A 92,013-nucleotide genomic window follows, 5' to 3' on the forward strand; every position below is an offset into this window, starting at 1 on the left:
GGTCGTCGACCAGCCGCCGGTAGCCGGCCGCGTCGGCGGCACCGCCCGACGACCATGCACCACAGTCCCGGTGCGGCAGGTAGTAGAGCACCGTGGTGACCGCTTGGCCGCGGGTTGCTGCCGCGTCGAGGGCGCGGTCCAGCGGGCCGAGGCTGGACGGGTCGACCACCCACACCGACCGCGGCTGCCGGGCGATCTTCTCGATCAGGGCCGCGTCGTCGGGCCGGCCGTTCAGTGCCCAGTCGTCCGCCTGACGGGCTGCGGGGGTGTCGGGGTCGACGTAGAACCGCCAGCCCGCGAGCGGTGAGGTCGGGCCGGAGGTCGGGGTGGGGGTCGGGCTGCTGCTCGGCGTCGGGCTCGGAGTGGGAGCGGGGGTCGTGCTGTCGGTGGGCGTGGTCGGCTCCGGTGCGGTGGGCTCGGGATCGGTGGGCTCCAGCGGCGGGTGGAGGTCGGTGCACCGGCCGCGGTCGAAGAGCGGCCCGGGCACGACCGGCAGCCCACGCGGCGGCCGCTTGACGGCGGTGCGCAGAGCCAGGCCGTCGCCGTGGGTGATCGTCGCGGCGCACGCCCGGACGGCGGCAGGCCGGGCGCGCGGGCCGCTGCCGACCCACAGTCGCAGCCAGGTGGTGGCGCCGTCGGGGGCGGTGGAGAGGTCGTGGCAGGGTCCGCGCTGGGGCCGCAGGCCGTCGCCGCAGGTGTCCTCGACGACGAAGTAGCGCCGCAGCTGCGGAAGGTAGAAGCGGATGCCGCGTCGGTGGTCGAGCACCTGCCGCAGGTCGTCTCCGGAGCCGGTGATGGTGTGGCCCACGGCGAGCGTGATCGGGTCGCGGTAGGTGCCGGTGCCGCCGGCCCGGCGATGTACGGCGGGGTGCGAGATCGCGCGGCTGCCGCGGGGCAGGTTGTCGAAGCGGGTGTAGCCGGTGAGATAGGCGGTGTCGATCTGCACGCTGCCGGACGCGGTCCCGGCGTCCGGGCCGGCGATCGGGCTCGCGACGGCGGCCGGCCGGCTCCCGGTGGGCTCGGGGTCGCCGCCCCAGGCCGGCACCGTGAGCGAGACGGTGGCGACCACGAGCGTCGCCAGCGTGGCGACGAGGGGGTGCAGGGTCACGGCTCTCTCCCGGGGATCGACGCGGTACCCGTCGGCGCCGGCCGGCGGCACCTGAGCGGATCGGAGCCTATCGGCGGGCGGCGCCGTCCGTGACCGACTCCACACGAGGTCGTTGAGGAGGGCATGCGCGCTCTCACCACCGTGGCCTCCGCCCTCGTCTCGGCGCTAGCCGCGATCCTGGCCCCGCTCGTCGCAGCACCGGCGCCGGCCGCGGCGGAGGGCTTCCCGCTGCCGCTGCCGACCAACGTCGGGCAGCCGGCCGGCGCGAACGACTGGAGCTGCCGGCCGAGCGCGGAGCGACCCAGCCCCGTGGTGCTCGTCCACGGCACCTTCGGCGACCGGCGCAGCCTGCTCGACCCGATCTCCGCGGCGATGGTGGCCGAGGGCTTCTGCGTCTTCTCCTTCGACTACGGCAACCGGGGCACCGGCAAGGTGGAGGGCTCGGCCGCTCAGCTGAAGCGGTTCGTCGACCGCGTCCTGGAGGCCACCGGCGCCCGTCGGGTGTCGCTGGTCGGCCACTCGCAGGGCGGCATGATGCCGCGCTACTACATCAAGTTCCTCGACGGTGCCCGGTTCGTCGAGGACCTGGTCGGGCTGGCCCCGTCGAACCACGGCACCGACCTGGTCTTCGCGCCGGGCGACCCGATCCTCGGGTCGGGCCTGGGCGCGGTGTGCCGCAGCTGCCAGCAGCAGGGCACGGGCTCGGCGTTCCTGGCGACCCTCAACGCCGGCGACGAGACCCCCGGCCGGGTCGACTACACCCAGATCACCACCCGCTACGACGAGGTCGTGGTGCCGCACACGTCGGGCTACCTCGCCGAGGGTCCGCGCACCACCAACGTCACGATCCAGGACTCCTGCCCGGCCGACCTCGCCGAGCACCTGCTGATCCCGATGAGCCGCACCGCGATCGCGTGGACCTTGGAGGCGCTCACCCACGACGGCCCGGCCCGGCCCGAGTTCCGGCCCGTGTGCTGATGGCCGCGGGAACTCCCGCTGACGGTGCGACGTCCCAGGTCGAGTGACCCGCTCGTTCGCCCTCGCCGCTCTGACCGTCCTGCTCGTCGCAGGCTGCTCCGAAGACGAGCCCCGCGGACGGCCCGACGGCGAGCAGGGCCTCGGGTCGGTGACCCGGGTGCTGGGGCAGGTCGTCCGCGCGGACGCCGCTGCGATCAGCCCCGACGGTGAGTCGCTGGTGGCCGGATGCCTCGACGACCTGTGCGTCTGGAGCACCACCGACGGAGCGCTGCGTTCGCGCTGGGACGGCGGCTCCCTGGTGGCCTGGAGCCCCGATGGCGACCTGGTCGCCACCGACCTGCCGCTGTCCGCCGACGGTGCCGCCCCCATCGCACTGCTCTCGGCCCAGGACGGCTCGGTGGTGCGCGAGCTCACCGGCCATGCCCTGGAGGCTCCCGACGTCGATCAGGTCGGCGGGGGCCTGGCCGCGCTGGCGTTCAGCCCCGACGGCGACCTGCTGGCCAGCGCCGGCCCGGACGGCGTCGTGCGACTGTGGGCCGTCGACGACGGGGCCGAGGTCGCGGTCCTCGATGTTGCCAGTCGCACCCCCGACCAGGTGGCGTTCAGCTCCGACGGCGCGAGCCTCGCGGTCGCCGGGCCCGATGCCCCGCTCGAGGTGTGGGACGTCGCCGACGCGAGCCGGACCGCGACTCTGGACGCCGGACCGCAGGAGACCGTCGCCTTCAGCCCCGACGGCACGCTGCTGGTCACCGCCCCGAGCGACCCGGGGCCCGACGACACGCTGCAGGTCTGGCGCACCGCGACCTGGGAGCTCCACCGCTCCTTCCCTCGGGCGCTGGCCGCCTACCGGGTCGCGTTCTCGCCCGACGGGTCGACGCTGGCGATCGCCCAGACCGACGACGCGCAGGTGCTGCTGTGGCCGGTCGCCGGTGGGCGCCCCAGCCGACTCGCCGGGCACGACGAGGCACCCCGGTCGGTGTTGTGGGCACCCGACGGCGGCACCGTCTACAGCGTCGGCGGCACGGACGGCGTGCTGGCCTGGCGGTCGAGCTCGGGCCAGTTGGCGCAGCGCTTCGAACTGCCCGAGGAGCCGACCTCGTAGCCCAGCGCCTCAGGCTCGAGCGGCGTACGCCTTCAGCCGAGGGCCTACCCTGCCGACAGGAGGACCGGCGGCCGGGCGGGAGCCCGGCCCTGACCAGAGTGGAGGACCGTGGACCAGGACGGGCAGGACGCCGTCACCGTGGTCGAGGCTGCCTCCGACCCGGTCCGCGCCGTGCTCGAGACCGTGGGCGCGCTACTCGCCGACGACCTCGCCGTGCTCGTCACCGGCCCCGACGCCGACGCGCTCGGCCGGGTCGCCGCCGAGCTTCCCGCGCCACCGGCGGCCGATCCGCCGAGCGGACCCCACGCCTGGCTGCCGCTGCCGGTCCGCGGCGACTGCCCGCTCACCTCCGACGACCTGCGTCGCCTGGTCGTGCTCGAGTCGCGGCACACCCTCGAGCGGGAGCGGCGGTCGCGCCAGCGGTTCCCCGACGAGGACGAGGTGCCGACGGCCGACGAGGTGCGCGACCTCGCCGACCGGTCGGCCCGGGCCATGCTCGCCGCTCGCCAGCTCGACCCCAGCCTGCGCGACCTCCTCGACCGCCCCGACGCCGACGACCTGCTGCAGGCGATCCGCGACCTGAACGCCCGGCTCGGCGACGTTCTCGGCCGGGGGCGGCCGTGGGTGGTCCGGGCCGCCGACCGGGCGCTGGCCGACCCCGGTGCCTCGACCTGGGCCGAGCTGGCCGGGCAGGCCGGCAGCATCGACCGGGTGATCGCCGCGTACGCCGACCTGCGCGGCACCCGGATCGAGAACGCGACCACCGGCGACGCCGCCCTGCGCGCGATCAGCGCGCTCGCCGACCGGCTGGCCGACGGCGAGCAGCTGAAGCGGCGGTTCCGCAGCCGGGTGCAGCGCGCCGCCGCGCCGTACCTCGACGGGGTGCTCGTCGACGGCGAGCCGGTCACCGACGTCGCCGGCGTCGCCGCCGTCCGCACGCACCTCGAGGCGTGGGCCCAGACCGCCGCCCTGGAGGCCGAGCTCGCTCCCCTCGGGGTGCCGGTGCCGGCCGACGGCCCCCGCGAGACCGTGGTGGCCGAGCTGCTCGGCATCCGCGAGGCGCTGCGCGCCGTCGACCACCTGGTCGAGGCGGCCCGGCGGCTCGATGAGCTGCTCGCCTCCTCGTCCGGGGCGGCCGCGGCGTTCGAGCTGCGCTCGCTCGACGACGTCGACCGGGTCCGGTGGGCGGGCGACGCGCTGACCGCGGTCCGCGACGGTGAGCTCGCCCGGCGCGAGATGGAGGCGGCCGCCCGCACTCTCGCGGAGTCCGGGGAGCCGGCCGGCCAGGGCGAGGGCATGGAGCCCGCCCCGGAGCTGGCCGAGCTGGCGCTGTGCCTGCGCGCCGGCGACGCCACGGCGTACGCCGAGTGGCTGGGCAAGCTGGAGGTGGGCCGCCGCACGCATCGGCTCGCAACGCTGCGCAGTCAGCTGCGTGACCGGCTGGCCGCCGCCGCCCCGGGGCTGGTCGCCCAGCTCGACGCCGACTCGGCCGAGGAGACCTGGGCCCCGCGGATCGCTCAGTGGCCGCAGGCGTGGGAGTGGGCCCGCGAGGCGTCGGAGCAGCTGCCGCCCGCGCCCCCGCGGGTGCTTGGCCTCGACGACCTCGTGGCAGATCGTGCGCAGGCCTGCGGTGTCGACGTGGTGGTGCTCCACGACCCGGCCGGGAAACACGTCGAGGACCAACGACTGCGCGGCCTGGCGCCGCGGACCGTCGTCGTCACCGAGCCCACTGCCCGGCCCGAGGTGCCCGCCACCTCCGAGGCTCCGGTCCCCCCGGCTACACCCGCCGACCCGCGTGACGTCGTGCTCGCGCTGGCCGACCGTGGCCCCGTCTCCGGCGCCGAGGTCCGCGCCGCCACCGGCCTCAGCGCCGCCCGGGCCCGCACCCTGCTCAAGCGCCTGGTCGACGACGGCGAGCTCGTGCGCACCGGCGCGACCAGCGCCACCCGCTGGCACCGTCCCGCCCCTGAGTGACCCCACCGGGGGAGCTCGGGGGCCCGCTCCGCCGTGAGGAGGAGGTCTGATCATCCTGCGGGACCGGAGGCCGCTGGCCAGGTCGCGACTCCGGACCGAGGCGCCGAATGCCCCGCGTCCCTAGCGTTCGAGGTGTCGCGACCGCGCGGCGTGTACGGACGACGAGGGAGGGACCGTGACCACGGTCGAGCAGGACATGTCGGAGCCCCGGACCACCGGCCAGGTGGCCGCCCGCTGCGAGGGGCTGCGCAAGGTCTACGGCGAGGGCGAGACCGAGGTGGTCGCGCTCGACGCGGTGACCGTGGCGTTCGCCAAGGGGCGGTTCACCGCGATCATGGGACCCTCGGGGTCGGGCAAGTCGACCCTCATGCACGTGATGGCCGGTCTCGACGAGGCCACCGCCGGCCAGACCTGGATCGGCGAGACCGAGCTGACCACCCTCGGCGACAAGGGCCTGACCCGGATGCGCCGCGACATGGTCGGCTTCGTGTTCCAGTCGTTCAACCTGGTGCCGACGCTCTCCGCGCTGGAGAACATCACGCTCCCGATGGACATCGCCGGCCGCAAGCCCGACACCGCCTGGCTCGACACGGTGATCGACACCGTCGGCCTGCGCTCGCGCCTCTCTCACCGGCCCGCCGAGCTCTCCGGCGGCCAGCAGCAGCGCGTGGCCTGCGCCCGCGCCCTGGCCAGCCGGCCCGAGATCATCTTCGCCGACGAGCCGACCGGCAACCTCGACTCCCACAGCGGCAGCGACGTGCTGGCGTTCCTGCGGATGTCGGTGCGCACGATGGGCCAGACCGTCGTGATGGTCACCCACGACCCGGTGGCCGCGTCGTACGCCGACCGGGTGCTGTTCCTGGCCGACGGGCGGATCGTCGACGAGATGGCCGACCCCACCGCCGACCGGGTGCTGGAGCGGATGAAGGCGTTCGACCCCGCCTCTGCCAAGGAGGCGTGAGGTGCTGCGCAACGCGCTCCGCAACCTGCTCGCCCACAAGCTGCGACTGCTGCTCAGCGGCGCGGCCGTGGTCCTGGGCGTCGCGTTCATCGCCGGCACCCTGACCTTCACCGACACCCTCAACCGCACCTTCACCAGCCTCTTCGAGGACACCTCGGCCGACGTCAACATCACCCCGAAGGCGGCCTTCGAGACCGGCCTGGCCGGCACCGGCGTCACCTCGTCGGAGTCCTCGGTGCCCGAGTCGATGGTCGCCGAGGTCGCCGAGGTCGACGGCGTCGCGCTCGCGGCCGGGTTCGTGCAGGCCGAGGGCGTCTACCTGCTGGACCGCGACGGCGAGCCGGTCGGCACCGGCGGTGCGCCAGGCATCGGCACCAGCTGGGCCGAGACCGACGAGCAGCTCGGCATCGCCACGATGGTCGAGGGCGAGCCCCCGGTCGGTCGCGCCGAGATCGCCATCGACACCAACACCGCCGAGAAGACCGGCTACGGCGTCGGAGACCGGGCCGCGGTGCTCACCCCCGGGCCGCGGCTCGTCGCCGAGGTCGTCGGCGTGTTCAAGTTCGGCGACGACGGCGGCACCGCCGGTGCGGCGATCACCGCGTTCGACCTGCCCACCGCCCAGGAGGTGATGCTCGAGCCCGGGCAGCTGAGCGGCATCAGCGTCATCTCCGAGGACGACGTCTCCGACGACGTCGTCGCCGACCGGATCAGCGACGTCGTGGGCAGCGGCTACGACGTCAAGACCCGCGCCGAGCAGGTCGAGGACGGCGCGGCCGCGCTGGAGGAGGAGCTCTCGTTCATCAACACGTTCCTGCTGGTCTTCGCCGGCGTGGCGTTGTTCGTGGGCAGCTTCTTGATCCTCAACACCTTCTCGATGCTGATCGCGCAGCGCACCCGCGAGCTGGCCCTGATGCGGGCGCTGGGTGCCAGTCGCCGCCAGATCACCACCGAGGTCCTCGTCGAGGCACTGCTGCTCGGCCTGGCCGGCGCCACCAGCGGCCTGGCCGTCGGGTTCGGGCTCGCCTACGCACTCAAGGCGCTCTTCGGCCAGATCGGGCTCACCCTCGACGGGTCGCTGCGGCTGACCGTCGACGCGGTGGTGTGGTCCTACATCGTCGGCGTCGTGGTCACCGTGCTGGCGGCGTACCTGCCGGCGCGGCGGGCCGCCCGGGTCTCCCCGGTGGCGGCGATGCGCGCCGACCTGGTCACCCACTCGAAGCCGCTGCGGACCCGCACGCTGATCGGCGTGGCGCTGAGCGTCGTCGGGGTCGCCGCGCTGCTGGCCGTGACCCTGCCGGAGGAGGGCTCCGGGCTGCTGCTGGCCCTGGGCGCCGCCTGCCTGCTGCTCGCGGCGATCACGTTGAGCCCGGTGCTCGCCGTGCCGTTCGTCCGGTTCGTCGGGGTGCTGCTGCCCCGGCTCGCCGGCAAGACCGGCCACCTGGCCCGCGAGAACGCCCTGCGCAACCCGCGCCGGACCGCCGCGACGTCGTCGGCGCTGATGGTCGGGCTGGCGCTGATCACCGGCTTCAGCATCATCGGTGCCTCGGCCCGGGCCTCGGTCGACGAGCTGGTCGACGACGCGCTGGCCGCCGACTACGTGGTCTCGACCGCGATCGACCAGCCGTTCAGTCCCGACCTCGCCGACGACCTGCGCGAGATCGAGGGCGTCGAGTCGGTGACCCAGGAGCGGTACGGCGTCGCGCTCGTCGAGGGCGAGCAGGACTTCTTCGTCGCCTACGACCCGGCCACGATCGAGCAGGCGCTCAACGTCGAGATGGCGTCCGGAGACGTGCAGGGCATGGCCGGCAACGGGGTCCTGGTCTACGAGTCGGTCGCCGAGGACCGCGGGTTCGTGATCGGGGACGAGCTCGAGTTCGTGATGCCCAACGGGGAGAGCGCGGCGCTGGTGGTCGGCGGACTGCTCGACGACAACGCCCCGATCGGCCCCTACGTGATGTCGCTGGAGACCTACGACAGCACCGGCGGCGTCGCCGTCGACCGCTCGCTCTACGTCGACGTGGCCGACGGCATCGACGCGGCGGCGGTCAAGGCCGAGATCGCGAGCGCCGTCGACGCCTTCCCGATCGTCGACCTCAAGGACGCCGAGCAGTTCAAGGACGAGCAGCGCGGCCAGGTCGACCAGATGCTGATGCTGATCAACGCGCTGCTGGTGCTCTCGGTGCTGATCGCGGCGCTCGGCGTCGTCAACACGCTGGTGCTGTCGGTGATCGAGCGGACCCGCGAGCTGGGCCTGCTGCGAGCGCTGGGCATGAGCCGGCGGCAGGTGCGCCGACTGGTCCGCCTGGAGTCCGTGGTGATCTCGCTCTACGGCGCCGTGCTCGGTCTCGGGCTGGGCATCGTGCTGGGCTTCACGCTGATCCGGTTCCTGCGCGCCGACGGCCTCACCGAGACCGCCGTGCCGATGCTGCAACTGGTGCTGTTCCTGGTGCTCGGCGGGGTGATCGGCGTGATCGCCGCCGCGCTGCCGGCCCGCCGGGCCGGCCGGTTGAAGGTGCTCGACGCGATCGCCACGGAGTAGCCGACCGGTGGTCGAGCTTGCCGGCCGGTGGTCGAGCTTGCCGAGACCGCGGCACGTCCGGGCGTCGCTCCTCAGCGGAGCGGCGTCCGGAGCAGCACCACGGTGCCCGCGCCAGGACTGCTCCGGACCTCCAGCACGCCGCCGCACAGCCGCGCGCGCTCGCGCATCGTCTGCTGGCCGAAGCCGCCGGTGCTCACTGCCAGGTCGAAGCCGCGGCCGTCGTCGCTGACGGCGACCTCGACCCCGTGCCGGTCGGCGGAGACTCGCAGCTCGGCGCGGGTCGCGTCGGCGTGCTTGACGACGTTGTGCAGCGCCTCGCGCACCAGGCGGGGCAGGTGTTCGACCAGCGGAGCCGGCAGCGCGGGCAGTCGGGCCGGTGAGAAGGAGACGTCGACCGGCAGCCCGTCGAGGCGGGTCACGTCGGCGGCCACCGCCGTGAGCAGGTCGGCCAGGGTGGCGTCGACCGGGCAGTCCCGGCCGTGCCCCGGACGCAGCTCGGCGACCAGCTCGCGCAGCTCCGCGGTGGCCTGGCGGGAGAGCAGCTCCAGATCCTGGGCCGCCTCGCGCGCCAGGTCGGGGTCGTCTCCGTCGAGGGCACGCCGGATCACCTGGGCACGGGCGTGCAGCGAGAACAGCGCCTGGCTGACGGAGTCGTGCAGGTCCCGCGCGATCCGGCTGCGCTCGGCGTCGACCGAGCGCCGCGACACCTGGCGCCGGATCAGGTCGGCGCCGAGGGCCACTCCGGCCTGGTCAGCCGAGGAGCACCAGAACGCGACCTCCGCCTCCGAGGGGGCGATCAGGCCCGGCGGCAGCACCACCAGCAGGCAGCCCGCCAGGGCGCCCGCCGAGCGGAAGCCGATCAGCACCATCCCCGCCCACGGATCCCGCGACAGCGCCGGCGCCCACGCGGCGGTGCGCTCGCCGCGCCGCCACCGGTCGGCGGCGTCGGAGAGGTAGACGCTGCGGCCGCCGGCCAGGTCGTCGGTGCCCGGCAGGTCGGAGACCAGCGCCTTGCTCGCCGCCACCAGGTCGGCCAGCCCGGGGTCGGTGCCGGACGCGGCGGCGACCTCCAGCACACCCGAGCGGTCCTCGACCAACAGTGCTGCGGCGATCGCCCGGCTCCCTCCGGTGACCTCGCGGACCAGCGACTGCAGCACCTCGCAGCGGTCGACGCCCGACTCGTGCCAGCGCGCCGCAGTGGCGGCGGCGCGCTGGGCGCGGCGTACCTTCGTGGTCTCGTGGAAGATCGCCGGCGCCAGCTCGGTGCCGTCGGCGGCGCGCACGACGGTGCCCGACCACGTCATCTCGCGCTCGCTGCCGTCGGGGCGCACCACCGTGCTGACGTAGAACTCGGTGTCACCGGCGCGCTGGTCGGCCTCGAGGCGCAGCAGCACGTCGCGCTCATGCTCGGGGAAGTGCAACAGGTAGTCGCGGCCCTCCAGCTCCCGGAACGGCCGGCCCATCAGCGCCGCCCCGGCGGGGTTGAGGTAGACCCACGTGTGGTCGTCGCCGGTGACGCAGACGCCGTACGCCGTGGTCTCGATCAGGTCGATGAGTGCCTCGAGGCCGAGCTCTCGCAGGGTCGCTCGCCCGCGCGTCGTCACGACCTCCAGCCTCCCACCACTCCTCCTCGCGGATGAGGCGATCGGCGAAGATCGCCCGCCGGATCGAGGCATCTCGGGGCGGCGGCGGCCTAGCGTCGAGACATGAGCCCACCGCGCCGCCTGGTCCCCGCGGTGCTGCGGCGGCCGTTCGTCCAGGACCTGGTGTTGGCCCTCGTGCTCACCGGGTTCTCGCTGCACGCGCTGTGGCACGCGACGCCGGTGGTGGAGCTGGAGTTCCGTGAGCCCGACCTGCTGGGGGTGGTGCTGACCGTCGCCGGTGCGGGCGGTGTTGCGCTCCGAAGCCGGGCGCCGGTCACGAGCCTGCTGGTGACCGCCTTCGGCACGTTCGGCGTCGCCCACCTGGTCTACAGCCAGGGGATCGGCGGCTTCGCGCCGCTGTTCGCGCTCTACTCGGTCGCCGTCGGCAGGTCGTTCCGGACCAGTCTGGGGCTCACCCTGGTCACGGCCGGCGGGTTGAGCAGCGTGCTGGTGTTCGGCCCCTACGAGCCGACGCCGGGCGAGTGGGCGTCGAACCTGGTCGCCTGCCTGGCGGTCTGGACGCTGGGGCGCTCGGTGCGCACCCGCCGTCAGCACGCCCGGACCGTGGAGCTGCGCAACCTCGCGATGCAGGAGGTCCGGGAGGCCGAGACCAGGACGCTCCTGGTCGAGGAGCGCGCGCGCACCGTGCGGGAGATGCAGGACCTGGTGGCGCACCACCTCACCGAGGTCAGCGTGCAGATCGCGGCGGCCCGCCGGGTGCTGGCCCGCGACCCGGGCTCGGCCGAGGTCCTGCTGCAGGGAGCCGAGAGCACCGGTCGCGCGGCCCTGGAGGAGATGCGCCGGGCCGGGGGGCTGCTCGGGGCCGAGCCGGCCGCCTCGCTGCGGCCCCAGCCGACCCTCGACGACCTCGACGAGCTCGTCGCCAGCCAACGGGCCGCGGGCCTGCAGGTCGGCTACCGCCGCACCGGTCGGCTCGCCGGTGCCGCGCCCGGGCTGGAGCTCACCGTCTTCCGGCTCGTCGAGGAGGCGCTGCGCCAGATCCGCGGTCGAGCCGCCGCTGCCCCCTCCGGCCTGCCGATCGAGATCTCCCTCGACGCCCTCGACGGGGAGCTCGACGTGAGCGTGACCTGCGGTCCGGACCGGGACACCGTCAGCTGGGAGCACGAGCACGAGCACGAGGCGGAGGGGCTGCCGCTGCTGCTCCGGCTGCGGGCCCGCGCCGCGGCGTACGGTGGCGAGCTGAGCCTGGGCCACCGCCGCGACGGCAGCTTCCGGCTCTCCGGCCGGTTCCCGCTCGAACCGGTGACCCACCCCTCGCCCGGTGCCGGGCAGTGAAGGACGACATGACGATTCGGGTGCTGCTGGTCGACGACCAGCCACTGCTGCGCACCGGCTTCCGGCTGATCCTCGCCTCCGAGGACGACCTCGAGGTGGTCGGGGAGGCCGCCGACGGCGAGGTCGCGTTCGCCCAGGCCCAGGCGCTGAGCCCCGACGTGGTGCTGATGGACATCCGGATGCCGCGCCTCGACGGCGTCGAGGCGACCCGCCGGATCGTCGCTGCGCGCGGCGGCGACGGGCCGCCTCGGGTGCTGGTGCTGACCACCTACGACCTCGACGAGTACGTCGTGGAGGCGCTGCGGGCGGGCGCCTCCGGATTCCTGCTCAAGGACACCCCGGCCGAGCGACTGGTCGACGCGGTGCGGGTGGTCGCCGGTGGTGAGGCGGTCGTGGCTCCGGCGGTGACCCGCCGGCTGCTGGACCGCTTCGCGCGGCTGCTGCCCGCCAGCCACCCCGACGCCGGCGGGAATGCCGCCGCCGAGACGCTGACCGATCGGGAGCACGAGGTGCTGCTGCTGGTCGCCCGCGGCATGTCCAACGCCGAGATCGCGGCCGCCCTGGTCGTCAGCGAGACGACGGTGAAGACCCACGTGAGCAACGTGCTGACCAAGCTCGGCCTGCGCGACCGGGTGCAGGCGGTGGTGTTCGCCTACGAGGCGGGGCTCGTGACTCCTGGATGAACGCGTCCGGCTCGGTCGTGTCGTCGCCGCGTTGTCCGTGCGCCGTCCTAGCCTGGCTGCCTCGGCGGGACCAGTCAGCGACGAGGGAGAGGCCGATGGCGAGCCAGCGCGACGAGTGGGACGAGTCGACCGAGTCTGCCTGGCGTCGGTTCCGGGCCCGGCTGGCCGACCGGATCGCCGAGGTCGGCGCCGACGAGAGGGTGGTGGTGGGCCTCTCGCCCGACGTCGATCCCGGTGTGCGCCCGCTGCCGATCGTCTCGGTGGAGCTCCTCGACGCCGACACGCTCCGCGTCGAGGCACCCGCCGTGCGGGGGTTCCCGCAGGAGGTGCAGCGTCGCGAGGCCGACCGGGCCGCGGTGCTGGTGGTGACCGCGCTGCGTGAGGGGCGCGGCTGCCTGCACCCCTCGTTCCTCGACGCCGACGGTCTCGAGCACGACTCCGCGCCGTGGCCGCCGGCGGTGGCGGGCGTGCCTGCGCGGGCCGGCGACCCCGAGCCGCTCGCGGTCTTCGTCGACGACACCGACGAGCTGCAGGAGCGCGTCGACGCCGCGTTGGGGCTGATGTTCTCCCGCACGGTGCGCCACGACCCCGACGGCGACGTCCCGGTGGTGTGCGGGCGCTCGGTGCTCTACGTGCGGGTCGAGACCGACGAGCCGGTGGTGCGGCTCTACGCCGAGCTCGTGGTCGAGGTCGGCGACCTCGACCAGGCGCACCGCGAGGTGGGAGTGCTCAACCGGCGCTACCAGCACGCCAAGTTCTTCGTCCGCGACCGCGAGGTCGTCCTCGAGCACCGGCTCGGTGCGCAGCCGTTCGCGCCCGCCCAGCTGCGCGAGGCGGTCTCGCAGCTGTGCGACGACCTCGACGACCTGGCCGCCGACCTCGCCGACCGGGTGGCCGGACGTCGCTACCTCGACGATCCGCCGCCGCCGGCTGTGGTGGCAGATGTCGCAGTGACCGCCGACGACGTCCACCCCGGCATGGTGGCGCTCCTCGAGCTGCTGCACGAGGGGTCGGTGCCGGTCCCCGCGGTGGCCGACCTGTTCGAGCACGACCGGCTCGAGCTGATCCGCCACCTGGTCCGGGTCCGCACCGACCAGGAGTCCTGTGGTGACCACGACGCCGACGTGGTGCTCCGTCACCTGCGTCGGGCCCTGCGCTACGTCGTCGACGGTCACGTCGCGCCCGCCCACGTGGCCCCGCGCCGCGAGCAGCAGCTCTCACTGCTGCCCGAGGTCGAGAGCGACGAGCAGCTGCCGTTGGGCTGACCGGCGTCGCGGTGGTGCTCCGGGTGGGAGGGGTTTCGCGGCTGCGCCGCGATGTCTCGGGGTGTGGCCTCTCGCTGACCTGTCGCTCGGGGTGGTGTGGTCGCCGCTGCGCGGGGCTTCGTGGTGATGGTGAGGACCGGGGGCGTGTGTGGGTGGGGCGGGTCGGCTGCGCCGGAGGGGCCCGCTCGGCCAAACCGCCCGCTCCGCTCGTTCCTCACGGAGCGGGGGCCAGGCCCATCCACGGCCTCGGGGCCCCTCCGGCTCCGCCGCCCCACCCCGCCGCTGGGCGCCGGGCTCACCGACCGCGGGTGAGAGGGGGTTTCGCGGCTGCGCCGCGATGTCTCGGGCTGCCTGTCTGCGGGGTTGGTGACCCTTCGCTGACCTGCCACTCGTGGTCGATGTTCACCCGCTGACCCGTCACTTGTGGTCGATGGTGCCCCGCTGACCTGCCGCTCGTGGTGGGGGTGGTCGCCGCTGCGCGGGGCTTCGGGGTGCTGGTGAGCCTGGGGGTGGTTGTGGGTGGGGCGGGTCGGCTGCGCCGGAGGGGCCCGCTCGGCCAAACCACCCGCTCCGCTCGTTCCTCACGGAGCGGGGGCCAGGCCCATCCACGGCCTCGGGGCCCCTCCGGCTCCGCCGCCCCACCCCGCGCCCAGCACCGGGCTCACCGGCCGCGGGTGGGAGGGGTTTCGCGGCTGCGCCGCGATGGCTCGGGCTGCCTGTCTGCGGCGTTGGTGACCCTTCGCTGACCTGCCACTCGTGGTCGATGTTCACCCGCTGACCTGCCATTCGTGGTGGGTGAGGGGACGCTGACCTGTCGCTCGTGGTGGGTGAGGGGGTGTTGACCTGTCGCTCGTGGTGGGTGAGGGGGTGTTGACCTGCCGCTCGTGGTGGGTGGCAGGTCGTCTGCGCGGCGAGGTCTCGGCCCGGGCTCATCGGGCCGAGACCGCGCTGCGAGCTCAGGCGATCGTGACGCTGACGGTGTTCGAGCAGCTGGCGGCGTACTGGTTGAGCACGCTCTTCTCGGCGGAGTCGGCCGACAGCCCCCAGCGGATCTTCACCGCCACCCACTCGGCCACGTAACGGCACTTGTCGTAGGTGGGCAGCCAGGTGGCCGGGTCCTGGTCGCTCTTGGACTGGTTGACGTTGTCGGTGACCCCGACCAGGGTGCGGTAGTCGCCGAGGTCGTTGGCGAAGGCCTGGCGACGGCTGGTGCTCCATCCGCGCGCCCCAGAGCCCCATGCCTCGGCCAGCGGCACCATGTGGTCGATGTCGACATCGGAGGCCGCAGTCCACGAGACCCGGTCGTAGTAGGAGAACCAACGGCCGGTCGCGACCGTGCAGCTCCCGGAGGTCGTGAAGGTGATCGGGGCGTCGGGCTCGGCCTCACTGATCAGCACCTCGGCCCGGGTGCTCTGGCAGTCGCCGTTGGCATCGACCCAGTGCGGGAACAGGCTCCGGTCGTAGCCGGAGTTCTGCTCCGCAGCGGTCGGGACCGCGGCGACCGCCTGGGCCAACGACCCGGAGAACGACGCGGCGTGCGCTGGTGCGGTGGGCACCATGGGCAGGACGGCGGCCACCATCGCCAGGGCGGCCGCCGCGACGGCGCGGCGCGACCGGACGAGCATCCGCGAGACCGCCGGCTCAGTTCCAGATCGCATGGGCCCACTCCGGGTGATCGATGAACGGGTTGCGGTTGCCCTGGTAGTCGGTGTGGATGACGTCGTTGCGGCGCATCTCGAACGCGCTCGGTGGGTCCTGGGCGTTCCAGTCGAGCAGCACCGAGAGGCGGCCCAGCCGGGGCGCCGATCCGTTGCCGACCAGGTCGTTGACCTCGAGGTCGGGCCAGCCGTCGTCGCCCTCGTAGCGGATCGCCATGTAGAAGACCATCCGCGCGACGTCGCCCTTGACGGCGTCCCGCGGCTCGAAGGAGTCGCCGTCGGCGTAGTTCCCGGGGGCCTCGCCGACCTGGCTGCCGCCCTCGTCGAAGTCGAGGTTGCCGCGGGCGCCGTTGACGCTGACGTCGGTGGGCCGCAGGTGGTGCAGGTCGGTGCCGGGCCCGGTGGCGGTGCCGAAGCCACCGTGCGACTTGGCCCAGACGTGCTCCCGGTTCCAGTCGTCCGGGTCGCCGCCGTTGGCGGTCTTCGACTGCGACCGGCCGGTGTAGAGGAGGAGCACGTTGCTGCTGTTCGCCGGGTCCTCGTCGGTCTCCCGCAACGCCCCCCACACGGCGCTGTAGCTGAGCGCGGTGTGGTCGTCGATGATCGCGTGCAGCGCGTCGCGCAGCTGCTCACCGCTCTTGCCGATCGCCGAGGCGTAGTAGGTGGAGTCGTACTCACCGTCGCCACCGCCGGGTTCCGGCTCGGGCTCGGGGTCGCTTGAGCCGCCGGCCGGTGCGAACGCGGTGGCGCTCTTCAACCCGGGGTGGGAGAAGTACGCCGCCAGGGTGCCGGTCACGTCGATCCGGTCGCCCAGCAGGCCCGGGTTGGTCCGCAGCCCCCACTGGCTGCGGAAGGCCGAGGGGATCTGCACGTAGACCATGTCCGCGGTGTCGGTCTCGGCCGGGGAGTCGGCCAGCGCCAGCGCGTAGTCGTTGGGGAAGCCGCTGGTGACCACGGTGCTGGTCGCTGTGGGTTGGCCGACGACGTAGCCGCGGACGGTCGCCGACGAGCCGTCCTGGCGCGCCACGGCGGTGGCGACCGTCAGCTCCCCGGCCGCGGAGGTCGGGGAGGGGACGAGGACGACGGACAGCGCGAGCAGCAGGGAGAGCGCCAGGCCGGCCAGGGCGCCCGCCCGCGAACGGGGTGGTGTGGTGCGTGGTGGTGGGGTCCCGAGAGAGGTTGTCATGGCCCAGAGCCTGGCGGGGCCGGCCGCCGAGCGCGACCCGGCGCGCGGATCGGGGTTGTGAACGTTGTGTGACCGACGGCCCGTCCGGGGCCGGCCCGTCGTCCTCGCCCGCCGACTAGACTGCCCCCGATGAGTGCCGAGGACTACTGCGAGCTCTGCGACCTGCCGCGATCGACCTGCATCCACGGCAACCCGCCGGCGCCACCGGCGGAGAAGAAGAAGCCGGAGCCGAAGCCGCGAGCCAGCGCCGTACGCCGCTCCAGCACCACGACCCGGGCCACGTCCGGTTCGTCGTCCGGTGGCTCCCGGTCGTCGGCGGCGACCAGCGCCCCCACCCGCCGGGTCCAGCACCGATGGACCCCGCCCGACGCGCTGCGCTCGCACATCCTCGAGGTGCTGCGGGCCGCCGGCGGCGAGCTCGACGCCGACGACGTCTTCCTCGAGCTGGAGATCCGGCTCGAGGAGTCGTTCCTGCCCGGCGACCAGGAGCTCACGCCCGAGGGCGAGCTGCGGTGGCGCTTCGCCGCCCGGCGGGCGCGGCAGGCGATGGTCTCCGAGGGACTGATGGCCAAGGGGCGGCCCGGTGTCTGGGAGCTCACCGCGGCCGGCCACACGCACGTCGACCCGCTGGGGTAGGACCCCTGTTGGACCGGGCCGCGCACAAAGTGGCTCAAATTTCACTCAAGTTGGTGCCGATCCGTTCCGTTCCGCCCCCACGGCGACGTAGAGTTCTTCTTGACCCCGCTGGTGACCCGAGACGCCAGCGGGGTCATTCACATTTGGCCGAGGTTGAGGCACGCTCACCTCCGCCCTTTTTTCCGGCCGGCCGCGCTGTCTGCAAGATCGCCCCCGCCGGCCCCACCCGGTGGCCTATACAGGTGTCGTGGCAACGGACCGACCCCCGCACCGGAGTCGACTGGCGCAGACCAGTTCCTCAAGGTTGCCCCAAGTTGAGCCGTTCGGCCGACGCACCTCGTCGCTCGTGCCTACAGTCCAATCGACCCCGCTGGTGACCCGAGACGCCCGCGGGGTCTTTTCTTTTGCCCGGAGTGGGCCTGCCTCGAGAGGGAACAGATGAGTCAGCGAAGCGCCGTGCGGCGACGGATCGGGCTGGCGGGGCTGGCCACCGCCCTGCTGTTCGGGGGAGTGGCCGCCGGCGGCACCGCCGGGGCCACCCCCGACCCGGGCAGCGGCCACCAGACCACTGAGAGCACCGCGGCCCGCCTGGCCGGTGACGCCCGCGGCGTCTGGACGGTCACCACGGAGGGCCCCGGCAGCCACCGGCTGACCTGGCGCTCGCCCGCCCCGCTCCCGGTCACCGACGCCGCGCCGGAGTTCTGGCTCGACGGCGAGCTGCTACCCCGGCCGAGCCTCGCCGCCGACGGGCGCACGCTCACCCTGCTGGTGGGTGCCGACCAGGCGCCGCGCGTCGACCAGCTCCAGGTGCGGCTCTCCGGCCGGGTCCTCGACTCGACCGCACAGCCGAGCGCCCGCGGTGCCGCCACGGCGTACCAAGCTCCCGACCCGGGCCGCCCGCTCGACGTCGACCCGGGCGAGCCCGGCCCCTACGGCGCCTCCGAGGCGACGAGCTACGAGCTGGCCGGCCTGCCCTTCCCCGGCTACAGGTCGCCGATCGAGATGGAGGGACAGGTCGTCCTGCCGACCGGGCTCCCCGAGGGCGCCGAGGCCCCGCCACTGGTGCTCTTCCTGCATGGGCGGCATGCCACGTGCTACGACGGGCGCGCCGTGGACATGGCCTGGCCGTGTGAGTCAGATCTGCAACCGATCCCGAGCGAGCGTGGCTACACCTACGTGCAGCAGCTGCTGGCCACCCAGGGCTACGCCAGCGTCTCGATCGCGGCGAACGGCATCAACGCCCAGGACTGGAAGTCGCCCGACGGCGGCGCCGAGGCCCGCGGGCTGCTGGTCCAGGCACACCTGGACCACTGGGCCGAGCAGGTGGCGGCCGGCGAGTACGACGTCGACCTGCAGCGGGTGGTCCTCGTCGGGCACTCCCGCGGCGGTGAGGGCGTCAACCAGGCGAGCATGACGATCCCGCTGTCCGCGCCCTATCGCGTGGTCGGCCAGGTGCTGATCGCGCCGACGGCGTTCGCGCGGGCGGTCGCGTCCTATGTGCCGACTGTGACGCTGCTGCCCTACTGCGACGGCGACGTGATCGACCTGCAGGGGCAGGCCTACACCGACCGGGCCCGCGACGTCGTCGGCGACGACACCGCGCTGCACAGCTCGGTGCTGGTGATGGGCGCCAACCACAACTACTTCAACACCGAGTGGACCAAGGGCATCTCCGCGGCGCCGTCCGACGACGACGGTGCCTGGAGCGGCAAGATGTGCCGCAAGGGCACCGAGATGCGGCTGACCGCGAAGGAGCAGCGGGCGGTCGGACAGGCCTGGATCGCCGGCGCCGCCCGGCTGATGGCCGGCGGTGAGGACGAGCTGCTGCCGATGTTCGACGGCAGCGACGTCGAGGTCGCCTCCGCGGGCGACGCCGACGTCCGCAGCCACGCGGTGGGCCTCGGCCGCGACCTGCGTCGCCCCGGGTTCGAGGCCAGCATCGACCCGGCCGACATCTCCAACCCCGGCATGGTCAGTGAGCTGTGCCAGGGCCGGATCGGACGCAAGGCCGCCTTCTGCGGCCAGGGCGCCTCGTCGGTGGCGGCCCCGCACTGGGTCGACAGCGGCCCGTGGACCAAGGGCATGCCGACCGCCCCGGCCTGGCACCTGGCCTGGCAGAACCAGGGACCCTATGCCTGGATGGGCCTGGGTGCGGGCGGTTGGGACGTCAGCGGCGCCGAGGCGCTCGCGCTGCGCACGGTCGTCGCGAACGAGACCGGTCCGCTGACGGTCCGCGCGATCCTGCGCGACGGGTCGGGCGAGGAGGCCGCGGTCGAGTTCGAGAACGCCGGCCAGCTGGCCCCGTTCCCGGGCCGCAACCCGCTCGGCAAGCTGTGGGCCCAGGAGCTGCGGCTCCCGCTCACCGACGTCGGCGACGTGGACCTCACCGACCTGCGGCGGATCGCCCTCCAGGGCATGTCGCAGGACGGCGAGCTCTGGGTGCTCGAGGTCGCGGCGGTCACCGACGGCGTGCCCGCGCTCCAGGACCGGCGGCTGCCGCTCGTGGTGGCCGAGGACACCAAGGTCCAGGAGGGCGACGGCGGCCCGACGACCGCCGCGCTGAGCTACCGCGTCCTGGGCGAGCTCACCCGTGACGCGCTGCTCAACGTGCGGATCAGCGACGAGTCGGACTGGGAGAACCCCGGGGAGCTGCGCCAGGTGACGATCCCGGCCGGCCAGACCGAGGGCACCATCGAGGTCGAGTACGACGCCGACACCCGCGACGACGTGCGCCGTCGTCCGATCAGCATGACGCTGTTCGGCGTGCACGACGCGATGCCGGGCCGGTCGAAGCCGGTCCTGACCATCCTCGACGACGACCCCGACCCGAAGGCGACCGTGCGCGCGGCCCGCACCCGGATCGTTGAGGGTCAACGGGCGACCTGGCGGCTGCGGCTCTCCGCGCCGGTCGACTACTACGTCAGCAGCAACGCCAAGCTGGTGGCCAGCAGCAGCCCGCTGACCGTGGGTGACCTGCCGCGGCGCTGGGTCAAGAAGTACCTCTACGAGGTGCCGCCGCCCGGCACACCGTTGCACAAGGCCGGGCTCTGGCTGCCCATGGACGTGCAGGGCACGCGGGGATCGGTCTCGATCCCGGTGCGCGCCGACGGCGTGAAGGAGGGGCCGGAGACGGTCAGCCTCCGGATCCGGGTGCGGGGTCCTAATGGGAAGTTGATCGAGCCGACGACGGTCACGGTGACGGTCCGCGACCGCTGACCCGCCCCTGATGCCGAAACGGCGCTCGCCCCTGCCGGGGCGAGCGCCGTTCGCGTTTCCGGCAAACTGCCTCGTCAGGGCAGTGGGTCGACCTCCTCGTGGTCACCCACCGCGGCGGCGAGCAACCGCAGGTGGTGCTGCCCGTCGCCGAGCAGGTGGTCGAGCGCCGTCAGCCGGCTGGTGTAGGTGCCGACGCTGTACTCCGCGGTCACGCCGATGCCACCGTGCAGCTGGATCGCCTCCTGGCCGATGTGGCGACCGGCCCGGCTCACCGCGAGCGAGGCGCGGGACGCGGCCTCGGCGGCCTCCTCGGGGGAGCCCTCGGCGAGCACCATCGTCGCCCACAGCGCCATCGACTTCGCCAGCTCGAGCGAGACGTACATGTCCGCGGCCCGGAAGTTCAGCGCCTGGAAGGTGTTCAGGGTGACGCCGAACTGCTTGCGGCTGGTGAGGTACGCCGTGGTGGTGCGCAGGGCGGTCTCCATCAGGCCGACCGCCTCGGCGCACGCCGCGATGCGAGCCGCGTCGAGGGCGCGGGCGATGTCGGCGGCGCGGTCGAGACCGGCCTCGCCCAGCGGCTCGACGGGAGTGGCCTCGAACCGCACCCGGGCGGCCCGTCCGCCGTCGTGGGTGGGGTAGCCGTCGCGGGTCAGGCCCTCGGCGTCGCCGTCGCAGAGGAACAGTCCGGTGCCGCCGCCGGGCAGCACCGCGCTGACCACGAGCCGGTCGGCGCGGGCCCCCTGCAGCACCGGCTCCTTGACGCCGGTGAGCCGCCAGCCGCCGTCCTGCTCGGCCGCGGTCACCGAGGCGGCCGCGGGGGTCCAGCGGGTGCCGGGCTCGGCGTGGGCGAACGCGAGCAGGCTCTCTCCGGACGACACACCGCCCAGCACCTCGGCTCGCTGCTCGGCGGTGCCCGCGGCGGCGACCACGCCGCCGGCCAGCACCACCGAGGTCAGGAACGGCTCGGGGGCGACCACGCGGCCGATCTCCTCGGCGACGATGCCGACCTCGATCGGGCCCGCGCCCATGCCGCCGTCCTCCTCGCTGAACGGCAGCCCGAGCAGGCCCATCTCGGCCAGGCGCGCCCACAGCTGCTCGTCGTACCCGGGGTCTGCCGCGACCGCGCGGCGGCGGTTCTCGAAGTCGGCGTACGCCTTGCCGACCAGGCCTCGGACGGCCTCGCGCAGCGCCTGCTGCTCCTCGTCGTAGGTGAAGTCCATCGTCAGTGCCTCTCAGAGTCCCAGGATCGTCTTCGCGATGATCTGCCGCTGGATCTCGTTGGACCCGCCGTAGATCGACGCCTTGCGGAGGTTCAGGTAGACCGGGGTCGCCCGCCGGGTCCACCACGGCAGGTCGGTCGCGCCGTCGCCGGCGCCGGAGGCGAGTGACGCGGCGCCGGCCAGGTCGACCACCAGCTCGCTGGCCGCCTGCTGCAGCTCGGTGCCGCGCAGCTTGAGCACCGAGGACGCCGGGTGGGGCTTGCCGTCGGCGGAGTGGGCGACCACGCGCAGCGCGGTCAGCTCGAGGGCCAGCAGGTCGTTCTCGAGCTCGGCGATGCGCGAGGCGAGCAGCGGGTCGTCGAGCTGCCCGGTCTCGCGGGCCCACTCCTTGGCCTGGGCCACCACTCGCTTGGTGCCGCCGACCGGCGCGACACCGACCCGCTCGTTGCCGAGCAGGAACTTGGCGTAGTCCCAGCCGGCGTTGAGCTCGCCGACCAGGTTCTCGGCGGGCACCCGCACGTCCTCGAACCAGACCTCGTTGACCTCGTGACCGCCGTCGATCAGCTCGATCGGGCGGACGGTCAGGCCGGGGCTGGTCATGTCGATGAGCAGCATCGAGATGCCGCGCTGCTTGCGGGCCTCGGGGTCGGTGCGCACCAGCGTGAAGATCCAGTCGCCGAACTGGCCGAGCGTGGTCCAGGTCTTCTGGCCGTTGACCACGAACTCGTCGCCGTCGCGCACCGCGGTGGTGCGCAGCGACGCGAGATCGGAGCCCGCATCGGGCTCGGAGAAGCCCTGGCTCCACCAGATGTCGAGGTTGGCGGTGGCCGGCAGGAAGCGCTGCTTCATCTCCTCGGAGGCGAAGGCGGCGATCACCGGGCCGATCATCGAGGCGTTGAACGGCAGCGGCTGCGGCACCGACGCGCGCTGCATCTCCTCGTGCCAGATGTGGCGGCGCAGCGGCGACCAGTCCCGGCCACCCCACTCGACCGGCCAGTTCGGCACCGCGAGGCCGTGCGCGTTGAGGATGCGCTGGGTGTCGACGAACTGCTCCTTGGTGAGCTCGCGGCGCTCCGCGACGGCGTCGCGGGTCTCCTGCGGCACCTTGGTCGTGAAGAACTCCCGCATCTCGTCGCGGAACGCGGCGTCCTCGGGGGACAGCTGCAGGTGCATCGGCAGGCTCCTGGTTCGGTGGTCGGCGGAGCGTCGGGGGGGTACGACGGCGCGTGTGGTGCGCGTCGCACACGGTAGCCGGGCGGCGCGCGGTCGCGGGGGCGCACCGGCACAGTCCTGGTTGGGCGCCGCGCACGACCTGGGGTCTCGGGCTGGTCAGTGCAGCAGCACCGGGTCGCCCGGGCGGACGTCGCCGGGCGTCACCATCTGTGCGTCGAAACCGAAGAGCAGGTCGCCGGCGCCGTCACGGGGCCGGTAGCCGGCCAGTGCCTTCAGCACCCGGGCGTCCTTGACGCCGGTGACGGGGTCGAGGTCGACCACGGTGCACCGGGGGATCGGCTCGTGCAGCCGGATCCGCGCCTCGCCGACGGTCAGCTCGCGCCCGACCCAGGTGTCCTCGACGTGCGGCTGGTCGCCGAGGTCGAGCACGAACGTCGGGCGGAAGCGCGCGGCCTGGTCGGCGAGGGCCGGGTGGCCGGCGTGCTCGCCGAGTGCGTGCAGGGAGGCCGTCGCGACCAGGCTGACCTCGGCGCCGTAGACGATGTCGGGCCGGCTCGCGGCCGCGAGCCGGACGGGCATGCCGAGGTAGTCGGAGAACACCCCGTCCAACGGCCCCTGCAGCAGGGTCAACCGCACCCGGCGGCCCCAGTAGTCCCCGCTGAGCGTCTCCGGGGTCGGCGTGACGGATGTGGTGGTGACGGCCCCGTCGGGCAGGGTGACCTCCACCCGATCGCCGTCGCGGCGCACCGTCACCGCGACCAGCTCGGGGTGCCGCGCGGTCTTCAGCACCCGTTGCGCGACGACGTCGACCAGGCACAGTTCGCGGTCGCCGACCGGGCCGTGCGCGTCGAGGCGCACCACGTCGTACGCCGTGTGCCGCACGCCCTTCATCGGTGCGAAGCCGACGCGCACCACCGTCCCGACCTGTGCCCCCGCCGTCTGCATGGGTCCACCTTCCCGCACCGGCCCAGCCTTCGGGGTTCCCGGCTCCGGCGGGCCGGGTTGCACCGAATGCGCGCGGAGAAAAGGGCGCGACGTCGCGCACCGGCGTCGGCGAAGATGCCGACGTGACACCGGAGATCTTCTCCCTCGCCGACCGCCCCGACCTCGCCGAGGCGATGTGGCGCATGCCGAGCTCCTGGCCGGAGTTCATGCGGCACGACCCGATCGGCGGGCTCTACTACGGCAACGTCGAGAGCCGCTTCGCTGAGTTCGCGCTCGTGGCTCACGACGATGCGGGCGAGGTCGTCGCGGCCGCCCACTCCATTCCCTTCGTGCTCGCGGACGACCCGCTGCCCGACAACGGGTGGGACTTCGTGATCCGCAACGGACTGTCGGCCAGCCTGCGCGGCGGGCGGGCCGACACGGTCTCCGCGGTCGAGATCGCGGTCCGTCCCGACCGCCAGGGCACCGGTCTCTCCGCGTTGATGCTGGCCGCGCTGCGCGAGAACGCGGCGCGACTGGGCTTCGCCGAGCTCGTCGCGCCGGTCCGGCCCAACCAGAAGGTCGACCCCCTCGAGCCGATGACGTCGTACGCGTTCCGGACGCGCGACGACGGACTGCCGGTCGACCCCTGGCTGCGGGTCCACCTGCGGGCCGGCGGCCGCATCGAGAAGGTGGCGCGCCGGTCGATGGTCATCCCCGGCACTCTCGAGGAGTGGCGCGAGTGGACGGGGCTGGCCTTCGACCGGACCGGCCCGGTCCTGGTGCCACGGGCGCTCGCCCCGGTGCACTGCGACGTCGAGCACGATGTGGCGACCTACGTCGAGCCGAACGTGTGGGTGGTACACCGCACCGGAGGCTGACCTCCGGGAGCGACGAGTCCTGCCGGCCGAGGTGGGTCGGAAGGTGGGTAGCCTCGGTCCGCCCTGTCCACGATCTCGGGAGAGCAGATGTCCGATCCGCACGACTACCCCGCACGCGACGACTCCGCCGACGGCTGGCTGACGCCGACCGCTGCCGCGATCGCCGGGTTCACGCTCGCGGTGCTGACCCTCTTCACCAACGGGGCCTGGGTGCTGGCCGTGCAGACCCTCATCTCGAGGAACGGTCCGAGCGCCTACGAGGACGGCGTGATGGCCACCGGGGCCATCCAGGGCGTCTTGGCGGTGGGGGCGCTCGTCTTCGCTCGGCGCGGGCTCGCCTCATCTGCGCCCGCCGCGCGGCACCTCGGTGGCGCCGGGGTGCTGCTCGCGGCCCTCGCGATCCTGGTGGCCGTCCTGACGGTGCTCGCGGGCATGGTCGCCGCGGACTGAGTCTTGGCCGCACGCGGCCGGTGGGGCTCCCCCCAGTTCAGGTTCAGCGCGGGGCGCGCACTCGCGCGAGGAACTCCTCGACGTGGGTGAGCAGCCGGGCGGCCCGTTCCTCGGTGCTGAGCGTCTCCGGAATGCTGGCGCCGTCGACGGGCCGCTTGCCGCGGATGGAGAGCGAGCACTGCAGGTCCGAGCAGATGTAGGTGCCGACCGTGTTGCCCTGTTGGCCCCGGCGGCCGGCGCGCGGTGCCACCATCAGCGAGACGCCGCCGGAGCGCATGGTCATGCACAGCGAGCACATGCTCCTGCGCGTGGCGCCGACGGTGGACTGCGGCGCGCGCAGGGTGATCCCCTGCACCTGCCCGTCGAGGTCGGCGACGAGGTAGCCGCGGGCCGGGGCCTGCGGGTCGCGCCAGCCGAGGTAGTCGAGCTCGTCCCATGGTCGGGAGTCGAGGTCGTGGGGGATGTGCATCCGCGAGGCCTCGCCCTTGGAGCAGTTCACGAACGAAGCGCGGATCTCGCGCTGGGTCAGGGGCCTCATGTCTGTGAGGGTACGTTTGCCTATAGGATGTAGGCAAATCACTTAGGGCTGTAGGGAGTGCTCGTGGGTCGGGTCGGTCTGAATCAGCAGAAGCTCGTCCTGGCGGCGGCCGACCTCGCGGACGCCGAGGGGTTCGAGGCGGTGACGATGTCGGCGATGGCCCGACGCTTCGAGGTGAAGGCCGCGAGCCTCTACTCGCACGTCGCGAGCACGGCGGACCTGCGGGCGCAGATCGCCGTCCTGGCGCTGGGAGAGCTGGCCGAGCGCGCCGGGGCCGCGGTGGCTGGGCGTTCGGGATCGGATGCGCTGCTGGAGTTCGCGAGCGCCTACCGCGACTATGCCCGGCTGCACCCCGGACGCTATGCGGCCACCCGCCACCCGCTGCCGGAGCATCTGCTCGCGGCCGGACGCGCGCACGCCGAGCTGACCTACGCGGTCCTGCGGGGCTACGGCCTGGGTGGCGAGGACGCGACCCACGCCGTACGCCTGATCGGCAGCGTCCTGCACGGGTTCACCGACCTCGAGCTCAGCGGCGGCTTCTCACACAGCGCCCCGCCGAGCCAGGAGAGCTGGCTGCGAGCCATCGAGGCGCTCGACGCCACGCTGACTCGCTGGGCGCGCGCGTGACCACCACGGCCGGTCAGCCTCCCGCGCACTCCGCGCTGTCACCACCCGAGTGGCAGACGGAGTCGTGGCCGGGCGGGAGCTGTCCCGCCGGGTCGTCTCGATCCAGCTCCTGGACCGGCCCCGACTCGGTCACGGAGAACGCAACGGCGGCGGCCGCGCCCAGGATGGCCAGGGTGACGTGCCGCGGCAGGTGCCTGTCGCCTTGGCGGCGCCACAGGGCACCGGCGAACGACGACGCCACCGCCACGGTGAGGACACCGACGAGCGCCCAGTAGAAGCGGACGTCCTCGGCGTGGACGACCGCCGCGGCACCGAAGAACGTCACCCGGGTCCCCAGGTAGTGCAGCGGCAGCAGCAGCGTCGCGCCCACGACCGCCACGGTGCCGGTCGCCTCGACGAAGCGGGCCTGCCAGGGCGCGGCGCCCGGGCGGCTGCCCAGGGCGGGGGTCCCGGCCTCTTCTTCGTGGCGACTCACGGTGTCGATGCTCCACTCTCGGGAGCGTCGTCACCTGAGTCCGGGTACTCGGTTCGGCTCGGAGGCATTCGCTCGGCTGAGAGGTGAGCGGGAGCTCAGTAGTCGGTCGCTGCAGACCCGGTCGGGAAGAGGACCAGCTGGTGCGGTGCGGGCCGGATGGTGCGCAGCACCCGGCAGCGACGCTCCTCGACGGCGAGCCGGCAGGTGACCAGTCGGACGCGGTGCGGCCCGAAGGGGCGGCGGTCGAACGCGATGCCGTACGCCGTGTCGACGTCGGTCCACCCGCCGAGGATGAACCGGCGGCCCCGGAGATCGGTCGGCAGTCGGCGTCCACCGTCGACCGCGAAGACCTGACTTCCGCGACCGACCGGCATCACCGCCACCGAGCCGTCGGGGGACACGTGGCCCCACTGAGTGGATCTGTAGGGGTCGGCTGGGACGACGAGCCGGCCCCCGCGCACGAGAGCGGGCAGGACCTGCCCGCCCCCGGGGTCGTGGCGGGCGAAGAACAGGTGCTCGTCGTGCTGGGCCGCTCGCCCGTGCCGGCGTCCCAGGAGATCGTGCCCGGAGCCGAGGCGGGGTCGACGAGGAGGTTGTTGCCATCGAAGCCGAGCACCCGCGGCTCGGCGTCCTCGTAGAGGTCGCTCAGGTCGTCGTCGGCGTCACCCATGCCGGCGTCGTCGTCGACGACGACCTCGGCGGTCTCCAGGTCGACGACCACGGTCGACCACGGCATCTCGGACTGGTCGAGCAGCCCGAGGTAGCGACCGTCGTCCGAGACGCGGAGCTCGTCGGTGCGCAGCTCGGTGGCGCGAGTCGACTCGCCGTCGGTGACCCGGACGACGTCCGAGTGTCCCTGGAGGAAGAGGATCCGACCGTTCGCCTCGACCATCGCCCGCACGCGCTTGCCGACGCGGATGCTCTGGTCGCCCACATGGATGGTGTCGCCGACGGCCCAGGTGACGGCGTCGTCGGGGAGCGGACCCGGATCGGTCGGAAGGTCGGCCAGCTCCGGGTCTGACGGATCGGAGGTCGACTGGCAGCCGGCTAGCGTGAGGCCGAGCACCACGACCGCCAGCAGCTGCCTCATCCGGCGATGGTAGGTGGCGCTCGTCTGATGCCCCCGAGGAGGCGAACGCCGGTCTGACTCCATAGGTCGTCAGCGTGTTCGAAAGAGGCGGATCACTGGCCTCACTGTGACTGTCGGTGGGCTCTGTTTCACTAGGCCTATGACCGAGACCACCACCCCGCAGCCGCCCGGTCGGGTGCTGTTGGACCCCGTCGACCAGGCGTGGGTCGATGAGGAGTGGTGGGCCGCGGGCGACCCCGCGCGGGTCGAGCTGGAGGCGATGCTGGAGCAGTTGGCCAACATGGCCGACGTCCCCGAGCAGACCCGGGCCGCCGACGCGACCCGGGTCGACCAGTTGAAGCTGTTGGAGCGGATCAAGGGCGCCGCCGCCGGCCTGCAGGCGCGGATCATCCGCGGGTTCGAGGCCTCGCAGCTGGCCCAGCAGGAGGCCGCCGGGGTCCCGGCCCGCCGCCTGGGTCGCGGGATCGGTGACCAGGTCGCTCTCGCCCGGGGCTGCCCCACCCGCCAAGGCGGCCGGCATCTGGGGTTCGCGCACGCGATGGTCGAGATGCCCCACACCGACTCCCTGCTCGCCGGGGGCCTGATCAGCGAGTGGACCGCCACGATCCTGGTCCGCGAGACCGCCTGCCTGACCCGCGAAGACCGTGGCCTGGTCGACGCCCGCCTCGCCGCCACCACCATCGACACGGAGACCGGCGAGATCACCGACCCGTTCATCCTTGGCCTCACGCCGAAACGCGTCGAAGCCGCCGCGAGGGCGCTGGCGGTCGAGCTCGACGCCGAAGCGGTGGTACGCCGTGCGGCTAAGGCCGCGAAAGACCGCCGGGTCACCACCCGCGCGACGCCGGACACGATGGTCCACGTCACCGCCACGGTGCCGGTGGCCCAGGGAGTGGCGTGCAAGGCCAGCCTGATCGCCGCGGCGAAGGCGATCAAAGCCCAAGGGGACGAGCGGACCCAGGCGCAGATCGAGGCCGACCTGTTCGTGCAGCGCCTCACCGGCCAGGCCACCGCGGACGCGGTCCCGGTCGAGGTGGGGTTGGTGATGACCCCCGACACCCTCCTCGGTGCTGGTCTCGCACCGGACCGGCCGGCCCGCACCGCCGACGGCACCGTGATCCCCGCGCAGACGGTGCGTGACCTCATCGACACCACCACCGCACCGGTCTGGCTACGGCGGATCTTCACCGACCCCGTCACCGGGACCGTCACCCACAGCGACCCCACCCGGCGGTTCTACGACCGAGTCGACCGCGACTTCATCACCTGGCGCGACCAGCACTGCCGCAGCCCGCTCTGCGACGGCCGGATCGACGAGGGCGACCACGCCGAACGGTTCGCCGACGGCGGCCAAACCACCAGGGAGAACGCCCAAGGGGTCTGCAAGCCCCACAACCTGGTCAAGGAGACCCCCGGCTGGAGCACCCGGGTCACCGACCCCCGCCCCGGACGCCACACAGTCGAGACGACCACCCCCACCGGCCACACCTACCGCTCCCAAGCACCCCCCGCGCTCCCGCCACCCGCCCGAGAGTGAGCGATGGCGTCCGTGGTGCTCACCCCCAGAAGCTGCGCCAGGGTCTGTGCGTCGTGATAGCGACGGGCGTTCAGGCCGGCCGCCGCCGCGGCGGCCACATTGGTGGCGGAGTCGTCGACGAAGACGCACGCCTCGGGTTCAACGGCGAGCTGGCGGCAGGCCTCCTCGAAGATGCCCGGGTCAGGCTTGCAGATGCCAAGCTCGGAGCTGTTGAGGACGACATCGAACTCGTCATGAATGCCCAACCGGGCAAGGTCGTCGCGCAGCCGGGTGGTGGCGTTCGTCAGAAGGCCGACATGCCAGCCGTCGCCCCGGGCTGATCGGAGAACCGTCAACACGCCACGGTCGACAACGCCAGGGGATTCGGACCATTCAGCGATCGCCAGCCGGGACGAGGCCCCGCAGACATCTTCCAGTCGGGTCGCGGCGTCGGTACGCCATTGCTCGTCGGTGATCCGGCCCGTCACCGCCTCGTGCAGCATGGACCCGTCGCCGAAGGCCGCCCTCAGAATGCTTCCTGCGGGCAGTGAATGCCTTCGCTCGACGGCGGCCTCACGCTCCGGATCCCACAGGCGCAGGACTCCGTCGAGGTCGATCAGCAAGCATCGGCGCACCAGGAGACCTCTCGCGCGGTGGGATCAGAGTGCGGCGAATCTACACAGCGGTCACCGAGGCGGTTCGACCCTGCGCAGGCTCCGGACCAGGGCCGGGATCATCACCGCCGCGGCGACGAGATGGAGCCCCAGCAGGGCGGTCACAGTCGCGGCGTCCGCCCCCGAGAACAGCGGCGGCACCAGCGAGAGCGGTCGCGAGCAGGCCGACACCGACGAGCCCCCGGAGGCGACCAGCAGTGCGACCCCGATCCGATGCCGGTGCCTCAATCACCTCCGTACCGAGTCGGGCGCTCATGCCGCTCCTCCGTCCGCCGGCAGACGCTCCAACAGCCCGAGCCGCGGGAACTGGTCGGCGTGGAAGGTGACGATCTCGGTGATCGCGCCCCCGGTGACCCGCAGCACGTCGATCGTCAGCGGCAGATGGGCGCCCTCCGACTCCCGCCAGAGGTAGAAGGCAACCGCGGGCTGCCGGTTCACCGTGGTGGGGATGCCACGCAGCCCCGCCAGCTGCTGGAAGCCGTCCTCGACCCAGCCGCGCACCACGTCGTCGCGGCCGACCGAGAGGCCCGGTGTGGGCGGCATCGAGCAGCGGACGTCGTCGCGCAGCAGGGTGGTGAGCGCGTCGATGTCGGTGGCCACGCTGGCCTCGGTGAACCGACGCACCAGATCCCGCGTCTCGGTGTCCTCCTCGCCGCCGGTCCAGTCCTGCCGCTCGGCGGGCAGGTGCTCCCGCATGCCTGCGCGGGCCCGCTGCAGCGCACTATTGACGGAGTTCACCGAGTCGCCAAGAAGGTCTGCGACGTCCTTCGCCGGCCACCCGAGCACGTCTCGCAGGATCAGCACCGCCCGCGGGCGCGGTGCGAGGTGCTGCACCGCGACCAGGTAGGCCAGCTCGATCGTCTCCCGGGCGAGCGACACGGCTTCCGGCTCGTCGTCGACGTCAGCGACCAGCTCGTCGAGCAGCCGGTCCGGATAGGGCTGCAGCCACAGCACCTCCCCGCCGGACGCGGGCTTGGGCCGGCGCTTGGCGAGCAGGTCCAGGCAGGCGTTGGTCGCGATCCGATAGAGCCAGGCCCGGAACGTCGACCGTCCCTCGAAGGTCTCGCGGCGCCGCCACGCCCGCAGGAGCGTCTCCTGCACGGTGTCCTCGGCGTCCTCGAACGACCCGAGCATCCGGTAGCAGTGCACGTGCAGCTCCCGGCGGTGCCGCTCCGCGAACCCCGAGAACGCCGCCTCGTCCATCTCGCCCAGACTGTTCACGCCCAACTCCTCCACCTGCGTGGCCACGCTCATCGCCTCATCCTTCCCACTCATCGTGTGCTGTCGTAGGTGTGACGGAGAAGGCCCCGAGAACTCATCACCACCGGACCGAGGGCAGGACGTGGGGGAGTGGTCACCTCGGCGACACCAGGGCGCCACTCGGCGCCGCCAGCATGTCGTCCATGACTGATCTCGGGCAGCCGCTGGGCCGGCGCACCCTCCTGACCACGGGCGGCCTCGCCGTCGCCGGGGCCGCGGGCCTCACCCTCGGCACCGCTCCGCGAGCCTCCGGCGCGCCGGCGCTGGTGAGCCGCCGGCTCACCCTCCCCTCCGGCGTGCAGAGCGGTGACGTCAGCACTCGCAGTGCCGTGCTCTGGGCCCGTTCCTCGGGGCCCGGCCGCCTGGTCGCCGAGGTGGTGAGCGGGCGCAAGCGGCGTACCGTCCGCGGGCCCTGGGCCACCGGCCGCAGCGACCTCACCGCGAAGATCCCGCTCCGCGGCCTCGCTCCGGGCCGGGAGTACGCCGTGGAGCTGGCGTTCGAGGACGAGCACGGCCGGCGCGGCGAACGGCAGGTCGCGACCTTCCGCACCGGTTCCGAGCGTGAGGAGGCGACCAGCTTCGTCTGGACCGGCGACACCTGCGGCCAGGGCTGGGGGATCAACCCCGACCTGGGCGGCCTCGTCGGCTACGCCGCGATGCACCAGACCCACCCCGACTTCTTCGTGCACGCCGGCGACACGATCTATGCCGACGGGCCGATCAGCGAGACCGTCACCGAGCCAGACGGACAGGTCTGGCGCAACCTGGTCACCCCCGAGGTCGGCAAGGTCGCCGAGACCCTCGCCGAGTTCCGCGGCCGGCACCGCTACACGCTGCTCGACGACAACGTCCGGGCGATGTACGCCGAGGTGCCCGTCGTGGCGCAGTGGGACGACCACGAGACCACGAACAACTGGTGGCCCGGCGAGGTGCTCGAGGACGAGCGCTACACCCAGGAGAGCCGGGTCGACGTGCTCGCCGCGCGGGCCCGCCGGGCCTGGCAGGAGTACATGCCGATCGCCGACCCCCGGGCGCACCGTCGTGGCGGTGGACATGGCGAGGGGTTCGCGCCGGCCCGGATCTACCGCAAGATCTCGCGCGGCAAGCACCTGGACGTCTTCTGCCTCGACATGCGCACGTTCAAGGACCCGAACACGCCGGGGCTGGAGAAGGAGCGCACCCACATCCTCGGCGCGGAGCAGGTCGCGTGGCTGATCCGCGAGGTGTCCCGGTCGACGGCGACCTGGAAGGTGATCTCCGCCGACATGCCGCTCGGCCTGGTGGTGCCCGACGGCGAGGTCAACCAGGAGAGCCTCGCCAACCGCGACGACGGCGCGCCCTTGGGCAAGGAGCTCGAGATCGCCGAGGTGCTGTCGTCGTTCAAGCGGCTGGGCGTGCGGAACACCTTGTGGATCACCGCCGACGTGCACTACTGCGCGGCGCACCGCTACGACCCCTCGCGGGCCGGGTTCACCGACTTCGACCCGTTCTGGGAGTTCGTCGCCGGGCCGATCGCCGCCGGCACCTTCGGGCCCAACGCCCTCGACGGCACGTTCGGACCCGAGGTGGTCTTCGCCCAGGCGGCGGACCGGCCCAACCAGTCGCCGCGCGCCGGCAACCAGTTCTTCGGGCACTGCGACATCGGCGCCGACGGGCGGATGACCGTGAGCCTGCGCGACCTCACCGGTGCCGTGCTGTGGTCCACCGACCTGGAGCCGGAGCCCGCCTGACGACCTAACCCCCAGGGGGGATAGGCGGCGCGCTATCGTCGAGGCCATGCGCACCCTGCGACGCCTCCTGCCTGTCGCCGCCCTGGCCGCGGTGCTGGCCCTGTCCGGCTGCTCGGACGACGAGACCCCGGCCGACGCCACCCCGACCACAGACGCCGTGAGCTCAGGCTCCGGATCCTGGATCGAAGTGCCTCGCGTGGAGGAGATCCAGGCCGCCGTCGAGTCGGGTGCGGAGGTCATCGACGTCCGCACTCCCGGCGAGTTCTCCGCCGGCCACCTGGAGGGCGCGCGCAACATCGACTTCAACGCGCCCGACTTCGCCGAGCAGGTCGCGAAGCTCGACCCCGAGACCAGCTACGTCCTCTACTGCGCCTCCGGCAACCGCGCCGGCCAGGCCCAGCAGCTGATGCTCGAGCAAGGGTTCACCGACGTGATGAACGCCGGCGGCTACGAGACCCTCGCGGCCGCCGGGTTCGCGACGAACAGCTAACACCCGCGACGGCCGGGCGGAAGGTCCTGCCTCAGGGTCCTGGGGGGGCAGACCGACCCGCTATGGGTCGCCGTCGGTGGCGGGGCTCGTCATCTGCCCTGGGCTGCAGGGCAGTGCGGGTCACGGGTCGGCCGGGTCATGCGGCGTAGCCGCACCGTCCTTCCCACTCGGGGTCGGTGAGCCCGGCGCAGCCGACCCACCCCACCCACACACGCCACCGGTCCTCACCAGCACCACGAAGCCCCGCGCAGCGGCGGATACACCAACCACGAGCGGCAGGTCACCGCGCGAACACCAACCACGAGCGGCAGGTCACCGCGCAAACACCAACCACGAGCGGCAGGTCAGCGGGTGATCACCAGCCACGCCGAGCCGCACCACCCCGCGACGTAGGCTTCCCGGCTGTGCAGTGCTCCCACTTCGAGGCCGGTCGTTGCCGGTCGTGTTCGTGGCTGGAGCGGTCCTACGACGACCAGCTGGCCGCGAAGGAGGGGCAGGTCCGGGGGTTGCTGGCGGCCTGGCCGGACCTGGCCTGGGAGGCCCCGGTGGGCAGTGCCGAGGAGGGCTTCCGCAACAAGGCGAAGATGGTCGTCGGGGGCACTGTCGAGCAGCCCACGTTGGGCATCCTGGACCCGCGCGGCGGTGGCGTCGACCTGCGCGACTGCCCGCTGCACAGCCCCGGCCTGCAGGCGGCCCTGCCGGTGCTTGCCGACTTCGTGGCGCGCGCCGCGATCGTTCCGTACGACGTGCCGGGGCGTCGCGGGGAGCTCAAGCACCTGCTGGTCACCGAGGCGCCCGACGGGCGGCTGATGGTGCGGTTCGTGCTGCGCAGCCAGGAGCCGGTGGCCCGCATCCGCAAGCACCTGCCGTGGCTGATCGAGGCACTGCCCCCGTTGGCGGTGGCGTCGGTGAACCTGCAGCCCGAGCACAAGGCGGTGCTCGAAGGGGAGCGCGAGATCGTGCTCACCGACGAGTCGTCGCTGACCATGCGGGTCAACGAGATCGACCTGCACCTGCGCCCGCAGAGCTTCTTCCAGACCAACACCGACGTGGCCGCCGCGCTCTATCGGCAGGTGCGTGACTGGGTCGACGAGGCCGAGCCTGCGTCGCTGTGGGACCTCTACTGCGGGGTCGGCGGGTTCGCCCTGCACTGCGCCCGGCCCGGCCGCCGGATCACCGGCGTCGAGACCAGTGCCGAGGCGGTCGCGAGCGCCGAGCGCACCCGGGACGGGCTCGGCCTGGACGCCGGCCTGGTGCGCTTCGTCGCCGGTGACGCGACGGCGTACGCCTTGGACTCGGCGCCGCCCGACGTGCCGGGCCTGGTGGTGGTCAACCCGCCGCGGCGGGGGATCGGCAGCGACCTGGCGGCCTGGCTCGACGGCTCCGGGGTCGACCGGGTCGCCTACTCCTCGTGCAACGCGCAGAGCCTGGCCCGCGACCTCGCGGCGATGCCGTCGCTGCGGCCGGTGCGGGGCCGGGTGCTCGACATGTTCCCGCAGACGGCGCACTACGAGGTCGCGGTGCTGCTCGAGCGTCACTGACCTCGGCGGCGCCCTTGTCGCGGGCCGGCGCCGGTGTTACCTCGGGTCGAGGTGATCGACGCCACCCCGGCGCCGGCTTGGGTTCGCGGGTGCCCGGCGGCGACCATCGAGGGCGCTGCAGTGCCGGCACCAGCCGGTGGCAGCGCCGACCGATGCCCCGCCAGGGGCCGCCTGGACCGCGCCGAGGCCCGTCCGTCGCCAGGTGTCACCGACAGCGATCGAAGGCGGGCGCGGGAGACCCGAGCAGGACGCCGTCGCGGATCGCGACGGCTCGGGGTGAAGCCGAGCGAAGCTCGGCCGGGCACTTGGCGCCCGAATCCGACAGGTCATCTTCCGCAGGCGTGCCGAGGAACCATCGTGACCCAGACCCGTCCCACGGGCGCCCTGCGCCGCGCCCGCACCACCGCCCTGCCCGCCCTGGCCGGCCTGCTCGCCGCGACCGTCCTGGCCGCCGCCCCGCCGGCCCAGGCCGCCGAGCTGAAGACGTCCGAGCGTGAGCGGGCCGCTCGGCCGAGCGCCCCGCGGCTCGGCACGAACGGCCGGGTGTTGCGGGTGGCCCGCGCCCAGGCCGGCGACCCCTATCGCTACGGCGCGGCCGGGCCGCACGCCTTCGACTGCTCCGGCTTCACCCGGTTCGTCTACCGGAGGGCGGCCGGCGAGGCGCTCCCGCACTCCTCCTCGGCGCAGGTCGGCCGGACCAAGCGGATCTCCCGCGGCTCCGCCCGCCCCGGCGACCTGGTGTTCTTCCACGACGGCGGCGGGGTCTATCACGTCGCGATCTACGCCGGTCGTGGTCGGGTGTGGCACTCGCCGCGCCCCGGCGAGCGGGTGCACCGTGCGCCGATCTGGACGCGGAGCGTCTTCTTCGGCCGGGTCCGCTGACCCGCTGGCGGACCGTCAGCGGCGCCGGCCGCGGCGCGGGCGGCTGAACTCGCGCGGGAAGGTCTCGGCGACCCGCTCCGACATGACCAGCTCGAAGGCGCTGTCGAGGGCCTCGGTCGCGAGCGTGCGCAGGTTCTCCAGCGACTGCTGCACGCTCGGCCACAGCTCCTCGGGCTGGCCGGCGTCCATGAACGGCTGCCAGACGCGGCGCAGGAACAGGTCGACGTAGATGCGGGCCACCCCGTCGGCGTGCTTGCGCAGCTGGGCCACCACGTTGAGGGCCTCGGCCGGCTCGAGGTCGAGGGCCTGCATCGCGGCCTCGCCGGCGGCGAGCAGCCGGGGGGCGAGCTCCTCGAGCTTGCCGTCGCCGAGGTCGCGCAGCAGGCCGAGCCGGACCGCCTTCGCCAGCAGTGCGCCGGCGTCGCCGTCGGTGGCCCCGAAGCGCTCGGCCAGGTCGAGGGCGGTGGTCACCGGCGCGTCGGTCGGGTCGCCGAACATGCCGCGGACCGAGCGGGTGAACCGCAGCAGGTGCTCGTCGGTGCGGCCCTCGGCGTCGAGCATCCGCGCGATCCCGTCGAGCTTGAGGCCCTCGGCCTGGAGGTCCTGGATCAACTGCACCCGGGCGACGTGCTGCCGGTCGTAGTAGCCGGTGCGGCCGCGCACCACCGGCGGCGGGAGGAGCTTGCGCGACTGGTAGGAGCGCAGGGAGCGGACCGTCACCCCGGTGCGACGGGAGAGCTCCTCGATGACGAACTCGTCGGACGGGGTCGGCTCGTCGGGCTCGGCGGGGCCCAGCGTCGGCTGGCTCACGTCGCGATCCTACCCCTTGTCATTGTTACATCGTTCGGTGTTACATGGACGAATGATGTATTCGTGGGGAGTCTCCGCACCGGGTGCCCAGACCCTGCTGGCCGCCGCCGAGCCGGCGACCGAGCGGCCGGCCGGAGCGGCGCCGGTCGACCAGGTGCTCATCGCCACCGGGGCGGCCTCGCTGCTGACGCTGCTGCTGGCCGTCGTGGTGCTCGGCCATCGCGGCCGCGGGCTGCGCGTGGTCGACGCGGCGCTGCGCGGCGTCGAGCGCAGCCGCCTCTTCGGCGGCCAGCCGGGCTGGGCGGCGCTGCCGCTGCTCGTCGCGATGCTCTCGCTGATGACCGCGCTGCTCGGCATGTACTGGGACATCGCCCTGCACATCGGCGTCGGCCGCGACGAGGGCCCGCTCGCCAACCCCGCGCACTACCCGATCATGTTCGGCCTGTTCGGCATCTCCGCAGCCGGCGTGCTCGCCTGCGCGCTGCCGCGCGGCGACGAGGCCGGCCCGGCTGCCGTGGGGCTCTCCCGCAGTTGGCGGGCCCCGGCGGGCGGGGTCCTGCTCACCGCGGCCGGCTCCTATGCCCTCCTCGGCTTCCCGCTCGACGACGTGTGGCACCGCATCTTCGGCCAGGACGTCACGCTGTGGGGTCCCACCCACCTGATGCTGATCGGCGGAGCCGGTCTCTCCCTGGTCGCGATGGCGGTGCTGCACGAGGAGGGCCGGGTCTCGGCGTCGTCGGACACCGCGCTGCCCGAGCGGCCGCTGGGGCGCTTCCTGCAGCGCAGCTTCCTGATGGGTGGGCTCCTGATCGGCCTCAGCGTGTTCCAGGCCGAGTTCGACTTCGGCGTGCCGCAGTTCCGGCTGGTGCTGCAGCCACTGCTGATCGCGGTCGCCGCCGGCCTCGCCCTGGTCACCGCGCGCCTGTGGGTCGGTGCCGGAGGGGCCGTGGCCGCCGCGGTCTTCTACCTGGCCGTCCGCGGCGGGGTCAGCCTGATCGTCGGGCCCGGCCTCGGCGAGCTCTTCGCCGCGGTGCCGCTCTACCTCGCCGAGGCGCTGCTGGTCGAGCTGGTCGCCCTGCGCCTGGCCCGCCGGCCGCTGCTGCTCGGCCTGGTCTCCGGCACGGCGATCGGCACCCTCGGGTTCGCCGCCGAGTACTGGTGGACCGGCGTCGCGTTCCGGCTGCCCTGGACCCCCGACATCCTCGTCGAGGGCGTCCTCCTCGCCGTGGTCGGCGGGGTCGCCGGGGGCCTGCTCGGCGCCCTGCTGCACCTCGGGCTGACCCGCCAGCTGCACGGCGTACGCCGCCCCGGCCTGCTGTTCGCCCTGTCCGTCGCCGCGATCGCGGCGGCCACCGTGGACGGGGTGCTGGCCACCACGCCGGAGGACCTCTCGGCCCAGGTGGTCGTGCTGGAGCGGTCGCAGGCCGGAGGCGAGGAGCACGTGCAGGCCGAGTTCCGGTTCGGTCGCGAGCCGGTGGACGGCGAGCCGGCCTGGCTCACCGTCACCGGCTGGCAGGGCAGCACCGACGGCGACGGGCTGCACGTCGACCACCTCGAGCAGGTCGACTCCACCACGTGGCGCACCACCGAGCCGCTGCCGGTCGACGGCACCTGGAAGTCGATGGTGCGGCTGCACGACGGGCGCCACCTCACCGCGATGCCGGTCTACCTGCCCGCCGACGCCGCCATCGACGAGCCGGAGATCGCCGCCGAGTCGGGGGTCGAGCGCGACTTCGCCGAAGAGACGCTGATCCTCCAGCGCGAGCTCGAGGACGACGTGCCGGGCTGGCTGTGGGGTGTCGCGGGGCTGGTCGTCCTGCTGTGCTCGCTGCTGCTCGTGCTCGGCCTCGGCTGGGGTGTGCAGCGCTTCGCGCGGGCCGGACGGCCCGGTGCCCAGGAGCGGGTCGCGACGCCCGTCGGCTGACGGGGCGCGCGCGCCCGACTCGGCGTGCCCCGGCCGCCGAAGCGACCGGGGCACGCGTCGCGGAGAGACACTCCCCGCCGGGTTCCAGACGCACTGAGCCGGGTGTTGGCGCCCGGAGCCTGGTGACCCCAGTCTGGCGGGCCGTCCGGCCGGCCAGCAGAGTCCTTGGTCCTGGCGCGGCCGGGACCGGGCCCTGGGCGCGGCGAGGTCAGGTCACTACCCGGATCTCGGCGCCCAGCAGGGCACCCTGCCGCAACTCGAGGTCGTCGCCGGACCAGAACCGTCCCGGGTCGTAGTAGTTGGTGGGGCGGTCGGCGTCGAGCAGGCCCATCGCGGTGTACGTCGCCGCCACCACCTCGGCGCAGTAGGTCATCTCGACCGACGCGGGGCGGCGTACGCGGCCGCGCAGCCAGCGCCCCGCCAGGGCCGCCGTGGCCGGGAACGGGGTCCCGTCGAGCCGGGCGATGGTGCGCAGGAGGGCATCCTCCATGGCGGGGGTCACCTCGGCGTCGAGCTGGCGCAGCCAGGCGCGCTGCTCGTAGCGGCCGCTCCACTGCTCGACGGCCTCGCGCAGGTCGTGCAGCTGCACGCCGCGATGGTGGTTGCCGCTCCACACGTCGACCAGCCCCTTGCCCAGCTCCGCGTGCCACATCAGCGGCGGGAGGTCGTCGATCACGACCGCCATGCCGACGTGGTTGACCGGTGCGTTGGTGAGGACCCGGATAGCGTGGTCCGCGGCCGACCGGCCCCGGAACAGCCACAGGTCGCCGGTGCGGGTCAGGTCGGCCGCCTGGTCGAGGCTGAGCCGGCTCTCGGTCTGCGTCATGCGGCTCCTCGGTCTCGGTCGGGGCCGCTGGGAGCCCCGGATGGACAGGTCACGAGAGGAGGCCGCGGTGAAGCTGTGGAAGGTGCTGGGTCTGGCGGGGTTGGCGGGAGTCGCGGCCACCGGCGCCATCATCGCGCGCGACCAGCGTCAGCGGGCGCAACTCGGCCCCGAGGAGGTGCGGTCGCGGCTGCACGAGCGGCTCCGCGAGTCGGCTGCCGCTCCGGAGTCCGAGTCGCCCGCTGCCGGGACCGAGACGCAGCAGCGGCGCCCCGCGTGGCGGCGCCTGGTGCCTCGGCGCGGAGTGCGCTGACGCTGAGCGACCCGGCTGATCGACCGGTGGCCGAGCGGCCGCGGTGGCCGAGCGGCCGCGGTGGCCGAGCTTGCCGAGGCTCAGGCGGTGCGGGAGGTCGGGTGGGGGGCCGGACGCCGCCGGGTGAGGACGTGCTTGACGAACGGAGCCTCGTCGAGGCCGAGCATCTCCACCAGCTCGATGGTCTCAGCCGGGCTCAGCCGGGCGTCACGGGCCAGGCGCGCGGCCTGGGCGGTGACGCTGGCGTACTGCTCGGCCGTGATCGCCGGGATCGGGTCGTCCAGGCGTGAGTTGAAGTGGGGGTCTCGGGGTTGGGTGGCGCGCATCGTGGGTCGCCTCCTGGCTGACGGGCTGGATGAGGTGGGTGGATGCCCCCCTCATCGACCGGTGCGCCGGGGTTGTGAGGAGTTGTCCGGCCGGTCCGGCGGCGATGGGCGTGGGGCCGCGGTTCAGGCCTCGTGGCTGAACCCGAGGACCAGGGCCGAGACGACCTGTTCGCTGAGTCCGTCCTCGCCGAGGGTGCTCTCGCCGAGGTGGAGCTGGCCGAGCGAGTGCAGGTGGAGGGCGACCACCATCTCGGCGAGCTGCTCGGTGCTCACCACCGGGGCGCGGCCGAGGCGGCGCAACACGTCGGCGATCACCTCGACCAGCTCGGCCCGGAGCCGGCGGGTGTGCTCGGCCAGCACGGCGCGGGCCCGGTCGTCACGGAGTGCGAGCAGCGTGAACTCGGCCTGGATGATGAACCAGCTGCGGCCGTAGCGGCGGATCGAGTCCAGGACGTCGCCGATCGAGGCCAGGGTGAACTCCTCCTCGGGGACCTCGGCGATCGCGACGCGGGCGGCCTCGAGCATCTGGGTGGCGCCGCGCTGGAAGACCTCGAAGAAGACCTCGTCGATCGAGGAGAAGTTCGAGTAGAAGGCGCCGCGGGTGAACCCGGCCGCGCCGACGAGGTCGTCGACGGTGACCCGCTTGAGGCCGTGCTCGACGAACACGTCGAGGGCCGCCTCGAGCAGGCGCTCCCGGGTGTGCTCCCGGCGCCGGGTGGTTCGCGGTGTGGCGGGCTGCGAGGTGATGGTCGCCTCCTCTCGATACGTTTCTGTATTGAATACGTTACCGTATTGAACGTGTCCTCCTTCCTCTATCGGCTCGGCCGTGTCGCCGCGCACCGGGCCCGCCTGGTCGTCGCCTGCTGGCTGGCGGCGCTGCTCGCCCTCGGCGTCGCCGCGATCGGTCTCGGCGGCCAGCTCCAGCAGAACCTGACGATCCCCGGCACCGAGTCGCAGGAGGGCATCGACCTGCTCGACCAGCGCTTCCCGGTGCTCGCCGGCACCAGCGGCCAGCTGCTGTTCGTGGCTCCCGACGGCCAGCGGATCACCGAGCACCGCGACCAGGTCCGCGAGGTGCTGCGCCGCGTCGAGGACGTCGAGCACGTGCGGCTGGTGGTCGACCCGTTCGCCGACGGCTACGCCCATGCCCTCTCCGAGGACGGCCGCCACGCGCTCTCGCAGGTGCAGCTCGACGTCAAGCTCGACGAGCTGGACCCCGACACGGTCGCCGCCCTGGAGGACGCCGCCCAGCTGCCGGAGGGGAGCGCGCTCGAGGTGCACCTCGGCGGTTCGATCTTCACCACCACCGAGGTGACCGTCAGTGCCACCGAGGCGGTCGGCGTGGGGCTCGCGCTGATCGTGCTCGCGGTCACCTTCGGCTCGTTGCTGGCCGCCGGCATGCCGATCCTCACCGCGCTGCTCGGCGTGGCCGTGACGATGGCCGGGGTGCTGGCGGCGGCGTCGGTCGCCACGATCACCAGCACCACCCCGACCCTGGCGCTGATGATCGGGCTGGCGGTCGGCATCGACTACGCGCTGTTCATCGTGTTCCGGCACCGCACCCAGCTCGCCTCCGGCATGGACGTCGCCGAGTCCGTCGCCCGCTCGGTCGCCACCGCCGGCAGCGCGGTGATCTTCGCCGGCGCCACCGTGGTCATCGCGCTGTGCGGCCTCGTCGTCGCCCGCATCCCGTTCCTGTCGGTGATGGGCTTCGCCGCCGCGGCCGGCGTCGCCGTGGCCGTGGCCGTCGCGGTCTCGTTCGTGCCCGCCCTGCTGGCCCTGGCCGGCGAGCGCCTCCGCCCACGCCCGAGCTCGCGCGCCGCCCGGCACGCGCTCGCCTCACCCGACGACGGGCACACGATGGGCGCCCGCTGGGTCGCGGCCGTGACCAGGCTCCCCGCCCTCACCCTCGTCCTGGTCACCGCCGCGCTGCTGGTGATGGCACTCCCGGCCAAGGACCTCCAGCTCGGGCTGCCCGACAACGGCACCAAGGAGCCCGGGTCGACCCCGCGGGTCACCTACGACCTGGTCAGCGACGCCTACGGCCCCGGCTACAACAGCCCGCTGCTGGTGACCACCGACATCATCCGCACCACCGATCCCGTCGGCGTGATGGAGCGGCTCGGGCAGGACCTCGCCGCCCTCGACCGGGTCGCCGCGGTGCCGCTGGCCACGCCGAACCCCGACGCCGACCTCGGCATCGTGCAGGTCGTGCCCGAGACCGGCCAGACCGACCCGGCCACCGCCGACCTGGTGCGCCAGATCCGCGAGCTGCGCCCCGAGCTCGAGGCCAGATACGACGTCACCGACCTCAAGGTCACCGGCCAGACCGCCGTCACCATCGACGTCTCCGACCGGCTCTCCGGTGCGCTGCTGCCGTTCGGCGTCGTCGTGGTGGGGCTGTCCCTGCTGCTGCTGACGATCGTGTTCCGATCCGTGGCGGTGCCGCTCAAGGCCACGCTCGGCTACCTGCTCTCGGTGCTCGCCTCCTTCGGGGCCGTCGCCGCCGTCTTCGAATGGGGCTGGCTGGCCGAGACGCTGAACGTCGCCCGGGTCGGCCCGGTGATCTCGTTCCTGCCGATCATCTTGATGGGCGTCCTGTTCGGCCTCGCCATGGACTACGAGGTCTTCCTGGTCTCGCGGATGAGCGAGGAGTTCGTGCACACCGGCGACGCCACCCGGGCCGTGACCGCCGGCTTCGCGGCCAGCGCCCGCGTGGTGACCGCCGCCGCCGTGATCATGATCTGCGTCTTCGCCGCCTTCGTGCCGCACGGCGACTCGATCGTGAAGCCGATCGCGCTGGGGCTGGCCGTCGGGGTGTTCGTCGACGCGTTCCTGGTGCGGATGACCCTGGTGCCCGCCGTGATGGCGCTGCTCGGCCACCGCGCCTGGTGGCTGCCCGCCCGGCTCGACCGGCGGCTGCCGCACCTCGACGTGGAGGGCGCGGGCCTGCAGGCGCACCTCGACCACGAGGACTGGGTACGCCGCCACGGCGAGGCCGCGGTGCGGGCCGAGGAGGTGCTGCTCGTCGACGAGCACGGGGCGCCGCTGCTCGCCCCCGTGTCGCTGGTGGTGCACCCCGGCAGCCTGCACGTGGTCTCCTCCGACGACCGGGTCGCCCGCAAGGCGCTGCTCGCCGCGCTCGCCGGCCGGTTCGACATCGCCGGCGGCACCCTGGTCGTGCAGGGCCGGCTGCTGCCCAGCGAGGCGCTCGCGGTGCGCGCCCAGGTCTGGCACTTCGACCGGATGCCGCCGCTCGACCGGCTCCGTGACCTGGCCGAGCGGGCCGGCCGCGGGCTGCTGGTCGTCGTCGACGACGTCGACCTCCAGGGCGGACCCGACGCACAGGCCCACCGCTGGACGGGGCTCGCCGAGCTCACCGCCGGGGGCGCCACCGTCGTCGCCGGCGCCCGCACCGCGCCACCACCCGGCGTACCGCACCGGGCGTGTGTGCTCGCCGCCGCGGACCCGGCCGACCGAAGCCGTCCCGCCCGCACCGACTCCGACCGGGAGGTCCTCGCGTGAACCGACACCGCCCGCTGGTGAGACTGCTGCTCGCCGTCGTGCTGCTGCCCGCCGCCCTCGGCGCCCTCGCCCTGTGGTCGCTCTCCGAGCGGGTCGACGACCTCGACCAGGCGCCCGCGGCCGTCGTGAACCTCGACCGGCCGGTGCAGTCCGGGGAGGGCGGGCAGCAGCAGACGATCGCCGCCGGCCGGCTGCTCGCGGCCGGGCTCACGGCCCCCGACGACCCCGACCAGCAGGTGCTCGGCTGGGAGCTCACCGACGCACGCGACGCCGAGGCCGGGCTCGCCGACGGCAGCTACCACGCGGTGCTGACGATCCCGCGTGACTTCTCCGAGACGCTCGCGGGCCTGGCCGAGAACCGTCCCCGGCAGGCCGGGATCACCGTGCGCACGGGTGACGTCTCCGGGGCGGTGCTGGGCAGCCTGACCGACCAGGTGGGCGCGGTCGCCGCGGCCGAGCTCGGCCAACAGATCACCTCGACCTACCTCGAGGGGCTCTATGGAGAGACCTCCCGACTCGCGGTCCGGCTCGGTCGGGCCGCCGACGGCGCCGATCGGCTGGCCGGCGGCGCCACCGACCTGAGCGACGGCGCCACCCGGCTCGGGGCCGGCGCCCGGGAGCTGGCGGCCGGACTGGGCACCCTCGCCGGTGGGGCGGACCAGCTGCGCGAGGGCAGCAGCGTCGTCGACGGCGGGGTCGGCCGGCTCGCCGGCGGCCTCGGGCAGCTCTCCAGCGGTGCGGGGGACCTCTCCGTGGGGGCCGAGCGACTCGGCGACGGAGTCGCCCGGCTGGGCAGCGGCACGACCGAGCTCGCCACCGGAGCGGACGATCTCGCCGACGGCGCCGACGACCTCGCGACCGGCCTGGGCCGGCTGCGAGAGCAGCTGCGGCCGATGCCCGAGCAGACCGACCGCCTCGCCGACGGCGCCGGCCAGGTCAGCGACGGCGTGGGCGGTTGGGCCCGGGTGCTGCAGGGCTGGCAGCAGGCCTGCGCCGGCGACCCCTTGTTGGTGCGGTACGCCGCGCTGTGCGCCGGCACCGAGCAGGCGGTCGGCGCGGACGGCGGCACCGCCGATCGGCTCGTGGCCGGTTCGACCGCGGTCGCCGAGGGCACCCGTGAACTGGCCGACGCCAGCCCGGCGCTCCTCACCGGGGTCACCGACGCGGCCGAGGGCGCGGGCCGGCTCGGCACCGGCGCGCGTCGCCTGGCCGATGGTGCCGAACGGCTGGCCGGGGGAGCGCAGCGGCTGGCCGCCGGCGCGGGCACCCTGAGCGGCGGCGCCGGGGATCTCGCCGACGGAGCCACGTCGGCCTCCGCCGGTGTCACCGAGCTGGCCGGCGGCACCGCCCGCCTCGAGCAGGGTGCCGGCGAGCTCTCGGCGGGTGTGCACGAGGCCAGGGGCGGGGCCGCGGAGCTGGCCGCCGGTGCCGGCCGGCTCGCCGAGGGAGCCGGCGAGCTGGAGTCCGGCTCCGGCGAGCTGGCCGACCGGCTCCGACAGGGCGTCGACCAGGTGCCGAGCCAGACCGAGGAGGAGCAGCGTCAGGCGGCCCAGGCCGCCGCCCAGCCGGTCACCAGCCGCACCGAGCGGGCCGAGGCCTCCGCCGCGGACACCGTCGCCCCGGCCGTGCTGGCGCTGGCGCTGTGGATCGGCGCTCTGGTGCTCTTCCTGGTCCGGCCGGCCCTGCCTCCCGAGCGGCTGGCCGAGGCCGGCCTCCCGCTGCGGGTCGCCCTGGCCGGCTGGCGGCCGGCCGCGCTGCTCGGAGCGCTCCAGGGGCTGCTCCTGCTGTCGGTGCTGGGGCCCCTCGACGTCGGGGTCGCGCACCTGGCCGGCCTGGTCGGCGTACTGCTGGTGTCGGTGCTCTCGTTCGCGGCGGTCAACCAGGCGCTCGTGGCCGCGCTGGGTGCGCGCCGTGGCTGGGTGGCCTCGATCGGCTTCACGCTGGTGCAGACGCTGACGCTGAGCGGGTTGGTGCCGATCGACTCCGCTCCGGCGGTGCTGCGCGCCCTGCACGGCGTCCTGCCGGTGCCGGTCGCCGCCGACCTGGTCCGGTGGGCGCTGCTCGACACGGGCGCCGGGCTCGCGGGTGGCGTGCTGCTGCTCCTGGCCTGGGGCGGCGCGGGACTCGTGCTCAGCGTCCGGGCCGCCCGGCGCGCGGCCCGGCTGAGCATCGACGACGTCCGCGCCGCGGCCGGAGAGGACGTCGACCGCGAGCTGGCGATGACACACTGACCGGGTGCCCGACGACTTCCTGGTCGCCCGCAACCCCGACGACGAGTCGACGCTGCCCTTCCTGCTGCGCATCCCGCTGGGGTCGCGGGGAGTGATCCTGAAGGCGCGCGAGTCGTGGCCGCGCACCAGCAAGGTCTACTGCCACCGGGTGGAGGAGTGGCCGGCGGACGCCCAGATCGTCGAGCGGGTGCCGGTGCGCAGCTGCGTCCAGCGCGGTGCCGCGGTCGACCTGGTGCTCGACCGCGGCCGGGAGAACCGGTCGCAGCTGGTGTTCACCCGGGTGAAGGGGCGGCCGGCGATCTTCTGGCAGACCGCGCGGACGACCCGGCAGGCGCGGCCGGGGGTGGCGGTGCCCAAGGCCCGGGCCTCGGGTGTGGCGGGTCTCCAGATCGTCGTCGACTCCCGCGAGCGGTATGCCTTCCGGTTCGGCGACCAGCAGGTCGTGCTCGAGAAGGGGGCGCTGCCGGCCGGCGACTACGGCGTGCTGCGCGACGGCCGGCTGCTGGCGAGCGTGGAGCGCAAGAGCCTCCAGGACCTGGTGTCGTCGTTGACGTCCGGCAAGCTGCGCTACCAGCTGGCCGAGCTGGCGACGCTGCCCCGGGCCGCAGTGGTGGTGGAGGACAGGTACTCGGCCGTGTTCCGGCTCGACCGGGTGCGGCCGGCCGTGGTCGCCGACGCGCTCGCGGAGTGCCAGGTGCGGTGGCCGCAGGTGCCGATCGTGTTCTGCGAGACGCGCCCGCTGGCGCAGGAGTGGACCTACCGCTTCCTCGCTGCCGCCGTGACCGGACTCGACGAGGAGGAGCACGGGAGCGTCGTGGTGGCGGCGCTGGCCGAGGCGCCCGCCCTCGCGCCCGCGGCGCCCACTCCGGCGCAGGTGCGGGCCTGGGCGCAGCGCGCGGGGTACGACGTGTCCGACCGCGGGCGGGTGCCGCAGCGTCTCGTCGCGGCCTACCAGGCGGCACACGGCGGCTGACGGACGAGGGGCCGGGCAACCGTCTTTCAGTCGGCGCGCCGAGACGAAAGTCGGATGCGGTGCGGACCGCTCCATCGCTACCGTCGAGGCACACCGATCACCCCCTGCTCGAGGTTCCGCCATGTCCCGCACCCCCGCTCCCCGCCGCACCTGGCAGGCCCTGTCACCGGCCGAGAAGCAGCAGCGACTCGCCACCCTGCGCCGTCGCCAGCAGCGGCAGATCGAGCACGAGGCCCGGATGCTGGTGCGTCACCTCGGCTGATCGACTCAGCCGGCCAGCTCGCGCCGGTCGTCGGGCAGCCTGCGGGTCAGGCCGCGGCGGTCCAGGTGCTCCAGCAGCGGCAGCGCCACCCGGCGGGAGGTGCCCAGCAGGGCCCGGGCCTGGCTGATGGTGAACGGCTGAGGCAGGTCGGCCAGACGCGCCGCCGCGACCTCGGCGGCGTCGGGCAGCAGCACGATGCCCGGCGCCACCCGCAGCAGCCGCCCGGCCCGGGCCGCCGCGGCGGCCCGGCGGTCGTCGAGGCCGAGCTCGCGCAGCCGGTCGGCGGTGGGGGCGGCGAACGGCCCGTCGGCCAGGTCGGCCTCGAGGGCCGCGATCGCCCGGACCAGGTCGGCGGGCAGGCCGCCGCGTCCGTCGACGACGACCCTCCCCTCGTGCACCCGCAGCGGCTCGCGCACCAGCGCCGGGAGCACCTCCGCCGGCAGCCCGATCCGCTCCGCCGCGACCGCGACCGGCAGCCCCGGGTCGAGCGGGTGGGAGTCGTCGTGGGCACGGACCGCGGCAGCGAGCGCCCTGGCGCCCTCCTCGACCCGGTGAGGCCCGACCCACCAGCCGCCCGCAGCGACCGAGCCCGCCGGCGGGTCCGAGGTGGGTACGCCGAGCCGCCGCAGCAGGTCGGCGTCGACCAGGCCGCGGCGCCGGAGCTCGTCGGCGAGGTCGGGCGCTCCGGTGTGCGCGGCCAGGTTCGCCGCGCGGGCGGCCGCGGCGCCACGCCGCCGCAGCGCGGGGGGAGCCGGGTCGAGCACCCGCACCCCCCAGATCCGCCGGCTGCCGGGGTCGCGCAGCAGGGCCCGGTCGCCGACCCGCAGCGGCAGCGGCCGGCCCAGGGTCAGCCGGGCCAGGCCCCGTGCCGCGTCGAGCGGGCGGGTGCGGGCGGCCACCGAAGTGGCTCCGACGTGCAACACCGGCCCCGCGGGAAGCGGCCGGTCGAGGTCACCGGAGAGCCGCACGTCGACCACCTCGGTCAGGTGCCAGGCGCCGGGTGTCAGCAGCACCGACTCGCGATCGGCGGTGTCCACGCCGTCGCCGGTCAGGTTCACCGCGACCCGGGCGACGCCGGTCGCCTGCTCCACCGGCTCGCCCAGCGACTGCACGGCCCGCACCCGGACCGGTGCCGTGCCGGCAGGGGTGAGCAGGTCGAGCGAGTCGCCGGCGCGCACCGTCCCGGCCGGCAGGGTGCCGGTGACGACGGTGCCGGCGCCGCGCACGGTGAACCGGCGGTCCACCCAGAGCCGGACATCGGCCGTGGGGGAGGGGGCGGGCAGCCGCCGGACCATCTCGGTCAGCCGGGAGCGCAGCTCGTCGAGACCGAGCCCGGTCGTGGCGCTGACCGGGAGGACGGGCGCACCCGCCAGCCCGGTCGCCGCGAGCTCGCCGGTGGCACGCGCGGCTGCCGGGCCGGGGTCGGCGAGGTCGGACCGGGTGACGGCCACGACCCCGTGCCGCACCCCGAGCGCGTCAAGCGCGGCGAGATGCTCGGCGGCCTGCGGCATCCACGGGTCGTCGGCGGCGACCACGAACAGCACGGCCGGCACCGGCCCCACACCGGCCAGCATCGTGGGCACGAACCGCTCGTGGCCGGGGACGTCTACGAACGCGACGTCGCCCGGGCTCGGCAGCCCGGGCAGATCCGGCAGCGTGGTCCAGGCATAGCCGAGCTCGATGGTGAGCCCGCGCCGCTTCTCCTCCGCCAGCCGGTCGGGATCGGTGCCGGTGAGGGCGCGCACCAGGGTGGACTTGCCGTGGTCGACATGTCCCGCGGTCGCGACGACGTGCACCGTGCCCCGCCTCAGCCCGCCGGGGTCGGCGCGGTGGGGGGTGCGGCGACCGCGCGGCGTACGGCGTCGGCGAGCGCGGCGTCGTCGGCCGCCGGCACGGCGAACAGGTCGAGCAGCAGCCGGCCCCGCTCGACCCGGCCGACCACCGGCGTCACCGGGTCCGAGCGCAGCGGGCCGGCCAGCCGCTCGGGGAGTGCGATGGCGGCGCTGGGCAGGTCGACACCGGGAGCGCCGCCACCACCGACCGCGGCCACGGAGTCGACGGCCTCGGCGTCCATCGCGTGGAGGTCGGCGGCCAGCCGCTCGGCGCGGCGCCGCAGCTCCGCGAGCGGCGTGTCCAGCGCCGCCGGCACCGGCGGGGCCGGCCCGGTGAGGGTGGCCTCCAGGGCGGCCAGCGTGAGCTTGTCGACGCGCAGGGCGCGCGCGAACGGGTGGCGCCGCAGCCGCTCGACCAGGTCGGCGTCGCCCAGCATCAGCCCGCACTGCGGCCCGCCGAGCAGCTTGTCGCCGGAGGCGGTGACCAGGTCGGCACCGGCCCGGAGCGCGGCGGCGGCGCTGGGCTCGTCGGGCAGCCGTGGGTGCGGGGCGAGCAGGCCGGAGCCGATGTCGACGACCACCGGGACCGGCAGGGTGGCGAGCTCGGCGACCGGGACCGACGAGGTGAAGCCGGAGACCAGGAAGTTCGAGGGGTGCACCTTGAGCACGAAGGCGACGTCGGGGTCGGCGGCCACCGCTTCCTCGTAGTCGGCGCGCCGCACCCGGTTGGTGGTGCCGACCTCGCGCAGCCGGGCACCGACCGACTCGAGCAGCTCGGGGATGCGGAACCCGTCGCCGATCTCGACCAGCTCGCCGCGGGCCACCACGACCGTGCGGCCCGCGGCGAGGGCGCAGGTGGCCAGGGCCAGCGCCGCCGCGCCGTTGTTGACCACGTGGACGCCGCCCGCGTCGGGCGCGGCGGCGCCGAGCGCGGCCAGCGCCGATCTGCCGCGTCGTCCGCGCCGTCCGGTCTCGAGGTCGAGCTCGACGTCGGTGGCGCCGGCCGCCACTGCGATCGCCTCGACGGCGGCGGCCGACAGCGGGGCGCGGCCGAGGTTGGTGTGCACCAGCACGCCGGTGGCGTTGAGCACCGGGCGCAGGGCGGTCGCCGCCGGTGGCAGCGCGGCCACCGCGGCGTCGGCGACGTCGTGGGGCGCCAGCTCTCCGGCGCGGCACCGCTCCAGCGCGCCGGCGACCGCGCCCTTCACGATCCGCGGACCGAGGCTCTCGGCGGCGGTACGCAACCGGGGGTCGGCCAGCACGGTGTCGGTGCGCGGGGTCGACCGCCGCGGGTCGTCGGCGGGGAGCTGGTCGGTCGGCACGGGTTCCTCTCGAGAGGCGAGTGGCCATTGTGCCCGCCCCGGGGAAGGCGAACGCCCGGCCGATGGCACCGGCCGGGCGTTCGCGACGTCGAGGACGTCAGTGGTGCGGGGTGGTCAGCGGGTGACCTTCACGACGACCTTGGCGCTGCTGCCCGAGATCGACTTGTTGCCGGCGTACTTGACGGTGAACTTGTGCTTGCCGACGGGCAGCTTGCCGAGCTTGATGACCGCGGTGCCGTTCTTGAGCGTGGCGCGGGCCTTCTTCTTGCCCTTGACCGCGACGACCTTGCCCGCGGCCGCGCCCATCTCGTCCTCGACGCTGACCTTGATCTTGGCGACCTTGCCCTTCTTGACCTTCACCGACTTCGGCGCGGTCAACGTCGAGCTCTGCTTGAGCAGGACGAAGTCCTCGATGACGGCCCCGGGCGCCTCGTCGGTGAGGGCGCAGTCGAGAGTCATCGGCTGAGCGCCGCCCTCGGTGGTGAGGCTGAACGCCTCGGGCAGGAAAGCGTCGTAGGTGCCGGGCGTCGGGGTGGTGAACGCCTCGTTCACGCCCTCGGCGTTCCAGGTGGAACCGTCCTCGGAGAACTCCCCCTGCAGCGGGACCGGAACGCCGCTGTCGCCCATGTCGAAGCCGAAGTCCTCCGACGAGGCCCCGGTGATGCCCTGGCTGGTGATCACTCCCGCCACGAAGTCGGGAACGGTGGCGCTCGCGGTGACCGGCAGCAGACCGGCCATGACGTTGGCCCCGGCCCAGTACTGCGGCACGGGGAGCGATCCGGTGACGGTGAGATCGAAGGTGCCGACCGGGGTCGGGCCCAGGGAGCAGGCGTAGGTGTTGGTCACCGTCGCGGCGTGCGCGGCGGTCGAGCCGAGCCCGACGAGGGTGCCGGCGGCGAGGGCGGTGGAGGCCGCTGCGACGGTGGCGCGGCTGGACAGACGACGGAAATTCAAGGGGATCCCTCCCGAGTGACAAGGGCTACCACTCGGTAGCCTGGCAGGAGCCTAACCCGGTTCGCGTGACGGCGGACACAGACCCTGGATTAGTCCTCGAGCCGGAGGACGGGTCGACCATCGGGTGCACTACGCTCGGCGCGATGTCCGTCGAGTCGCGCCAGGTCTTCCTGCATGTGGGGATGCCGAAGACCGGCACCACGTTCGTGCAGTCCGTGCTGCACGCCTCGCGCGACCAGCTGCACGCCCAAGGCGTCGCGCTGCTGCCCCAGACCCGGCAGGAGCACTTCTGGGTGGGGCTCGACGTCCGCGGCGTGGTGCACCCCGAGCACGATCCGCCGCGCGCGCAGACCGCCTTGGAGAGGTTCCGTCGGTCGCTGACCGTGGTCGACACCCCCCGAGTTTTGTTCTCCGACGAACTGGTCGGCGGGGCCGGCGACGAGTCGATCGGCCGGTTCGTCCAGGCCTGCGGCGACGCCGAGGTGCACGTGATCGTCACCGTACGCAGCCTCTCGCGACTGCTGCCGTCGGCGTGGCAGCAGCGGGTCCAGGACGCCTCGCCCCAGACGTTCGACGACTTCCTCGCGAAGGTCCGCGCCGGCGAGGGCTGGGTCGGTGAGCGGTTCCGGGCGAACAACGACGTGCGCGACATCATCGCCCGCTGGTCCCAGCACGTGCCGCTCGAGCGCATCCACGTGGTGACGATGCCCGGAGCCGGACAGGACCCGCGCAGCCTGCTGCAGCGGTTCTGCGATGTCGTCGGGGTCGATCCCGAAGGTTTCGACGAGGGCGACGCCGTCCGCAATCCGTCGCTGGGCCGCGTCCAGGCAGAGCTGCTGCGGGCGGTGAACCAGGACGTCCCCAAGGAGTTGCGCAGCCGGCATCATTACGTCGCGGTGAGCAAGCGGTGGCTGACCGTCGAGCACCTGACCCGCCAGGAGAGCCAGCCGGTGCGGCTCCCGGCGGAGGCGCGCGAGTGGTGCGCCGATTGGTCCCAGGAGATCATCGACTTCCTGCGCCACTCCCCGGTGCAGGTCGTCGGCGACCTCGACGACCTGCGCGCCCCGGATCGCGACTTCGAGGATCAGCCCCCGGTCACCGCCGAGCAGGTCGCCGACTCCGCGATCCGCGCGCTCCGCTCGATCTCGCTGGAGCGGGTGGAGGAGACCGCCGCCAGGAGGGCCGAGCAGAAGGCCCGTCGTGAGCAGGCCGAGCAGGAGCGGCGAGCCCGGGCGGCCGCCGCCCGCGCCGCTGCCGAGGCCGCCGCCAAGGTGCCCCCGCCGTCGCTACCGCGGCGCGCGGTGCGGAAGGTCCGCCGGGTCCTCGGCGGCTGACGGTTCGAGTGGCGGAGGCGGACGGGAATCGAACCCGCCGGACCCGGCTACCGGGCCCCTACGGTGTTGAGGACCGCGCCCGTCACCAGACGAGGAACGCCTCCGGCAGTGACTCTAGTGGCACGGCCCCAGCCGCCCGCCCGGGCTCGTCGCGGCCCGCGACGTAGGTTGGCGCCCATGACGACGGGGACGAACACCTCTGGCATCCGGCTGACCCAGTTCGCCTCCGGTGGCGGGTGTGCCTGCAAGGTGCCGCCCGGCGAGCTCGAGCGCGTGGTGGCCGGGCTGCCCACCGGCCCGTCCGCCGGCATGGCCACCTCCGAGCTGCTGGTCGGGCTCGAGCACGGCGACGACGCCGCGGCGGTGCGTCTCGACGGCGACCGGGCGGTGCTCGCGACCACCGACTTCTTCACGCCGGTCGTCGACGACGCGTTCGAGTGGGGCCGGATCGCCGCGACCAACGCACTCTCCGACATCTACGCGATGGGCGGCGAGCCGCTGCTCGCCCTCAACCTGCTGGCCTGGCCGCGCGACAAGATCCCATTCGACCTCGCACGCGAGGTGCTGCGCGGCGGTGCCGAGGTCTGTCGGGAGGCAGGCGCGCACCTGGCCGGCGGACACAGCATCGACGACCCCGAGCCGAAGTACGGCCTGGCGGTGACCGGGTTGGCCGACCCCGACCTGCTGCTGCGCAACGACGCCGCCCGCCCCGGGACGCCGCTCACGCTCACCAAGCCGCTCGGTCTCGGGGTGCTCAACAACCGGCACAAGGCCACCGGCGAGTGGAACGAACAGGCGGTCGCGGTGATGACCACGCTGAACCGCGAGGCGTCACGGGCGGCGGTCGCGGCCGGGGCACGGGCGGCCACCGACGTGACCGGCTTCGGCCTGCTGGGCCACCTGCACAAGATGGCCAGGGCCAGCGGGGTGACGGCGATCGTCGACGCGGCCGCCGTGCCCTACGTCGACGGAGCCCGCGAGGCGCTGCGTGACGGCTTCGTCCCCGGCGGGAGCCGACGCAACCTCGACTGGGTGCGTCCGCACCTGGATGCCTCGGTCGCGGAGGACGAGCTGTTGCTCCTCGCCGATGCCCAGACCTCCGGTGGGTTGCTGGTCGCGGGCGAGCTGCCCGGCCACCCGGTGATCGGCGAGCTGGTCGCCGCCAAGCAGAGCACCACCCTCGTGGTCCGCTGACCCCACGCTCTCCGCCAGCGAGTCATCCGGTCTGGAAGGAGTCGAGGTCGATCTCGAGGTGGGTGCCGGTGACGCTCTCGGGGTGGATGTCGAGGCCGACGGGTGCGGTGAGGATGAGGTCGGCCTCGGTTCGGTGAGCGGGTGGGTGCCTTGGTCGTCGACGAGGAACGCCAGTCCGTGGGGGGTCTGCCAGAGGTAGCGGCCGGGGCCGGCGGCGCGGCCGCGGTAGCCGCAGTGGGTTTTCCATCGATGGTGTCGGCGGCGGAGTGGTGCGGCGTTGTGGGGGCCGGTCTGGCCCGGTGGCCCGGCTGTGCGGTCGGGGTCGGGTGGTCGGTAGGGCTGGACGTGGTCGAGGTCGACGGTGTCGCGGGTGGCGGCGGTGGAGTAGGGGAAGACGTCGCCGCCGGGTTGGGTCATCGGGTCCACCAGCCCGGCCAGCTCGCCGGCGGCTTCGCGGACCGGCTCACCGTGCAGGGTGGCCCAGTGGGCGGCGAGTCGCATCTCGGTGACTTCGGCGGCGCGGCGGGTGGTCATGGTCTGGGTGGCCGCGGCCAGCGTCGCCCGCGCGTCGAGATCGGTGATCTCGTGCGGTTCGGGGTGCTGGCTGGTGGGCATGGGTCTAGTCTAGTTCGAACAGGTGTTCGGGACAAGGGTTGTCTTGGGTTTGTGGGTTGGGTGCGGGGGTCTCGACTCGCGTCGTCCCTGGCGCTCCTCGCGGCTCGACCACCGGGTCTCGGCAAGCTCGACCGCCGGGGCTCGACCACCGGCGGCTCGACCAGCGGGTGCGGAACGTCACACTCGTCGCCCGCCGACCCCACGCATGACGCCCGCGGCAGGGGAAACCACCCGCGCACGATGTCGTCACGACCCCTCCGCGTTACCTCCATCGCCGCTGGTAAAGCCTCTGTGAACGATCCAATCACGGCCTTGAAACGGCCTCGGTGATCGGTCACGGTGGAGGCCGAAAGCCCGCCGCCGGAGCCCTCGCGCGAACCCCTCGACCAGGTCGGTCGAACGCTCCGACCGCGACCGGCGCAACGTGGCGCCGCGTCCGGCGGGGCCGTGGCACGAGCACGCCCGGCCCTCGCCTGTCCTGAGGAATCCGCACCGGTCCACCGATCGAAGCCCGACAGTCAGGAAGCACCATGTCGCTCGAGCCACCCCAGCCTGCGCCGCCGGAGGCGCCGCCGGCCGCCCTGGAGATCGTGATCCCGGCCCACAACGAAGAGCACCGGATCGGTCGCACCCTGGCTGCCTACAGTGCCGAGCTGGTCGCCCCCGACCTGGTCCTGACCGTCGCCCTCGACGACTGCACCGATCGCACGGCGGCCGTGGTCGCCGAGCACGCCCGCCAGGACCCGCGCATCCGCATCGTCGAATACCCCCGGCTCGGCAAGGGCGGGGTGCTGGCCGAGGCGTTCCGGGCCAGCACCGCCGACGTGATCGCGTTCGTCGACGCGGACTGCGCCACTCCTCCCAGCGAGATCCAGCTCCTCACCGAGACGCTGACGACCACCGGTGCCGACATCGCGATCGCCTCCCGGTGGCACCCCTCCTCGGTGCTGCCCAAGCCCCGCTCGCTGAGCCGGCGGCTGGCGAGCGCCGGGTTCTCCCGGGCCGTGAAGACCGTCTTCGCGCTGCCCTTCCACGACACCCAGTGCGGGGCCAAGGTGATCACCCGCGAGGCGGCGTCCCGGGTGATCCCGCTGCTGTCCTCCCGCGACTTCCTCTTCGACGTGGACCTGCTGGTGACCGCGCGGGCGCTGGACCTGCGGGTCGCCGAGATGCCCACCGTGTGGATCGACCGCGACGGCTCCCGCGTGGAGGCCACCCGCGACTCCCTGCGGATGGCCGCGTCGCTGGCGCGGCTGTGGCTGCACCACCGCGTGGTGCCGGTGCGGATGCCGGCGCGCGCCCTGCCCGCCACCGGCCGGGTGGCGGCTCCGGCGCGCGACCGCGTGCACGCCCGGGAGGGGAGTGCCCATGCCCACTGACTCCGTCTCCCGGCCCGACGTGGCCCTGATCAGTCCCTACCCGCGGCTCGGCGCGCGGCACGACGGCGACAGCGGCGTCGCGTCGTACGCCGCCAACCTGGCCCACGCGCTCACCGACGCGGGGGCGCGGGTCACCGTCGTCGCGCCCGAGCACGACGGAGAGCCCGCCCTCGGCCGCGACGGCGCGGTCGAGGTGCGCCGAGCCTTCCGGGCCGGCGTGCCGAACGCGGTGCCGGCCGCGCTCGCGGCGGCCCGGGCCACCGGTGCCGCGCAGGTGCACCTGCAGCACGAGCTGTTCCTCTACTCCGGGGCGTCCGGGCTGCCGGCCACGGTGGCCGGGCTCGCCGCCCACCGACGGGTCGGGCCGCCGACGGCGATCACCATGCACCAGGTCGTCGACCCGGCCGCGGTCACCCATGACTACACCGCCATGCACCGGGTGCGGGTGCCGCCGTTCGCGGCCCGCCGCGCGATCGGAGGCGTGCAGCGGCTGCTGCCGGCCCTGGCCGACACCGTGCTCGTGCACGAGCCGTCCTTCCAGCGGGTGATCCCGCGCGCCACCGTCGTGCCGCACGGCATCGAGGTGCCGGCGCCGAGCGCCGAGCCGCGTGCGGCGGTACGCCGGCGGCTCGGCGTGCGCGAGCACGGCCTGGTCGCGCTCTGCTTCGGCTTCGTCGCGCCCTACAAGGGTCTGGAGGTCTCGTTGGCCGCGGCGCAGATCGCCGGCGCCGGCCCCGGTGGCCCGTTGCAGGTGGTCGTCGCGGGCGGCGAGCACCCCCGCCTGGCCGCGCAGGGCGACGACTACCAGGATCGGCTGGCGCGCCGCTTCGGCGAGTCGGCCACGTTCACCGGCTACGTCCCCGACGAGCTGGTCGGCGACTGGTTCCGCGCCGCCGACGTGCTGCTGCTCGCCTATCCGGAGCCGCACGCCTCGAGCGGTCCGTTGGCGCTGGCGCTGGCGCACCGCACGCCCGTGCTGCTCTCCGAGCGGCTCGCCGACGTCGTCGGCGCTCACCGCGACCTCGCGGTGCCCACCGCGCCCGAGGCGTGGGCGGCGCGGCTGCGCGAGCTGGCCCACGACCCGGCCGGGCCCGCCGTCCAGCGGCTGCGTGGCCATGTGGAGGCGATGGCCGCGGACCGCTCCTGGCCGGCGGTGGCCCGACGGCACCTCGAGCTCTATCCCGGGCTCGGGCCGCGCACCCCCGAGCAGGAGGTGACCCGTGACGACCGTGCTGCTGCTGCAGACCACGCGCACGCGTGACGTCGCCGACGACGCCGTCCTCGAGGTGCTGGCTCGCGAGCTGGCCCCCGCGTCGGTGCTCGCGGCGACCACCGACCCCGAGCGCACGTCCCGGATGACCGATCTGCCCGCGGTGCCGGCCAACCGGGCCGCGCTGCTGCGCACGCTGACCACCGTCGACGCGCTGCTGCTGGTCGGCGGCCGTCCCCTGCACGCGGGCGCCGGCGCGGCCGCCGCCGCCGAGGCGTTCACGCTGCCGGTCCTCTACGCGCTGACCGCGGCGTTCCGAGTCGCCGGCAAGCGGGTCGCGCTGCTCGGCGTCGGCGCCGACGAGCTGACCGGCCGCGATGCGCTGCTGGCCCGCCACGTGGTCTCCGGCAGCGCGCTCACGGTGCTCGACTCGCCGGCCTCCGCCGGCCACCTCACGGCCGCCGGCCTGCCCGCACCGCTGCGGGTCGGGGCCGACCTGGCCTGGCTGGCCCTCCAGGCGCCGCCGCGCGACAGGCAGCCCGCGGAGGCCGGCGGCGACGTGTGGACCAGCGTCGACGCCTCCGCGGTCGCCGCGATGGGCGGTCTCGATGCCGCGGCCCGGACCCTGGCCGAAGTCGTCGCCGCGGTCTCCGCCCGGGCCGCCGGCAGCGGACGTCTCGCCGTGCAGGCGTGGCACCCCGGCCCCTCCGCCGGTGCCGACCTCGACGCAGCGAGCGCTCTGGTCTCGCTGCTCACCGACAGCTACGGCCTGCCGGCCGCCGTCACCCCGCCGGCAGCCTCGCTCGCGGAGCAGCACGACCTGCTCGGCCGCGCCGGGTTCGCCGTGGCCTCCCAGCCGCACGCCGTCATGACCGCCGCGGCGGCGGGGGTGCCGCTGCTGGCCTGCCCCGCCGACGCCATCGCCGCCGGCGGCGCGGCGCGGCTCGACGTCCCGGTGCTGCCCGCTGGGCCCGCGATCGCCCGCGGCCAGCTGCCGCGCCTGGTCGACGAGGCGGTCGCCGGGACGGGCGCGGTGCTGGCGGCCGTGCGGCAGCACGTCGCCGGCGCCGGCGAGGCCCTCGACCTGCTGCGCCTGCTGCTCTCGGAGGGCGAGGGCCCGATCGGCTCCCCCTCCGGCACCGACCCGACCCTGGCCCCGCGGCCCACGGGGGTGATGCGGTGAACGCCCTCGACCTCGCCGCACCACCCAGCGGCACCATCGCGGCGCCGCTCCCCGAGCCGCCGCACTCCGCCGGCCGGCGCCAGCTCGTGGCTCTGGCCGGTCAGCTGGTCGCCGGCGTCGGCAACCTGCTGGTCTCGGTCGCCCTCGCCCGGCTGCTGCTGCCGGGGGAGTACGCCGCGTTCACCGCGTTCCTCGGCGCCTACGTGTTGCTGCACACGGTCGCCTCGAGCGTCACCGCGGCGACGGCGCTCGACCCCACGCTGGGCCGCCGCCTGCTCGGCGCCGGAGCGGGCGCCGGGGTCGCCGTCGGTGCCGCGCTCGTGCTGGCCGCGCCCTGGCTGGCGCCGGTGGCCGGCGTCTCCGCCGACACCGTCCGACTGCTCGGCGCCGCCGCCCCGTCGGCACCGCTGCTGGCGCTGGCCCGCGGCCGGCTCTACGGCCTGCACCGCGTCGGTGGGACCGCCGCGACCCTGGTCGCCGAGCCGTTGGTCCGGGCCGGGCTCGGGCTCGGGCTGCTGCCGATCCTCGGACCTGTCGGGGCGGCGGCCGGAGTCGTCGCCGCAGGCTACGCCGCACTCCTGGTCGCCGTCGTCTCCGGGCGCGGCGCCCCAACCGGGCTGGCGCCGACACTCGGCGCCCGGCGGTCCGCGGCGGTGGCCGGTGCCTTCCTGCTGGTCGCGGTGATCGCGGCGCAGGACGTCATCATCGCCAACTCGGTGCTCGGCGACCACGACGCCGGCATCGTCGCCGCGGTCGCGACCGTCGGCGGCGCCGCCTACTTCGCGACCGCCACGGTGCCGATGGTGCTGATGCCCAGCACCGACACCGGCCCCGCTGCCCGCGGCTCGCTGCGCGCAGCGCTGCTGGCGGCCGCGGGCGTCTCGCTGGCCGTGCTGGCCGCGGTGGCGCTGCTGCCGGCCGAGGGCTACGCGCTCGCGCTCGGCGACGACTACGCCGAGGTGGCCGACTACGCCCCGGCGTACGTCGCCGCGATGGCCGCGCTGGGCGTCGGCAAGGTCTTCCTGGCCCGCCTGTGCATGCTCGGCCGCAGCGCGCTCGCCACCGTCGTGGTGGCGGTGGCGGTCGCCGACCAGCTGGTCCTGTTGCTGCGCGCGGAGACCGTGCGCGACATCGTGCTCGCCACCGCCGCCGGCTGCGCGGTGCTGCTCGTCGGGTCCGCGCTGGCCGTGGCCTGGGCGACCCGCGCCGACCACCGCCGGCTGGCCGAGGAGACCGACCGGGCGCTGACGACGGCCCCGGCGGCCGAGCCCACCTCCACCGAGCCCACCTCCACCGAGCCCACCTCCACCGAGCCCACCTCCACCGGGCCGGACGCCACGCACCGGGCGCGCCGTTCGCGCCTGGTCACCCTGCTGCCGCTCTGGATCGCGCTGGCCGTCGGCGTCGTGCTGCGGATGGTCGTGACCCGCAGCATCTGGCTCGACGAGGCGATCAGCATCCGCCAGGCCCAGCTGCCGCTCGGCGAGATGCTCACCGACCTTCAGGAGAACGACGTCCACCCGCCCGGCTTCGACCTGGTGCTCTGGGCGGTCGTGCACGGCACCGGCAGCACCGCCGAGTGGGTCGTGCGGCTGCCGAGCCTGGTCGCGGGCGCGCTCCTGGTGCCGGTGTTCTACGCGATGGCGGCCGACCTGTGGGACCGCCGCACCGCCCGGGTCGCGGCGTTCGTCGCCGCGATCGCCCCGGTGGCCGTCTGGTACGGCCAGGAGGCGCGGATGTACGCGCTGTGGATGCTCTTCGCCACCCTCGCGGTCTGGATGCAGCTGCGTGTCCTGCGCTCCGCGGAGGCGGGCGGCCGGGGTGGGCTGCTGAGCTGGGCCGGGTTCGTGGTGGCCGCCGCGGCCACCATGTACCTGCAGTGGTTCGCGGCGCTGCCGCTGGTCGTGCAGCACCTGGTGTTCCTCGCGACCGCGCTGCGCCGGCGGACCCGGCGCACCTGGTGGCCGTGGCTGCTCTCGGTGGCGGCCACGCTGGCCCTGCTGGCCCCGATGGCGCGGTTCCTGGTCAACCAGGGGCGCAGCGTGATCGAGGCCGGCGCCGGCACCACCCCGGGCCAGACCGGCGCCGAGGCCTCGGCCGTCGGTGGTGCCAACCCCGATGTCTACGCCGTGCTCGCGAACCTGGTGTGGACGGTCTGGGGCTACCACGCCGACGAGGTGATGATCCAGGTCAGCGCGCTGTGGCCGGTGCTGCTGCTGGTGACGCTCGCGGCGCTCGGCCGAGGCCGCTCCCGGGCGGTCACCGTGATGCTCCTGGTGGCCGTGGTGCCCGCCGCGGTCCTGTTCGCGATCGGCTTCGAGCGCCGCCAGCTGTTCGAGCTGCGCTACTTCACCGCGACGGTCCCGTTGCTCCTGCTGCTGGTCTCGCGGGCCGTGGCGACCTGGGCCCGTGGTCCGGTCACCCGGGTCGTGCTGCCCGGGGCGCTGATGGCCTCGCTGGCGGTCGGGCTGGTCGACGAGCAGGTGAACCAGTCGAACCCGCGGACCTACGACTTCCGTGCCGGGGTGGAGTGGATCGCCGATCGCGGCGAGGACGGCGACGTCGTCGTCTACGCGCCCGAGTTCCTCGACGACGAGCTGACCTACTACTCACCCGGCCTGCCCACGATGCCCACCGGGCGGCTCGACGTCGAGCAGACAGACCTGGGCCTGGAGCAGGGGACCGACCCGGCGCAGCGGCCCGGATCGGTGTTCGTGTTCGGCAGCTTCCTCGAGGAGGAGGCGACCGCCGGGCAGCTCGGCGAGGCACTGGCCCGCCTCGAGGAGGCCGGCTGGGTCGAGGTCGAGGAGCACCACGTCGCGAACGTGACCGTGTGGGAGTTCCAGCAGCCCGACGAGCAGCCCGACGAGCAGAGGGAGACGACCCGATGAGCCCCGGCAGCACCACCCGCGAGCACGAGATCCTGGGGCGTCCGAGCACCCGGCGTACCCGGCTGGTCGTGGCGTGCGCGCTGACCGCGGCCGTCTGGTACTTCGGGTGGCTGCTGATGCCCGGCCGGGTCGGCAACCCGTGGCTCTACGGGACGCTCGTGGCCGCCGAGCTGTTCAACCTCACCCAGGCGATCGGCTTCTGGTGGACGCTGCTGCACGACCGCCCCGCCGGACGCACCGCGCCGCCGCTCGAGGGCGCGCGCGTGGACGTGCTGGTGCCGCGCTACGACGAGGGCGTCGAGGTGGTCGAGCCGGTGATCCTCGCCGCGTCCCGACTGCGTGGCGCCGAGGTCACCGTGCACCTGCTCGACGACGGCGACGACCCGGCGATGGCGGCGCTCGCCGCCCGCCACGGGGCCCGCTACGTCACCCGGGAGCAGCACGACGGCGCCAAGGCCGGCAACATCAACCACGCGCTGCGCCGGCTCGAGGGGGAGGCCGGCGGCGACTACGTGCTGGTGCTGGACTGCGACCACGTGCCGCACCCCGACCTGCTGGTGCGCACGCTGGGCCACTTCGCCCAGCCCGACGTGGCGTTCGTGCAGACCCCGCAGTACTACGCCAACGCCGACCAGAGCCCGGTGGCGGCCGCCGCGTGGGCGCAGCAGGCGCTGTTCTTCGGCTGCATCGCCCGTGGCAAGGACGACCTCGGGGCGATGTTCTGCTGCGGCACCAACGTGGTGTTCCGGCGCGCCGCCCTCGACGGCGTCGGCGGCTTCCCACAGCACTCGGTCACCGAGGACTTCGAGCTCTCGCTGGTGCTGCACCAGCGCGGCTGGCGCTCGGCGTACGTGCCCGAGGTGCTGGTGCAGGGCCTCGGCCCCGCCGACATGGCCTCCTACGTCAGCCAGCAGCTGCGCTGGGCGCGGGGCTGCCTGTCGGCCGTGGGCCGGGCGGCGCGGGCTCGGCTGCACTGGCGGGTGAAGGCGCAGTACCTGCTGTCGAGCATGTACTTCCTCTCCGGGTGGACGCTGCTGGTCTACGTGTCGCTGCCGATCGTGCGGGTGCTCACCGGCGAGCAGGCGGTCGCCGCGGCCACCGCCGACTCGTTCCTGCTGCACTTCGCGCCCTACTTCCTGCTGGCGATCACGACGGTGGCGATGGGCGGCGCCGGTTCCTACACGTTCGCGGCGTTCGCGCTGGCGGCGGCGTCGTTCTGGATCCACGTGCTGGCCACGCTGCAGACGCTCACGCGGCGGCGCGGCCGGTTCGTGGTGACCCCCAAGGACGGGGCGGAGCTGTGGCAGCCGCGCGCGGTGCTGCCGGGACTGGCGATCTGCGCCGGGCTGCTCGGCCCCGCCGTGTGGGGGCTGACCCGCAGCACCGACGCGGCCATGCTGAACAACGTCGCGTTCTGCCTGCTCCACCTGGTCGTCATCGGCACCGGTGTCTCGTGGGCGCTGCGCCCGGACCGCCTCGCTCGCCGGGCCGCGGCGGGGCTCCCGTCGGGCGACTCCCGCTGGCGGGCGGCCGGAGGCCTCGATGCCCTCGACGGCGCGGCCTCCGCCGAGCGCCGGCTGGTGAGCGCACCGTGAGCCGGGTGCCCGTCCGTGACCGGACCTGGGCGCGGTTCGCGACCGTCCGCGCCGCCGGCCCGGTCGCGCCTCCCGACGCGGAGACGCTGCGGGCCCAGCTCCGAGAGCTGGCACGACTCGACCCCGGCCACCCGTGGCTGTGCCGGGTCGACCTGACACGTGGCCGGCTGCGCCCGGTGACCGGCTCCGCGCTGGACGCCTTCGTCGACGCGGTGGTGCGCGAGATCGACGGCGACCCCGGCCCGGAGCGGCTGGCGCGCGAGCAGCTCGCGGAGCCGCTGGGCGAGCTGCCGTTCCGGCTGGTGCTCGGCCGCTCGTCCGTGGCTCTGCGGTCGGCACATCTGCTGGGCGACGGTGCCGTGGTCGACCGCTGGTTCCCGGCGCTGCTCGCCGGTGGGGGTGCCTCGGCGTTGCGGCGGCGCGACACCTCCCGGTCGCCGCTGCTGCGCGCGGGGCTGCGCCGCTTCGGGCGCCACCCCCTCGATGCCGTCCGGGCGGTGCGCGGCGCGTTCCCCCTGGCTCCGCCCGCCCCGCCGAGAACGCGGGAGGTTCCGGAGCTCGGCGTGCCCGAGGTGGTCACGGCGACGGTCCCGGCGGCGGAGGTGGCCCGGCTGCGAGCCGCTCGTGACGAGGGGCGCACCCGGGCCTCGGTGGCCGCCCAGCTCATGTCGCGCACGGCAGCCGCTCTGGCCCGCCACGGCGTGGTCGCCGAGGGGGCGTTGGTGATGATGGACTGCCGTCGCTACCTCGGACCCGGCGCCGCCGTGACCGGCAACTTCGCCGCGGGGCCCTACCTCGACGTCGACGCGACCAATGCCGAGGCGATGGCCGCGGCGCTCGCCCGGGCGACCGACGACGCGGTCCCGCTGGTGCTGCTGGCCGCCGCCACGGCGCGCACGGGAGCTCTGGGCCTGAGGCGCCGGCTGGGCGGGAGCCCGGGCGTGGTCTCGCCCTCCCGGGTGGGGGTGCCGGTGCAGCCCCGGCTCACGCTCAGCTATCAGGGGCGGCTCGCCCTCGATGACCTGCCCTGGCTCGACCGGAAGGCTGCCCGCTACCTGCAGGCGGCGCAGCCGGCCGGCCCGGAGGGCATCACGGTGGCGTTCGCACCGACTTCCGCCGGCACCCAGCTCACCGCGACCGCGCACCCGGACGTCTTCGACCCGGCGTTGCTGCGGGCCGCGCTCGCGGAGGTCGCGGGGGAGGCAGTGGCAGGGGCTCAGCCGGTGGGCTCGGTCGAGGGCGGTGACTCGAGGATGGCGGTGAGCGCGCGCCGGTGCCCCTCGTAGGCGCGTCGCCCGGCGCGGGTCAGCCGGTAGGAGGTGACCGAGCCGCGGCCCCGCCCCGAGCGCGAGCTGGAGACATAGCCGGCCTTCTCCAGCGTCGCCATCTGCTTGGAGAGGTCGGAGTCGCTGATCTCGAGGTGGTCGCGCAGGAACCCGAAGGTGACCGCGCTCGACGTCGACAGGACCGCCATCGCGGCGAGCCGCTTCGGTGCGTGGATGACGGGGTCGAGGTCGCCGATCACGAGAGCCTCGAGCGGACCCTGGCCGCGGCCGCCTCGTAGTTGCGCTCGTGCAGCCACAGCCCGGTCGTCGCGAGCACGAACATCAGCGCCGACGCGGGTGCCCAGCCGACCTCGGCCAGGGTCCACCACACCGAGCCGAGCACGGCGGCGACGCCGGCGAAGTAGACCAGGAAGGTGGCCCGCATCTCGCGCGGGGTGCGTGCGAAGAAGCGCGGCATCGCGCCCCGGTAGCGGGAGTACCAGCCCATGAAGACGCCGAACGCCACGAGCAGCAGCACGAGCAGCACCATCGAGATCGCCAGGTGGTCGTCGGTGAGCCCCTGCGTGGCGGTGATGCCGGCGAACCAGGCACCGGCGGCGGGGTAGTACCACCGCGGGGTCGGCGGGTAGTCGACGAAGGGCGCGGCCTCGGCGCGCTCGATGGAGCGCAGCTCGTCCGGAGTGTTTTCCATGTTGGCAACCTTAATCATCGGTTGCACTTTCCGCAAGTGAAACCTTTATGCCCTAGTCTTCGGCCCTCCCCCGGCCGGGGGGTGTGACCTGGGTCGCCTCTGGGTACGGTGGGCGGCGACGGAGGAGGTGCGGATGCCGAAGGCGTTCCTCGGCTGGCCGGTGCTGCGGCAGCTCACCGGGCGCGACACGCTCGGACGCGGCGCCGCCGTGCGCTCGCCCCGCACCGACGCGACCGTCGCCCGCACCGAGACCGCCGACAGCGTGGCCCGCAGCGTGTGCCCCTACTGTGCCGTCGGCTGCGGCCAGCTGGTCTACGTCAAGGACGACGAGGTCGTCCAGATCGAGGGCGACCCCGACAGCCCGGTGAACCGCGGGCGGCTGTGCCCCAAGGGCTCGGCCAGCAAGAATCTCGTCACCAGCCCACTGCGCCAGACCACCGTGAAGTACCGCGCGCCGTACGCCACCGACTGGGTCGACCTCGACCTCGAGATCGCGATGGAGATGATCGCCGACCGCGTGGTCAAGGCCCGCAACGACACCTGGCAGGAGCTCGACGAGAAGCAGCGCCGGGTGCGCCGCACCCTCGGCATCGCCAGCCTCGGTGGGGCGACCCTCGACAACGAGGAGAACTACCTCATCAAGAAGCTCTTCACGGCGATGGGCGCGATCCAGATCGAGAACCAGGCCCGCATTTGACACTCCGCCACGGTCCCCGGTCTGGGGACCTCGTTCGGGCGCGGCGGCGCGACCGGGTTCCTCCAGGACCTGGCCGAGGCTGACTGCATCGTCATCCAGGGCTCCAACATGGCCGAGGCGCACCCGGTGGGCTTCCAGTGGGTGATGGAGGCCAAGGCACGCGGTGCGAAGGTGATCCACGTCGACCCGCGGTTCACTCGCACCAGCGCGCTCGCGGACACCTACGTCCCGATCCGCGCCGGCAGCGACATCGCGTTCCTGGGCGGCATCGTCAACCACGTGCTCAGCAACGAGCTCGACTTCCGCGACTACGTCGTGGCCTACACCAACGCGGCCACGATCGTCAGTGGCGACTTCCGCGACACCGACGACCTCGACGGGCTTTTCTCCGGGTTCGACCCCGAGACCCGCACCTACGACCCCTCGTCGTGGCAGTACGCCGAGGAGCAGGAGGAGCGCTCCGCCGCACAGGCCGACGACTCCGGCGACACCGAGACCCAGCGCGAGACCGCGGCGGGCCTCCAGAGTGAGTCGCACGGCATGCAGGTGCAGGGCAACCCGCCGCGCGACCCGTCGCTCCAGCACCCCAACTGCGTCTACCAGATCCTCAAACGCCACTACGCCCGCTACACCCCGGAGATGGTGGCCCGCACCTGCGGCGTCAGCGAGGAGCAGTTCCTCGAGGTGGCGCAGGCCTGGGCCGAGAACTCCAGGCGCGATCGCACCACGGCGCTGGTCTACAGCGTCGGCTGGACCCAGCACTCGGTCGGCGTCCAGTACATCCGCACCGGCGCGATCCTGCAGCTGCTGCTCGGCAACATGGGCCGGCCCGGCGGCGGCATCATGGCGCTGCGGGGGCACGCCAGCATCCAGGGCTCGACCGACATCCCGACGCTGTTCAACCTGCTGCCCGGCTACCTGCCGATGCCCAACGCCGAGGAGCACCAGAGCCTCGAGCAGTGGATCGACGCGGTCCGCAAGCCCGGCTCGAAGGGGTTCTGGAGCAACGCGGGCGCCTACGGCGTCAACCTGCTCAAGGCCTACTGGGGCGAGGCCGCCACGCCCGAGAACGACTTCTGCTTCGACTACCTGCCCAAGATCACCGGCGACCACGGCACCTACCGCACCGTGATGGACATGATCGACGGGCAGGTGAAGGGCTACTTCCTGCTCGGCCAGAACCCGGCCGTCGGCTCGGCCCACGGCAGGGCCCAGCGGCTCGGCATGGCCAACCTCGACTGGGTCGTGGTGCGCGACCTGTTCGAGATCGAGAGCGCCACCTTCTGGAAGACCTCGCCCGAGGTCGCCACCGGCGAGATCGTGCCCGAGCAGTGCCGCACCGAGGTGTTCCTGATGCCGGCCGCCTCCCACACCGAGAAGGAGGGCACCTTCACCCAGACCCAGCGGATGCTCCAGTGGCGCGAGAAGGCGCTCGACCCCAAGGGCGACTGCCGCTCCGAGCTGTGGTTCTTCTACCACCTGGGCCGGATGGTCCGGGAGCGGTACGCCGGGTCGACCGACGAGCGCGACCGGCCGCTGCTCGACCTGGCCTGGGACTACCCCACCCACGGTGGGCCGGGCGACGGCGAGTGGGGCGAGCCGGACGCCGAGGCGGTGCTGAAGGAGATCAACGGCTACGAGGTCGCCACCGGTCGGCCGCTGTCGTCGTTCACCGAGATGCGCGACGACGGCTCCACGCTCGGCGGCTGCTGGATCTACACCGGCGTGTTCGCCGACGGTGTCAACCAGGCCGCGCGCCGCAAGCCCGGCGCCGAGCAGGGCTACGTCGCCCCCGAGTGGGGCTGGGCCTGGCCGGCGAACCGCCGGATGCTCTACAACCGTGCCTCCGCCGACCCCGAGGGCCGGCCGTGGAGCGAGCGGAAGGCCTACGTGTGGTGGGACGAGGCGGCCCAGGAGTGGACCGGGCACGACGTGCCGGACTTCGAGAAGACGAAGCCGCCGACCTACCTGCCCGCCGAGGACGCCGAGGGCGTCGCCGCGATCGCCGGCGCCGACCCGTTCATCATGCAGGGCGACGGGAAGGGCGCACTGTTCGTGCCGCAGGGCCTGATCGACGGACCGATGCCGACCCACTACGAGCCGGTCGAGTCGCCGTTCCGCAACCCCTTCTACGCCCAGCAGGCCAACCCCACCCGCAAGGACTACGTCCGCGAGGACAACCCGATGAATCCCTCGCCGCCGGAGGAGCACTCCGAGGTCTTCCCCTACGTCTTCACCACCAGCCGGCTCACCGAGCACCACACCGCCGGCGGCATGAGCCGCTACGTCGCCCGGCTGGCCGAGCTGCAGCCGGAGATGTTCGTGGAGGTCTCGCCCGAGCTCGCCGCCGAGCGGGGCCTCGAGAACGGCGGGTTCGCCACGATCGTGACGCTGCGCTCGGCGATCGAGGCGCGGGTGCTGGTCACCGAGCGACTCAGCCCACTGCGGGTCGACGGGCGGGTCATCCACCAGGTCTGGCTGCCCTACCACTGGGGCGAGGGCGGTCTGGTCACCGGCGACTCGGCCAACGACCTGATCGGGGTCTCGCTCGACCCGAACGTGTTGATCCAGGAGTCGAAGGTCGGCACCTGCGACGTGCAGCCCGGACGGCGGCCGACCGGCCCGGCGCTGCGCGAGCTGGTGGCCGACTACCTGCGGCGATCTCAGGGCACGACCGGGGAGGGGGAGCGGCCATGACCAGCCTGTTCAACGACAACGATCTCTGGGGGCCGCTGGACCCCTCTGCCGACGCGGGCTACGGCGAGGACCGGCCCGCCCGCAAGGGGTTCTTCACCGACACCAGCATCTGCATCGGCTGCAAGGCCTGCGAGGTGGCCTGCAAGGAGTGGAACGACGTCCCCGCCGACCACTTCGACATGACCGCGACCTCCTACGACAACAGCCACTCGCTCAACGCCAACCAGTGGCGGCACGTCGCGTTCGTCGAGCGGCCCGCCGGCCCCGCGCCGGTCGACCTCGGCATGCCGGGGGTCGCGCCGACCGACGCGGTCTCGGCAGGCTCGACCGCCGGAGGGGCAGGCTCGACCGCCGGAGGCCTGCTCGACAACGGGGCCGACGCAGCGCCCGACTTCCGGTGGCTGATGTCGTCGGACGTCTGCAAGCACTGCACCCACGCGGCCTGCCTCGACGTGTGCCCGACCGGCTCGCTGTTCCGCTCCGAGTTCGGCACCGTCGTGGTGCAGGACGACATCTGCAACGGCTGCGGCTACTGCGTGCCGGCCTGCCCGTACGGCGTGATCTCGCGGCGCGAGGGCCCCGACGGCAGCAGGAACGTCGGCATCGCGCAGAAGTGCACGCTGTGCTACGACCGGCTCGACGCCGGCAAGACCCCGGCGTGCGCGCAGGCCTGCCCCACCCAGTCGATCCAGTTCGGCGACGTCGAGGAGCTGCGCGAGCGCGCCGACGCGCGGGTGGCGCAGCTGCACGAGGCCGGGGTGATGGACGCCCGCCTCTATGGCAACGACCCCGACGACGGGGTCGGCGGAGCGGGCGCGTTCTTCCTGCTGCTCGACGAGCCGGAGGTCTACGGTATGCCGCCCGACCCGGTGGTCACCACCAAGGACCTCCCGCAGATGTTCCGCCGCGCCACCACCGCGGCGGTCGTGATGTTCGCCGGCGCGGCTCTCTCGTTCCTCGGGAGGCGCCCGTGAGCCCCGCCGAGCCACACCTGGAGCAGCGCGACACCGAGGCCGTGCCCGGTCGGCCCGGCCGGCGCAAGGGCGGCCGCGGCGGCGAGCGCAGCATGGTGCCGGAGGCGGAGTTCACCTCCTACTACGGCCGCCCGATCGTCAAGCCCGCCCCCTGGGAGGCCGACATCCCGGCCTACCTGTTCGCCGGCGGGCTGGCTGCGGGCTCCTCGCTGATCGCCGCCGGCGCCGACCTCACCGGTCGGCCGGCGCTGCGACGGACCGGCCGGCTCGGCGCCCTCGGCGCGCTCGGGGTCTCGATGTTCGCGCTGGTCCACGACCTCGGCAAGCCGTCGCGGTTCTACAACATGCTGCGCACCGCCAAGCTCACCTCGCCGATGTCGGTCGGCACCTGGATCCTGTCGCTCTACGGCCCCTGGGCGGGGCTCGCGGCCGCCGCCGAGGGCACCCGGCTGCTGCCCGAGAGCGCCCGGCGGCGAGCCCCGGTGGCGCTGCTCGGCCGGCTCGACCGGCCCACCGGGGTGCTGGCGGCCGTGTTCGCGCCGCCGGTCGCGGCGTACACCGCCGTGCTGCTCTCCGACACCGCCACCCCGTCGTGGCACGAGGCGTTCCGGGAGCTGCCGTTCGTGTTCGTCGGCTCCGGTGCCGCGGCCGCGGCCGGCCTCGGGCTGCTGGCGGCACCCGTCCACGAGACCGGCCCGGTGCGGCGCCTGGCCGCCGGCGCGGCCGCGCTCGAGCTGGTCATGGAGCATCGCATGGAGCAGTCGATGGGCCTCACTGCCGAGCCGCTGCACCACGGCAAGGTGGGTCGGCTGATGCGGGCCGCAAAGGGTCTCACCGCGGCCGGGGCGGTCGGCGCCGCGCTCGGTGGCCGCCACCGCGGGCTCGCGGCGGCGTCCGGGCTCGCCCTGCTCGCCGGCTCCGCCTGCACCCGGTTCGGCATCTTCGAGGCCGGACAGGCCTCGGCGCGCGACCCGAAGTACACCGTCGTGCCGCAGCGCGAGCGGCTCGAGCGCGAAGGCCCGGTCCGCTACCGCGAGTAGCAGCGGCGCGTGCGACGGCACGGTTCGTGGTACCGGCCGGCACAACGTCGGCCACCCGACCTCGGGAGACGGGGAGGCACACCATGGCGGAGACCGGACGATCCCGCGACACCGCTGTGAACCGATGGCTCCTGGTGGGGGCCGGGCTGTTGCTGCAGTTCTCGATCGGCGCGGTCTACGCCTGGTCGGTCTTCGGCAAGGCGCTGCAGGAGGCCGGACCATGGGAGCTGTCGAAGGTGCAGGCCACGCTGCCGTTCGAGACCACGATCGCGATGATCTTCGTCGGCACGTTCGTCGGCGGCCGGCTCCAGGACCGCCGCGGCCCGCGCGTGGTGGCGCTGGCCGGGGGGCTGATCTACGCCGTCGGGATCGTGCTCGCCTCGCTGACCCGCGGCTCCGAGGACCTGTGGCTGCTGATCGCGACCTACGGGGTGGTCAGCGGCTTCGGGCTCGGCGTCGCCTACATCGTGCCGATCGCGATGCTGCAGAAGTGGTTCCCGGACAAGACCGGGTTGATCACCGGCCTCGCGGTCGGCGGCTTCGGCTTCGGTGCGGTGCTCACCTCGCCGGTCGCCTCGTGGCTGATCGACGCCGACCCCGACCAGCCGACGAAGGCGTTCCTCTGGCTGGGGCTGGCCTACCTCGCCATGTCACTGGCCGGAGCCGCGCTGTTCCGCAACCCTCCCGAGGGGTACGTCGTGCCCGGCCACGAGCCGGCCGGGTCCGAGGAGGGCGGGTCGACGGCGAAGGAGTACACCGCCGGGGAGGCGCTGCGCACCCCGCAGTGGTACCTCCTCACCGCGATCCTCACCCTCAACGTCGCCACCGGCATCGCGCTGATCTCGCAGGCCGCCGGCAGCGCCGAGGGCATCGCCGGCTACAGCACGGGCGCGGCGGCGACGATCGTCGGCGTGCTGGCGATCTTCAACGGTGCCGGCCGGATCGTGTGGGCGGCGGCCTCGGACCGGGTGGGCCGGATGCCGTCGTTCGCGACGATGCTGACCCTCCAGGGCGTCTGCCTGCTGCTGCTGCCGCACACCGGCAACGCGGCCCTGTTCTTCGTCCTCGCGGCCGTCGTCTACCTCTGCTACGGCGGCGCGTTCGGCACCATGCCGGCCACCGCGGGCGACTTCTTCGGCGTGAAGAACGCCGGGGCGATCTACGGGCTGATGCTGATCGGCTGGAGCCTGGGCGGGGTGCTCGGGCCCGTGGTGATCTCGGCGCTGCTCGGCGACGGCGAGCCCGACTACACGCTCGGCTACACCACGGTCGGGGTGATCGCGCTGGCATCCGTGGCGCTGACGCTGGTGACCAAGGTGCCCCGCGCCCGCCGCGCCGGCTGACCCGGGCCGAGAGCCGGTGGTCGAGCCGCGAGCCGGTGGTCGAGCCTGCCGAGACCATATCTTGACTAGTTCCAGAAAGCGCGCCATGCTGTCGGCCATGACGACGACCGCCGACGCCTCCGCGCTGCGCGAGGCGTCGCTGCGGGTGACCCGGCCACGGTTGGCCGTGCTCGCCGCCGTCCGCGAGCACCCGCACGCCGACACCGACCAGGTGATCGGCCTGGTGCGCGCCGAGCTCGGCACCGTCTCCCACCAGGCGGTCTACGACGTGCTCCGCGCGCTCAGCGACGCCGGGCTGGTGCGCCGCATCCAGCCGGCCGGTGCGACCGCCCGCTACGAGGTCCGCGTCGGCGACAACCACCACCACGTGGTCTGCCGGTCGTGCGGGGCGATCGCCGACGTCGACTGCGCGGTCGGCCACGCCCCCTGTCTCACCGCCTCCGACAGCCACGGCTTCGTGGTCGACGAGGCGGAGGTCGTCTACTGGGGCACCTGCCCCACCTGCACGACCCCCCACCCCCCTCAGTGATCGCACGTTCGGAAGGAACCAGATGAGCGACAGCCAGGACAACAGCACCCCGGAGAGCCCCCAGGGGGTGGACCGCAAGGCCGAGGCCGGCTGCCCGGTGATGCACGACTCCGCCGCCGCCCACGGCAGCGAGAGCGAGAACCCGGGCATCGACTCGCCGACGCCCGAGAGCGCCGGCCGGCCGCGCACCAACAAGGACTGGTGGCCCAACCAGCTCGACCTGTCGGTGCTGCACACCAACTCGAAGAACATCAGCCCGCTGGGCGAGGGCTTCGACTACAAGGCCGAGTTCGCGAAGCTCGACCTCGAGGCGCTCAAGGCCGACATCGTCGAGGTGATGCACGACTCGCAGGACTGGTGGCCCGCCGACTTCGGCCACTACGGCGGCCTGTTCATCCGGATGAGCTGGCACTCGGCCGGCACCTACCGCGTGCACGACGGCCGCGGCGGCGGCGGTGACGGCGGTCAGCGGTTCGCCCCGCTCAACAGCTGGCCCGACAACGTGCAGCTCGACAAGGCCCGCCGGCTGCTGTGGCCGGTGAAGAAGAAGTACGGCAACAAGATCTCTTGGGCCGACCTGATCGTGCTGGCCGGCAACGTCGCGCTGGAGGACATGGGCCTGCCGACCTTCGGGTTCGGCTTCGGTCGCGAGGACATCTGGGAGCCCGAGGAGATCTTCTGGGGCCCGGAGGACACCTGGCTCGGCGACGAGCGCTACGCCGGCGATCGGGAGCTCGACGACGCGCTCGCCGCGGTGCAGATGGGTCTGATCTACGTCAACCCCGAGGGCCCCAACGGCAACCCCGACCCGGTGGCCTCGGCGAAGGACATCCGGGTCACGTTCGCCCGGATGGGCATGAACGACGAGGAGACCGTGGCCCTGATCGCGGGTGGCCACACCTTCGGCAAGACCCACGGCGCCGGCGATGCCGCCCTGGTGGGCCCCGAGCCCGAGGCGGCCCCGCTCGAGGAGCAGGGCCTGGGATGGCGGAGCTCCCACGGCTCCGGCAAGGGTGACGACACCATCACCTCCGGCCTCGAGGTCACCTGGACCTACCACCCCACCCGCTGGGACAACGAGTTCTTCCACATCCTGTTCGCCTACGACTGGGAGGTCTTCAAGTCCCCGGCCGGCGCGTGGCAGTGGCGGCCGAAGAACGGCGCCGGCGCCGACATGGTGCCGATGGCCCACGACGCCTCGCAGCGCCGTGAGCCGCGGATGCTCACCTCCGACCTGGCGCTGCGCTTCGACCCGGCTTACGAGAAGATCTCGCGTCGCTTCCACGAGGACCCGCAGTACTTCGCCGAGATGTTCGCCAAGGCCTGGTACAAGCTGCTCCACCGCGACATGGGCCCGGTCTCGCGCTACCTCGGTCCCTGGGTGCCCGAGCCGCAGATCTGGCAGGACCCGGTCCCGCCGGTCGAGGGCGAGCTGGTCGGCGACGCCGACGTCGCCGCGCTCAAGGCGAAGGTGCTCGAGTCCGGCCTCACCGTGAGCGAGCTGGTCTCCACGGCGTGGGCGTCGGCGTCGACCTACCGCCGCACCGACCACCGCGGTGGTGCGAACGGTGCCCGGATCCGCCTCGAGCCGCAGCGCAGCTGGGCGGTCAACCGGCCGGAGCTGCTGGGCCCGGTGCTCGAGAAGCTCGAGGCCATCCAGGGTGAGTTCAACGCCGCCGGCGGCGCGCAGGTCTCCCTCGCCGACCTGATCGTGATCGCCGGCAACGCGGCGGTCGAGAAGGCCGCCAAGGACGCCGGCGTCGAGGTCACGGTGCCCTTCCGGGCCGGCCGCACCGACGCCACCCAGGAGCAGACCGACGTCGACTCCTTCCAGTGGCTCGAGCCGCGCGCCGACGGGTTCCGCAACTACGTGCGCCCCGGCACCAAGCTGCAGCCGGAGACGCTGTTGGTCGACAAGGCCTACAACCTGCGGTTGTCCGCACCCGAGATGACGGTGCTGGTCGGCGGGCTGCGGGCGCTCGGCAACAACTACGACGGCAGCGCGCACGGTGTGCTCACCGACCGTCCGGGAGTGCTCTCCAACGACTTCTTCGCCAACCTGCTCGCCCCGGGCAAGGTCTGGAAGGCGTCGGAGTCGGCCGAGGGCGTCTTCGAGATCCGCGACGGCGCGACCGGCGAGGTCGAGTGGACCGCCACCGCGGTCGACCTGATCTTCGGTTCGAACTCGCAGCTGCGGGCCCAGGCCGAGGTCTACGGCGCCGACGACGCGCAGGAGAAGTTCGTGGCCGACTTCGTGGCCGCCTGGACCAAGGTCATGGAGCTCGACCGGTTCGAGCTCTCCTGACCCGGACCTGACAGACACGACGCCGAGGGCGTCGGGACGGCGTTTGCACGCCGGCCCGGCGCCCTCCGGCGTCTTCCGGCTGGGGTGGGGCTCAGTCCTGGACGGGGCCGGCGCCGCGCGACTGCCGCACCTTCTCGCGCAGGGCGCGGTTGCGCTGGCGCAGCCGATCGACCTGGGCCGCCAGTCGGTCCTGCTGGCGTTCGAGCCGCTGCAGCTCGGCCGCCTGGTGGGCGGCGAGCCACGCGACCCGCAGGTGGGGCTGCTGCAGCTCACCGCGCCGCACCTCGATCATCGGCACGCCCGGGCTGCGGTGCTCGTCGAAGCGGGAGGTCGCGCCCGGGCCGAAGGCATGCGGCAGCCCGTGCTCGTCGAGGAACGCGATGTAGCCGGCCAGCCGCTGGGGGTGCAGCCGCGCCGGCGCCGCGAAGTCGGAGGACTCCATCAGCGCCTCGAGATCGGGCTCGGCGGGCAGCCGGTCGGCCCGCGACCACGGGATGCCGAAGTGCTCGGCCAGCTCGCGGGTGCGTGAGTCGTGGGCGACCAGGTGGGACGGCACCCCCGCCAGCACGCCGGCGATGGTTCCGTGGATGCGGGTGCCCAGGCAGAGCGCGGCCCCGGCCAGATCGTCGATCCAGACCTCCGGCTCGAAGTAGGCCCGCACCGTGCGCTCGGCGTAGAGGGGATGGTCGAGGGAGTGCGGGAACTCGGGGTCATCTGAGTCGGCCGGCTCCTCACCCCACAACAGCACCCGCAGCTCGGCCAGCCCCTGCGCGACGTAGCGCAGCCGCGGGTGCTCGGCGGCCAGCCGGGTCACCCAGCCCGCCGGCAACGGCGAGCCGGGCGTCAGCGTGAGCGCCACCAGATCGTCGGCGGACGGTGGCGGGGCCGCCGCGGGAGCCGTCACGGTGCGGTTCGGCCGGAACATCGACGGACAACCGATCACCCGGGTCTCGTCGATGCCCAGCGAGGCGAGGTAGGCGGCCGTGAACTCCCCGCGCACCCCGATCGACGGCGAGCGCTCGAGCACCGCGACCGCGAAGGCGCGCGCGGCCTCGGCCACCGCCGGGTCGCCCTCGAGGGTGAAGTCGAGGTCGGACTGGGCGCCGACGCCGAGCACGGTCACCGGCACCTCCAGGGCGCCGATCAGCTCGGTGAGCGCGACCAGCCGGTCGACGAATCCGGGCCGGAAGGCGTTGGCCAGCGGCAACACGACGTGGTCGAAGCGCTCGTTGATCTCGCCCGCCCGGCGCTGCAGCTGCCTGTCGGTCCAGCAGGTCAGCTCGACGGCGTCGGTGTCGAGCACCCGCGCCGCGGCGTGGCCGAAGAGCAGGTTGCCGGTGTTGCCGACGACGGTGTTGCCGAGCACGGTCGCGACCGGGTTGGTCGGGTGGAACGGGTCACCGTAGGAGCGCAGCAGCACGCGGGTGGTCACAGGGGGCCCTTCGCTGGTGGACAGGTGGGGTCAGCCTAGGTGGCTCCTCGGAGGCTCGGAGCGGGGTACGGGTTTCGGCGCCGGGAGACCTCATCCGAAAAGGCGACCCCGCGCGACCGGACCGCGCCTACAGTGGGGAGCGAGTCTTGAGGAGGCGACGTGCGTCGGGCATGGGCGGTGTTCGGGCGGGCGGCGGTCGCGGCTGCGGTTGCTGCCGTGCTGGGTGCTGCCCCCGCGCTGGCCGACGGCACGGTGGTGGTCCGCGGCACCGACTTCCCCGAGGGGCGCGACGCACAGCTCTCGTTCGTCGGCTGCGCCGCCCCCGGCCAGCGCTCGGTCGAGCCGCTCCGCCCCTACATCGGCCGTGGCCCCGCCACCCCGCCGGCGGGTGAGCGGAGCCTCCACTACGACCTGGCCGGCGGCAACGCGCTCGGCTCCCTGCACTACGTCGACTCGATGCTCGCCACCTCGGTCGCGGGCCTGTCGGTCTACGCGCCGCGTGGTGCGTCCGGTGTCGCCTACGCCGGATTCCAGGAGCGCAAGGACGCAGGCTCGTCCCGGGTGTGGTTCGGCCGCGCGGTCCTCACCGCGCCCGCCGGCCGCTGGCACGCCGTCGACGTCGCCACGCTGTCCTACACCTGGACCCAGTACGACATCGGCAACTGGAAGGTCCTCGATGTGGCCCCCGCAGCCACCGTGCGGGTCTTCGCCGCCACCCACGGCGGCGACGGTGCCGGGCTCTACACGATCGGCTTCGGCTGCGACGGGCGCGCATTCCACCTCGACGCACTCCGCATCGGCCGGCCCGGCGACGTCACCACCTACGACCTCGAGGGCCTGGCGACCAGCGCCACCATGACCGCCTCCGCCGCACAGGTGGTCGCCGGTGAGGGGGTCACCCTCGCCGGGGCGCTCCGCGACTCGGCCGGCGCCCGGCTCTCCCGGGCCACGATGATCCTGGAGGCGAAGCCGTACGCCGCCGACGAGTTCCAGACCGTCCAGGTGATGCCCGCCGACGCGGTCGACCCGCGGGTGACCGTCGAGCCGACGGCGCGCACGGTCTACCGCTGGCGGTTCGTCGACCGGCCGCTGGCCGCGGGCAGCGTCTCCGGCGAGGTGGTCGTCGAGGTGCTGCCGGTGCTGACCATGGAGCAGGCGCTCGACGAGGCCGCAGGGGTGCTGCGCATCACCGGCAGCCTCCGCCCGGCGCGCGAGGGGGCGACCGTGACGCTGTGGCGCGGTGGCACCAAGGACCGCACCCGCGTCGCGACCCAGCAGGTCGGCCCCGAGGGCGGCTACCTGTTCGAGATCCCGCTCGCCGAGGCCCAGGACGCGGACTACTTCGTGACCGTCCCGGCCGGCGACGGCACCCTCGCCGGCAGCTCGCCACGGCTCGCGGTCCGGTTGCCGGCCCGGGTGGCCGACGATGACCGCCGCTGACCCGAGTGTCGTGGCGAGACTCGAGCGGGAGCGCGAGCGCACCGTGCACCGCCTGGCCACCCTGCGCGGCGACTTCGACGCGATCGTGGCCGCCTCCGACGGCTCCAACGCCGACGACGAGCACGACCCCGAGGGCCACACGATCGCCTACGAACGCTCCCAGGTCGACGCGCTGATCCGGCTGGCCGAGCGCCACCTCGAGGAGATCGACGAGGGCCTGCGGCGGGTGGGCGAGGGCTCCTTCGGTGTCTGTGAGCGGTGCGGCGAGGCGATCTCACCCGAGCGGCTGGCGGTCCGCCCGACGGCACGGCACTGCGTGGGCTGCGCCTCGGCGCGGCGGCGCCAGGGCTGAGCGGTCCCCGGCGGCCCCGGCGGCCCGGGCGGCCAGCACGGCGTACCCGCGCGGGCCGACCCGGACCGAGTCGCCCGCGATGCCGGCCCGTCCGGCGAGGACCCGCGGATCCGCGCCCAGCAGCCGACGCGCGCCGGCGGGCAGCCGGAGCGGTCGGGCCCCGCCGAAGTGGACCACCACCACGACCGGTCGGTCGCCGGGGCGCAGGTAGGCCAGCTGCCCGCCGCGGGCCCGCAGCACCCGGAGGTCGGGGCCCTGCAGGGCCGGGAGCCGGCCGCGCAGCCGGACCAGTCGCCGGTACAGCCCGAGCAGGCCGCGGTCGGTGAACGCCGGCGGGTCCTCGCCGGCGCCGTACGGCTCGTAGGCGATGCCCAGCTCCTGACCGGCGAAGATCGTGGGAACGCCGGGCACGGTCAGCTCGACGACCGCGGCCCGCCTCGCCTGGGCGAGGCCGTGCCGGTCGGCGAACCGGCGGCCGGTGTCGTTGTTGTCGACGAAGCGGAACAGGGGTGCGGGCGTCCGCTCGCGGAGCAGGGACCCGAGCCGGGCGCCGGTGCGCCCGCCCCAGATCCCGCGCCACGCCCAGCGGCCCAGGCCGCCGCGCCAGTCGTAGCCGGCGTCGAAGCCGTCGCGCGGCACCCAGCGGGCGCGACCGGTGGCCTCGGCGAGCAGGAAGAGATCCGGCTCGAGCGCGCGCAGTGACGCGACGACCTCGGGCCAGAACGTCGGTGAGCGCCGGTGCGGCCCCCACGCCACGTCGAAGCGGAAGCCGTCGACGTCGTAGGCGGTGACCCAGTGCCGCAGCGCGCCGACGATGCGGGCGCGCACGTCGGGGTGGTCCAGGTCGAGGTTGGGCAGGTGTCGCCAGTCGAAGTAGTGGTCGGGGCGGCCGGCGGCATCGCGCTCGTAGTAGTCCCAGGTCGGGTCCCGGGGAGAGTCGGCCCGCCGGAACCACGGATGCCGGCGCGAGGTGTGGTTCACGACGACGTCGACGATCACCCGCATCCCGCGGGCGTGCGCGGCGTCGACCAACCGGCGCAGGTCGCCGGGGGAGCCCCACGACTCGTCGAGCGCGGTGAACGAGGTGACGGCGTACTCCTCCCCGGCCTGGCGGCGCTGCGGGGGTGGCCAGAGCCAGAGGACGTCGACGCCGAGCCGCTCCAGGTAGGGCAGTCGCCGCCGCACCGCCTCCGCAGACCCCAGCCGTCTGCCGGCCCACAGGTCGGGGACCACGCCGTAGACCACGTCGTCGCCGCCGACAGCGCGGGGAGCGCTGGCGGAGCGGCCGTCGCCCGCGCTCGGTCCGGCCGAGTGCGTCGGGGTCCCGAGGCCGCACCCCGCGAGCAGGGCCACGACGAGGACCACGACCCACTGGCGCACGGACTGCATGGCTCTATGGGAACACCGCCGTCGCCGTCGCGCAGCCAGGCGGCTGCGTGAGCGAGCCCGGGCGGGGTACCGGCCGCGCATGTCGACCCTCGATCACGCCCGCGGCGTCACCTCGTTGGCCGGCACCGCCGGATCCGCGGGCGGGGCCGTGCTGGCCGCCGCCGCCCGCACGATCGCCGCCGTCCGGCCGGCCAGCAAGCCGCTGCATCCGCAGGGGCGGGTGCGCAAGGCATGCCTCTACCGCCACGGGCTCAGCCCCGAGCTGGGCGTGCCGTGGCTCGACATGGCCGGCATCGACGAGGTGGTGGTCCGCGAGTCACGCGCGATCGGCCTGCCCGGCGCGCTGCCCGACATCCACGGCCTCGCCGTCCGGGTGCCGGTCGGTGACGGCACCTCCGGCGACCTGCTCTTCGCCTCGACCGGGTGGGGCCGGGTGAGCCGCTTCGTGCTCACCGCCAGTCGCGAACCCGGCGGACGCCCGATGACGACGCTGCTGCCCTACCGCACCCCGGCGGGGCCGCTGCTGCTCGGTGCCCGGCTGATCGGCGACCAGACCGTCGAGCTCTCCTGCTCCGTCGACCAGGGCGACTGGCGGCACTTCGCCGACCTCCGGCTCTCCGACGAGGACGCCGGCGACCCCGACGTCTCCTTCGACCCGGTGCGGAACCAGCTGCCCGGCCTCGACCAGTACCGCATGGTCGAGCGGCTCCGGGAGCCCGCCTACGCCCAGGCCCGCGCCTCTCGCGGCGAGTCTGAGTCCTGAGCTCGGCCGGCCGCCGGGACCGCGCGCACGCCGTCCAACCAGGGACAGCGCCGCCGCAGCTCCTGCTCGAACCGAGAGTGCAGCGTGAACCCCGCCGTCCGGCAACCGTCGCAGGCACCGGCCATCGCGACCTCGACCACGCCGCCGTCGGCGCCGAGCACCGTCAGCGAGCCACCGTGAGAGCGGACGAAGTCGCCCAGCCGGCCGCGCACCACCTCCTCGGCGGCCCACAGCAGGGCCTGGTCGGAGGTCAGCGGCGTGCAGCCCGGCCCCGGCCGCCACCCGGCGGGCTCGGCGAGGGCGGCCTGCAGGGCGCTGCGCACCCGGGCGCCGTCGCCGCGCCAACCGTGACCCGGCCCGAGCACCGTGACGACCGCGGCGGGCTCGACGAGCAGCGTCTCCACGGTGCCGTCGAGCAGCAGTTGTCCGAGCGCACCCCGGACGCCGGCGACCGGCCCGGTGAACGGCAGCAGCCCGGCCGGAACCCGCCAGCGCAGCTCGGAGATCCGCCCGGTCGGCTCCGGGTGCAACGGCACCACCGCCGTCACCCGGCCCACCACCCGGTGACGGTGCGGGCCAACAGCGCCATCGTCCAGGCGAGCACGAACATGTAGCCCCACGCCACCGCCGGCCACCGCCAACTGCCGGTCTCGCGCCGGATCGCGGCCATCGTGGCCACGCACTGCAGCGCATAGACGTAGAAGACCAGCAGGGCGGCGACGACACCGGCGCTCAGACCCAGGTCGCTGCCGGGGGGCTCGTCCTCCGCCGCGGTCGCCCCCTGCTGGGCGGAGTCGACCTGGCTCAGCGTCGCCACGAACGTCTCCCGGGCGCCGAACGAGCTGAGAACCGCGACGTTGACCCGCCAGTCGAAGCCCAGCGGGTCGAAGACCGGGCCCACGGCGCGGCCGAGGTCGGCGGCGACGCTGTGCTCCACGACGTACGCCGAGACGGCGGCGGCGTCGGCGGGATCGCCGGGGTCGAGGCCGGCGGAGCGGAGCTCGGCCGCCCCGGCCAGCGGCAGGTTCAACAGCATCCAGAGCACCAGCGTGGTGCCGAGGATGACGGTCGTGCACTTGCGCAGGAACGCCTTCGAGGGTTCCCACATGGCCAGCAGCACCGAGCGCGGCACCGGCAGCCGGTAGGTCGGCAGCTCGAGATAGAACGGCATCGGCTCGGCGCCGCGGTCGGCGATCCGCTTGAACAGCGCCGCAGTGAGCATCGCCGACACCGCGCCCAGCAGGTAGAGCCCGAACATCACCAGGCCCTGCACGCCCAGCGGCCCGACCCGGGAGTCACGGGGGACCAGGATGCCGATCAGCGTGACGTAGACCGGCAGCCGGGCCGAGCAGGTCATCAGCGGGGCGCCCATCATCGTGGCGATCCGGTCCCGCGCCGAGGGCAGCGAGCGGGTCGCCATGATGCCGGGCACCGCGCAGGCGAAGGACGACAGCAGCGCCACGAAGGCACGCCCCTCGAGGCCGAAGGTCGACATCACCCGGTCCATCAGGAACGCCGCCCGGGCCAGGTAGCCCGAGGCCTCCAGCAGGGCCAGCAGCAGGAACAGCAGCATGATCTGTGGCACGAACACCAGCACGCCGCCGATGCCGCCGATCACGGCGTCGCCGAGCAGCGAGGCCAGCCAGGCCGGCCCGACGTGGTCGGCGACCAGGCCCCCCAACCAGCCGAACAGCGACTCGACGTACCCCTGGAGCGGCGCGGCGACCACGAAGATCGCCTGGAAGAACAGTGCCATCACCGCGAAGAAGGTCAGCGTGCCCCACAGCGGGTGCAGCAGCACCGCGTCGACGGCGCCGGTGACCCGGTCCTGGTGCGGGGCGCTGTAGTCGGCGGCGGCGAGCACCGACTCCACCCATGCGGACTGCTCGACCCCCTCGGTGGGCGGGGCCAGCAGCGGCTCGGGCCACTCCTGCCAGCGGGCCAGCTGGGCGGCGAGCTCGTCGTGGCCGCCGCGCCGGTGCGCGACCACGCACGCCACCGGTACGCCGAGTGCGCGCTCGAGCGCGGGCACGTCCAGGCTGCCGCCGCGCCGGGCCAGCTCGTCGGTGAAGGTGACCACCACACAGGTGGGCAGTGCCTTCTCCAGCACCTGGGTGAGGAACCGCAGCGAGCGGCGGATCGTGGTCGCGTCGAGCACGACGGCGAGCACGTCGGGTCGCGGGACACCGGGGATGGTGCCGTCGAGGACGTCGAGGACGACCTCCTCGTCGGGGCTGATCGGCTCCAGGCTGTAGGTGCCGGGCAGGTCCTCGACGGTGAACCTGACCGCGCCGACCTCGCAGCTGCCGACGTGGCGGGCGACCGTGACGCCGGGGTAGTTGCCGGTCTTGGCGCGCAGTCCGGTGAGCCGGTTGAACAGGCTGGTCTTGCCGGCGTTGGGGTTGCCCAGCAGGGCGACCCGGGGCACGCCGGGGGCGAGGGTGTCGCCGCCGCCGGGGCCGTGGCAGGAGGCGTTCACCGGGCGCCGGCGGGGGCGGTGCGGCGGGTGACGACGATGCGCGCGGCCTCGGTGCGGCGCAGGGAGATCTCGTAGCCCTGCACCCGGTAGAGCACGGGGGTGCCCAGTGGGGCCTGGCGCACCACCTCGACGCGGGACCCGGGGGCGAAGCCGAGCTCGGCCAGCCGTCGGGCGGTGCGCGGGGCCTGCGCGGCGCTGACCGACACCACCTCCGCGCTCTGGCCGGGCGCCAGATCGGCCAGGGTGCCGGAAGGCTCGACCCCGGCTCGACGGCCGCGACGACGCATCAGCGCTCCACTTCCCACGGAGGATCCACAGTCCGGCGGGCGCAACGCCCGGCTCGGACAAGGCGAGGCTAACCTCGCCTCTCCGGGGCCGGCAGGGACTTACGTCCCGGCTGAGGTGGGACGCCGACCTGTCACCGATTCCCGCCTTTTCGCGGCGTGTCGGTGAACGATCGGCGGGTCGCCCGGTCGGGCGCCGCATCCAGGCACAGCTCAGCCGCGGGCCAGCTCGTAGCGGTAGCGGCCGGTGGCCACCACGTCGAGGTCGCGGTCGGCGCCGAACCTGGCGACGCTGGCCAGCATCTCGGCCAGCCGCCGCTGCAGCTCGGCGTCGTCCCCGCCGCTGCCGTAGAACGCGTGGAGGTCGCCGGCCGCGGCCGGCGGGAACAGCTCCTCGACGAGCGCGTCGACCCGCGGCGCATCAGGGGTCGCGGCGCGCAGGACCACGTTCTGCACGTATCCCGACGTGGCCTGCGTGCGGATCGCGACCGGCGTGTGGTCGACCAGCCACCGGTGCAGCCACTCCTCACGGCTCAGCTCCGCCGGGCGCCGCAGCAGCGCGACGTTGGCCAGGGCCTCGGCGCGCTCGCCGTCCGGCACCCGCGGCGGCTCCAGGGGACGCCGCTCCTCGACGTCCCAGCCGGCGACCCGGTCCGCGACGCCGGCCACCAGCCCCGCGACGCCGTCGTCGGGTGGGCCGGCCGGTGTCCACACGCTCACCACCGCGGCCACCGGCTCCTCGAAGGTCGTGATCCGCAACGCCTGCCCGCCGACGCGCTCGTCGTCGACGTTGACCTGCAGCCGCGAGGCTCCGCGCTCGGCGAGGCGCGCGTGCAGGGCGCCGTCCCGCAGCCGCTCGTCGAGCCCGGCGCCCCACAACACGAACATCCGCTTGCGGGCGCGCTCAGGGGCGGGGTCGGTCATGCGGGCGGACGCTACCCTGCCGATCCGGGCCGGCGGGGAGGATCGTCCCGATCAGCCGCTTCCTCAGCCCAACACCGAGCGGTAGAGGTCGACGGTGCGGCTCGCGATCGCGTCCCAGCCGAACGACTCGATCGCGCGGCGGCGGCCGGCGCGGCCCAGCTCGGCGGCGCGCGCCGGGTCGGAGACCACCTCGATGAGCGCCGCGGCGAAGTCGGCGACGTAGCGGTCGGGGTCGAGGGGGGTGCCGGTGCCGTCGGTGGCCTGCTCGATCGGCACCAGCAGCCCGGTCGGCTCCTGCCCGGCGGCGCTGCCGCCGAGGTCGCCCGGGTCGACGACGACCTCGGGGATGCCGCCGGTGCGGGTGGCCACCACCGCGGTCTCGCAGGCCATCGCCTCGAGGTTGACGATGCCGAGCGGCTCGTAGACCGACGGGCAGGCGAACACGGTGGCGGCGGTGAGCAGGGCCACGACGTCGGGACGCGGCAGCATCTCGCGGATCCACACCACGCCGTCGCGACCGGCGCGCAGCTCCTCCACCAGGGCGACGACCTCGGCCTCGATCTCGGGGGTGTCCGGGGCGCCGGCGCACAGCACGATCTGCACCTCCGGCGGCAGCTGGGCCACCGACCGCAGGAACAACGGCAGCCCCTTCTGCCGGGTGATCCGGCCGACGAAGACCACCGACGGCCGGTCGGGGTCGACGCCGAGGGCACGCACCCGGTCGGGGTCGTGGACCGGCGACCACAGGTCGGTGTCGATGCCGTTGTGCACCACGTGCACCCGGCCGGGGTCGACGGCAGGGTAGGAGCGCAGCACGTCGTCGCGCATCGCCGCCGACACCGCGACGATCGCGGCAGCCGCCTCGTACGCCGTGCGCTCGACCCAGCTGGACACCGCGTAGCCGCCGCCGAGCTGCTCGGCCTTCCACGGACGCAGCGGCTCCAACGAGTGGGCGCTGACCACGTGGGGGACGCCGTGCAACAGGCCGGCGAGGTGGCCGGCCAGGTTGGCGTACCAGGTGTGGGAGTGGACCAGGTCGGCTCCGGCACAGCCGGCGGCGATGGCCAGGTCGACGCCCAGCGTGCGGATCGCGGGGTTGGCGTCGGCGAGCTCGGCGAGGTCGGCGTAGGAGGTGGTGAGCTCCTCGTCGCGCGGCGCGCCGAAGGCGTGCACCCGGGTCGTGAGGTCGTCGCGGCGCCGCAGCGCGCGCACGAGCTCGGCGACGTGCACGCCGGCGCCGCCGTACACCTCGGGTGGGTACTCCCTGCTCAACACGTCGACTCGCACGCCCCGAACCTACTCCGTGTCCGAGCGGTGTTCGCGTGTGTGTTGCCGCTGCTCCGCCCCACGGCTCGGCCGGGCCGCTAGCGTGGGTCCATGACTCCGGAGTCGCCGGCGAGCCGCCGCAGGAACGTGTTGGTGATCGTCCTTGCCGGGGGCGAGGGCAAGCGGCTGATGCCGCTGACGGCCGACCGGGCCAAGCCGGCGGTGCCGTTCGCGGGGATCTTCCGGTTGATCGACTTCGCGCTGTCGAACGTCGTGAACTCCGGCTACCTCAAGATCGTCGTGCTGACCCAGTACAAATCGCACAGCCTCGACCGTCACGTCACCCAGACCTGGCGGCTCTCGACGATGCTCGGCAACTACGTCACCCCGGTGCCGGCCCAGCAGCGCGTCGGCAAGCACTGGTACCTCGGCTCCGCGGACGCCATCTATCAGTCGCTGAACCTGATCCGCGACGAGCGCCCCGACACCGTCGTGGTCGTGGGCGCCGACCACGTCTATCGCATGGACTTCGCGCAGATGGTGGCCCAGCACTGCGACAGCGGCGCCGCCTGCACGGTGGCCGCGATCCGGCAGCCGATCGGCCTCTCGGACCAGTTCGGCGTCATCGACGTGCACCCCGACGACCCGACCCGCATCCGTGACTTCCTCGAGAAGCCCACCGACGTCGCTGGCCTCCCCGACAGCCCCGGCGAGATCCTCGCCTCGATGGGCAACTACGTCTTCGACGCCGACGCGCTGGTCGAGGCGGTCACCCGCGACGCCACCGAGATCGGCTCCAAGCACGACATGGGCGGCGACATCGTGCCGGCGTTCGTACGCCGCGAGCAGGCGGCCGTCTACGACTACAAGGACAACGTGGTGCCCGGTGGCACCGCCCGCGATCGCGGCTACTGGCGCGACGTCGGCACCATCGGCTCCTACTACGCCGCCCACATGGACGTCGTCTCGCCGCTGCCGATCTTCAACCTCTACAACTTCGACTGGCCGATCTACACCTCCTATGGCCCACAGCCGCCGGCCAAGGTCGTGCAGGGTGCCGACGGGATCCCCGCGACCGTCGACCAGGCGGTGCTCTCACCGGGGTCCGTGGTCAGCGGCGGCACCGTGGTGCGGTCGGTGCTCTCGCCGCTGGTCCACGTCGGCCCCGCCGCGGCGGTCGAGGGGTCCGTGGTGATGAACGGGGTGCGCATCGGGGCCGGGGCCGTGGTGCGCAACGCGATCCTGGACAAGAACGTCGTGGTGCCGCCGGGCGCCAGGATCGGGGTCGACCCCGAGGAGGACCGCGCCCGCGGGTTCCTCGTCGAGGACGGCATCACGGTGCTCGGCAAGGGCGAGACGTTCCCCGAGGCCTGAGCGGCGCCGGCCGGGGACGCGCCGCGATCCCGGGCGCGCCGGTCAGAGGACGACGGCGAGGTCGCGCAGCCGGGCGGCGGCGCCGGAGCCCAGGTCGGCGTAGGCGAACACCTCCTCGGCGGTCGTGAAGGCGCCGAGCTGTTCGCGCACGGCGACGACGCCGGCCGCCTCGGCGGCGGTGAGCCCGGCCAGCGAGACCAGCTGCGCGGCGTCGACGTGGTTGAGGTCGAGCAGTCCGCCGTCGTCGTAGTCACGCGGCAGGTCGGGTCGGCCGACGTGGATGCCGCGCGCCAGGCCCGGGTCCTCCAGGGCGAGCCGGCGGTACTCCTCGCGTCGCTCCCGACGGGCCAGCTCGACGGCCACCGCGGTCGAGACGCCGGTGCGGGGGCGATGCTCGCCGCGGGCCCGGCTGTCGCGCAGGTAGACGAACCCGATCGCGACCGAGGTGACCATCGCGACCAGGACGAGCACGACGGCGATGTCGGAGGCGGGCCCCTCGGGGCTGCCGTCGGGGCCGTCGGGGGCGGTGCCGATCAGGGCGAACCCGGTCAGCGCCACCGCCTCGAGAACGGCGGCGGTGATCAGCATCGCCGCCCGGAACCGCGGCTCCGGCCGCCGGATCGCCGCCCGGAGCGGCGGTGCGAAGCTCGCGAGCGAGCAGGTGAAGATCGGCAGCAGTGCGACCAGCACGCCGAGCCCGACGTTGCCGGGGTCGGCAGGACCGGGCACGGGTCCGCCCACGGTGAGTGTCTGCGGCCGCACGCCCGCGGGGATCCACAACGGCCAGCCGGCCGGCGGGGGACCCCACGCGGGGTCGGGCTGCCACCCCGGGGGCGGCGACCAGCCCGGTGCCGGCTTCGGCCAGTTGGGCGGCGGGTTGAACACCTGGTTCACTGTCGACTTCTCCCGGGCGAAGTGGGCGGCGACCGGACGCGGGTGCGTCGCGGCGGTGCCAGGGTCGCCACGGCATCGGCACCGTGACGGGATTCTGCGCCGGAGACGCGGGCCCGAAACCTCTCCCGCTCGGGCCGGCCCGGATCGGTCAGAGGATGCCGGCGGCGCGCGCCGGCGCGGCGTACGCCTGCGCCAGCGTCTCGACGGTCTCGTGGGCGTTGAGGCCGCTGGGGTTCGGCACCACCCACAGCCCGGCGCCGGCGAGCGGCTCCGGCTGGAGCCCGAGGGCGGCCTTGGGCAGCCCGAACGCGATCCGGTACGCCGTGATGCCCGCGACGGCGACCACGCGCGGTCGGCGCTGCTCGACCAGGGCGACCAGGCGCTGCCCGCCCTCGCGCAGCTCCGCGCTGGTCAGCTCCGACGCCTTCGCGGTGGCGCGGCGCACCACGTTGGTGATGCCGATCCCGCGGGCGCGCAGGTAGTCGCGGTCGTCGTCGGTCATCCCGGCGGCCGGATCGATCGGCCGCTCGATGACGCCGGCGCGCAGCAGCGCCGGGTAGAACCGGTTGACCGGGTGGGCGAAGTGGGTCTGGGTGGCGGCCGTCCACAGGCCGGGGTTGATCCCGACGAACAGCAGCCGCAGGTCGGGGCCGAGCAGGTCGGGCACCTCGGCGTCGCGGAACGACTCCAGCTCGGCGCGGGTGAAGCGGGGCACGGGTGGACCTCGTCTGGGTGGGGGGAGATGCACCGCCTGAGCGGTGCGACTCCCGCTGGGAGGGTGGAGCTTCATCGGTCGAGCGGGAGTCTCGGACACCCAGTGTGACGGGTGGGAACGCGGGAGACCCCGGTAGCGTCCTAGGGCCATGCGACGCACCCGGAGCAGACTGCTCGCCACCGGTCCGACGGCGGCCGTGCTCGTCGTGGCGTTGGCGGCCGGCTGCGGCGACGAGAGCGGCGAGGTCGCGGACCCGGCCCCGACGGAGTCGACGATCGAGCGACCGGGAGAGACACCGGGAGAGACGGCCACGGGCTACGAGGTGGGCGACGTCGTGCCGCACGAGCGCGTCGCCCTGATCACCGAGTCGGCGGCCGGCGGCGAGGTGTCGCCACAGGCCGTGGTGATCGACGACGCCGACGACCTGGCCCGCTTCGTGGCCGGCTTCGACAGCGACCGGCTGCTCGACGAGGTGACCGCGGCCGTGGACGAGGCCACCCCCGACCCCGACGAGGCCGTCGTCGCCGCCCTCGTCGATCTCGGCTGCGACCCGCCCGAGGAGGTCGTCGTCCTCCGCACCGGCCAAGGGGTCCGGGTGGCCCGGGCCGACAAGCCCGACTCTGAGCTGAACTGCTTCGTCGCGATGACCACGGTGGCGGTGCTCACCGTGCCGGCCGTCGCGGTCGACCCCGCCTGACGGCGGCGCTCCGGGCGCTCCCGGGCGACTCCGCGGCGTACGACGGGTCAGCCGCCGGGCGAGTAGAGCACCTCGAGCGCGTTGGGCACCGATCGCTGCGACCCGTCGGAGGGGGAGTTGACCACCCGCAGCCCGCCGGCGCGACGGACCGCCATCGTCGTGGAGCCGCCGCCGTCGAGGTTGAGGGCCTCGTCGGCGCCGAGGTCCATCATCGTCCGGGCCAGCTCGACCATGGTCATGCCGCGGCTGAACGACTGCCGGCCGTCGACGGTGAGCAGCAGCACCTCGCCGGTGTCGCGGTCGATGCCGACCGCGGTGCGGGGGTGCATCTCGCGGTCGTCGATGGGGAGCTGGACTCCTTCGCGGATCAGGTACAGGTTGCCGCCGATCGCCATCCGGGGGCCGCCGGCGAGCCACCAGCGCACGTGTGCGGCGCTGCCGACGCGCAGCCGCCGGAGCTGGCGTGCGCCGTCGTCGCGGCCGACCAGCTGCACTCCTTTGAGCGGGCGGCCGGCTCGCATCCGCAGCCTGTTGGAGCGCACCCGCCCGTCGCGCACGTGCACCACCCGCACCCGCTTGCGCTGCCCGTCGGTGACTCGCCGGCCGGGGGTGCGGCCCCAGGCGGCGGTGTAGATGCCGATGCCGCCGGAGCGGACCGAGGGGGAGTTGACGTTGGTGATGGTCAGGTCGGGGTGCTCGCGGACCCGGGCCACCATCGGGACCTCGGTGATGTCGAGGCTGCCGTCCTTGGCGACGACGAACGCCCGGTTCCAGCCGGCCAGAGGCGCGTGGCGGACGGGTCGTCCGCGCTCCCTGCCGACGCCGAGCGGGGCGCCGGTGTCGCCGATGTCGAAGAAGTCGCCGTTGACGCCGGCGACGGCACCGTCACGGCTGAGGATCGTGGTGACGGGGGCGGTGCGGGGCACCGGTCCGGCGGCGCCGTAGTCGAGCTGGATGCCGGGGGTGTCGGTGTCCACGACCAGCAGTTGGAGGCGCAGCGGGCCGCGCGCGTCGTGCTGGCTCCAGCGCACCAGGCTCACGCCTGGGGCGATCGCGCTGGTGCGCTGCCTCGTGGTGACGGGGCCGCCGCGCAGGAACGACGGCACCCGGGCCGCCTGCTCACCTGCGACACCGTCCGAGGTCTGGTCGGGGTAGCCGCCCTGCCGCGCCCAGCTCGGGGTGCCGTGGTCGTCGGGGCGGGCGCCTGACGAGCCGGACGCGACGGTGCTGGCCGTGCCGTCGGGGCCGTCGGAAGGGGTGCCGGTCGGGCTCACCGAGGCGGCCAGGGTGGCGCCGGCCAGCACGCCGGCGAGGCCGCCGGCGGTCAGGGTGAGTCGGGTGCGCACTCGGGCAAGGGTAGGTCGCCCGGTGTGACTTGTGGGGAAGTCGGGGCCGGTGGGGTCGGGCGTGTCAGCCGCAGGGGACGGCGCCGAGGGCGGCGAGGCCGGTCAGGTCGCCGGGACCGAACCCGGTCTGGCCCAGGTTGTCGGCGTACATCAGCTCGCTGGGGTCGTCGACGTGGCCGAGGCCGAGCACGTGGGCCAGCTCGTGGTCGAGCAGCGCCCGGTGCTGGACGAACGCGTCGGATTGCCCGTCCAGCAGGTCGAGGAGGTCGGTGTCGAGCGCGACCGCGCCCCGGACGTAGCCGAGCCGGCCCGGGCGGGTCTCGATCGCGACCCCGCCGCCGAGGCCCGCGACGTCGCCGGCCAGCTCCGGCACCTCGTCGTCACTGGCCCAGCCGATCACCACCGGAGCCTCCTGCGATCGGAGCAGGTCGTCGGCGAACGGGCGGTCGTCGGTGGTGCCGGCGTACTCGAACACGAAGCCGGTCGCCTCGGTCACGTTGTCGACGCTGGCGTCGACGATCTCCTGCCAGTCGTCGGGACCGCCGTCGGGGTTCACGGCGTAGCGGATCGGGCGACAGGGGTTCCAGGTCACCGGCTGGCCGCCGCCGGCCTGGGTGCGCTCGAACCTGTACTGCCCGCCGCCGGCGGGCGCCTCCACCGCCGAGGAGAGCCGGTCGTCGAGGCCGAAGAGGCTGCGCAGCCGGTCGCCGGACATGCCCGGGTCGCGCAGCATCACGGCTGCCAGCAGGGCCAGGACGATGCCCAGGCCGGGCAGCACCGGTCCGAGCTGCCGGCGCCGGCGCCTCGGCGGTGGCGCGGAGGACGGCATCGCGCCCAGGCCGTGCTCGCGGTCGACCCGGTCGAGCTCCTCGAGACGACGCAGCATCTCGCGCTCCCAGCGCCGCCGCGCACGCTCCTCGGACCCCACCCGGACATTCTTCCCGAGGCGTCCAACGCCCGAGTTGTCCACAGACCCGGACTCGGGGGTGCCGCGGAGGACGTCTGCGGCGGTAGTTTCGGCGCTGACGTCTCCGGTCTGGGCGTCATGGCCTCTCGGGAGGACCTGTGGAACTGGATCCGAACTCGGTACGCCGCCGGCTCGCCGCGGCGCTCGGTGTCGCGCTCGTGCTGGTGCTGGTGGGCTGCTCGGAGGGTGATCCGGAGCCGGAGATGGCTCCCACGCAGTCGGTGGCGTCGACGCCGAGCGGGGAGCCGAGTGAGTCGGAGACACCTCCGGAAGAGGCCCCAGAGGACGTGGTTCGGGAGTTCATCCGCGGCTACAACGAGGCGTTGGCTAGCGGAGACACATCTCGGATGCGGGAGAAGACTGCCGAGGGATGTCGACAGTGCGAAGAGCACATGCGTCCGATCGAAGAAGTCCACGAAGCCGGAGGCAGGTTCGACACACATGGCTGGCAGGTCGTCCGAACCAAACTCGCCGGCAAGACCACCGGAAGGGCCAGAGTTCAGGTCGCAGTCCGCATATCCGGTGGACGGACTGTACCGGCGGCTGGCGAAGACCCGGTTGTCTATGAGGCCGACCGCCGTCTGATGCTGTTCAAGCTGGCGCGCGAGAACGCTGGACCGTGGTTGATCACCTTCATCGGTTACTACTCATGATCGGCAGAGTGATAGCCAGCCTTGCGATGGCGTGCGCCGGATTGTCGGCCACGGCATCCCCGGCCCAGGCGGCATGCACCTGGCAGAACCAGGTGGTCTTTCAGAATGGTGTGGCGCACATCGAGTCCGTTTACGTCTGCTCGGGCAGTTCTGCCGGCGGCTCCGGAGACGGGGATGATGGTGCCGTCACGGCGGGCCAGGTCATGGTCACCGATTCCGGCCTGGACCCGGTCTGCGTGAGGACCGCACTCTCTACGGGTGTGGCACCGGAGGAGTTCTGCGAGGGAGACGGAGTCTTCGGCACTGGTGCCGAGCCACCCCCCACGGTCACTCCGGGGATGGTGGCGACGGCGTTCCAGGAGTTGCCGTTGCCGGCGTCGGAGTTGGTGGTGCAGCCACCGGACGGCCGCACTCTGGTGAACTTCGCGACGAACTTCTACACCGAGAACGGGCCCTTCACCGAGACGGTGACGTTGTTGGGGCAGCGGGTGGATCTGCGGATCTGGCCGGCGGAGTTCACGTGGGTGTTCGGCGACGGAACGAGCCACGCGACGGCCGAGCCCGGGGCACCGTACCCGGCTCTCGAGGTCACCCATGAGTATCTCCGCAAGGGTCGGGTCTCGCCGCGGGTGGACACCACCTATGCGGCGGAGTTCCGGGTCAACGGTGGCGCGTGGGCGCCGGTGGCGGGGACGGTGACGATCCCGGGGGAGCCGGTGGGGCTCGAGGTGGAGACCGCTACGCCGGTGCTGGTCGCCTACGAGTGAGGCGATCGTGGGTCGGCTTCCACCCTGGGTGGGTGTTGTCCACAGAGTCGACTCTGGGGGTGCCGCGGAGGACGTCTGCGGCGGTAGTTTCGGCGCTGACGTCTCCGGTCTGGGCGTCATGGCCTCTCGGGAGGACCTGTGAACCTGGCTTCGAACTCGGTACGCCGCCGGCTCGCCGCGGCGCTCGCCGCTGTGCTCGCTGTTGCGCTGGCGGGCTGCTCGGAGGGTGATCCGGAGCCGAAGATGGCTCCCACGCAGTCGGTGGCGTCGACGCCGAGCGGGGAGCCGAGTGAG

The 92,013-nt window shown here is 73.9% G+C and carries 79 protein-coding genes, 1 tRNA gene and 1 pseudogene (1 of these 81 running past the window's edge); 46 read left to right on the forward strand and 35 right to left on the reverse strand.

Going from position 1 to position 92,013, the window contains the following annotated elements; genetic code table 11:
- On the reverse strand, nucleotides 1-1,108 hold the 5' portion of the coding sequence (locus D6B71_RS07910; protein ID WP_121253719.1) for a glycoside hydrolase family 6 protein. The gene continues 584 nt to the left of window position 1, outside the view; only the first 1,108 of its 1,692 coding nucleotides appear in the window; the start codon lies at nucleotides 1,106-1,108; the stop codon falls past the left edge of the window.
- Between the two features lie 123 nt (nucleotides 1,109-1,231).
- Here D6B71_RS07910 and D6B71_RS07915 point away from each other — a divergent pair, with 123 nt between their 5' ends.
- The 5 genes from D6B71_RS07915 to D6B71_RS07935 all read left to right on the forward strand — a co-directional run bounded on the left by D6B71_RS07915 (nucleotide 1,232) and on the right by D6B71_RS07935 (nucleotide 8,665).
- The gene (locus D6B71_RS07915) at nucleotides 1,232-2,086 is read left to right on the forward strand and encodes an esterase/lipase family protein (protein WP_121253721.1); all 855 of its coding nucleotides are present in this window, start codon (nucleotides 1,232-1,234) and stop codon (nucleotides 2,084-2,086) included.
- A gap of 43 nt (nucleotides 2,087-2,129) precedes the next feature.
- Entirely contained in the window at nucleotides 2,130-3,188 is a 1,059-nt protein-coding gene (locus tag D6B71_RS07920) for a WD40 repeat domain-containing protein (protein ID WP_121253723.1), read from the forward strand.
- A gap of 108 nt (nucleotides 3,189-3,296) precedes the next feature.
- Complete coding sequence (locus D6B71_RS07925) at nucleotides 3,297-5,162, forward strand: hypothetical protein (protein WP_121253725.1); 1,866 nt, start codon at nucleotides 3,297-3,299, stop codon at nucleotides 5,160-5,162.
- A gap of 196 nt (nucleotides 5,163-5,358) precedes the next feature.
- Nucleotides 5,359-6,123 (forward strand): ABC transporter ATP-binding protein, encoded by a 765-nt coding sequence (locus tag D6B71_RS07930; protein ID WP_121253939.1) that lies wholly within the window; start codon nucleotides 5,359-5,361, stop codon nucleotides 6,121-6,123.
- A gap of 1 nt (nucleotide 6,124) precedes the next feature.
- A complete protein-coding gene (locus D6B71_RS07935) occupies nucleotides 6,125-8,665 on the forward strand; it encodes an ABC transporter permease (protein ID WP_121253727.1) in 2,541 nt (846 codons plus the stop codon).
- 71 nt (nucleotides 8,666-8,736) lie between these two features.
- Here D6B71_RS07935 and D6B71_RS07940 read toward each other — a convergent pair whose 3' ends face one another.
- Entirely contained in the window at nucleotides 8,737-10,269 is a 1,533-nt protein-coding gene (locus tag D6B71_RS07940; RefSeq protein WP_164519575.1) for a PAS domain-containing sensor histidine kinase, read from the reverse strand.
- 102 nt (nucleotides 10,270-10,371) lie between these two features.
- On the opposite strand from D6B71_RS07940, the gene D6B71_RS07945 reads away from it, so the two are divergent.
- From D6B71_RS07945 to D6B71_RS07955, 3 genes are all read left to right on the forward strand, one after another.
- A complete protein-coding gene (locus tag D6B71_RS07945) occupies nucleotides 10,372-11,604 on the forward strand; it encodes a sensor histidine kinase (protein WP_121253731.1) in 1,233 nt (410 codons plus the stop codon).
- A gap of 8 nt (nucleotides 11,605-11,612) precedes the next feature.
- On the forward strand, nucleotides 11,613-12,287 hold the full coding sequence (locus tag D6B71_RS07950; RefSeq protein WP_121253941.1) for a response regulator: 675 nt from the start codon (nucleotides 11,613-11,615) through the stop codon (nucleotides 12,285-12,287).
- A 95-nt stretch (nucleotides 12,288-12,382) separates the two neighbouring features.
- Complete coding sequence (locus tag D6B71_RS07955) at nucleotides 12,383-13,552, forward strand: T3SS (YopN, CesT) and YbjN peptide-binding chaperone 1 (protein ID WP_121253733.1); 1,170 nt, start codon at nucleotides 12,383-12,385, stop codon at nucleotides 13,550-13,552.
- 956 nt (nucleotides 13,553-14,508) lie between these two features.
- On the opposite strand, the gene D6B71_RS07960 is transcribed toward D6B71_RS07955, so the two are convergent.
- Both D6B71_RS07960 and D6B71_RS07965 read right to left on the reverse strand, forming a co-directional pair.
- Nucleotides 14,509-15,210: an HNH endonuclease family protein gene (locus D6B71_RS07960; RefSeq protein WP_240641209.1), complete on the reverse strand. Its 702-nt coding sequence runs from the start codon at nucleotides 15,208-15,210 to the stop codon at nucleotides 14,509-14,511.
- Nucleotides 15,194-16,396, reverse strand: coding sequence for an endonuclease (locus D6B71_RS07965; protein ID WP_121253737.1), 1,203 nt, complete (start codon nucleotides 16,394-16,396; stop codon nucleotides 15,194-15,196). Before D6B71_RS07965 ends, D6B71_RS07960 begins: the two co-directional genes overlap by 17 nt.
- Nucleotides 16,397-16,525: 129 nt before the next feature.
- Between D6B71_RS07965 and D6B71_RS07970 the strand changes: the two genes are divergently transcribed.
- Together D6B71_RS07970 and D6B71_RS07975 are read left to right on the forward strand one after the other, a co-directional pair.
- Nucleotides 16,526-17,032, forward strand: a complete 507-nt coding sequence (locus D6B71_RS07970; protein ID WP_121253739.1) for a hypothetical protein — start codon at nucleotides 16,526-16,528, stop codon at nucleotides 17,030-17,032.
- Between the two features lie 438 nt (nucleotides 17,033-17,470).
- Nucleotides 17,471-20,248, forward strand: a complete 2,778-nt coding sequence (locus D6B71_RS07975) for an alpha/beta hydrolase (RefSeq protein ID WP_126688205.1) — start codon at nucleotides 17,471-17,473, stop codon at nucleotides 20,246-20,248.
- A gap of 74 nt (nucleotides 20,249-20,322) precedes the next feature.
- Here the strand turns inward: D6B71_RS07975 and D6B71_RS07980 are convergent, their stop codons facing one another.
- From D6B71_RS07980 to D6B71_RS07990, 3 genes are all read right to left on the reverse strand, one after another.
- Nucleotides 20,323-21,468, reverse strand: coding sequence for an acyl-CoA dehydrogenase family protein (locus D6B71_RS07980; protein WP_121253743.1), 1,146 nt, complete (start codon nucleotides 21,466-21,468; stop codon nucleotides 20,323-20,325).
- Nucleotides 21,469-21,480: 12 nt separating this feature from the next.
- Nucleotides 21,481-22,641, reverse strand: a complete 1,161-nt coding sequence (locus D6B71_RS07985) for an acyl-CoA dehydrogenase family protein (RefSeq protein ID WP_121253746.1) — start codon at nucleotides 22,639-22,641, stop codon at nucleotides 21,481-21,483.
- Between the two features lie 156 nt (nucleotides 22,642-22,797).
- Nucleotides 22,798-23,586 (reverse strand): MOSC domain-containing protein, encoded by a 789-nt coding sequence (locus D6B71_RS07990; RefSeq protein WP_121253748.1) that lies wholly within the window; start codon nucleotides 23,584-23,586, stop codon nucleotides 22,798-22,800.
- A gap of 122 nt (nucleotides 23,587-23,708) precedes the next feature.
- Here D6B71_RS07990 and D6B71_RS07995 point away from each other — a divergent pair, with 122 nt between their 5' ends.
- Both D6B71_RS07995 and D6B71_RS08000 read left to right on the forward strand, forming a co-directional pair.
- Nucleotides 23,709-24,446 (forward strand): N-acetyltransferase, encoded by a 738-nt coding sequence (locus tag D6B71_RS07995; RefSeq protein WP_121253750.1) that lies wholly within the window; start codon nucleotides 23,709-23,711, stop codon nucleotides 24,444-24,446.
- Between the two features lie 87 nt (nucleotides 24,447-24,533).
- Nucleotides 24,534-24,896: a hypothetical protein gene (locus D6B71_RS08000; protein WP_121253752.1), complete on the forward strand. Its 363-nt coding sequence runs from the start codon at nucleotides 24,534-24,536 to the stop codon at nucleotides 24,894-24,896.
- A 43-nt stretch (nucleotides 24,897-24,939) separates the two neighbouring features.
- Here the strand turns inward: D6B71_RS08000 and D6B71_RS08005 are convergent, their stop codons facing one another.
- Nucleotides 24,940-25,434, reverse strand: a complete 495-nt coding sequence (locus D6B71_RS08005; RefSeq protein ID WP_121253754.1) for an FBP domain-containing protein — start codon at nucleotides 25,432-25,434, stop codon at nucleotides 24,940-24,942.
- A 63-nt stretch (nucleotides 25,435-25,497) separates the two neighbouring features.
- Here D6B71_RS08005 and D6B71_RS08010 point away from each other — a divergent pair, with 63 nt between their 5' ends.
- Nucleotides 25,498-26,061, forward strand: a complete 564-nt coding sequence (locus D6B71_RS08010) for a TetR/AcrR family transcriptional regulator (RefSeq protein ID WP_121253943.1) — start codon at nucleotides 25,498-25,500, stop codon at nucleotides 26,059-26,061.
- Nucleotides 26,062-26,074: 13 nt separating this feature from the next.
- Here D6B71_RS08010 and D6B71_RS08015 read toward each other — a convergent pair whose 3' ends face one another.
- From D6B71_RS08015 to D6B71_RS08025, 3 genes are all read right to left on the reverse strand, one after another.
- On the reverse strand, nucleotides 26,075-26,536 hold the full coding sequence (locus D6B71_RS08015; protein WP_121253756.1) for a hypothetical protein: 462 nt from the start codon (nucleotides 26,534-26,536) through the stop codon (nucleotides 26,075-26,077).
- 95 nt (nucleotides 26,537-26,631) lie between these two features.
- Nucleotides 26,632-26,937: a hypothetical protein gene (locus D6B71_RS08020; protein ID WP_121253758.1), complete on the reverse strand. Its 306-nt coding sequence runs from the start codon at nucleotides 26,935-26,937 to the stop codon at nucleotides 26,632-26,634.
- A complete protein-coding gene (locus D6B71_RS08025; protein ID WP_121253760.1) occupies nucleotides 26,910-27,626 on the reverse strand; it encodes a hypothetical protein in 717 nt (238 codons plus the stop codon). The genes D6B71_RS08020 and D6B71_RS08025 overlap by 28 nt, the downstream gene beginning before the upstream one ends.
- A gap of 139 nt (nucleotides 27,627-27,765) precedes the next feature.
- Between D6B71_RS08025 and D6B71_RS08035 the strand changes: the two genes are divergently transcribed.
- Complete coding sequence (locus tag D6B71_RS08035; protein WP_126688206.1) at nucleotides 27,766-29,163, forward strand: 13E12 repeat family protein; 1,398 nt, start codon at nucleotides 27,766-27,768, stop codon at nucleotides 29,161-29,163.
- Here the strand turns inward: D6B71_RS08035 and D6B71_RS08040 are convergent.
- From D6B71_RS08040 to D6B71_RS08050, 3 genes are all read right to left on the reverse strand, one after another.
- Nucleotides 29,115-29,765 carry an HAD-IA family hydrolase gene (locus D6B71_RS08040; protein WP_126688207.1) on the reverse strand — a complete coding sequence of 217 codons (651 nt, stop codon included), beginning with the start codon at nucleotides 29,763-29,765 and terminating at the stop codon, nucleotides 29,115-29,117. The genes D6B71_RS08035 and D6B71_RS08040 overlap by 49 nt on opposite strands.
- Before the next feature lie 63 nt (nucleotides 29,766-29,828).
- A complete protein-coding gene (locus tag D6B71_RS08045; RefSeq protein WP_121253768.1) occupies nucleotides 29,829-30,044 on the reverse strand; it encodes a DUF6069 family protein in 216 nt (71 codons plus the stop codon).
- A gap of 24 nt (nucleotides 30,045-30,068) precedes the next feature.
- Nucleotides 30,069-31,070, reverse strand: a complete 1,002-nt coding sequence (locus D6B71_RS08050; protein WP_121253770.1) for an RNA polymerase subunit sigma-70 — start codon at nucleotides 31,068-31,070, stop codon at nucleotides 30,069-30,071.
- Nucleotides 31,071-31,219: 149 nt separating this feature from the next.
- Here D6B71_RS08050 and D6B71_RS08055 point away from each other — a divergent pair, with 149 nt between their 5' ends.
- The 4 genes from D6B71_RS08055 to D6B71_RS08070 all read left to right on the forward strand — a co-directional run bounded on the left by D6B71_RS08055 (nucleotide 31,220) and on the right by D6B71_RS08070 (nucleotide 35,719).
- Nucleotides 31,220-32,806 (forward strand): alkaline phosphatase D family protein, encoded by a 1,587-nt coding sequence (locus D6B71_RS08055; RefSeq protein WP_121253772.1) that lies wholly within the window; start codon nucleotides 31,220-31,222, stop codon nucleotides 32,804-32,806.
- 46 nt (nucleotides 32,807-32,852) lie between these two features.
- Entirely contained in the window at nucleotides 32,853-33,296 is a 444-nt protein-coding gene (locus tag D6B71_RS08060) for a rhodanese-like domain-containing protein (protein WP_121253773.1), read from the forward strand.
- 404 nt (nucleotides 33,297-33,700) lie between these two features.
- Nucleotides 33,701-34,837, forward strand: coding sequence for a 23S rRNA (uracil(747)-C(5))-methyltransferase RlmC (rlmC, locus tag D6B71_RS08065; protein ID WP_121253775.1), 1,137 nt, complete (start codon nucleotides 33,701-33,703; stop codon nucleotides 34,835-34,837).
- 357 nt (nucleotides 34,838-35,194) lie between these two features.
- Nucleotides 35,195-35,719: a C40 family peptidase gene (locus D6B71_RS08070; RefSeq protein WP_121253777.1), complete on the forward strand. Its 525-nt coding sequence runs from the start codon at nucleotides 35,195-35,197 to the stop codon at nucleotides 35,717-35,719.
- Nucleotides 35,720-35,734: 15 nt separating this feature from the next.
- Here D6B71_RS08070 and D6B71_RS08075 read toward each other — a convergent pair whose 3' ends face one another.
- Nucleotides 35,735-36,529, reverse strand: coding sequence for a MerR family transcriptional regulator (locus D6B71_RS08075; RefSeq protein WP_121253779.1), 795 nt, complete (start codon nucleotides 36,527-36,529; stop codon nucleotides 35,735-35,737).
- A gap of 55 nt (nucleotides 36,530-36,584) precedes the next feature.
- Between D6B71_RS08075 and D6B71_RS08080 the strand changes: the two genes are divergently transcribed.
- Nucleotides 36,585-38,453: a hypothetical protein gene (locus D6B71_RS08080; RefSeq protein WP_121253780.1), complete on the forward strand. Its 1,869-nt coding sequence runs from the start codon at nucleotides 36,585-36,587 to the stop codon at nucleotides 38,451-38,453.
- A 208-nt stretch (nucleotides 38,454-38,661) separates the two neighbouring features.
- Here D6B71_RS08080 and D6B71_RS08085 read toward each other — a convergent pair whose 3' ends face one another.
- Entirely contained in the window at nucleotides 38,662-39,279 is a 618-nt protein-coding gene (locus tag D6B71_RS08085; RefSeq protein WP_121253782.1) for a hypothetical protein, read from the reverse strand.
- 40 nt (nucleotides 39,280-39,319) lie between these two features.
- On the opposite strand from D6B71_RS08085, the gene D6B71_RS08090 reads away from it, so the two are divergent.
- On the forward strand, nucleotides 39,320-39,589 hold the full coding sequence (locus tag D6B71_RS08090) for a hypothetical protein (protein ID WP_121253945.1): 270 nt from the start codon (nucleotides 39,320-39,322) through the stop codon (nucleotides 39,587-39,589).
- A gap of 80 nt (nucleotides 39,590-39,669) precedes the next feature.
- Here the strand turns inward: D6B71_RS08090 and D6B71_RS08095 are convergent, their stop codons facing one another.
- Both D6B71_RS08095 and D6B71_RS08100 read right to left on the reverse strand, forming a co-directional pair.
- Nucleotides 39,670-39,915, reverse strand: coding sequence for a hypothetical protein (locus tag D6B71_RS08095; RefSeq protein WP_121253784.1), 246 nt, complete (start codon nucleotides 39,913-39,915; stop codon nucleotides 39,670-39,672).
- Nucleotides 39,916-40,038: 123 nt separating this feature from the next.
- Complete coding sequence (locus D6B71_RS08100; protein ID WP_121253786.1) at nucleotides 40,039-40,755, reverse strand: TetR/AcrR family transcriptional regulator; 717 nt, start codon at nucleotides 40,753-40,755, stop codon at nucleotides 40,039-40,041.
- Between D6B71_RS08100 and D6B71_RS08105 the strand changes: the two genes are divergently transcribed.
- The 4 genes from D6B71_RS08105 (at nucleotide 40,714) to D6B71_RS22665 (ending at nucleotide 46,906) form a co-directional block, all read left to right on the forward strand.
- Complete coding sequence (locus D6B71_RS08105) at nucleotides 40,714-43,440, forward strand: MMPL family transporter (protein WP_121253788.1); 2,727 nt, start codon at nucleotides 40,714-40,716, stop codon at nucleotides 43,438-43,440. The two genes, D6B71_RS08100 and D6B71_RS08105, sit on opposite strands and share 42 nt — an antisense overlap.
- The gene (locus D6B71_RS08110) at nucleotides 43,437-45,671 is read left to right on the forward strand and encodes a YhgE/Pip family protein (protein WP_164519577.1); all 2,235 of its coding nucleotides are present in this window, start codon (nucleotides 43,437-43,439) and stop codon (nucleotides 45,669-45,671) included. The genes D6B71_RS08105 and D6B71_RS08110 overlap by 4 nt, the downstream gene beginning before the upstream one ends.
- 4 nt (nucleotides 45,672-45,675) lie before the next feature.
- A complete protein-coding gene (locus tag D6B71_RS08115) occupies nucleotides 45,676-46,644 on the forward strand; it encodes an ERCC4 domain-containing protein (RefSeq protein WP_121253792.1) in 969 nt (322 codons plus the stop codon).
- A gap of 121 nt (nucleotides 46,645-46,765) precedes the next feature.
- Nucleotides 46,766-46,906, forward strand: coding sequence for a hypothetical protein (locus D6B71_RS22665; RefSeq protein ID WP_164519578.1), 141 nt, complete (start codon nucleotides 46,766-46,768; stop codon nucleotides 46,904-46,906).
- A gap of 5 nt (nucleotides 46,907-46,911) precedes the next feature.
- Here D6B71_RS22665 and selB read toward each other — a convergent pair whose 3' ends face one another.
- The 3 genes from selB to D6B71_RS08130 all read right to left on the reverse strand — a co-directional run bounded on the left by selB (nucleotide 46,912) and on the right by D6B71_RS08130 (nucleotide 51,014).
- Nucleotides 46,912-48,702 (reverse strand): selenocysteine-specific translation elongation factor, encoded by a 1,791-nt coding sequence (selB, locus tag D6B71_RS08120; protein ID WP_121253794.1) that lies wholly within the window; start codon nucleotides 48,700-48,702, stop codon nucleotides 46,912-46,914.
- A gap of 11 nt (nucleotides 48,703-48,713) precedes the next feature.
- Nucleotides 48,714-50,060 (reverse strand): L-seryl-tRNA(Sec) selenium transferase, encoded by a 1,347-nt coding sequence (selA, locus tag D6B71_RS08125; RefSeq protein ID WP_121253796.1) that lies wholly within the window; start codon nucleotides 50,058-50,060, stop codon nucleotides 48,714-48,716.
- A 114-nt stretch (nucleotides 50,061-50,174) separates the two neighbouring features.
- On the reverse strand, nucleotides 50,175-51,014 hold the full coding sequence (locus tag D6B71_RS08130) for an Ig-like domain repeat protein (protein WP_121253798.1): 840 nt from the start codon (nucleotides 51,012-51,014) through the stop codon (nucleotides 50,175-50,177).
- Nucleotides 51,015-51,157: 143 nt separating this feature from the next.
- Here D6B71_RS08130 and D6B71_RS08135 point away from each other — a divergent pair, with 143 nt between their 5' ends.
- The gene (locus tag D6B71_RS08135; protein ID WP_121253800.1) at nucleotides 51,158-52,348 is read left to right on the forward strand and encodes a hypothetical protein; all 1,191 of its coding nucleotides are present in this window, start codon (nucleotides 51,158-51,160) and stop codon (nucleotides 52,346-52,348) included.
- A gap of 9 nt (nucleotides 52,349-52,357) precedes the next feature.
- Here D6B71_RS08135 and D6B71_RS08140 read toward each other — a convergent pair.
- A tRNA-Sec gene (locus tag D6B71_RS08140) sits at nucleotides 52,358-52,452 on the reverse strand.
- Between the two features lie 73 nt (nucleotides 52,453-52,525).
- On the opposite strand from D6B71_RS08140, the gene selD reads away from it, so the two are divergent.
- The 7 genes from selD to D6B71_RS08175 all read left to right on the forward strand — a co-directional run bounded on the left by selD (nucleotide 52,526) and on the right by D6B71_RS08175 (nucleotide 63,701).
- The gene (gene selD, locus D6B71_RS08145; RefSeq protein ID WP_121253802.1) at nucleotides 52,526-53,542 is read left to right on the forward strand and encodes a selenide, water dikinase SelD; all 1,017 of its coding nucleotides are present in this window, start codon (nucleotides 52,526-52,528) and stop codon (nucleotides 53,540-53,542) included.
- A 1,145-nt stretch (nucleotides 53,543-54,687) separates the two neighbouring features.
- Complete coding sequence (locus tag D6B71_RS08150; RefSeq protein WP_121253804.1) at nucleotides 54,688-55,536, forward strand: glycosyltransferase; 849 nt, start codon at nucleotides 54,688-54,690, stop codon at nucleotides 55,534-55,536.
- The gene (locus D6B71_RS08155; RefSeq protein WP_121253806.1) at nucleotides 55,526-56,797 is read left to right on the forward strand and encodes a glycosyltransferase; all 1,272 of its coding nucleotides are present in this window, start codon (nucleotides 55,526-55,528) and stop codon (nucleotides 56,795-56,797) included. The genes D6B71_RS08150 and D6B71_RS08155 overlap by 11 nt, the downstream gene beginning before the upstream one ends.
- Nucleotides 56,757-57,929, forward strand: a complete 1,173-nt coding sequence (locus tag D6B71_RS08160) for a hypothetical protein (RefSeq protein WP_121253808.1) — start codon at nucleotides 56,757-56,759, stop codon at nucleotides 57,927-57,929. Before D6B71_RS08155 ends, D6B71_RS08160 begins: the two co-directional genes overlap by 41 nt.
- Nucleotides 57,926-60,820: a glycosyltransferase family 39 protein gene (locus D6B71_RS08165; protein ID WP_121253810.1), complete on the forward strand. Its 2,895-nt coding sequence runs from the start codon at nucleotides 57,926-57,928 to the stop codon at nucleotides 60,818-60,820. Before D6B71_RS08160 ends, D6B71_RS08165 begins: the two co-directional genes overlap by 4 nt.
- Nucleotides 60,817-62,415, forward strand: coding sequence for a glycosyltransferase family 2 protein (locus tag D6B71_RS08170; protein ID WP_121253812.1), 1,599 nt, complete (start codon nucleotides 60,817-60,819; stop codon nucleotides 62,413-62,415). Before D6B71_RS08165 ends, D6B71_RS08170 begins: the two co-directional genes overlap by 4 nt.
- A gap of 5 nt (nucleotides 62,416-62,420) precedes the next feature.
- On the forward strand, nucleotides 62,421-63,701 hold the full coding sequence (locus D6B71_RS08175) for a hypothetical protein (protein ID WP_126688208.1): 1,281 nt from the start codon (nucleotides 62,421-62,423) through the stop codon (nucleotides 63,699-63,701).
- Here D6B71_RS08175 and D6B71_RS08180 read toward each other — a convergent pair.
- Together D6B71_RS08180 and D6B71_RS08185 are read right to left on the reverse strand one after the other, a co-directional pair.
- Entirely contained in the window at nucleotides 63,632-63,940 is a 309-nt protein-coding gene (locus tag D6B71_RS08180) for a transcriptional regulator (RefSeq protein ID WP_206051609.1), read from the reverse strand. The genes D6B71_RS08175 and D6B71_RS08180 overlap by 70 nt on opposite strands.
- Complete coding sequence (locus D6B71_RS08185) at nucleotides 63,937-64,392, reverse strand: hypothetical protein (RefSeq protein WP_121253815.1); 456 nt, start codon at nucleotides 64,390-64,392, stop codon at nucleotides 63,937-63,939. Before D6B71_RS08185 ends, D6B71_RS08180 begins: the two co-directional genes overlap by 4 nt.
- A 133-nt stretch (nucleotides 64,393-64,525) precedes the next feature.
- Between D6B71_RS08185 and D6B71_RS23990 the strand changes: the two genes are divergently transcribed.
- The 7 genes and pseudogenes from D6B71_RS23990 to katG all read left to right on the forward strand — a co-directional run bounded on the left by D6B71_RS23990 (nucleotide 64,526) and on the right by katG (nucleotide 73,977).
- Complete coding sequence (locus D6B71_RS23990) at nucleotides 64,526-65,089, forward strand: molybdopterin-binding domain-containing protein (protein WP_121253817.1); 564 nt, start codon at nucleotides 64,526-64,528, stop codon at nucleotides 65,087-65,089.
- Nucleotides 65,090-65,101: 12 nt separating this feature from the next.
- A pseudogene (fdh, locus tag D6B71_RS08195) lies at nucleotides 65,102-67,786 on the forward strand (formate dehydrogenase); the annotation flags it as partial.
- Nucleotides 67,783-68,760, forward strand: a complete 978-nt coding sequence (locus D6B71_RS08200; protein ID WP_121253821.1) for a 4Fe-4S dicluster domain-containing protein — start codon at nucleotides 67,783-67,785, stop codon at nucleotides 68,758-68,760. The pseudogene fdh and the gene D6B71_RS08200, both read left to right, overlap by 4 nt.
- Nucleotides 68,757-69,800: an NrfD/PsrC family molybdoenzyme membrane anchor subunit gene (gene nrfD / locus D6B71_RS08205; protein ID WP_206051610.1), complete on the forward strand. Its 1,044-nt coding sequence runs from the start codon at nucleotides 68,757-68,759 to the stop codon at nucleotides 69,798-69,800. Before D6B71_RS08200 ends, nrfD begins: the two co-directional genes overlap by 4 nt.
- A gap of 116 nt (nucleotides 69,801-69,916) precedes the next feature.
- The gene (locus D6B71_RS08210) at nucleotides 69,917-71,143 is read left to right on the forward strand and encodes an L-lactate MFS transporter (protein ID WP_206051611.1); all 1,227 of its coding nucleotides are present in this window, start codon (nucleotides 69,917-69,919) and stop codon (nucleotides 71,141-71,143) included.
- Between the two features lie 97 nt (nucleotides 71,144-71,240).
- Nucleotides 71,241-71,672 (forward strand): Fur family transcriptional regulator, encoded by a 432-nt coding sequence (locus D6B71_RS08215; RefSeq protein ID WP_121253951.1) that lies wholly within the window; start codon nucleotides 71,241-71,243, stop codon nucleotides 71,670-71,672.
- A gap of 22 nt (nucleotides 71,673-71,694) precedes the next feature.
- On the forward strand, nucleotides 71,695-73,977 hold the full coding sequence (gene katG, locus D6B71_RS08220; protein WP_121253825.1) for a catalase/peroxidase HPI: 2,283 nt from the start codon (nucleotides 71,695-71,697) through the stop codon (nucleotides 73,975-73,977).
- A gap of 91 nt (nucleotides 73,978-74,068) precedes the next feature.
- On the opposite strand, the gene D6B71_RS08225 is transcribed toward katG, so the two are convergent.
- On the reverse strand, nucleotides 74,069-75,409 hold the full coding sequence (locus D6B71_RS08225) for a polysaccharide pyruvyl transferase family protein (RefSeq protein ID WP_164519579.1): 1,341 nt from the start codon (nucleotides 75,407-75,409) through the stop codon (nucleotides 74,069-74,071).
- Between the two features lie 159 nt (nucleotides 75,410-75,568).
- Here D6B71_RS08225 and D6B71_RS08230 point away from each other — a divergent pair, with 159 nt between their 5' ends.
- Nucleotides 75,569-76,849, forward strand: a complete 1,281-nt coding sequence (locus D6B71_RS08230) for a hypothetical protein (RefSeq protein ID WP_126688209.1) — start codon at nucleotides 75,569-75,571, stop codon at nucleotides 76,847-76,849.
- Nucleotides 76,836-77,201 (forward strand): TraR/DksA family transcriptional regulator, encoded by a 366-nt coding sequence (locus tag D6B71_RS08235; protein WP_121253830.1) that lies wholly within the window; start codon nucleotides 76,836-76,838, stop codon nucleotides 77,199-77,201. The genes D6B71_RS08230 and D6B71_RS08235 overlap by 14 nt, the downstream gene beginning before the upstream one ends.
- Here D6B71_RS08235 and D6B71_RS08240 read toward each other — a convergent pair.
- Nucleotides 77,124-78,590 (reverse strand): alpha-amylase family glycosyl hydrolase, encoded by a 1,467-nt coding sequence (locus tag D6B71_RS08240; protein WP_164519580.1) that lies wholly within the window; start codon nucleotides 78,588-78,590, stop codon nucleotides 77,124-77,126. The two genes, D6B71_RS08235 and D6B71_RS08240, sit on opposite strands and share 78 nt — an antisense overlap.
- 79 nt (nucleotides 78,591-78,669) lie before the next feature.
- Between D6B71_RS08240 and D6B71_RS08245 the strand changes: the two genes are divergently transcribed.
- On the forward strand, nucleotides 78,670-79,353 hold the full coding sequence (locus D6B71_RS08245) for a hypothetical protein (RefSeq protein WP_121253834.1): 684 nt from the start codon (nucleotides 78,670-78,672) through the stop codon (nucleotides 79,351-79,353).
- Here the strand turns inward: D6B71_RS08245 and D6B71_RS08250 are convergent.
- The 5 genes from D6B71_RS08250 to glgA all read right to left on the reverse strand — a co-directional run bounded on the left by D6B71_RS08250 (nucleotide 79,311) and on the right by glgA (nucleotide 84,327).
- Nucleotides 79,311-79,913: a NifU family protein gene (locus D6B71_RS08250; RefSeq protein WP_206051612.1), complete on the reverse strand. Its 603-nt coding sequence runs from the start codon at nucleotides 79,911-79,913 to the stop codon at nucleotides 79,311-79,313. The genes D6B71_RS08245 and D6B71_RS08250 overlap by 43 nt on opposite strands.
- Entirely contained in the window at nucleotides 79,898-81,763 is a 1,866-nt protein-coding gene (gene feoB / locus D6B71_RS08255) for a ferrous iron transporter B (protein ID WP_206051634.1), read from the reverse strand. Before feoB ends, D6B71_RS08250 begins: the two co-directional genes overlap by 16 nt.
- Before the next feature lie 65 nt (nucleotides 81,764-81,828).
- Complete coding sequence (locus tag D6B71_RS08260; protein ID WP_121253838.1) at nucleotides 81,829-82,119, reverse strand: FeoA family protein; 291 nt, start codon at nucleotides 82,117-82,119, stop codon at nucleotides 81,829-81,831.
- Between the two features lie 210 nt (nucleotides 82,120-82,329).
- Nucleotides 82,330-83,040, reverse strand: coding sequence for an EthD domain-containing protein (locus D6B71_RS08265; RefSeq protein WP_121253840.1), 711 nt, complete (start codon nucleotides 83,038-83,040; stop codon nucleotides 82,330-82,332).
- Between the two features lie 63 nt (nucleotides 83,041-83,103).
- Nucleotides 83,104-84,327, reverse strand: a complete 1,224-nt coding sequence (gene glgA / locus D6B71_RS08270) for a glycogen synthase (RefSeq protein ID WP_121253842.1) — start codon at nucleotides 84,325-84,327, stop codon at nucleotides 83,104-83,106.
- 90 nt (nucleotides 84,328-84,417) lie between these two features.
- On the opposite strand from glgA, the gene D6B71_RS08275 reads away from it, so the two are divergent.
- Nucleotides 84,418-85,680: a glucose-1-phosphate adenylyltransferase gene (locus D6B71_RS08275; protein ID WP_121253844.1), complete on the forward strand. Its 1,263-nt coding sequence runs from the start codon at nucleotides 84,418-84,420 to the stop codon at nucleotides 85,678-85,680.
- 42 nt (nucleotides 85,681-85,722) lie between these two features.
- Here D6B71_RS08275 and D6B71_RS08280 read toward each other — a convergent pair whose 3' ends face one another.
- Both D6B71_RS08280 and D6B71_RS08285 read right to left on the reverse strand, forming a co-directional pair.
- On the reverse strand, nucleotides 85,723-86,574 hold the full coding sequence (locus tag D6B71_RS08280; RefSeq protein ID WP_121253846.1) for a helix-hairpin-helix domain-containing protein: 852 nt from the start codon (nucleotides 86,572-86,574) through the stop codon (nucleotides 85,723-85,725).
- A gap of 148 nt (nucleotides 86,575-86,722) precedes the next feature.
- Nucleotides 86,723-87,289 (reverse strand): mismatch-specific DNA-glycosylase, encoded by a 567-nt coding sequence (locus tag D6B71_RS08285; RefSeq protein WP_206051613.1) that lies wholly within the window; start codon nucleotides 87,287-87,289, stop codon nucleotides 86,723-86,725.
- Nucleotides 87,290-87,437: 148 nt separating this feature from the next.
- Between D6B71_RS08285 and D6B71_RS08290 the strand changes: the two genes are divergently transcribed.
- Nucleotides 87,438-87,986: a P-loop NTPase family protein gene (locus D6B71_RS08290; protein WP_121253849.1), complete on the forward strand. Its 549-nt coding sequence runs from the start codon at nucleotides 87,438-87,440 to the stop codon at nucleotides 87,984-87,986.
- Nucleotides 87,987-88,033: 47 nt separating this feature from the next.
- On the opposite strand, the gene D6B71_RS08295 is transcribed toward D6B71_RS08290, so the two are convergent.
- Nucleotides 88,034-89,332: a phosphodiester glycosidase family protein gene (locus D6B71_RS08295; RefSeq protein ID WP_121253851.1), complete on the reverse strand. Its 1,299-nt coding sequence runs from the start codon at nucleotides 89,330-89,332 to the stop codon at nucleotides 88,034-88,036.
- A 64-nt stretch (nucleotides 89,333-89,396) separates the two neighbouring features.
- A complete protein-coding gene (locus tag D6B71_RS08300) occupies nucleotides 89,397-90,260 on the reverse strand; it encodes a matrixin family metalloprotease (protein WP_121253853.1) in 864 nt (287 codons plus the stop codon).
- 137 nt (nucleotides 90,261-90,397) lie between these two features.
- Here D6B71_RS08300 and D6B71_RS08305 point away from each other — a divergent pair, with 137 nt between their 5' ends.
- Both D6B71_RS08305 and D6B71_RS08310 read left to right on the forward strand, forming a co-directional pair.
- Nucleotides 90,398-90,952 carry a hypothetical protein gene (locus D6B71_RS08305; RefSeq protein WP_121253855.1) on the forward strand — a complete coding sequence of 185 codons (555 nt, stop codon included), beginning with the start codon at nucleotides 90,398-90,400 and terminating at the stop codon, nucleotides 90,950-90,952.
- Nucleotides 90,949-91,719 (forward strand): hypothetical protein, encoded by a 771-nt coding sequence (locus D6B71_RS08310; RefSeq protein WP_121253857.1) that lies wholly within the window; start codon nucleotides 90,949-90,951, stop codon nucleotides 91,717-91,719. Before D6B71_RS08305 ends, D6B71_RS08310 begins: the two co-directional genes overlap by 4 nt.
- The last annotated feature ends 294 nt before the right edge of the window (nucleotides 91,720-92,013 follow it).

Origin of the sequence: Nocardioides ferulae, assembly GCF_003660455.1 — a bacterium.
Classification (GTDB): Bacteria; Actinomycetota; Actinomycetes; order Propionibacteriales; family Nocardioidaceae; genus Nocardioides; species Nocardioides ferulae.

Bases quoted from the DNA above. Each gene is read 5' to 3' on its own strand.
- D6B71_RS07915 (WP_121253721.1), top strand. From the start codon at position 1,232: ATGCGCGCTCTCACCACCGTGGCCTCCGCCCTCGTCTCGGCGCTAGCC.
- D6B71_RS07930 (WP_121253939.1), top strand. From the start codon at position 5,359: ATGTCGGAGCCCCGGACCACCGGCCAGGTGGCCGCCCGCTGCGAGGGG.
- D6B71_RS07945 (WP_121253731.1), top strand. From the start codon at position 10,372: ATGAGCCCACCGCGCCGCCTGGTCCCCGCGGTGCTGCGGCGGCCGTTC.
- D6B71_RS07950 (WP_121253941.1), top strand. From the start codon at position 11,613: ATGACGATTCGGGTGCTGCTGGTCGACGACCAGCCACTGCTGCGCACC.
- D6B71_RS07955 (WP_121253733.1), top strand. From the start codon at position 12,383: ATGGCGAGCCAGCGCGACGAGTGGGACGAGTCGACCGAGTCTGCCTGG.
- D6B71_RS07960 (WP_240641209.1), bottom strand. From the start codon at position 15,210: ATGCGATCTGGAACTGAGCCGGCGGTCTCGCGGATGCTCGTCCGGTCG.
- D6B71_RS07965 (WP_121253737.1), bottom strand. From the start codon at position 16,396: ATGACAACCTCTCTCGGGACCCCACCACCACGCACCACACCACCCCGT.
- D6B71_RS07970 (WP_121253739.1), top strand. From the start codon at position 16,526: ATGAGTGCCGAGGACTACTGCGAGCTCTGCGACCTGCCGCGATCGACC.
- D6B71_RS07975 (WP_126688205.1), top strand. From the start codon at position 17,471: ATGAGTCAGCGAAGCGCCGTGCGGCGACGGATCGGGCTGGCGGGGCTG.
- D6B71_RS07980 (WP_121253743.1), bottom strand. From the start codon at position 21,468: ATGGACTTCACCTACGACGAGGAGCAGCAGGCGCTGCGCGAGGCCGTC.
- D6B71_RS07985 (WP_121253746.1), bottom strand. From the start codon at position 22,641: ATGCACCTGCAGCTGTCCCCCGAGGACGCCGCGTTCCGCGACGAGATG.
- D6B71_RS07990 (WP_121253748.1), bottom strand. From the start codon at position 23,586: ATGCAGACGGCGGGGGCACAGGTCGGGACGGTGGTGCGCGTCGGCTTC.
- D6B71_RS08000 (WP_121253752.1), top strand. From the start codon at position 24,534: ATGTCCGATCCGCACGACTACCCCGCACGCGACGACTCCGCCGACGGC.
- D6B71_RS08005 (WP_121253754.1), bottom strand. From the start codon at position 25,434: ATGAGGCCCCTGACCCAGCGCGAGATCCGCGCTTCGTTCGTGAACTGC.
- D6B71_RS08025 (WP_121253760.1), bottom strand. From the start codon at position 27,626: ATGAGGCAGCTGCTGGCGGTCGTGGTGCTCGGCCTCACGCTAGCCGGC.
- D6B71_RS08035 (WP_126688206.1), top strand. From the start codon at position 27,766: ATGACCGAGACCACCACCCCGCAGCCGCCCGGTCGGGTGCTGTTGGAC.
- D6B71_RS08050 (WP_121253770.1), bottom strand. From the start codon at position 31,070: ATGAGCGTGGCCACGCAGGTGGAGGAGTTGGGCGTGAACAGTCTGGGC.
- D6B71_RS08055 (WP_121253772.1), top strand. From the start codon at position 31,220: ATGACTGATCTCGGGCAGCCGCTGGGCCGGCGCACCCTCCTGACCACG.
- D6B71_RS08060 (WP_121253773.1), top strand. From the start codon at position 32,853: ATGCGCACCCTGCGACGCCTCCTGCCTGTCGCCGCCCTGGCCGCGGTG.
- D6B71_RS08080 (WP_121253780.1), top strand. From the start codon at position 36,585: ATGTATTCGTGGGGAGTCTCCGCACCGGGTGCCCAGACCCTGCTGGCC.
- D6B71_RS08085 (WP_121253782.1), bottom strand. From the start codon at position 39,279: ATGACGCAGACCGAGAGCCGGCTCAGCCTCGACCAGGCGGCCGACCTG.
- D6B71_RS08090 (WP_121253945.1), top strand. From the start codon at position 39,320: ATGGACAGGTCACGAGAGGAGGCCGCGGTGAAGCTGTGGAAGGTGCTG.
- D6B71_RS08095 (WP_121253784.1), bottom strand. From the start codon at position 39,915: ATGCGCGCCACCCAACCCCGAGACCCCCACTTCAACTCACGCCTGGAC.
- D6B71_RS22665 (WP_164519578.1), top strand. From the start codon at position 46,766: ATGTCCCGCACCCCCGCTCCCCGCCGCACCTGGCAGGCCCTGTCACCG.
- D6B71_RS08135 (WP_121253800.1), top strand. From the start codon at position 51,158: ATGTCCGTCGAGTCGCGCCAGGTCTTCCTGCATGTGGGGATGCCGAAG.
- selD (WP_121253802.1), top strand. From the start codon at position 52,526: ATGACGACGGGGACGAACACCTCTGGCATCCGGCTGACCCAGTTCGCC.
- D6B71_RS08150 (WP_121253804.1), top strand. From the start codon at position 54,688: ATGTCGCTCGAGCCACCCCAGCCTGCGCCGCCGGAGGCGCCGCCGGCC.
- D6B71_RS08155 (WP_121253806.1), top strand. From the start codon at position 55,526: ATGCCCACTGACTCCGTCTCCCGGCCCGACGTGGCCCTGATCAGTCCC.
- D6B71_RS08170 (WP_121253812.1), top strand. From the start codon at position 60,817: ATGAGCCCCGGCAGCACCACCCGCGAGCACGAGATCCTGGGGCGTCCG.
- D6B71_RS08185 (WP_121253815.1), bottom strand. From the start codon at position 64,392: ATGGAAAACACTCCGGACGAGCTGCGCTCCATCGAGCGCGCCGAGGCC.
- D6B71_RS23990 (WP_121253817.1), top strand. From the start codon at position 64,526: ATGCCGAAGGCGTTCCTCGGCTGGCCGGTGCTGCGGCAGCTCACCGGG.
- D6B71_RS08200 (WP_121253821.1), top strand. From the start codon at position 67,783: ATGACCAGCCTGTTCAACGACAACGATCTCTGGGGGCCGCTGGACCCC.
- D6B71_RS08215 (WP_121253951.1), top strand. From the start codon at position 71,241: ATGACGACGACCGCCGACGCCTCCGCGCTGCGCGAGGCGTCGCTGCGG.
- katG (WP_121253825.1), top strand. From the start codon at position 71,695: ATGAGCGACAGCCAGGACAACAGCACCCCGGAGAGCCCCCAGGGGGTG.
- D6B71_RS08235 (WP_121253830.1), top strand. From the start codon at position 76,836: ATGACCGCCGCTGACCCGAGTGTCGTGGCGAGACTCGAGCGGGAGCGC.
- D6B71_RS08240 (WP_164519580.1), bottom strand. From the start codon at position 78,590: ATGCAGTCCGTGCGCCAGTGGGTCGTGGTCCTCGTCGTGGCCCTGCTC.
- D6B71_RS08245 (WP_121253834.1), top strand. From the start codon at position 78,670: ATGTCGACCCTCGATCACGCCCGCGGCGTCACCTCGTTGGCCGGCACC.
- D6B71_RS08260 (WP_121253838.1), bottom strand. From the start codon at position 82,119: ATGCGTCGTCGCGGCCGTCGAGCCGGGGTCGAGCCTTCCGGCACCCTG.
- D6B71_RS08265 (WP_121253840.1), bottom strand. From the start codon at position 83,040: ATGACCGACCCCGCCCCTGAGCGCGCCCGCAAGCGGATGTTCGTGTTG.
- D6B71_RS08275 (WP_121253844.1), top strand. From the start codon at position 84,418: ATGACTCCGGAGTCGCCGGCGAGCCGCCGCAGGAACGTGTTGGTGATC.
- D6B71_RS08290 (WP_121253849.1), top strand. From the start codon at position 87,438: ATGCGACGCACCCGGAGCAGACTGCTCGCCACCGGTCCGACGGCGGCC.
- D6B71_RS08310 (WP_121253857.1), top strand. From the start codon at position 90,949: ATGATCGGCAGAGTGATAGCCAGCCTTGCGATGGCGTGCGCCGGATTG.